We start from the raw sequence: 114,883 nt of genomic DNA, 5'->3' as shown, positions 1-114,883 counted from the left end.
GCGGCCGCCCAGGCCGGCACCTACGAGAGCCTGGGCGTCAAGCTCTTCGAGCACCGCCTCGACGTCAAGGTCGGCTTCCGGCCCCGATTCGCCGACAGCGACCTGCTGCGCCTGGCGCACTGCAAGGTGCGGCCGGACCGCGTCGAGCACTTCGTGCTCATGCAGGAGAAGGTCTGGAACCCCGCCATGGCCGGCTCCCCGGGCATGCTGCGCGGGGTCTTCGCGCAGGGACCCGAGTCCGACTTCCTGGTGCTGTCGATATGGGACTCGGCCTCCGAGCACGCCAAGTACCGGGACGGTTCCATCCTGCGACTGTCCGAACGGGCCGAACTCGACGCCGACGTGCTCACCGTCGCCGGTGACGTCGTCGACCTGGAACAGTCGTGGTCGATATGACGGCGCGGTGACCGGGGGCCTGCCCGGGAGCCGTCCGCCTCAGCCCGTCCCGCCCTGTGCGGGACGGGTGATCACCGAGAAGTACGCGCCGTGCGGATCGTCGAGCACGGCGACCCGTCCGACGTGCTCGAGGTCGAACGGCGGCACGGAGACGCTGCCCCCGAGCTCGGTGGCCCGCGCTGCGGCCGCGTCGGTGTCGGCGACGGAGAAGTAGTGCATCCAGTGCTGGGGTATCTCCTGCGGCCAGGCGTCGTTCATCAGCAGGATGCCGCCGAACTTCCGGCCCGTGCCCTCCACCTCGAGCTCGGTGTAGGAGCTGTCCCCGGCGAACGGGTGGGTCTCGCCCGTCCAGCCGAAGACGTTCCGGTAGAAGGCGTGGGAGCCTTCCACGTCCCGGGTGTTGAGTTCGATCCAGCACAGTGCGCCCGGCTCGTCGAGCAGGCCCGCGCCGCCGAACCTGCCCGGCTGCCACGCGGCGAACTCCGCCCCGTGCGGGTCCGTGAACTGCGCGAAGCTGCCCTGGTCGAAGACGGCCATCGGCGGCACGCACACCGATCCGCCGGCCGCCTCGACCGCCTTGGCGGTGTCCGTCACGTCGTTCGTGGCCATGTAGGTGATCCACCGCGGACGGTCGCCCTCGGCCATCACCGGGCCGACGGCCGCCACCTGCTCACCGCGCAGGCTGAAGAAGGTGTACCCGCCGGCCTCCGGAGGGCCCGCCTCGGAGTCCCAGCCGAACAGACCGCCGTAGAAGGCGCGGGAGGCCTCGATGTCGGGACTGCTGAGATCGGTCCAGCAGGGTGTGCCGGGGACGAACGACGTGGTCTTCATGGCGGCCTCCAACCGTGGCGCGCGAAGGCGCCCCCCTCTTCATGCTGAGTCTGACGTGCGCCACTGACAATCGGAGCGGGGGACGTCCGGCCTGTGGACGCGGCGGGCGCCCGCCGCGACCTCGCTCGCGCGCACGAATTACAGTGAGGCCATGGCCCGACCGCGTCGCATAGTGCTCATCAGGCACGGAGAGTCCCAGGGCAATGCCGACGACACGATCTACGAGCGGGTGCCCGACCACGCGCTGACCCTCACCGACAGAGGTGTGGAGCAGGCCCGCGCGGCCGGCCGGGAGCTGCGGGAGCTGTTCGGCGAGGAGCGGGTGCAGGCCTTCGTCTCGCCATATCGCCGGACGCATCAGACCTTCCACCTGCTCGGCCTCGAGCCCAGCCGTACCCGGGCCAAGGAGGAGCCCCGGCTGCGCGAGCAGGACTGGGGGAACTACCAGGACGCCGAGGACGTGCAGCGGCAGCGCAAGGCCAGGGACGCCTACGGTCACTTCTTCTACCGCTTCGCCCAGGGCGAGTCCGGGGCGGACGTCTACGACCGTGTCGGGTCCTTCCTGGAGACGCTCTACCGCGCCTTCGACAAGCCCGAGTTCCCGCCGAACGTGCTCCTCGTCACGCACGGGCTCACCATGCGGCTGTTCTGCATGCGGTGGTTCCACTGGACCGTCGACGAGTTCGAGTGCCTGTCGAACCCCGACAACGGCGAGACGCGGATGCTGCTCGCCGAGCCCGACGGCCGGTACCGGCTCGACCGGCCCTTCTCCCGCTGGCGGACCACCGACTCCGACCTGGCGCGATATCACGGGTGAGATTGCGCACAGGACGATTGACCCGGGTGGCACCGGATGTCAGAGTTCTCCCGCCATGACCGCTGACCCGCATGACCTTCCACGCCGCCGCGCACTGTCCAGCCTGCGCGGTCTCGCCCTGGGTGACGCCCTCGGCTCCCAGTTCTTCGTGCCGGCGCACTACCCGGCGCTGCAGGGCCGCACGCTGCCACCGGGAACCTGGCAGTGGACGGACGACACCGAGATGGCGTGCTCGGTCGTCGCGGTCCTGGACTCGCACGGCACGATCGACCAGGACGCCCTGGCCGCCTCCTTCGCGGCGCACCACGACTTCGACCGCGGCTACGGCCCCGGCGTGAACCGGATGCTGCGGCTGATCCGGCAGGAGGGCGCCGACTGGCGCACCCTCGCGGCCGAGATGTTCAACGGCCAGGGTTCCTGGGGCAACGGCGCCGCGATGCGCGTGGCGCCCCTGGGCGCCTGGTACGCGGGCGAGCCGGAGAAGGCCGCCGAGCAGGCCGAACTGTCGGCGTACACCACCCACCAGCACCGCGAGGCCGTCGTCGGCGCGATGGCCGTCGCGGCCGCCGCCGCGCTCGCCGCGGACCCGGCGGGCCCCGGTGCCCCCGCGGACCTCGTCACCCGCGTCGTGGCGCTGCTGCCGCGCAGCGCCGTGCACGCCGGACTGCGCCGCGCCGTGGACATGCTCGACTACGACGACGTCGCCACCGTCGCGGCCGTGCTCGGCAACGGCCGGCGCACCAGCGCCCACGACACCGTCCCCTTCGCCCTGTGGTCGGCCGCCCGGGGCCTCGGCGACTACGAGGGCGCCTTCTGGACGACCGCCCGCGCGGGCGGCGACGTGGACACCACCTGCGCCATCGTCGGCGGGATCATCGCCGCCGGGGCCGGCGGCGAGCCCCCGCGCGCGTGGCAGGAGCGCTGCGAGCCGCTGCCGGAATGGCTGCCCGGCCGCTGAGCCGCCCCCGCCGCCCCCGTCCATGGGCCCGGCAATCCTCCGCATTGTCACGGCCCTGTCACAGACTGGGCCGTCGGGCCCACGGCAGGCCCGCCCGGCCGGCCGGCGCGCCTAGCCTGTCGGCCACGCCGTCCGGCTGATCTTCGCCGGACGCGCAGTCGAGTACCGGTCCCGCGCGCAGCCCCCGGCCGCCGCACGACCGGCGGGGAGGGGTTCTCATGTCCGACACGCCGTCCGACGCCGCACCGGCGACGCAGGCGCCGGCACAAGCACATCCGCAGGCACATCCGCAGGCGCCGCCGCGGAAGCACGGTCCACCCGTCCACCCGGCAGCGCCGTATGCCCGTCCCTGGACGCCTCCGCCGCCGCCTCCACCGCCGGCGTGGGTGACCGCGAGCCGGCCGCGGACCCCGCGCACCGTGCGACCCGCCGTGCTGTGGACGGCGCTGCTCACCGGTGTGCTGACCGCGGCCCTGCTCCGCGGCGGCCTGGGGATCAACCTGCTGCTGGTCACCGTTCCCGCCGCCGTCGCGGCCGCGGTCGCCGCCCTCGACCACGGCCGGCGGCTCCGGCCCTGGTCGGCGGTCTGGGCGGTGGCAGGCCTGACGCTGCTGCTGATCCCGGCCCTGCGGGACGCGTGGTGGCCGTCGTTCCTGGCCGTCGTCGCGGCCGCCTTCCTGGGCTCGCTGGCCCTGCACGGCAGCCGCCGCTGGCCGGGCGTCCTCCTCGGCGGCGCGGGGCTGTGGTTCGCTCCGGTGCCCGCGATCGGCTGGGCGCTGCGCGGGCTGCGCGAGCGGGCCGGCCGTGACCGCAGCCGGCTGCTGCCGATGCTGAAGACCGTCGGCGTGACCGTCGTGCTCCTGGTCGTCTTCGGCGCGCTCTTCGCGGGGGCGGACGCGGCGTTCGCCGATCTGCTGGCCGACCTCATGCCCGACGTGACCGTCACCGACGCGCCGCTGCGCGTCCTGCTCCTCGTCGTCGGCACGCTGTTCGCGCTCTGCGCGGCGTGGACGGCGGCGGCGCCGCGCCGCTGGGACCGGATCGAGGTGAAGCCGGGGCGCGCCCGCCGGCGGGCCGAGTGGGCGCTGCCGCTGGTCGTCCTCGCCGCGCTGTTCGCCGCCTTCAACGCCGTCCAGCTCGCGGTGCTGTTCGGCGGTTACGAGAAGGTGCTCGCCAAGACCGGGCTGACCTACGCGGAGTACGCCCGGCAGGGCTTCTGGCAGTTGCTCGTCGTCACCCTGCTCACCGTGGTGGTGATCGGCCTCGCCCTGCGGTGGGCGCCGCGCGGCACCGACCGGGACGTGCTGCTCGTGCGCTCCGTCCTGGGCACGATCTGCGTGCTGACCCTGGTCGTGGTCGCCTCCGCGCTGCGCCGCATGGACCTGTACGTCGACGCGTACGGGCTGACCCGGCTGCGGATCTCGGTGGCGGGGGTGGAGCTGTGGCTCGGGCTGCTGATCGTCCTCATCATGGCGGCCGGGGTGTTCGGCGCGCGCCGGCTGCCGCGCGCGGTGGTGGTGAGCGCCGCGGCGTCCGTCCTCGCCTTCGGGCTGGTGTCGCCCGACGCGCTCATCGCCGACCAGCAGGTGAGCCGCTTCGAGAACACCGGCAAGATCGACCTGGCGTACCTGCGGAACCTCTCCGCGGACGCCGTCCCGGAGCTGGACCGGCTGCCGGAGCCGCAGCGCTCCTGCGCCCTGGAGAAGATCGTGGAGCACCTCTACGAGGACGGCACCGAGGCCTGGTACACCACCAGCCTGGGTGAGGTCCGGGCGCGGTCCCTGCTCGACGATCGCCCGCCGCGGAGCGACTACCGGCCGTGTGACGCGGCAGGTCTGGAGGGCTTCTACGACGAGTGGCGCGACCCCGTCCTCCCGTGACGCCAACGCCGTGTGCCGCCGTCCCGGCCTCCCCTCGGGCCGGGCGGCGGCGCCGGCGTCAGGCCGCGGGCGTGCCCGCGCTGCCGCTGAGCGCCTCCAGGTCGCTCTTGCGGACCCGGATCACGAACAACGCCGTGACCAGCGCCAGCGCGACCAGCCCCACGGCCGCGTAGAAGGCGGTCGAGATGCCGTGCGCCAGGACCTCGTGGCCCCATGGCGGCGGCAGTTCGTGGGTCCGCCGGAAGCCGGCCTGCTGCTCCGGCGTGGAGTGCGCGAGGAAGTCCGGGAGCAGACCGGTGGCCTTGTCGCGGCTCGCGGTGCCGAACACCGTCACCAGGATGGAGAGTCCGAGCGAGCCGCCCACCTGCTGCATCGCGTTGAGCAGCCCGGACGCGGCCCCCGCCTCGTGCTGGGCGACTCCGGAGACGGCCGTCAGGGTCAGCGTGACGAAGTTCAGGCCCATGCCGAAGCCGAAGAGCAGCATCGGGCCGAGGACACCGCCCACGTAGCTGCTGCCGGGGTCGATCAGGGTCAGCCACGCCATCCCGGAACCGGTCAGCGCGGAGCCGGCGACGAGGAACGGCTTCGGTCCCAGCACCGGCAGGAAGCGGGTCGACAGCCCGGCGCCGGTCACGATCGCAGCGGTGACCGGCAGGAAGGCGAAGCCCGCCGCGATGGGGCTGTAACCCAGCACGTTCTGCACGAAGATGACGATGAAGAAGAACATGCCGAACATGGCCGCGGCCAGGCTCAGCATCATCACATAGGTGCCCGAGCGGTTGCGGTCGGCGAACATCCGCAGCGGGGTGATGGGCTCCCTGGCCCGCCGCTCGATGACCACGAAGGCGCCGAGCAGCACGATCGCGGCGGCGAACGAGGGAAGGGTCAGGGCGTCCCGCCATCCGGAGTGGGCGGCGCGGATGAAGCCGTAGACGAGCGAGGCCATGCCGAGCGTCGAGGTGACGGCTCCGGCGATGTCGAACCGCCCCGGGTGGCGCTGCGACTCGCTGATGAAGCGCGGCGCCAGGAAGGCGATCAGCAGGCCGATGGGCACGTTGACGAAGAACACCCAGCGCCAGTCGAGCCAGTCGGTGAGCATGCCGCCCGCCAGCAGACCCACGGCGCCGCCGCCCGCGGACACCGCGGCGAACACGCCGAAGGCCCGGTTGCGTGCCGGGCCCTCGGGGAAGTTGGTGGTGATGAGCGCGAGCGAGGTCGGTGAGGCTATCGCGCCGCCGACGCCTTGCAGGGAGCGCGCGGCGAGCAGTTGCCACGGCTCCTGGGCGAAGCCCCCCAGCAGCGAGGCGAGGGAGAACAGCAGGATGCCGAAGACGAACACCCTGCGCCGTCCCAGGATGTCGCCCGCGCGCCCGCCGAGCAGCAGCAGCCCGCCGAAGGTGAGCGTGTAGGCGTTGAGCACCCAGGACAGGTCGGTGGTGGAGAAGGAGAGCGCGTCCTGGATGTGCGGGAGCGCGATGTTCACAATGGTGGCGTCCAGCACGACCATGAGCTGGCAGGCCGCGATCACCGCGAGTGCGATGCCCGGCCTGCCGTCGCGTCGCGCGGCTCCGGGCTTTTGTGGTGAGGTGAGTTGTCCGGTCGTCACGAGGTCCCCCAGTCGGTGACTTAGTGAACGGTGGCGTTCACTGTGTACGACACTAGGATGATGGTTGTAGTGAACGCAAGCGTTCACTAGAGAGTGAATGAGAAGGTGGCATGGCCATGTCGCAGGGAGCGGGGACCCGTCGTCGCGGGCCCGTTCTGGAGCGGGCAATCCTCGGGGCCGCCCTGGAGCAGCTGAGCACGGTGGGCTGGCGGGGGCTGACCATGGAGGGCGTCGCCGCCGGCGCCCAGACCGGCAAGGCCGCCGTCTACCGCCGCTGGCCGTCCAAGCAGGCCCTGGTCGCGGACGCCCTGCAGACGGCCTTCCCTGAGGTCCCCGACGTCCCGGACCTGGGCGGGCTGCGGGAGGACCTGGTCTTCCTCGTGCTGCGGATGCGCGAGGCGATGTACTCGCGCGGCGGGCTCGCCCTGCGCTCGGTGATCGACGAGTGCGACCAGGAGGCGGCCCACTGCTTCGTGCGGCTGATCATGGAGGGGGTCGTCGAGCCCACCAAGCAGCGCATCCTGGACGTGGTCCGGCGCGGCATCGGGCGCGGGGAGGTGCGGCCCGACGCCACCGGCGACATCGTCGCCGACGTCGTGCCCGCGCTGATGATGTACCGGTCGAAGATCGGCGGGCGGGAGATCACCGAGGAGGACCTGATCGAGGTCGTCGACCAGGTGATGCTGCCCCTGCTGCGCCCCTGACGCGAGCGCCGGGACCGGCCCCGGCCGTCACCGCCGCCGCCCCGCACCCGCGGCCCCGCACCGGCTGCCCCGACCTGCTCCGGAGCGGCCCAACGCGGGAGCGTAGGCTAAGCCTTGCCATGGTCCACGAACCCCCAACCCACACCGTCGAGCGCTCGCTGCGCGCGACCCTCGGCGCCAAGGTCATCGCGGGCGTCGACGAGGTCGGACGGGGCGCCTGGGCCGGGCCCGTCACGGTGTGCGCCGCCGTCACCGGCCTGCGACGGCCGCCCGACGGCCTCACCGACTCCAAACTGCTCACCGTCAAGCGCCGCAACGAACTCTCCGGTGTGCTCACCGGATGGGTGAACTCCTTCGCGCTCGGCCACGCCTCCCCGGAGGAGATCGACGAGCTCGGGATGACCGCCGCGCTGCGGCTGGCCGCCACGCGCGCCCTGGACCTCCTGCCCGTGCGGCCCGACGCGGTGATACTCGACGGCAAGCACGACTACCTCGGAGGTCCCTGGCGCGTGCGCACGGTCATCAAGGGCGACCGCTCCTGCGTGGCCGTGGCGGCGGCGTCCGTGATCGCCAAGGTGCGGCGGGACGCGATGATGGCGGAACTGGGCGTCGACTATGCTCCGTTCGGCTTCGAGGCCAATGCCGGGTACCCTTCGCCGGTGCACCGGGCGGCACTGGAGGAGCTGGGGCCCACCCCCCTCCACCGGCTGTCCTGGGCATATCTCGATACGCTGCCGCGTTGGCAGCACTTGAAGAAGGTCCGGGAGACCGTGGAGGCGGGGGAGACGGGTGAGCAACTCGGGTTCGATTTCTGAGCCGAGTTGTGACCTACCCGCCGCTGCGTTGTTCCGGTGCATTTGATAGACATCAGCACATGCCTCTCACCCCCGAGGAGCCTCAGATTCACGAGAGTGTCCCGGGTCCCCGCGTAGCCCCGGCCGCCGGCCGGCCCGCGCCGACCCCCCGCCCCGTACCGGGCTCCGGCCCCCGTCCCGCGCCTCCGCGTCCCGCGCCGCCGCGTGGCGCTCCGGCGGCGAACGCCCGTCCCGGCCGTCCTGGTCCGGCTCGCGGGTCCGTCGTACCCCCGCAGCAGCGTTCGCCGCGGGACTCCGAGGCCGAGGCCGCGGCCTCCGTCTCCGCCGACCCGTCGGCGCAGATCCAGCTCATCCCCGCTTCGGTGGACGGCGCCCTGGACGCCGCCGACGAGGCCGTCGACCTGCTGCTGGACAGCGGGCGCGCTCCCGGTGAGGTCCTGGTGCTCACCACCGGCGAGCAGCACCCCTGGGCGGCGCACGAGCTGAGCTTCGGCGAGGCGTCCTACTGGGCCCAGCACGACGCCGGCGACGACGTGTTCTACGCCGCCCACGACGCCGACCGTGCCACGGGCCGGCCCGTGGTGGTCGTGGCCGTCAACGGCGGCTCCGACGAGACCGTGGCGCGTGTCCTGCCCTCCGCGATGGCGAGGGCCGGGAAGCTGCTGGTCGTCTGCGGCGACCAGCAGCGGATCAACGCGCTGCTCGGCGTCAACGCCTGATCACCGCGCCGCCGCGCGGCGCAGGGGCGGCGTCCCGCTGGGACGCAGGCTCGCTGCGCCGCGGCTCGCGGCCGCCGACCAGGAGGTGGCGTTCGGGGTCCGTCCGGTACGGTCCTCGCCCTGCACCCGCCAGCCGTCGTCGGTCACGGTGATGTACGACCCGGGGCGCAGCCCGTACAGCGAGCAGGCGTCCCGCAGCCCCCACATCCAGGCGCCGTCCACCTCGGTCCAGCCCGCTCCGCCGTCACGGCAGACGAGCAGGACCGCGGTGCGCACCGGTCTGCGCCGCCGCAGGTCGTCGGCCGTGATCCGGCGCAGGTGGACGAGGATGGCGTTGCGCCGCTCCCAGCCGTCGACGACGTGGGGGCGCTGCGCGAACGACGCGCTGGCCGTCAGCCGTTCGTCGGGGGAGTAGACCGCGACCACGGCGGTGCCGGGCGCCGGAAGGTGCCGCGTGTGCAGGTCCGTGACCACCTCGCGCGGGTTGATCAGCAGGGGGATGCCCGCGGCGGTCCATTCGGCAGGCTCGAGGGTGCGATGGCGTCCGGCGCGGCGGGAGGCATTCACGGATGCGGTTTCCGGAGCGAAGCCGATGGCCACGGTCCTCCCTTCGGGTATGCGTCCGCGACCGGGCGTGCGCGGGCATGCCGGTCGTGGGGCTCCAAGAGCCGATGCGGGGATCCAGAGTCAATTGTTCCTGTCGCACACGCGGGCGGCAACGGTCATTTCGCCGACCTGTCTGTTATCTGACCCTCCGCCGCTTAGATCCCTTCTCTGTCTCACATGGTGACTACCCATCAGCCTTGCAACGCCAGGACCAGGGGAAACACTGCCGTAACCCCGGCACGGCGCAACAACCGCGCCGCTACGGCCACGGTCCACCCCGTCTCGGTGAAGTCGTCGACCAGCAGGACGGGTCCCGAGGCCGTGGCGAGGGCGTCGGAAAGGGCGGGCGGAAGGGCGAACGCCCCGTGCAGCGCCCGCAGTCGCTGTGCGCTGTTGCTGCGCGGTACCCGCGAGGGCTCCAGGTCACCGCTGTGCGCCACCTCCCCGAGCAGCGGCATGCGGCCGATCTCGGCGATGCGCGCTCCGAGTGACGCGATGAGCTGCGGCCGGGTGTGCGAGGCGATGGTGACGACGCCTGCCGGCCGTTGCGGGGCGTCGGGCTCGCCGCTCGCCCATCCGCCCGGGCCCTTCGCCCAGTCGGCCAGCACCTGCACCACCGCCTGCGCCACATCGTCCGGAACGGGCCCGTCCGCCGCGTTCTCCGCGAACAGCGGGCGGAGCCGGTTGCCCCAGCCGATGTCGGAGAGCCGCCCGAGCGCCCGTCCGGTCGCGGCCTGTTCGCCCGGCGGGATCTTCCCCTTCAGGTCGATGCCGATCGCCGGCAGACCCGTCGGCCACATCCGGCGGGGCTCGACCTCGACCCCGGGCCGTCCGAGAGCGGCCCGCGCCGCCTCCAGGGCCTCGCGGGAGACCTCCGCGGTGAAGCGGGCCCCGGCGCAGTTGTCGCAGCGGCCGCAGGGGGCGGCCTCCTCGTCGTCGAGCTGACGGCGCAGGTACTCCATGCGGCACATCGAGGTCGTGGCGTACTCGCGCATCGCCTGCTGCTCGGTCCTGCGCTGCCGGTCGACCCACGCGTACCGCTCGGTGTCGTACGTCCAGGGCCGGCCCGTCGCCGTCCAGCCACCCCGCACCCGGTGCACGGCGCCGTCCACGTCGAGGACCTTGAGCATCGTCTCCAACCGGTTGCGGCGCAGGTCCACCCGGGTCTCGAGCGCCGGGACCGACATCGGGCCCCCGGCGGCGGCCAGGGTCTCCAGGGTGCGCCGCACCTGCTCCTCGCGGGGGAAGGCGAGCGAGGCGAAGTAGCGCCAGATCGCTTCGTCCTCGGGCCCGGGGAGCAGCAGCACCTCCGCGTGGTCGACACCGCGCCCGGCGCGGCCCACCTGCTGGTAGTAGGCGATGGGGGAGGAGGGAGAGCCCAGGTGCACCACGAAGCCCAGGTCCGGCTTGTCGAAGCCCATGCCGAGCGCCGAGGTGGCGACCAGTGCCTTGACCTCGTTGTTCAGCAGCGCGGCCTCGGCGGCCCGGCGGTCGGCGTCCTCGGTACGCCCCGAGTAGGCGGCGACCCGGTGCCCGCGCTGCCGGAGGAAGGCGGTGACCTCCTCCGCGGCCGCCACGGTCAGGGTGTAGACGATGCCCGAGCCCGGGAGGTCGCCGATGTGGTCGGCGAGCCAGGCGAGCCGGTGGGCGGCGTCGGGCATGCGCAGCACCCCGAGGGACAGGCTCTCTCGCTCCAGCGGCCCGCGCAGCACCAGGGCGCCCTCGTGGTCGCCGGTCCCCAACTGCTCGGCGACGTCGGCCGTCACCCGCGCGTTCGCCGTGGCGGTCGTGGCCAGCACGGGAACGCCCGGGGTGAGATCGGCGAGCATCGTCCGCAACCGGCGGTAGTCGGGCCGGAAGTCGTGGCCCCAGTCGGAGATGCAGTGGGCCTCGTCGACGACGAGCAGACCCGTGGTGAAGGCGAGTTTGGGCAGCACCTGGTCCCGGAAATCGGGGTTGTTGAGCCGCTCCGGGCTCACCAGCAGGACGTCCACCTCCCCCGAGGCGACCTCGGCCTGCACCGTGTCCCATTCCTCGGGGTTGGCCGAGTTGATCGTGCGGGCGCGGATGCCGGCGCGGTCGGCGGCGTCGATCTGGTTCCGCATCAGCGCGAGCAACGGGGAGACGATCACCGTGGGACCGCTGCCCCGCTCGCGGAGCAGCGCGGTGGCCACGAAGTACACGGCCGACTTGCCCCAGCCCGTGCGCTGGACCACCAGGGCCCGGCGGCCGTGTGCGACCAGGGCCTCGACGGCACGCCACTGGTCCTCGCGCAGGCGTGCGGTGCCCGTCGGGTCCCCGACGAGCCGGCTGAGGATCGTGTCGGCGGCTGTGCGCAGTGCGGTGGTCATGCCCCCATGCAACCCGATGGCACCGACACCGCGCCAACCGCACGGAGGCGGCCTGTGGATAACCAGGCGCAGATAATTGCGATGATATGCGCAAGTTATCCACAGGTTTTGGAGGGGTCTGGCGGAGATCCACGGCGTACGGGACCTTCGGATCATGACTCAGCACACCGAATCCCCCCGCCCCTCGGACGACCCGAAGGTCACGCTGCGCAGCCCTGCCGAACTCGCCGCCGCGCTCCCGTACCTGTGCGGTTTCCACCCCGACGACAGCATTCTCATGATCGCGCTGCACGGCGAGCGCGGCCGTTTCGGCGGCCGGGCCAGGCTCGGCATCCCACGGGAGGCCGCGGAGTGGCCCGGCGCCGCCCAGCAGTTGGCGGAGTGCCTGGTGAACGGCAGCGAGCAGCGCGGCTCACGGCCGGACGCGATCGTGCTCTTCCTCGTCCAGGAACCCGCCCCCGGGGAGGACCCCCACCAGGCCATGGAACGCCTGCGCCCGCTGGCGCAGCGGCTGCGGGTCGCCTGCGGCACGCTCGACGTCCCCGTCGTCGAGGCGCTGTGCGTCTCCTCGGGCCGCTGGTGGTCCTACTGCTGCCCGGACTCGGAGCGGTTCCCGCGCGAGGGCATCGGGATCACGCAGTCCGGAGATTCCGTGATGGCCGCGGCGGCCGCCTACGCGGGCCTGCGGATCACCGGCTCCCTCAAGGAGATGGAGGAGCGCCTCACCCCGCCCCCGCCCGGCGCACCGGCGGCCGCCGCCCGTGCGGACGCCCTGGACGCGGCGGCCGCCACCCTCGTCCCGCGCATGCTGGAGCGGGACGACTCCGACGAGGTGCGGCGCACCACCCTGCGGCTGCTGCGGGAGGCGCTCGAGCGCTTCCGGGCCGCCACACCCGTGGGGGAGGGGCCGGAGGCCGACAGCGACGACGACGCGCTGCTGGACGACGACGAGGCCGCCTCGATGATCCTCGGACTGCAGGACCGCGCCACCCGCGACGAGGCGGCCGAGTGGATGGACCCGCCGCACACCGACCCCGCGGTGCGCCTGTGGCGGGCGCTCGCCCGGCGCTGCGTCGAGCCGTACCACGAGCACGCCGCCGCGCCCCTGACCCTCGCCGGCTGGGTCGCCTGGTCCGCCGGGGACGAGGCCACGGCACGCGTGGCCTTCGGCCGCGCCCTGCACCTCGCCCCCGACTACACCTTCGCCCGGCTGCTCCACGCCGCCGTCAACAACGGCCTCTCGCCCGAGCCGCTCCGCCGCTACCTGCGCCGGCAGAGCGTCGCACGTGCCCGCCGGGCAGCGCTGCTCACAGCTCGCCGCGGGCCAGCCGGATCAGCCGGTCGAGGACCCGGCCGCCGCTCACCCGGAGTCCGTCGTGCTCGTACTCGTCGGTGACCCAGGTGCGCAGGCCCCGGACGGAGCGCGCGGTGGCGAGCGAATCGGCCGTGTCCACGTACATGTCGTCGTGGTAGACGGCCGCCGCCACCGGCACCTCGTTCCGCGCCAGCTGGTCCGGGTCGTACAGGTCGGGCCACTCCTCGTGCTGCGCCAGGTGGTGCGCCGTCTCGCGCAGCGGTGCCAGCGCCGGGTCCAGGGCGAACATCCAGGGGTAGATCATCTCGCCGGTCAGCAGCACCGGCGCGTCGTCCGCCAGCGGCTTGTCGACGTCGAACTGCGGGAACTCGGCCCGGACGGACTCGGCGGCCCAGCCGGTGGCCCGCGGCGAGACCGAACGCTGGCCGTAGATCGACTCGTGGAGCACCGCGTAGAGCGGATTGCCGGCGAAGGACAGATGCCCCTGGACCTCGGCGAGGAAGGAGTCGGAGAGCTGGAGGCCGGATCCCCCGGTCACGAAGGCGTCCTCGAGGAGGTAGTGCAGCGTGTGCGAGCCGGTGCCCGTGCCGAGGAGCATCCCGGTGACCTGGAAGGCCTCCGCGGTCAGCAGGCCGCCGCCCGGGAGCCTGACCTCGCGCTCGCGCAGGTGCCGCACGACCGCGCGGACCGTCTCGACGTCCTCGGGGTAACGCGCGTAGTGCGCGGCCGTCTTCCGCTCCACGCGGGGGTAGGCGGCCCGGTAGACGTCCTCGGCGGTGCTGCGCAGGCCGGCGAGCCCGCCGGTCACGAAGGCCTCGCGGACGCCCTCGGGGGCGAAGGACAGGTAGGTGAGCGTGCAGAAGCCGCCGTAGCTCTGGCCGAGCAGGCTCCACCGGCCGTCCTCGCCGAGCAGTTCACGGCGGATGAGTTCGCAGTCGCGGACGATCGAGTCGGCCCGGAAGTGCTCCAGATACCGGGCCTGGGCCGAGGCGTCCCCGCGCAGCGGCAGGGTCTGCCGGTTCGCCGGGGTGGAACGGCCGGTGCCCCGCTGGTCGAGCAGCAGCACCCGGTAGTCGTCCAGGGCCCGGGTGAGCCAGCCGTCGCGGCCCAGCGGCCGCGGCGACCGGCCGCCCGGTCCGCCCTGCAGGAACAGCAGCCAGGGCAGCGGATCTCGTTCCTTTCCGGCGGCCACGACCTCCCGTGCGTACACCTCGATCCGCTCACCGCCCGGGTCCGCGTGGTCGAGCGGCACCTGGAAGGTGTGGTCGGTGATGACGGTTCCCGGCTGGCGGTAGACGGCCATGGCTCTCTTTCCGGTGATACGGACAGCTTCCCGATCAGGAACGGTAGACGGCGCGTGACCCGAGTGCCCACACGGCCGTTCTCGTGGGTAGTGGCGCCAGCGCCCGAGCGACCGATTCGACGTGGAGGTGGCATGAGCCCGCAGCCGGTCAACCGGCCGCCCCGGCAGGACCGGGGGCCGCAGCCGGTGCACGACGCCGTGATGTGCGTCGCGGCCCCGGCCCTCGCGGTCTCGCCGGAGCACGGACAACTGGACGGAAGCGGCCTCGGCGGCTTCTACCAGGGCGGCCGCCGGGTACTGGCCCGCTGCGAGCTGCGCATCGCCGGGGCGCCCCCGGTCCCCGTGCAGGGCGGGCTCGTCACGGCGGGCCGGGCGCGGTTCACCTCCGTCGCCCGCGTCCCCGGCGACACGGCACCCGACCCGGCCCTCACCGTCGAGAGGCTCCGGACCGCCGGGGGCACCGAGCGCATCACGGTCCACAACACCGGATCCCGCGCCCTGCGCATCCCGTTCGAGGTGGCCCTGGCGACCGACCTCGGCGAACTGGCGGCCATCGCGGCCGGATCCTGCGGGCCGGAGCTGCAGTCCAGCGTGTGCGACGCGGGGCTGCTGTGGTCGGCGGAGGGCCTGCGAGCCCGGGTCACCGCCGTGCCGGCACCCGAGAGCGCCCTGGCCTCCGCCGGGTTGCTGTGCTGGGAGCTGGCGCTGCCCGCCGGGGCATCGCGAACGATCGAGCTGCGCGCGACGCTGGAGCCCGCCGTGGCCGGGGTGAACGGCGGATCCGCCCCGGCGGTCCCCGTGCCCTGGTCGGCCCCGGAGATCCGCGGCGGCGACGGCCGGGCGGAGACGCTGCTGCGTGCCGCCCTCGACGATCTTCGGGCGCTGCTGCTGCGCGACCCCGAGCACCCCCTGGACGTCCATGTGGCGGCCGGCGCCCCGTGGCGGCTCGGTCCCGCCCCGGCGGATGCCCTGTGGGCGGCTCGCATGCTGCTGCCGCTGGGCACCCGCCTGGCGGCCGGCACGCTACGGGCGTTCGCCCGGCGCCAGGACCCGGAGACCGGCGGCCTGCCGGGCCCGCTGCGCCATGCCGGTCCGCATCTGCCGCCCACCTGCTCCGGAGTGGAGGCGGGGCTGCTCTTCGTCACGCTGCTCGCCGAGGCCCGCCGGTGGGGGCTTCCGGAGCGGGAGACCGAACAACTGCTGCCGGCCGTCGAGCGCGGTCTGCGGTGGCTGCGGTCCGTCGCGGGCGAGGGCGGATACGTCCCCGATCCCGTGCCGGGCGGTCCCCTGCGCTGTGACGTACAGGCCCACGCGCACCGGGCCATGCTGCACGGCGCCGATCTGCTCCAGGCCCACGGACGCCCCGGCGCGGAGGAGTGGCGGGAGCGGGCCGAGGCGCTGCGCCGGAGGTTCCGGGAGGACTTCTGGCTGGACGACCCGGCCGGCGGGAGCCCGGCCGCCGCGCTGACCCCCGACGGCAGACCGGTGCCCCACCTGGGATCGGCCGCCGCTCACCTTCTCGACACCGGCTTGGCGGGCGGCTGCGAGTTCGCCCCCGGCCTGCTGGACAAGGTGCAGACGGAACAGCTCGCCCGTCTCCTGGCCGCTCCGGAGCTCGACTCGGGATGGGGGCTGCGGACCCTGTCCGCCAAGGCCCCCGGTTACAACCCCTTCGGCCACCGCGGGGGTGCGGTACGGGTCCACGAGACGGCCGTCGCGGTCGCCGGGCTGGCGGCGGCCGGCCACGAGCGCGAGGCCATGACGCTGCTCCTCGGCGTGCTGGACGCGGCAGGTGCGTTCGGGCACCGGCTGCCCGAGATGTACGCGGGGGAGCAGCGGGACGAGTCCCGCCGTCCCGCCCCGCACCCAACGGCGTCACGACCCGCCGCGGTGGCCGCCGCAGGCGCCGTGCACATGCTGCTGGCCCTCGCCGGGATCCGCCCCGACGCCCCCGAACGCATGGTGGCCGTGCGCCCGCCGGCCGCCTCTCCGCTCGGAGATCTCGACCTCGCCGGGCTGCGGGTGGCCGAGGAGCCCTTCGCGCTGCGGATCGGCGCGTCCGGTACGGCGGTGATCGAGGAGGCGGCTCCCGGACTCCAACTCGGTGCCTGAACCGGCGGGCGGCAGTCGGCGCCGGGCGGCGCCGTGACGTCGAACAACAGGCCGACGGCGCGTTGCGTCATCCCGTCAACCTGCTGTTTATCGTCAGGCAGACGACTATGATCGCGGGCATGGCGCCCTACGACCCGTCAGCTTTCCCGCCCTTCGCCGTCACTGTCGATCTCGTCGTGCTCACAGTGCGCAGCCACGCCCTGTGTGCCCTCGCGGTCCGCCGCGGTGAACCGCCCTACCAGGGCCGGTGGGCGCTGCCCGGCGGCTTCGTGCGCGGCGACGAGGACCTCTCAGGGGCGGCCGCCCGCGAACTGGAGGAGGAGACCGGACTGCGCGCGGGCAGCGGAGTCCACCTAGAGCAGCTGGCCACCTACGGCGATCCCAAGCGCGACCCGCGTATGCGGGTGGTGAGCGTCGCCCACCTCGTGCTCGCCCCGGACCTGCCCGCGCCCCGTGCCGGGGGCGACGCGCGCAGTGCCCGCTGGGCCCCGGTCGAGGAGCTGCTGCGCAACGGCGAGGAGGGCGCCCTCGCCTTCGACCACGCGCGCATCCTGGCCGACGGCGTGGAGCGCGCCCGTTCCAAGCTCGAGTACTCGGCACTGGCCACGGCCTTCTGCCCGCCCGAGTTCACCGTCGGCGAGCTGCGCCGGGTCTACGAGGCGGTGTGGGGCGTCGCCCTGGACCCGCGCAACTTCCACCGCAAGGTGACGGGGACGGTCGGCTTCCTCGTCCCCACCGGTGGCACGACGACCCGTCAGGGCGGGCGTCCCGCACAGCTGTTCCGCGCGGGTGGTGCAACCATCCTGAATCCGCCCATGTTGCGACCAGAGGTGTAAATTCCGGGCCATTTGCGCGTTATGGTGCAAGGGTGATCCAGGCCATCGGATTGACCAGTGCGTCCCGGGGCGATGAGCCCCCTGCCGTCGACGACCTCACCTTCGACGCCCGCTCCGGCGAGATCACCGTCCTGCTCGGCGACAGCGGCGCCGGCAAGTCCACCGTCCTGCGGATGATGCTCGAACTCGAACCGGGCCGCGGCATCACGCTCTTCGGCGGGCGCCCCCTGCACCGCCACACCCATCCCGCCAACGCGGTGGGCGTGCTCCTCGGCGACGTCCCCGGCCACCCCTCCCGGACGGCGCGCGGGCACCTGCGCATGCTCGCCGCCGCGGCCGGGGCCCCGGCCGAACGCGCCGACCAGGTCCTGGAGATCGTGGGCCTGCGCGAGACCGCAGGACGCCGTCTGTCGACCTTCTCCCTCGGCATGGACCGCCGCCTCGGTGTCGCCGCGGCGCTGCTCGGGGACCCGCCCGCGCTGCTCCTGGACGACCCCGCCCAGGGACTCTCCCCGCACGACACCGCGTGGTTGTACGGCCTGCTGAAGGCGTACGCGGCGCGCGGCGGCGCGGTCGTGGTCACCTGCGCCGACGCCAAGGCGGCGGGCCGGCTCGGTGATCGCGTCGTCACCCTGGACAGGGGCAGGCTCGTCGCCGACCAGTCCGCCCACGAGTTCGGCCGGCGCCGTCTGCGCCCGTACGTGGCCGTCCAGTCCCCTCAGGCCGAGCGCCTGGGTCTGCTGCTGACCGGCGACGGGACCGAGATCACCCACGAGAGCGGCAGCCGCATCCGCGTGCACGGCGCGACCACCGCCCAGGTCGGTGAAGCCGCCTTCCGGAACGGCATCCTCCTGCACCGCCTCGCGGACGAGGTCGCCGACACCGGTGTCCCGGAGGCCCCCCACAGCGAGCGGTCCACCGTGCCCCTGGCGGCCGAACGCGCCGCCGTGCCGCCCGCCGGACCCGCCCGGCCCGTCCGCTACGAACTGCGCCGCCTCACGGGCGTCCGCGGCCCCTGGCTGATCGCGCTCGTCTCCGTCCTGGCCTCGGGCCTGGCCACCCTGGTGCTGCTGCGCACCGGGCAGCACGCCTTCTCCCTGCGCCTGCTGACCGGCTGGTCGCACTCCCTGCCCCTGCCGGCCGCCGCGTTGGGCGGCGGGTTCCTCGGCGCCCTTGCCTACGGCCAGGAGTTCCGCTACCCCGCGCTGGCCCCCGCGCACGCGCCCGTGCCCCGCCAGCTGCGTCTGCTGATGGTCAAGCTCGCCGTCAACGGGGCCGCGGCGGTGCTGATCGCCCTCCTGGGGGCGGCTGTCGGCCTCGTCGCGCTGCGCCTCGAACTCGGGGCGGGCGGACTGCCCTCGCCGTTCGCGCTGGCCTCCACCGCGGCGGCCTCGGCCGCCCTCGCGCTCGTCTGCTGCTGGGCCGGGGTGCTGGCGGCCGGGGTGTTCCGCACCACGGCGCTCGGTCTGGCCGGCGTCCTCGCGGTTCCGCTGCTGGTGGCGCCGGTGGTGCGGCGCGCGGCTTCGGCCCCGGCGATCGACATGGCCCGGCTGGCGACCCAACCGGTCCGCTATTCCTTCGTTTTGTCGCTCTTCGCTCTCTTGTGTGCCTATGTGGCAACGGTCTTGCGCCGGAGAAACCCCATTTCCTTCCGATAAAGCGTCAATTATCAGGTGATGAGTGCTCACCCTTTCGTGTGCTTTTCAGGAAAGCCCTCAAGGCTTCCCGCGCCATCGCCGACAAATGATGCGTGAGTACCCTTGCGCACACCATGATGACCGCGGCCCGCCCCGCCGACCCGAGTCTCGGCGGCGGGGACATCGACCGCTATCCGTACGCCGACGCACCCGCCGGCCTCGACCGCCCGGGCGGTGCACCGTCCTGGGACGGCGGCGACGCCGACATGGGCCGGGTCGGCCGTCGGCCCGCCGGGAGCCGTGGCCGCGGGCTGCACGGCCAACTCGTCCAGCAACTCGGCCAGATGATCGTCTCCGGCGATCTCGGGGCCGACCGCCCGCTCGTCCCCGAGGAGATCGGCCAGCGCTTCGAGGTCTCCCGCACCGTCGTCCGCGAGTCGCTGCGGGTGCTGGAGGCCAAGGGCCTCGTCAGCGCCCGGCCCAACGTCGGCACCCGGGTCCGCCCGGTCAGCGACTGGAACCTGCTCGACCCCGACATCATCGAATGGCGGGCCTTCGGCCCGCAGCGCGACGACCAGCGTCGCGAGCTGTTCGAACTGCGCTGGACGATCGAGCCCCTCGCCGCCCGCCTCGCGGCGGGTCACGGCCGCGAGGACGTCCAGCAGCGGCTCGTCGACATGACCGACATCATGACCCACGCCGTGGGCCAGGGTGACGGCCTCACCTTCTCCCGGGCGGACGCCGAGTTCCACGCCCTGCTGCTGCAGGTCGCGGGCAACCGGATGCTGGAGCACCTGTCCGGCATCGTCACCTCCGCCCTGCAGGTCTCCGGCGGCCCCGTCACCGGCTGCGAGCGCCCCGGTGAACACTCGGTGGCCCTGCACACGCGGGTCGTCGAGGCGCTGGCCGCCTCCGACGGTGCCGAGGCGGAGACCGCGATGCGTCAGCTCCTCGCCGTGCACGCCGACACCGGTCCCGGCGGCTCGCCGGACCACGTCGTCCCCGCCCCGCGCGAGCACTGACCGGTCCCGCACGGCACGAGACGGCACCGACTTCCGCCGCCGGCCCACACCCTCCGGGCCCGGCGGCGGAGCCGTCCGCCATGTTTGACGCACGCTTCCGACCGGGCATGGTCGAGGCGTGCACGGGGAGTGTCCCGCTATCGACGGTTTGGCGCCGATCCGGGGTGTGACTCGGACCACGTACGGACGGGCGTAACGCTCTCGGCGGCAGCGCGATGAGCATAGAGGTGGCGGCCGTGCGAGGAATATCCGCGACGAACATGACGCTGAGTTGCCGAGCGGGTCCCACCGTAGTCGTTTTCCATCGTTCCGAGAGGTTGTTCGTGTCGGCCAGCACATCCCGTACGCTCCCGCCGGAGATCGCCGAGTCCGAGTCTCTGATGGCGCTCATCGAGCGGGGTAAGGCTCAGGGTCAGATCGCCGGCGACGACGTGCGCCGAGCCTTCGAAGCGGACCAGATCCCGGCAACCCAGTGGAAGAACGTTCTGCGCAGCCTCAACCAGGTCCTCGACGAGGAGGGTGTGACGCTGATGGTGAGTGCCGCCGAGGCGCCCAAGCGCACCCGTAAGAGCGTCGCAGCCAAGAGCCCGGCGAAGCGTACTGCCACCAAGACCGTCGCCACCAAGGCCGCTCCGGTCAAGAAGACCGTCGCCGCCAAGGCCGCCGCGGCCCCCGCCCCCACCGTGGCGGAGCCCGTGTCGGAGTCGGAGGACGAGGCCGTGGCACCCGCGAAGAAGGCCGTCGCCAAGAAGACTGCGGCGAAGAAGACCACCGCGACCGCCAAGAAGACCGCCGCCAAGAAGACCACCGCCACCAAGGGCAAGGACGAACTCGCCGAGGGCGAGGAGCTCCTCGAGGACGCCGCCCCCGGCAAGGACGAGGACGGCCCCGCCGCCGAGACCGAGGCGGAGAGCTTCGTCCTGTCCGACGAGGACGAGGACGACGCGCCCGCGCAGCAGGTCGCCGCGGCCGGCGCCACCGCCGACCCGGTGAAGGACTACCTCAAGCAGATCGGCAAGGTCCCGCTGCTCAACGCCGAGCAGGAGGTGGAGCTCGCCAAGCGCATCGAGGCCGGTCTGTTCGCCGAGGACAAGCTGGCCCAGGCCGACAAGCTCGCCCCCAAGCTCAAGCGCGAGCTGGAGATCATCGCCGAGGACGGCCGCTGGGCCAAGAACCACCTCCTGGAGGCCAACCTCCGCCTGGTGGTCTCGCTGGCCAAGCGCTACACCGGCCGCGGCATGCTCTTCCTGGACCTGATCCAGGAGGGCAACCTCGGTCTGATCCGTGCCGTCGAGAAGTTCGACTACACCAAGGGCTTCAAGTTCTCGACCTACGCGACCTGGTGGATCCGCCAGGCGATCACCCGCGCGATGGCCGACCAGGCCCGCACCATCCGCATCCCGGTGCACATGGTCGAGGTCATCAACAAGCTGGCCCGCGTCCAGCGCCAGATGCTCCAGGACCTGGGCCGCGAGCCCACCCCGGAGGAGCTGGCCAAGGAACTCGACATGACCCCCGAGAAGGTCATCGAGGTCCAGAAGTACGGCCGCGAGCCCATCTCGCTGCACACCCCGCTCGGCGAGGACGGCGACAGCGAGTTCGGTGACCTCATCGAGGACTCCGAGGCGGTCGTGCCGGCCGACGCGGTCAGCTTCACGCTGCTGCAGGAGCAGCTGCACTCGGTGCTCGACACGCTCAGTGAGCGCGAGGCGGGCGTGGTCTCCATGCGCTTCGGCCTCACCGACGGCCAGCCGAAGACGCTGGACGAGATCGGCAAGGTGTACGGGGTCACCCGTGAGCGCATCCGCCAGATCGAGTCCAAGACCATGTCCAAGCTGCGTCACCCGTCGCGTTCCCAGGTGCTGCGCGACTACCTGGACTGATCAGGCAGGACGCCCCGACGGGCCCGCGACCGCCACGGCGGCCGCGGGCCCGTCGGCATTTCCGGACAGTTCTCCGGATGCGGCCCCGGTCACGTCAGGTCACTGTGGGTGCTCAGGGCATTCCGGACGGTGAGGAGAATGCATGCGTTCCTCGATCCGCACGCTGATCGGCGGACTCATAGCCGGGTCCGCGCTCGCGCTGTCGCTACCGGCTTCCGCCACCGCCGCCGCGGTGGAGTACGCCCCCGGCGCCCCGGGCGCCGACAACGGTGTCATAGGGGGCACGCCGGTCACCACGGAGCAGTACCCGTGGGCGGTGGTCCTGTCGAGCCGGTCCCGCTACGGAACGGGCCGCTCGGGGCAGTTCTGCGGTGGAGCGCTGGTCGGGCCGAACACCGTGGTCAGTGCGGCGCACTGCTTCAGCCCGACCGCACTGGGCGGGGACTGGAACCAAGTGCCCGACCTGCGCATCATCGCCGGGCGGACGGACCTGGCCGGCTCCGCCGGCAGGGAGGTGGCGGTCCGCAAGGTCTGGGTCAACCCCGCGTACGACCCCACGACGAACAGCGGTGACGTGGCCGTCGTCACGACCGCGGAGCCGTTCCCCGTGGGAAGCGCGATACGCATGGCGGCACCGGGGGACGTGAACCCCTACGAGGCGGGCACGCCGGCACAGGTGCTCGGCTGGGGGGACACGGCGGGCCTGGGGACCTACTCGAACGTCCTGATGGCCGCGAACGTCTCGGTGCTCGCCGACTCGGTCTGTGAGCAGGCGTATCCAGGCAGTACGGAAGGCAAGTACCAGAGGAGCGGCATGGTCTGCGCCGGCGACCTGGCCGGCGGGCACGACTCGTGCCAGGGGGACAGCGGCGGTCCGCTGGTGGCGGAGGGGCGGCTGATAGGGCTTGTGTCCTGGGGCGCGGGATGCGCCCAGGCGGGACATCCCGGTGTGTACACCCGGGTCTCGGCGGTGGCGGGACTGGTCGGCCAGCACGCTTCGTGACGCGCGGCGGACAAGCCGACGGGCGGCCTCCCTTGCGGGAGGCCGCCCGTCGTGAGCTCGTCGCAGTGCTACGCGTCAGCGTTCGTCATCGGTCGCGACGGTCGAGGTGGCGGTGAGCCGACCGGTCTCGTCCTGTATTTCCGCAGCGATCTTCTTCAATTCGGGCTCGAACTTACGCCCGTGGTGCGCGCAGAAGAGCAGCTCGCCGCCACTGATGAGTACGACGCGCAGGTAGGCCTGGGCGCCGCAACGGTCGCAGCGGTCCGCCGCCGTCAGCGGGCTCGCGGGGGTCAGAACTGTAGTCACGTCGCCTCTTCTCTAGCTCGACGAGCTGTCGTACCAGGGTCAACATCCAACCAGGCCCAAACTGTTCCCGCGCAGGTCTTTTCCTTGGAAACTGTCGTTGTAGCGGCCGGATGCTACCGATTGGCGGCGAATGATCCTCTGGCGTCTTATCTGTCGGCTTCGGGTCGTTCTGGCAGATCTGGTCAGATTGTTCGGTTATGTCCCCCCGGCCCTGCGGCCGGTTGTTGAGGAGGACGTGCCCCGAGCCTAAATGGTTCATGCCTCCAGGGGAACGTGACATGTGTATCACTCAAACGAGGGATCGAACACGTCTTCGAAAACGGGCTAGCATGGTGCCCATATCGGGTCGCGGCGAAACGGCCGAGCGTGACCTCGGTACCCTCTCACCGATACGGCTGAAGAACTTCATGAGGAGACGTTCGCGTGACCGCCGAAACATCCGTGCCGTCCACCGCGTTGCTGACCGGTGCAGATCGTGACGGCTCCAACTACACCGCGCGACACCTGCTCGTGCTCGAGGGCCTCGAAGCGGTCCGCAAGCGCCCCGGCATGTACATCGGTTCCACCGACAGCCGCGGCCTCATGCACTGCCTGTGGGAGATCATCGACAACTCGGTCGACGAGGCCCTGGGCGGGCACTGCGACCACATCGACGTCGTCCTCCACGCCGACGCCTCCGTCGAGGTGCGGGACAACGGCCGCGGCATCCCCGTCGACGTCGAGCCCAAGACCGGCCTGTCCGGCGTCGAGGTCGTGATGACCAAGCTGCACGCCGGCGGCAAGTTCGGCGGCGGCTCCTACGCGGCCTCCGGCGGTCTGCACGGCGTCGGCGCCTCCGTCGTCAACGCGCTCTCCGCCCGGCTGGACGTCGAGGTCGACCGCGGCGGCCACACCCACGCGATCAGCTTCCGCCGCGGCGTTCCCGGCAGCTTCGCCAAGGCCGGCGCCGAGGCGCCCTTCGAGCCGGGCAACGGGCTGGACAAGGTCAAGAAGGTGCCGCGGGCCCGCACCGGCACCCGCGTCCGGTACTGGGCGGATCGTCAGATCTTCCTCAAGGACGCCAAGCTCTCCCTGGAGACGCTGTACCAGCGCGCCCGCCAGACCGCGTTCCTGGTCCCCGGGCTCACGATCGTCGTCCGCGACGAGCGGACCGACAACGGCTCCGAGGACGGGAAGCCGGTCGAGGAGACCTTCCACTACGACGGCGGCATCAGCGAGTTCGCCGAGTACCTCACCCCGGACAAGCCGATCTGCGACGTGCTGCGGCTGACCGGCAGCGGCACCTTCAAGGAGACCGTCCCGGTCCTCGACGACCGCGGCCACATGACCCCCACCGAGGTCACCCGTGAGCTCGGTGTCGACGTCGCCCTGCGCTGGGGCACCGGCTACGACAGCACGCTGCGCTCCTTCGTGAACATCATCGCCACCCCCAAGGGCGGCACCCATGTGCGCGGCTTCGAGGGCGCCGTCACCAGGACGTTCAACGAGGTGCTGCGCGCCACCAAGCTGCTGCGCGTCGCCGAGGACGACATCGTCAAGGACGACGCCCTGGAGGGGCTGACGGCGGTCGTCACGGTCCGGCTCGCCGAACCGCAGTTCGAGGGCCAGACCAAGGAGGTGCTGGGCACCTCGGCGGCCAACCGCATCGTGGCCAACGTGGTGTCCCGCGAGCTCAAGGCGTTCCTCACCTCCACCAAGCGGGACGACAAGCAGCAGGCCCGCGCCGTCCTGGAGAAGGCCGTCGCCGCGGCCCGGACCCGGATCGCCGCCCGGCAGCACAAGGACGCGCAGCGCCGGAAGACCGCGCTGGAGTCCTCGTCGCTGCCGGCCAAGCTGGCCGACTGCCGCAGCGACGACGTCGACCGCAGCGAACTCTTCATCGTCGAGGGCGACTCGGCGCTGGGCACCGCCAAGCTCGCGCGCAACTCGGAGTTCCAGGCGCTGCTCCCGATCCGGGGCAAGATCCTCAACGTCCAGAAGTCCTCGGTCACGGACATGCTGAAGAACGCCGAGTGCGGCGCCATCATCCAGGTCATAGGAGCCGGCTCGGGCCGCACCTTCGACATCGACCAGGCCCGCTACGGCAAGATCATCATGATGACGGACGCCGACGTCGACGGCAGCCACATCCGCTGTCTGCTGCTGACGCTCTTCCAGCGCTACATGCGGCCCATGGTCGAGGCCGGCCGGGTCTTCGCCGCCGTGCCGCCGCTGCACCGGGTCGAGCTCAGCAACCCGCGCAAGGGCCAGGACAAGTACGTCTACACCTACTCCGACCGGGAGCTGCGCGAGACGCTGCTGGAGTTCGAGCGCAAGGGCGTCCGCTACAAGGAGTCCATCCAGCGCTACAAGGGCCTCGGCGAGATGGACGCCGACCAGCTGGCCGAGACCACGATGGACCCGCGCCACCGCACCCTGCGCCGGATCAACATCAGCGACCTGGAGGGCGCGGAGCTCGCCTTCGACCTGCTGATGGGCAACGAGGTCGCGCCGCGCCGCGAGTTCATCGCCAACTCCGCCGCCACGCTCGACCGTTCGCGGATCGACGCCTGACGGACCGGGCTCTCGCACCGGCGCCCTCCCGCGGTCTCACCCGCCCGTGGAGGGCGCCGGAGCTTCCCCACTCCCAGGAGTGGGGCACCATCACCCGATGAGGTGAAGGTTTCTGCTTGGAGGCTCCCGGATCTTCCCGCAATGTCCATGCTTGGGCGCACGGCCGATCGGCCCGTGAAGCGAGGAGAGTTCGTGAACGAGCACGACCAGGCGGAAACCGGAGGGCTGCGGGTGGACGACCCCTGGTACGACGTCCTGGCCGCGGGGGAGTGGGAGGGTCCCGAGCCACCGCCCGTCTCCCTCCCGTCGCAGGCCCGCCCGGCCGACGACCACGCCCGGGTCTACCGGGAGGTGCAGGCCAGCGGTCCCTTCCAGGAAGTGCGTTCCCGGTACCGGCGGTTCGTCTTCCCGGCGGCCGCCGCCTTCCTGGCCTGGTACCTGCTCTACGTCGTCCTGGCGACGGCCGCGCCGCGGCTGATGGCCCGGCCGCTGCTCGGCGAGCTCAACGTGGCCATGGTCCTCGGTCTCGCCCAGTTCGCCTCGACCTTCCTCCTGACCTGGGCCTACGCCCGGCACGCCCGGCTGCGCCGGGACCGGGCCGCCCTCGACCTGCGCTGGGACACCCAGGAGCGGATGCGGTGACCGGCAACCACCAGGGCCTGGCGCTGGTCCTCTTCACCGTCTTCGTCTCCGTCACCCTGGCGATCACTGCCTGGGCGGGCCGGCGGCGCAGCTCCTCCGTGGAGTTCTTCGCCGGCGGCCGTCTCTTCTCCCCTCTGGAGAACGGATTCGCCATCGCCGGCGACTACATGTCCGCCGCCTCCTTCCTCGGCATCTCCGGGCTCATCGCGCTCTTCGGCTACGACGGCATGCTCTATTCCGTCGGCTTCCTCGTCGCCTGGCTCCTCGTGCTGCTTCTCGTCGCCGAACTGGTACGCAACTGCGGCCGCTACACCCTGGCCGACGTCCTCACCGCGCGCATGCGCCAGCGCCCGGTCCGGATCGCGGCGGGCACCTCCTCGGTCATCGTCTCCGTGCTCTACCTCGTCGCGCAGATGGTCGGCGCCGGAAGCCTGGTCTCCCTCCTGCTCGGTGGCCAGGGATCGGCCGCGCGCACCTGGACCGTCATCGGCGTCGGCGCGCTCATGGTCTTCTACGTCGCCTTCGGCGGCATGCGCGCCACGACCTGGATCCAGATCGTCAAGACCGTGCTGCTCATGGGCGGCACGATCACCCTCACCGTGCTGGTGCTCCTCCGCTTCCACGGCGACCTCGGGGCACTGCTGCGCTCGGCGGCCGACGGCAGCGGCCACGGCCGCGAGTTCCTCGGCCCCGGCATGCTGTACGGGCAGAGCTGGACCGACCGCCTGGACTTCATCAGCCTCGGCCTGGCCCTCGTCCTGGGCACCGCCGGGCTGCCGCACATCCTGTCGCGCTTCTACACCGTGCCCACGGCGCGCTCGGCGCGGCGGTCGGTGGTCTGGGCGATCGGCCTCATCGGCGGCTTCTACCTGATGACGATCGTGCTCGGCTTCGGTGCCGCGGCGCTGGTCGGCTCCCACACCGTGCGCGCCTCCAACGCCGCCGGGAACACGGCCGTGCCGCTGCTCGCCCTCGATCTGGGCGGGGGAGCGGGCTCCACCGGTGGGACGGTGCTGTTCGCGGTCGTCGGCGCGGTCGCCTTCGCCACGATCCTGGCCGTCGTCGCCGGGATCACCCTCGCCTCGTCCGCCTCCGTCGCGCACGACCTCCACGCGACGCTGCGCCGGCGAAAGGCCGCACCGGGCGGCAAGCGACGGGAGAACCAGGACGTGCGGGTGGCCCGGGTGGCCGCGGTCTGCATCGGCGGTGTGGCCATCGCGCTGAGCCTGTTCGCGCAGGGCCAGAATGTGGCCTTCCTCGTCGGGCTCGCGTTCGCGGTGGCGGCGTCCGCCAATCTGCCCGCGCTGCTCTTCACGCTGTTCTGGCGGAGGTTCACGACCCGCGGCACGGTGTGGGCGATCTACGGCGGCCTCGTCCCGGCGGTCGCGCTGGTGGTGCTGTCCCCGGTGGTGTCGGGCAGCCCGCAGTCGCTCTTCCCGGGGGTGGACTTCCAGTACTTCCCGCTGGAGAACCCGGGCCTGGTGTCCATCCCGCTGGGCTTCGCCGCGGGCTGGCTGGGCACGGTCCTGTCCCGCGAGCGCGCGGACGAGGACAAGTTCGCCGAGGTCGAGGTCCGCTCGCTCACCGGGGCCGGGGCGGTGTGACACCCGTTCCGCCTGGCGGAACGCTCTGATTGCCGCGGGCCCACGGCGCCTCCACGCTGTGCGGCATGCCATCGAGCCGTATGCGTTGGCTGCTGCGCGACGAGACGGGCGTGGCAGCGGTACTGGTCCTGCTGGTGCTCGTCGTGGGCATCGCCGAGCCCGACTTCCTGACCCGGTCGAACCTGACCGGGACCGCCCACAACGCCTGCTACGTGGGCCTGATGGCGGCCGGCATGGTCTTCGCCCTCGCCATGCGCGAGGTCGACCTGTCGGTCGGCGGGGTCTACGCGCTCGGTGTGACCGTCGGCGCCGTGTGCATCCGCGACGGCTGGTCCCCGTGGGCGGCGGCCGCCGCGGTGCTGGTGCTCTCGGCGCTGCTCGGGGCGGGCAACGCGATCGTGGCGACGTACGTGGGGCTGCCGACGTTCATCGTCACCCTCGCCACCGCCATGCTGTTCCGCGGCATCGGCCTGGCCCTGGCCGACGGCAGGCAGATCAGCGGGATGCCGCAGGACCACGCCTTCTTCCGGGTCGTCGGCGGTGACTCGGCCGGGCTGCCGACCGCGGTGTGGGTGCTGCTCGCCACGACGGCGGCGCTCACCTTGCTGCTCACCCGCACCCGTTTCGGGGCGCAGGTCAGGGCGGTCGGCTCCAACCCGGACGCGGCGCTGTTCACCGGTCTTCCCCTCGTGCGGACGCGGATCAAGGCCATGGCGCTGTCCGCGTCGACGGCCGGTCTGGCGGCCGTCCTGGCCCTGGCCTTCTTCATCTCCGGTGACCCGACCGTCGGCCAGGGGTACGAGCTGAGCGCCATCGCCGCCGCGATCATCGGCGGCACCGCGCTCGCGGGCGGTCGCGGCTCCGTGCCGGGAGCGGTGATCGGCGCGCTGATCCTCGCCGCCGTCGCGTCCGCCCTGGTGTTCTTCGACGTACCGATCAACTGGACCACGTTCGCGACCGGAGCGGTGATCCTCGCCGCCGTCGCCGCCGACAGCGCACTGCGCCGATTCCGCGGCCGCCACACCTGACCCCGTCACCGCTCCGGAGGCCACCATGGCGCACTCCCCGCACTCCCCGCACCTCCACCGTCCCACTCGGCGTTCCCTCCTGCTGGCCGGTGCCGCGGTGCCCGCCGCGGCCCTCCTCACCGGGTGCGGCGACGACGGCGGCGGCGAAGGCAAGGGCGACGGCACCCTGCACATGGGCATCGCCGTGGCCAACATCAGCCTCAACTTCGCCGCGGAGATGGTGAGCGGCGCCAAGTCCGCCGCAGCGCACGCCGGGGGCGTGGACTTCAAGGCGGTCGGCCCGCCCAACACCGACGGCCCCGCCGAGGCCCAGCTGTTCCAGAACCTCACCACGACCGCGAAGGACGGCGTCGTCCTGGAGAACCTGGACCCGCCGATCTTCGTCCGCCCCGCCGCGCAGGCGATCGAGCGAGGCGTCCCGGTCGTCGCCCTCGACACCGCCCCGCTCGACGGCTCCAAGGTGACGTTCTACGTCGGCAACGACAACTACGACATGGGCGCCACACTCGCCGAGGAGGCCCTCAAGCGCCTTCCCGCCGACCCCGCAGGCACGGTCGTCGTCGGTGTCCCCAACCCCGGCACGCCCGTCCTCGACAGCCGGGCCGAGGGCATCCGGGAGACCTTCGCCGCCAAGGCCCCCGGCATCAAGGTGCTCGGCCCCTTCCAGACCTACAGCGACCCGGCCCAGAACTACGGAGCCTGGCTCGCCCAGGTGCACGCCAACCCCGGAGCCCTGGCGTTCCTCGGCGTCGGCGACGCGGACAGCTACAACCTCGGGCGGATCAAGACCAAGGAGAAGGGCGCATACCTGGTCGCGGGGGCCGACGTGGACGTGAAGACCCTCGAGTACGTCAAGAGCGGGGCCAACTTCTGCACCGTCGACCCCGAGCACTTCCTCAAGGGCTACATCGCCACCGCGGTCCTCATCGACACGGTCAGGAAGGGCGGGGAACTCCCCGACGGCTGGTTCCGGATGCCCGGCCTCGTCGTCGACTCCTCCAACGTCGACGAGATCATCGCGCGCCAGAAGAGCGGCGAGGCCGCCTACCGCTGGTACAAGCCGCAGATCGACGATCTGCTCGCCCACCGGGACGCGCACATGAGGCCCCTGAAGGACGAGCGCTGACATGGCCGCCGCGTCCCCGATCCTCACCGCCCGCGACCTGGTGAAGTCCTACGGGGGCGTCACCGCCCTCGACGGCGCGGGCATCGCGCTGGCCGCCGGTGAGGTGCACGCCCTCGTCGGCGAGAACGGCGCGGGGAAGTCCACCCTCGTCCGGATGCTGCTGGGCATCGAGCGCCCCGACGGCGGCACGGTCGAACTGGAGGGCGCGCCGCGGCCGTACGCGGGCGCGCGGCAGGCCGCGGCGGCCGGGATCGCCGTCGTCGCCCAGGAGCTCAGCCTCTTCCCCGACCTGACCGTGCTGGAGAACCTCTACCCCTACGGGCCGCCGCGTCGGGCCGGACTCACCTCGCCCTCGCGCGCCCGGGACGGAGCCCGCGAGGTGCTCACCTCCCTCGGTCTGGCGCACGTCCCCTGGGACACCCCGCTCGGCCGCCTCGACCTCGCCGACCGGCAACTCGTCGAGATCAGCCGGGCCCTGCTGGGACGCCCGCGGGTCCTCGTCCTCGACGAGCCGACCTCCGCCCTGCCCGCCGACGCCGTCGAGCGGCTCTTCGCCGTGATCCGCCGGCTCGTCGTCGGGGGCCTCGCCGTGCTGTACATCTCGCACTTCCTGGAGGAGGTACGGCGACTGGCCGACCGGATCAGCGTGCTGCGCGACGGCCGTACGGTGATGCGCGGCGCCCCCGCAGGCGAGGTGTCGCTGGACGCCCTCGTCGCCGCGATGCTCGGTGACGGCCCGCCGCCCGCCGCGACGGCCCTCCGGTCGTCGCCCGCGGCGCCGACGGCGGACCGGATCGGCTTCACGGGGGTCAGCGCCGCGGGGGGCCTGCGCGACGTGACCTTCGAGGCGGTCGCGGGCGAGGTCACGGGCTTCGCGGGCCTGCGGGGCGCGGGGCACCTCACCGTCCTCGACATCGTCTGCGGCCGCGCCCGGCCCACCGCGGGCCTGGTCACCCTCCCCGGGGGCGAGCCGCCGCCGCGCGACGTGCGCCGCGCCGTCGCGGCGGGGGTCGCCTTCGTGCCCGGTGACCGCAAGCGGTACGGGCTCATGCCGGACCGCGCGGTCTGGGAGAACACCTCCGCCGCCTCCTGGCTCGCACGCGGCGACGGCTCGCCCTGGCTGCGCCGCTCCCGTCACGTGGGGCGGGCCCTCGCGCACGCACGGCGCCTGCGGCTCCAGGGCACGCCGTACACCCCGGTCCACGCGCTCTCCGGCGGCAACCAGCAGAAGGTCGTCTTCGCCAAGTGGCTCGACATCGAGCCGCGCGTCGTCGTCCTCGACGACCCGACCCGGGGCGTGGACATCGGGGCCCGCGCCGAGATGCACGCGATCGTCAGGGGGCTCGCGGCCGCGGGCAGGACCGTCCTCGTCACCTCCACCGACCTGGCCGAACTGGCCGAGCTCTGCGACCGGGTGCTGGTCCTGCGGCGCGGCCGGATCGCGGGGGAGCTCTCCGGCGCGGCACTGACCGAACACGCGCTGAGCCTCGCCATGAACGCCGGCCCCACCGGGCCGGAACCCGGCCCCGGCCCCGACACCCGAACCGCGGCCGACGACTGACAAGGGGACCCCATGGCAACAGGACGTCTCGACGGCAAGGTCGCCCTCATCACCGGCGGCGAGAGCGGTATCGGCCTGGCCACCGCCCGGCTCTTCGTCGCCGAGGGCGCGCAGGTCCACCTGCTCGGCCTCGACGACTCCGCGCTGCGCGCCGCCGCGGCCGAGTTCGGCGCCGAGCGCTGCTCCGCCGCCGTCACCGACGTCACCGACGCCGCCGCGGTGGCCGCCGCCGTGGGTGCGGGCCACGCCCGTTTCGGCCGCCTCGACGTCGTCTTCAGCAACGCCGGGATCTCCGGCGAGGTCGCCGCCGTCGAGGACTACCCGGAGGAGGTCTTCCGGCGGGTCCTCGAGGTGCATGTCGTCGGCGCCTTCCTCCTGCTCAAGTACACGCTGCCGCACCTGGGACCCGGTGCCTCCGTGATCGTCAACTCCAGCGTCGCCGGGCTCACCGCCGATCCCGGCATCAGCGGCTACGCGGCCGCCAAGCACGCCCAGGTCGGGCTGATGCGCGTCGCGGCACGCGAGTGCGCCGCCCGCGGCATCCGCGTCAACACCATCCACCCGGGCCCCACCGACACCCCGTTCATGCGGCGCATCGAGACCGCCGCCACCGGGCAGCCTTCCCAGCACGCGGCCAGGGCGTTCGACGCGATGATCCCCCTCGGCCGGCACGCGGCACCCGAGGAGATCGCCCGCACCGTGCTCCACCTCGCGGGCGACGACGCGAGCTTCACCACCGGAGCCACCGTCGCGGTCGACGGCGGCATGAGCGTATGAGAGGCGCCCCCGTCATGACGACCGCCCTGCGGGCCCTGCTGGAGATCCTCGCCGACGAGGGGGTCGACCGGGTCTTCGGCAACCCGGGCACCACCGAACTGCCCCTCATCGAGGCGCTGTCGGGGCCGGGGACCGTGCCCGAGTACGTCCTCGGCGTCCAGGAGGGCTCGGTCGTCGCCATGGCCGACGGCTACGCCCGGGCCACCCGCCGTCCCGCCTTCGCCAGCCTGCACATCGCCGCGGGCACCGCCAACGGCCTGATCGGGATGCTCAACGCCCGGCGCTCGCGCACCCCGATGGTCGTCATGGCGGGCCAGCAGGACCGTCGCCACCTGCTCCAGGACCCCATGCTCGCCGGGGACCTGGTCGCCCTCGCCTCCGGTGCGGCCAAACGGGCCGAGGAGGTGCACCGCCCCGAGGACCTGCCGCTTGTGCTGCGCCGCGCCTTCGCGCTGGCCCGGCAGCCGCCGCAGGGGCCGGTGTTCGTCTCCGTGCCGATGGACGTCCTCGAGGACGCCGCGCCCGTGGAGGTCCCGGCGCGCTCGCCGCTCGCGCCGCCCGGACCGGCCGGCGGGCTCGACCGGGCGGCGGCCCTGCTCGCGGCCGCCGAACGGCCCGCGGTCGTCGCCGGTGACGGGGTCGGCAGGGACGGGGCGGTGGCGGCGCTCGTACGGGTCGCCGAGGCGCTCGGCGCGGTCACCTACCACCAGCCGATGAACGACCATCTGGACTTCCCCGGCTCCCACCCGCTGTACGCGGGGCCGTTGCCGCCCGTCAACGCCCGCATCCACGAGCGGCTGAAGGGCCACGACGCGCTGCTGATCGCCGGCTGCCGCGCCTTCAGCCCGCACCACTACAGCCCCGGCCCGCCCGTGCCCGAGCACCTGACGGTCGTGCAGATCGACACCGACCCCGCCGAGCCGGGCCGCAACTTCCCCGTCGACCTGGGCCTCACCGGCGCGCTGGACTCCTCGCTGGCCGCGCTCGCCGGCCGTCTGACCCGGCTCGTCCCCGAGGACACCGCGCGCGAGCGGACACGGGAGGCCGGCGCACGGCACGCGCAGGCACGGGACCGGCTGGAGCTGCGGGCCCGGTCCGCGCGGGGCGGCGCCCCGCTCGACCCGCTTGCCGCCGCCCACGCCCTGGCCGGCGCGCTGCCGGAGGAGGCGGTGCTCGTCGAGGAGTCGATCACCGTCGGGGTGCATCTGCGCGACGTGCTGCGCCGGGACCGGCCGGGCGGCTTCGTCCACACGGTCGGCGGGGGGCTCGGCTGGGGGATCGGCGCCGCCGTCGGCCACCGGCTCGGCGCGCCGGAACGCCCGGTGGTGGCCGTGCTGGGCGACGGCTGCGCGATGTTCGGGCTGCAGGGGCTGTGGAGCGCGGCGCACCACCGGGTGCCCGTCCTGTTCGTCGTGATGGCCAACGGCGAGTACCGCACCCTGAAGGACACCCTCGGCGCCCGGGGCGGCGGCCCTGCCGTCCCCCATCCCGGCCTCGGCCTCGGCGAGCTCGACTGGCGCGTCGCCGCCCGGTTCTTCGGCATCCCCGCGGTCCGCGTGGACGGCACGGAGGAACTGGCGCGGACCGTCGCGGCGGTACGCGGCCTCGACGGCCCGCTGCTGGTCGAGGTGCCCTTGCGGGGGCACCCGTGAGCGCCGAGGACGCCACCGCGGCGGGGAGTCGGTCGATGCTGGCCCGCGGGGCCGCGCTGCTCGGCGCCTTCGCCGCGGGCGAGGACGGGATCCCGCTCGGCGAACTCGCCGCCCGCACGGGCCTGCCCAAGTCGACCGTGCACCGGCTGCTCGCCGAACTGACCGCCGTCGGCCTCGTCGAGCGCGGGACGGACGGCTACCGGCTCGGCCTCGCCCTCTTCGAACTGGGCCAGCGGGTGCCGCACCGGCGGCTGCGCGAGGCGGCGCTGCCGTTCATGGAGGAGCTGTACGAGGCCACCCACGAGAACGTGCACCTCGCGGTCGTCGACGGCGCCGACACCGTCTTCCTGGAGAAGCTCACCGGCCGCCGCTCGATGCGGATCATCTCCCGGGTCGGCGGCCGGCTCCCCGCGTACTGCACCGCCACCGGCAAGGCGCTGCTCGCCTACGGCACTCCGCCCGGCCTGGCCGCGGTGCTCGGCGTGGGGCTGCGCCGCCGCACCCCGCGCACCATCGTCGTGCCGCGGCTGCTCCAGCAGGACCTCGTCCGCACCCGCGCCCGCGGCTACGCCGTGAACTGGGAGGAGGCAGAGGTCGGCGTGTCCGCCGTCGCCGCCCCCGTCTACGGGCCGCGGCTCGGACCGCGCGCCTTCCCCGTCGCCGCCGTCTCCGTCACGGGCGCCACGCGGGGCCTGCGGCCGGACCGCGTCGCGCCCGTGGTGTGCGCGGCGGCACGGGCGCTGAGCCATGAACTCGCCCGCAGATGAGCCTGATCAGCCGCCCCGCGCCCACGCGTAGCGGTGCTCGGGGCGGCCGGTGTCGCCGTACTTGAGGGTGAGGCTGATCCGGCCCTCGCGCTCCAGGAACTTCAGGTAGCGCTGGGCGGTGGAGCGGCTGATGCCCGCGCGTTCGGCGACCTCGTGGGCGGAGAGCGGCCGCGCGGCCTCGGTGAGGACCTTGCGCACCAGGTCGGCGGTGGGCGCCGAGTGCCCCTTGGGCAGTTCCGCCGGCGCCGCACCGGCGGTGCGCAGCGCGCCGAAGATGCGGTCCACCTGCTCCTGGCCGGCCTCGCCGCGCCCGCCGACGCCGTCGAGCGTGCGGCGCAGCGCCGCGTAGGCGTCCAGCTTGCCCCGCAGCCCGGCGAAGCTGAACGGCTTGACCAGGTACTGCAGCGCGCCGAAGCGCATCGCCGCCTGTACGGTCGCCACGTCGCGGGCGGCCGTCACCATGATGACGTCCGCCGTGTGGCCGAGCTGGCGCATGCGCCGCACCAGGGTGAGGCCGGTCTCGTCCGGCAGGTAGTGGTCGAGCAGGACGAGGTCGACGTGCATGCGCTCCAGCGTCGCCAGCGCCTGGGCCGCCGTGTGGGCACGGGCGGTCACCCGGAATCCAGGGACCTTGGCGACGTACGCCGCGTTGATCTCGACGACGCGGAAGTCGTCGTCCACGACCAGGACGTCGATCATCGTGCTCCCCCCGAGGGCGCGGCGTCCGCCGCCGCGGTGCTGACGAGGTCCGCGCCGGCCAGTGCCTCCGGCAGGACGACGGTGAAGACCGCGCCGCCGCCCGCGCGGGCGGTCACCCGGGCCATGCCGCCGTACCGTTCGGCGAGCCGCCGCACGAGCGCGAGACCGAGCCCGCGGCCGCGGTGCGCGGGGGACCGCTTCGTCGTCCAGCCCTCGGCGAAGATCCGCTCCCGGGCCTCGGGCGGTACGCCGGGACCGTCGTCGGACACCCGCAGCACGACCGTCGTGCCCTCGGCGCGCAGCTCCACCTCGACGAGCGAACGGGCCGCGTCCAGGGCGTTGTCGATGAGGTTGCCGAGCACGGTGACCAGGTCGCGCGGGTCCACGACCCGGTCCGGCAGCAGGGTGGCGGTGGAGACCGACAGGCTCGCGCCTCGCTCCGCGGCGATCGCCGACTTGCCGACCAGCAGGGCGGACACCAGCGGGTCCCTGACCCGTTCCGCGACCTGTTCCGCGGAGGCCCGCTGGGCGTCGGCCACCTCGCCGACGAAGTCCACCGCCTCGTCGTACAGGCCGAGTTCGAGCAGCCCGAGCAGGGTGTGCAGACGGTTGGCGTGCTCGTGGTCCTGGGCGCGCAGCGCTTCCAGCAGCCCGTGAGTGCTGTCCAGTTCGCGCCCCAGCCGTTCCAGTTCGGTGCGGTCCCGCAGGGTGGCCACCGCCCCGCCGTCCCCGGTCGGCATGCGGTTGGCGACCAGCACCCGCGACCCGCTGACGGTGAGCAGGTCGGTGCCCGCGACACGGCCGGCCAGTACGTCGGTCGTCCGCCCGGGCGGCAGCACCTCGTCCAGCGGGCGGCCCGAGGCGTCCGGGCCGAGGCCCAGCAGCCGCTGCGCCTCGTCGTTGAGCAGCCGCACCCTGCCCTGGGCGTCCAGGGCGACGACGCCCTCCCGGATGCCGTGCAGCATCGCCTCGCGCTCGTCGAGCAGCGCGGAGATGTCGGCGAAGGCGAGACCGTGCGTCCTGCGCTGCAGCCGCCGCGACACCAGCAGCGCCGCGACGACTCCGACCCCGAGCGCGGCGCCCGCGTACAGCAGCAGCACCGGCACCGTGGCCAGCAGCCGCTCCCGCACGCTGTCGTACGCGATGCCCACCGACACGGCGCCCACGATCCTGCCGCCGGCCCCGTGCAGCGGCACCTTGGCACGCGCGGAGCGCCCGAGGGTGCCCCGGTCGATCTGCATGATCTCGCGCCCCGAGAGGGCCACGCTGGGGTCGGTGGAGACGTGCCGGCCGATCTGGGTGACGTCCGTGTGCGACCAGCGGACGCCGCGGGTGTCCATGACGACGATGTAGAGGGCGCCGGTGGCGCGGCGGATCCGCTCGGCCTCCTCCTGCACCGGGCCGGTGACGCTCGGCCGGGTGCTGACCAGGTCGTGGGCGAGTCCCGGGGTCGCGGCGGTGGTCTGGGCGATCGACAGCGCCTGACGCATCGCCTGCTGGTCGAGCTGAGAGCTGAGCGGGGCGAGGAACAGCCCGGTCGCCAGGGTGATCACGCCGGTGGTGAGGACGACCTGGACGAGCAGCACCTGGGCGAAGACGCGACGGGGCCAGCGGATGCGCATGTACGTCACCCCTGCCCTTCCCGGTGTTCCGCGCCCTTGCGGAATTCGCCCGTCCGTTTGCCCGGCTGTGAACGCAACGTAAACGCGGCCGGGGTCCGCTGCCCAGCCCCCGTGGCCCTTTCGTTGCGGTAGCGCGAGCAAAACGAGCAGAACAGCCGCTTGTGGGCACAAGGCGGAGTTGTGACCGCAAGGGTGCCGCCGTGACCCGGGCCGCACCTACCGTCCCGGCGCATGAGCACACACACCAGCCCCGCCATCGAACTGCGGGGTGCGAGCAAAGCGTTCCGGACCCCGTCCGGGGCCCTCCACACGGCGGTCCGCGACCTCGACCTGACGATCGGGCGCGGGGAGTTCGTGGCCGTCGTGGGACCGACCGGTTGCGGCAAGTCCACGACGCTGACCCTGGTCAGCGGACTGGAGGAGCCGACCGAGGGCGAGGTGCTGGTGGCCGGCGAGCCGGTGCGCGGCATCGGTGACAAGGTCGGCTTCGTCTTCCAGCAGGACGCCGTCTTCCCCTGGCGGACCGTGCTGTCCAACGTCATGGCCGGCCCCCGTTTCCGGGGCGTGCCCAAGACCGAGGCCCGGGAGCGGGCCCGCGAGTGGCTCGCCCGCGTCGGTCTGTCCGCCTTCGAGGACCGCTACCCGCACCAGCTGTCGGGCGGCCAGCGCAAGCGCGTCGCGCTCGCCGCCACCTTCGTCAACGACCCCGAGATCCTGCTCATGGACGAGCCCTTCTCCGCGCTCGACGTGCAGACCCGCGCGCTGATGTCGGACGAGCTGCTGGAGCTGTGGTCCGGCACGGGTGCCTCGGTCGTCTTCGTCACCCACGACCTGGAGGAGTCCATCGCCCTCGCCGACAAGGTCGTCGTCATGACCGCCGGGCCGGCCACGGTCAAGGAGGTCTTCGAGATCGACCTGCCGCGCCCGCGCCGGGTCGAGTCCGTGCGGCTGGAGCCGCGGTTCATCGAGATCTACCGGGAGATCTGGGCCTCGCTCGGCGAAGAGGTCCGCATCACCCGCGAGAGGAGCGCGGCCGATGTCGCCTGAGACCGTGGCGGCCCCCTCGGCCGCCGTCACCAAGGACCCCGCGGGCACCGACCGCGCGCGCTCCCGCGCCCGCGCCGCCCGCAACCGGAGCCACCTCGTCCACGGCAGCCGGGTGCTGCTCCTGGTCGCCGTCCTCGGGCTGTGGGAGTGGCTGGCCAGGGCCGGGGCCGTCGATCCCTTCCACTTCTCGATGCCCTCGCGGATCTGGGAGCAGATCCGCACCTGGGCCGTGGACGGCACCGCGCAGGGCACCCTGTGGGAGCAGATCTGGTACACGCTCTACGAGGCCCTGCTCGGCTGGGTCATCGGCGTCGTCGCGGGCGTGGTGCTCGGCATCGCCCTCGGGCGGATCCGCTTCCTCGCCGATGTGCTCGGCCCGTACATCAAGGTGCTCAACGCACTGCCGCGGATCGTGCTCGCGCCGATCTTCCTGATCTGGTTCGGGCTCGGTCCGGCCTCCAAGGTGGCCTCTGCCGTCGTCCTGGTCTTCTTCCCGGTCTTCTTCAACGCCTTCCAGGGCGCCCGCGAGGTAGACCGCAACCTGGTCGCCAACTCCCGCATCCTGGGCGCCCGCGACCGCCAGGTCACCTTCCAGGTCGTCATCCCCTCGGCCACCTCCTGGATCTTCACCAGCCTCCACGTGAGCTTCGGCTTCGCCCTCATCGGCGCCATCGTCGGCGAGTACATCGGCGCCACCAAGGGTCTCGGCCTGCTGGTCGCCGCCTCGCAGGGCACCTTCAACTCCGCGGGCGTGTACGCCGCGATGGCGATCCTCGCGGTCGTCGCGCTGCTCGCCGAGGGCCTGCTGACCTTCCTGGAGAAGCGGCTCTTCCGCTGGAAACCGGCCGAGGCCGGTTCCGACCGCTGACCCCACCGCCCTTCGACCACCCCCTTCACAAGGACGTGAACCAGATGCGCACGCCCCTCAAGGCCGCGGCCGCGGTCGCCGCCTCCGCCCTCGCCCTCACCACGCTCACCGCCTGCGGCGGGGACTCCGCCTCCGGCTCGGGCGGCGGCAAGGTCAAGATCATGGTCGGCGGCCTGGACAAGGTCATCTACCTGCCCGCGATGCTCACCGAGCGGCTCGGCTACTTCAAGGCCGAGGGCCTGGACGTCGAACTGCTCACCGAGCCGGCCGGAGTGCAGGCCGAGACCGCGCTCGTCTCCGGCGACGTGCAGGGCACCGTCGGCTTCTACGACCACACGCTCGACCTGCAGGTGAAGGGCAAGCAGGTGGAGTCCGTGGTGCAGTTCTCGCAGGCGCCCGGCGAGGTGGAGATCGTCTCCAACGAGGCGGCCGGGGACCTCACGAGCGCCAAGGACTTCAAGGGCAGGAAGCTGGGCGTGACCGGCATCGGCTCGTCCACGGACTTCCTCACCAAGTACCTCGCCGTCAGCAGCGGCGTGAAGACCAGCGAGTTCACCCCGGTCGCGGTCGGCGCCGGCCAGACCTTCATCTCCGCGATGGAGCAGGGCTCGATCCAGGGCGGTATGACCACGGACCCGACCGTGGCCACGATCCTCGACAAGGGCCTCGGCAAGGTGCTCATCGACATGCGCACCCCGGAGGGCTCCCAGCAGGCGCTCGGCGGGCTCTACCCGTCCTCCAGCCTCTACATGCAGACGGAGTGGGTCAACGGCCACAAGGAGACCGTCCAGAAGCTCGCCAACGCCTTTGTGAAGACGCTGCGGTGGATGTCCACGCACAGCGCCGCGGAGATCGCCGCGAAGATGCCCTCCGACTACGCGCAGGGCGGCGGGCAGGAGCTCTACGTCAAGGCGATCGAGAGCACGCTGCCGATGTTCACCAAGGACGGCGTGATGCCCGAGGACGGACCCGAGACGGTGGAGCGGGTCCTCAAGGCGTTCAACCCCAACCTGCAGAACGCCGAGGTGGACCTCGCCAAGACCTACACCACGGAGTTCGTCAAGAGCGCCGGCTGAATGCCGCTGATCTCCATCCGCAGCGGCGCCCCCAGGGCCGCCCCGCAGCTCTCGGGCCGGGGCGGTTCCGCCGCGACCGCCATCACCTCGACGTCCCAGGCCCGGCCGTCGAGATGCCGCACGCGGGTGCCGTGCTCGCCGTCCACGGTCAGCGCGTCGGCGCGCAGTTCGCCGGTCAGCCGCCGCACGGCCAGTTCGGCGGCCTGGCCCGGACGCTCCCACGCGGAACGCCCGCGGCAGCCCTCCAGCACCATGTCGCCCTCGCGGGCGGCCGCCAGCACCTGGTGGGCCAGTCCGGCGTCGACCCGGCCGTAGGCGTAGCCGTACGGCAGGACCAGCATCGTCGGCGAGAACCGGTGCCCGCCCAGGTGGGTCACCTCCCAGACCTCGCCGAGCCCGGAGGCGGCCAGCTCCGCGGCGAGCGGCCGGCCCTTGAGGGCGCAGCAGCGGTCCCGCTTGCCGTTGGTGCAGACGAGGGCGAGCGGGTCGCCCTCGTACGGCATCCCGAAGCCGCGGTGGTCGCCGCGGCCCAGCGCCTCGAAGTCGAGGCCAAGCAGCGCGCCCGGGTCCTCGACGACCGCCTCCCGCACCCAGGTACCGCCCGGCACGGTGTGCGCCACGTACGCCGTGCGCCGCCGTACGTCGTGCCGGTCCGCATGCCGCCCGGGCCGCCGGATCAGCCCGACCCGCACCCCGGTCCGGTCCGCGGCGCGTTCCAGCGCACGGCCCACCCGCGGATCCAGATGGCTCCCGGTCAGCGCCTTGGGGCCCCACGGCCCCGGCTGCTCCAGCAGCAGCCAGGTCCGCGCGGTGGCCGCCGTCGCGGCGACGGGCTCAGCCAGGGAGCTGGACGCGGAGGTGCAGGTGCTCATGAAGGTAAGCCTAACCTTCCGCATCACCCGCGGCTCTCCAGCCCCTCCCGTACTGCGCGCGGTGCGGTGGCGGTTGCGGTGTGCGACGGGGTGCGACGGGGTGCGAGCGCCCGGTCGCGGCCTACTGCCGCGGCGCCAGGGTGCGCAGGACGTCGAACTCGTTGCCCTCGGGGTCCGCCATGACCACCCAGTTCCGGTCCGGGCCCTGACCGACGTCCGTCCTGGTGGCACCCAGGCCGAGCAATCTGGCCACCTCGTCCTCGGTGCTGCCGTCGATCGGGCTGACGTCGAGGTGCAGGCGGTTCTTCACGGCCTTGCCCTCGGGCACCCGGACGAACAGCAAGGTCGGCGGCATCTGGCGGGCCCGGACCTCCTCGACGGTCGGCACCCAGGAGCCGATCTCGACCTTGCCCTCGCTCCGGTCGACGACCTCGAAGTCCAGGACCTCGCACCAGAAGGCCGCGAGCCTCTCCGGATCGTGGCAGTCAACGGTGAGCTCCGTGAACCTGCTTGTCATGACTCTCCCAGAACGTTCGGACGGGACACAGAGTATGGGTCACCGCCGGCGCAACCGGGCGTGGATCCCCGCGGGTTCGCGGCACGCCGGCGCCGGTCGCCCCGAGGGCACGAGCGCTGCGGTGACCGCGGTGACCCCCATGGCCCCGATGACCCCGATCACCAGGGGGCCGCGCTTGCGCCCCGCCCGTACCGGCGGCACGGCCACGTCCCCCGCGTCTCGATGGACTTGCGCAAGAGCGCAAACCACTTGCATGTCATGTCGTATGCTTGCGCTCATGACGCGACGGCTTGCCGAAGTAGCGAAGAAGGTCGGGGTCAGTGAGGCCACCGTCAGCCGTGTGCTGAACGGGAAGCCGGGTGTGTCCGAGGGCACCCGGCAGGCGGTGCTCACGGCGCTCGACGTCCTGGGGTACGAGCGGCCGACGCAGCTGCGGGGGAACCGCGCCCGGCTGGTCGGGCTGGTCCTGCCGGAGCTGCAGAACCCGATCTTCCCGGCCTTCGCCGACATCGTGGGGGCGGCCCTCGCCCAGCAGGGACTGACGCCGGTGCTGTGCACCCAGACCGCGGGCGGGGTGTCGGAGGCGGACTACGTCTCGCTCCTCCTCCAGCAGCACGTCTCCGGCGTGGTCTTCGCCGGCGGCCTGTACGCGCAGGCGGACGCGCCGCACGACCACTACCGCCTGCTGGCGGAGCGGAACCTGCCGGTGGTGCTGATCAACGCCGCCATCGAGGACCTCGGCTTCCCGAGGGTGTCGTGCGACGACGCGGTCGCCGTCGAGCAGGCCTGGCGGCACCTGTCCTCGCTCGGCCACGAGCGGATCGGACTGCTGCTCGGGCCCACCGACCACATGCCGTCGCGGCGCAAGCTGGTCGCGGCGCGGGCGGCCGCCGCCGCGGGCGGCGGGTCGCTGCCGGACGAGCACGTGGGGCGGGCGATGTTCACCCTGGAGGGCGGCCAGGCCGCGGCCGCCAAGCTCTGGGAACGCGGGGTCACAGGGATCATCTGCGCCAACGACCCGATGGCGCTGGGCGCCGTGCGGGCCGCGCGCCGGCTGGGGCTGTCCGTCCCTGGTGACGTGTCCGTGGTCGGCTACGACGACTCGGCGTTCATGACCTGCACCGACCCGCCGCTGACCACGGTTCGGCAGCCGATCGAGGCGATGGGCCGTACCGCCGTCGAGCTGCTCGCGCTGAAGATCGCGGGCAAGCAGGTGGCCTCCGACGAACTGCTCTACGAGCCGGAGCTGGTCGTCCGCGGGACGACGGGGCCCGTGCGCGGCTGAGCGGTCGCCGCGTCCCGCGGACCGGGCGGTTCCGACGATGTCGGAACCGCCCGGTCCGCGTTTGCGGCCTCGGGGTTCCCGCCCCGTGCCCGGTGTTCGCGGCCTTCGTTGGTGAGCTGCGCAAGGCGGTCAATGTTTTGCGAAATCTGCGCGAGATATTGCGGACATCTGTTTGTGGTGCTTGAGTGTGCGACGCCCCCGCTGCGTGTGGTCGGGGGCTTCCACGCTCATGCCCGAAGGGGACCACCGATGAGAAGCTCCTGGTTCCGCCCCGCCCGCCGTGCCACCGCGGCCACGCTCGTCTCCGCGCTGGCCCTGGCCGCCCTGACCGCCTGCGGTACCAGCAGCAGCGCGGACAACGACAACAACGCGGGCGGCGGTTCGTCCGACCCCACCGCCCCGCTGGACCCCAAGGCCAAGGTCACGCTGACCATCGACTGCATGCCGCCGGCCGCGAAGAAGGCGGAGCTCAAGGAGTGGAAGGAGGACGTCGCCACCTTCAACAAGAAGTACCCGAACGTGACGATCGACGGTAAGTCGACGCCCGGTCAGTGCGAGGAGCCGGCCCGGTTCACGGCCGCGCTGAAGGCCAAGTCGCAACCGGACGTGTTCTACACGTACTTCACCGACCTGCAGCAGGTGCTCGACAACGACGGCGCCGCGGACATCAGCGCGTACGTCACCGACAAGACCGTCCCGGCGCTCGCGGACATCGACTCCAACGTGCTCGACGTGCTGAAGAAGGACGGCAAGCTGTACGGCCTGCCGACCAGCAACTACCGCATGGGCCTGCTCATCAACCGCAAGCTCTTCACCCAGGCCGGCCTCGACCCCAACAAGCCCCCGGCCGACTGGGCCGAGGTGCGCACCGCGGCGAAGGCCATCGCGGGCCTGGGCAAGGGCATATCGGGCTACGGCGAGTACAGCGCGCAGAACACCGGCGGCTGGCACTACACCGCGACGATGTACGGCCTCGGCGGCGACGTCGTGTCCGCCGACGGCACCAAGGCGGCCTTCAACACCGACCTCGGCAAGGAGATCGTGCAGAACCTGCACGATATGCGTTGGACCGACAACAGCATGGGCCAGACCCAGCTGCTGAAGTGGGGCGACCTGCAGAAGCAGATGGCCGCCGACAAGCTCGGCATGTTCCTGGCCGCACCCGACGACATCACGTACATGGTCCAGCAGCTCGGCGCCGACTACGCCAACTTCGGCATGGGCCCGATCCCCGGCGGCAAGGCCACCCTCTTCGGCGGCAACGACTACATGATCAAGAAGGGCAGCTCGCCCGACAAGATCAAGGCCGCCATCGCCTGGCTGAACCTCAAGACCCTCACCCCCGGCAAGGGCCAGTTCGACTACGCCCGCAGCAAGGCGGACGGCCTCCCCGTCGGTCTGCCCCAGCCGGCCTTCTTCACCGGTGCCAGCAAGACCGAGGACGACCAGCTGAAGGCCGCCAGCGCCACCATGCCGGTCGAGAACTTCCGCGCCTTCATGGACAACCCGGTTCCCGGCAAGGCCGAGCCGGCGAAGGCCCAGGAGATCTACAAGGTCCTGGACAACGTGATGTCCGGCGTCCTGACCAACAAGAACGCGGACGCCGCCAAGCTGCTGTCCACCGCGGAGACCCAGGTCAACCAGGTCCTCGCCAACCAGTAGCCCAGGCCCCCTCGGCACCCGGCACCCAGGAGCGACGATGTCGGCCCCCAGCGCCCCCACCCTGCCCGCCAGCACTCCCGCGAAGAGCCGGTCGCGCCGTACGGTGCGCCGCCCCGCCCCGGACGGCCGCCGTCCGGGGCGGGCCGGCCGCGCCCTGCGCCGCAACCTCACCGCGCACGCGTTCCTGATCGGCGCCGTGCTGTGCTTCGCGTTCTTCTCGTGGTACCCGATGGTGCGGGAGTTCCTGCTGGCCTTCCAGAAGACCGAGAGCGGGCAGACCACCTGGGTCGGCTGGTCCAACCTGAACTACGTCTTCCACGACCCCGCGTTCTGGCAGGCCTGGCGCAACACCCTGCTCTTCACCGGCCTGGCCCTGCTGCTCGGCTTCGCGGTGCCCTTCTTCGTGGCATTGCTGCTCAACGAGATGCGGCACACCCGGGGTTATCTGCGGCTGCTGGTGTACCTGCCGGTCATGCTGCCGCCGGTGGCCTCGGTGCTGATCTTCAAGAACCTCTACAACCCCGAGTACGGCCTGTTCAACCGCATCCTGGAGACGCTGCACCTGCCGACCCAGCAGTGGCTGCAGTCCACCGACACCGCCATGCTCTCGGTGGTCATCGCCTCCACCTGGATGAACATGGGCGGTGCCACCCTGATCTACCTGGCCGCCCTCCAGGGCATCCCCGGCGAGCTGTACGAGGCCGCCGAACTCGACGGCGCCGGACTGCTGCGCAAGATCTGGCATGTGACGGTCCCGCAGACCCGGCTCATCCTGTCGCTGATGCTGCTGATGCAGATCATCGCCACGATGCAGGTCTTCACCGAACCCTTCCTGCTGACCGGCGGCTCCGGCCCGGAGGGGTCCACGACCACCGTCGTCTACCTGATCTACCAGTACGCCTTCAGCTTCAACAACTACGGCGGTGCCGCGGCGCTCGGCCTGGTGCTGCTCGTACTGCTGGCGGTCTTCTCCGCCGGATACGTGCGGCTCAGCCGCGCCGCGGACGAGTAGGACGGGACACACCGATGAGCAGCACGAGAACGCTGATATCGCCGACGCAGCTGGCGAGCCGGCGCGGCCGGATCCTCTACCGGACCGTCCTCACCCTGGTGGTCACCACCTTCACGCTGGTCTTCCTCGGCCCGCTGTACTGGATGGCCTCCAACGGCCTCAAGAGCACCGAGGAGTTCGCGCGGATCCCGCCCACCACCTTCCCGCAGGCCCTGCACCCGGAGAACTACACGAGCGCCTGGGAGGTGATGGATCTGTCCCACCTTCTGCTCAACACCCTCTGGTACGCCTTCGGGGCGCTCGCCTTCCAGCTGGTCCTCGATGTCGCCGCCGCCTACTCGCTGTCCAAGCTGCGCCCGGTGTTCGGCAAGGCGATCCTCGGGATGATGCTGGCCACGTTGATGATCCCGGCGACGGTCCTGGTCGTACCGCAGTACCTGACCGTCCTGGACGTGCCGATCTTCCAGCGCAACCTGCTCAACTCGCCCTGGGTGATCTGGCTCCCCTCGGTCACCAACGCCTTCAACATCTTCCTGCTCAAGCGGTTCTTCGACTCGGTGCCGCAGGAGCTGCTCGACGCCTCCGCGATCGACGGGGCCTCGCAGATGCGGACCCTGTGGTCGGTGGTCCTGCCGATCTCCCGGCCGATCCTCGGAGTGGTCTCCATCTTCGCGGTGGTCGGGGTCTGGAAGGACTTCCTCTGGCCGATGCTCACCCTGAACGACCCGACCAAGCAGACCCTCAACGTCGGCATCTACTCGCTCGCCAGCGGGGTGCCGGAGAACTGGCTGCTCGCGGCCATCGCGATGGCCTCGGTGCCCACCCTGCTGATCTTCCTGATCTTCCAGCGCAACATCATGAGCGGCCTCACCGCCGGCGGCCTGAAGGGCTGAGGCCCGGCCCCGACGGCCTCCGGCCGCACCCGTCCAGTACCACGCCGCCCGCCACGGGGCGGGCGGCGCGGTCCCAGCTGCCCGAAAGGACCAGTCACGTGGCAGACACCCACCCGGCCGAGGCCACCGACGCGTGGTGGCGCGGCGCCGCCATCTACCAGGTGTACGCACGCAGCTTCGCCGACGGAGACGCGGACGGCACCGGCGACCTCGCCGGGGTGCGGTCCAGACTGCCGTACCTGGCCGCGCTGGGCGTGGACGCGCTCTGGTTCAGCCCCTGGTACCCCTCGCCGATGGCCGACGGCGGCTACGACGTCGCCGACTACCGCGCCATCGACCCGGCGTTCGGCACCCTGGCTGACGCCGAGAAACTGATCGCCGAAGCGCGCGCCCTGGGCATCCGCACCATCGTCGACATCGTCCCCAACCACGTCTCCGACCGGCACGTGTGGTTCCGGGCGGCCCTCGACGCTGGGCCGGGCAGCGCCGAGCGCAAGCTGTTCCACTTCCGCACCGGCCGCGGCGAGGACGGCGAACTGCCGCCCAACGGCTGGCGCTCCCAGTTCGGCGGTTCCGCCTGGACCCGGCTCCCGGACGGCGACTGGTACCTGCACCTGTTCGCCCCGGAGCAGCCCGACCTCAACTGGTCCCACCCCGCCGTGCGGCAGGAGCACGAGGACGTGCTGCGCTTCTGGTTCGACCGCGGCGTGGCGGGGGTGCGCATCGACTCCGCCGCCATGGTCGCCAAGGACCCGGACCTGCCCGACTTCGTGGAGGGCACCGACCCGCACCCCTACATCGACCGCGACGAGCTGCACGACATCTACCGCTCGTGGCGGACCGTCGCCGACCCCTACGACGGTGTGCTGATCGGGGAGGTGTGGCTGCCGGACACCGAGCGCTTCGCCCGCTACCTGCGTCCCGACGAGCTGCACACCGCCTTCAACTTCGACTTCCTGGCCTGCCCCTGGGAACCGGAGCGGCTGCGCGCCTCCATCGACGGGACCCTTGCCGCGCACGCCCCGGTCGGCGCGCCGGCCACCTGGGTGCTGGCCAACCACGACGTCACCCGGACCGTCACCCGCTACGGGCGCCGGGACACCGGCTTCGCCTTCGCCGCCAAGGCCCACGGCATCCCCACGGACCTGGAGCTCGGCACCCGGCGCGCCCGCGCCGCCGCCCTGCTGACCCTGGCCCTGCCCGGTTCGGTCTACCTCTTCCAGGGCGAGGAGCTGGGGCTGCCCGAGGTCGAGGACATCCCGGCAGAACTGCTGCAGGACCCGATGTACTTCCGCTCCGGCGGCACCGACCCGGGCCGCGACGGCTGCCGGGTGCCGCTGCCCTGGTCGGGTGAGGCACCGCCGTACGGCTTCGGGGGCGATCACCCCTGGCTGCCGCAGCCGGCGGACTGGGCGCGCTACACCGCCGAGGCGCAGGAGACGGACCCCGGCTCCATGCTGAGCCTGTACCGGACGGCGCTGGAGCTCCGCCGTGCCGAACCCGGCCTCGGCGAGGGCCCGATGGACTGGCTCGACGGTCCCGGGGACGTGCTCGCCTTCCGCCGTGCGGGCGGCTTCGCCTGCGTGCTCAACCTGTCCGCGGACGCCGTCGCGCTCCCCGCGCACCGGCGGCTCCTGCTGGCCAGCGGCCCGCTCGCCGAGGACGGCCGACTGCCCCGGGACACCTGTGTCTGGCTGCGCCTGGACGACCCGGCCTGATCCGGCGGGACGGGGGCGTACGCGCCCTGACACCGCGTACGCCGAGGGGCGCGGCACCCGCACCGGGTGCCGCGCCCCTCATCGCTGTGGGCCCGCCGGTCACACCGGTCCGGCGACCACCGAGACCCGCTTGGTGAGGGCCACGCCCGAGCCGTCCCGGCGCGGGTCCTTCGGCGGGAGGTCGGCCGGCGCACCCGTCGAGGTGGCGGCACGTGCGGGGGTGCCACCGGCCCAGGCGAGCAGCAGCATGTCCTCCCCCTTCAGGAAGCGCTGGCAGCGCACACCGCCGGTCGCCCGCCCCTTGCGCGGGTACTGGTCGAACGGCGTGAGCTTGGCCGTGCCCTCCTCGGCCCCGGCGAGCGTCTCCCGGGTCCCGGCGAGGGTGAACACCACGGCGTCGGCCGACGGGTCGACCGCGGTGAAGGAGATCACCTTCGCGCCGTCCGTCAGCTTGACGCCCGCCATACCGCCCGCCGGGCGGCCCTGCGGGCGCACCTGGCCCGCCGGGTAGCGCAGCAACTGGGCGTCGTCGGTGATGAAGACCAGGTCCTCCTCACCGGTGCGCAGCTCGACGGCGCCGACGATGCGGTCGCCCTCCTTGAGCGCGATGACCTCCAGGTCGTCCTTGTTCGCCGGGTAGTCCGGCACGACGCGCTTGACCACGCCCTGCTCGGTGCCGAGCGCCAGGCCCGGGGAGGACTCGTCGAGCGTGGTCAGGCAGAGCACCTGCTCGTCCGGCTCCAGCGTCAGGAACTCCGCGAGCGGCGCCCCGCCCGCCAGGTTCGGCGCGCCGGAGGCCTCCGGCAGGATCGGCAGGTCGATGACCGCGACCCGCAGCAGGCGCCCGGTGGAGGTGACCAGGCCGACGTCGGCCCGCGCCGTCGTCGGGACCGCCGAGACGATCACGTCGTGCTTGACCCGCTTGCCGTCGCCCGGGGTCAGGGCCTCGCCGTTCGCCGTACGGGCCAGCAGCCCGGTCGAGGAGATCAGCACGCGGCACGGGTCGTCGGCGACCTCCAGCGGCACGGCCGCGACGGGCGTCATGCCCGGCTCCATCAGCAGGGTGCGGCGCTCGGTGGCGTACTTCTTGGCGACCACCGCCAGCTCGGCGCTGACCAGCTTGCGCAGCTCGGCGTCGGACTCCAGGATCTGCGTCAGCTCCTCGATCTCCTCGGTCAGCCGGTCCCGCTCGGACTCCAGTTCCATCCGGTCGAAGCGGGTCAGCCGGCGCAGCGGGGTGTCGAGGATGTACTGGGTCTGGATCTCCGACAGCGTGAAGCGCTCGATGAGCCGCTCCTTGGCCTGGGCGGCGTTGTCGCTGGAGCGGATGATCGAGATGACCTCGTCGATGTCGACCAGGGCGACCAGCAGGCCCTCCACCAGGTGGAGACGGTCCCGGCGCTTGCCGCGGCGGAACTCGCTGCGCCGCCGGACGACCTCGAAACGGTGGTCGAGGTAGACCTCCAGCAGCTCCTTCAGGCCCAGCGTGAGCGGCTGGCCGTCGACCAGCGCCACGTTGTTGATGCCGAAGGACTCCTCCATGGGGGTCAGCTTGTAGAGCTGCTCCAGGACGGCCTCGGGGTGGAAGCCGTTCTTCACCTCGATGACCAGCCGCAGCCCGTGCTCGCGGTCGGTCAGGTCCTTGACGTCCGCGATGCCCTGCAGCTTCTTCGAGCCGACCAGGTCCTTGATCTTGGAGATGACCTTCTCCGGGCCGACCGTGAACGGCAGCTCGGTCACCACCAGGCCCTTGCGGCGGGCCGTCACGTCCTCCACGGACACCGTGGCGCGGATCTTGAACGTGCCCCGGCCGGTCTCGTACGCGTCCCGGACGCCGTCCATGCCCACGATCCGGCCGCCGGTCGGCAGGTCCGGGCCGGGGACGTGGCGCATCAGCGTCTCGAGGTCCGCGTTCGGGTACCGGATCAGGTGGCGGGCGGCGGAGATGACCTCGCCGAGGTTGTGCGGCGGCATATTGGTGGCCATGCCGACCGCGATGCCGGAGGCGCCGTTGACCAGCAGGTTCGGGTAGGCGGCCGGCAGGGCCACCGGCTCCCGCTCCTGGCCGTCGTAGTTCGGCGTGAAGTCGACGGTGTCCTCGTCGATCGACTCGACCATCAGCGCGGCGGCGGGAGTGGTGCGGCACTCCGTGTAACGCATCGCGGCCGGAGGGTCGTCGTTGCCGAGCGAACCGAAGTTGCCGTGGCCGTCGACCAGCGGCACACGCATCGAGAACGGCTGGGCCATGCGCACCAGCGCGTCGTAGATCGAGGCGTCGCCGTGCGGGTGGAGCTTGCCCATCACCTCGCCGACGACGCGGGCGCACTTCACGAAGCCGCGCTCGGGGCGCAGCCCCATCTCGTTCATCTGGTACACGATCCGGCGGTGCACCGGCTTGAGCCCGTCGCGGGCGTCCGGGAGCGCGCGCGAGTAGATGACCGAGTAGGCGTACTCGAGGAAGGACCCCTGCATCTCGTCGACGACGTCGATGTCGAGGATGCGCTCCTCGAAATCGTCCGGCGGCGGGGTCTTCGTGGTGCGGCGGGCCATCAGGGCGCTGCTCCTTCGGCTGGACCTCATCGGATAAGGACACGGGACTGACGCGGACCATTGTGGACCGCCCCACCGACAGTCCGGACCACCCCCCCGGCTCATACGTGGCGGTGACGGGAACTTCGCGGGCCGTTTGTCCGCTGCCTAGAGTGGCAGGTCTCAGCACAAAACAACGAGTACGCGACCGGAAGGACAGCTTGCCCATGGGTCACACGGCCACGCCGGAGGCAGAATCCGGCGGCCTCACCGCGACCGAGCACCGCCTGGCGAACGGCCTGCGCGTCGTGCTCTCCGAGGACCACCTCACCCCGGTCGCCGCGGTCTGCCTCTGGTACGACGTCGGTTCCCGCCACGAGGTGAAGGGCCGTACCGGACTCGCCCACCTCTTCGAGCACTTGATGTTCCAGGGTTCCGCGAACGTCACGGGCAACGGCCACTTCGAACTGGTCCAGTCCGCCGGCGGTTCCCTCAACGGCACCACCAGCTTCGAGCGCACCAACTACTTCGAGACCATGCCGACCCACCAGTTGGAGCTCGCGCTCTGGCTCGAGGCCGACCGCATGGGCAGTCTGCTGTCCGCGCTGGATCTGCAGAGCCTGGACAACCAGCGCGACGTGGTCAAGAACGAGCGCCGCCAGCGGTACGACAACGTCCCCTACGGCACCGCCTTCGAGCGCCTGACGGCGATGGCGTACCCGGACGGGCACCCGTACCACCACACCCCCATCGGCTCGATGGCGGACCTGGACGCCGCCTCCCTGGAGGACGCCCGGGCCTTCTTCCGGACGTACTACGCGCCGAACAACGCCGTCCTCGCGGTCGTCGGCGACATCGACCCGGAACAGACCCTGGCCTGGATCGAGAAGTACTTCGGGACCATCCCGGCCCACGACGGCAAGCCGGCGCCCCGTGACGGATCACTCCCCGGGGTGATGGGCGGGCAGCTGCGCGAGGTCGTCGAGGAGGACGTCCCCTCGCGCGCGCTGATGGCCGCCTACCGGCTGCCGCACGACGGCACCCGCGAGGCCGACGCCGCGGACCTGGCGCTGACCGTGCTCGGCGGCGGGGAGTCCTCGCGGCTGCACAACCGCCTGGTGCGCCGGGACCGCAGCGCCGTCGCGGCCGGCTTCGGCCTGCTGCGGCTGGCCGGGGCGCCGTCGCTCGGCTGGCTCGACGTGAAGACGTCCAGCGGCGTCGAGGTGCCCGCCGTCGAGGCGGCCGTCGACGAGGAGCTGGCCCGCTTCGCCGAGGAGGGCCCGACCCCGGAGGAGATGGAGCGGGCCCAGGCCCAGCTCGAGCGCGAGTGGCTGGACCGGCTCGCCACCGTCGGCGGCCGCGCCGACGAACTGTGCCGGTACGCCGTGCTGTTCGGCGACCCGCAGCTGGCCCTGACCGCCGTCAAGCGCATCCTGGACATCACCGCCGACGAGGTGCGCGCCGTCGCGGCGGCCACCCTGCGGCCCGACAACCGCGCGGCACTGGTCTACGAGCCCACGTCCTCGCCGGCCCCGGCCGGCGAGGACTCCGACGAGGACGAGGAGGGCGCGGACCAGTGACCGACGTCCACACCACCATGACGTTCCACCCCCAGCCGCGGCCGGGGCAGCCCAAGCCCTGGGACTTCCCGGCCCCCGAGCGGTCCACGCTGCCCAACGGGCTGACGGTGCTGCGCAGCCGGCGGCCCGGGCAGAAGGTCGTCGCGGTCGAGGTGCTGCTCGCGGCGCCGCTCGACGCCGAGCCCGACGGGCTGGACGGCCTCGCCACGATGATGGCGCGGGCCCTGTCCGAGGGCACCGACAAGCACAGTGCCGAGGAGTTCGCCGCCGAGCTGGAGCGTTGCGGGGCCACCCTCGACGCCCACGCCGACCACGCCGGCGTCCGGGTCTCCCTGGAGGTCCCGGTCTCCCGGCTCGACAAGGGCCTCGGCCTGCTCGCCGACGCGCTGCGCGCCCCGGCGTTCCCGGACGGCGAGGTCGAGCGGCTGGTGCGCAACCGCCTCGACGAGATCCCGCACGAGCTGGCCAACCCCGCGCGGCGTGCCGCCATGGCGCTGTCCAAGGAGCTCTTCGCCGCCGACCTGCGCTGCTCCCGGCCGCGCCAGGGCACCGAGGAGACGGTCGCGCGCATCGACGCGGCCGCCGTCCGCGCCTTCTACGACACGCACGTACGGCCGTCCACCTCGACGGTCGTCGTGGTCGGCGACCTCGCCGGGATCGACCTGGACGCGCTGCTGGAGAGCACGCTGGGGGAGTGGAGCGGCAAGCCCGCCGAGCGCCGCCCGCTGCCCGCGATCACCGCGGACGACACCGGACGCGTCGTGATCGTCGACCGGCCCGGGTCCGTCCAGACCCAGGTGCTCATCGGCCGTGCCGGCGCGGACCGCCACGACCCCGTCTGGGCCGCCCAGGTGCTCGGCACGTACTGCCTCGGCGGCACGCTGACCTCGCGCCTGGACCGCGTCCTGCGCGAGGAGAAGGGCTACACGTACGGCGTGCGGGCCTTCGGGCAGGTGCTGCTCTCCACTCCGGAGGGCACCGGCGTCTCCCTGCTCGGCATCAGCGGGTCCGTGGCGACCGACGTCACCGCGCCCGCGCTGGCCGACACCTGGCAGGTGCTGCGCACCCTGGCGGCGGAGGGGCTCACCGACGAGGAGCGCGACGCCGCCGTGCAGAACCTCGTGGGCGTCGCCCCGCTTCGCTACGAGACGGCCTCGGCGGTGGCCGGGACCTTCGCCGACCAGGTCGAGCAGTCCCTGCCGGACGACTTCCAGGCCCGGCTCTACGAGCGGCTGGCCGCCACCGGCACGGTCGAGGCGACGGCCGCGGCCGTCAACGCCTTCCCCCTGGACCGGCTCGTGGTCGTCCTCGTCGGCGACGCCTCCGTCATCGCGGACCCGATCCGCGAGCTGGGCATCGGCCCGGTCGAGGTCGTCACGGGCGGCTGACCGGCACCGCCCACCGCCCACCGTGGCCCCGGGTGCCCTCGCGGCGCCCGGGGCCGCGGCGCGCCTGTGCCCTCCCGCAGGGGCGCGCACCGCCGGGGAGCTGCGGTGTTGCGGACGGTTGCGACCGGTTGGCGGCGGGTGTGGCATCCCGCACATATTGCCGGATTTTTTTGGATCCGGGAGCAACGCACGGTTAGCGTCCTCGGGTTGCCCGGCGGAATCAGCCGCCACCCGCGGCACCGGAGCAACGATCGCCGAGTCCCCGTCGGGCGTGAGCCTGGGGAGCCGGGGACCCACCTGAGATGTCCCTGGGGTGAATCGGGCGGCGTGCCGCTGCCCGTAGGAGACCTTCCTGCTCCGAACCCGTCAGCTAACCCGGTAGGCGAGAAGGAAGGAAAGGATCTCCGCCTGCCCATGCGGTCGTTCTCCATACGCTCCACCCTGGCCGGCGCCGCCGCGCTGACCACCGTCACCACCGGCGCGTTCGTCGTGCCCGCCGCGGCCGCCGACGCCCGGACCGAGGGTTCCGCCTTCGCCCGCTGCGCCGCCGTCGCCGGGGACCTGGCCACGCACCTCGCCGACCAGGCGTCGGCCCAGCACCGGGCCGCCGTCGTCGCCCGGAAGCAGCACGCCGCCCACGTCGCGCGGGCCGAGCGTGCCGCCCGTGAGCGCGCCGCCAAGGAGGCCGCGGCCAAGGCCGCCAAGGCCGCCAAGGCCAAGGCGGCCCGGGAGAGCGCCACCGCGCACGCGTCGCGCAGTGCCGCGGCCGGCCGCGCCGCGCTCGGCGGCTGGGTCGTGCCCGTCGCCGGCTCCATCGGCACGCCCTACCGCGCGACCAGCGGCCTGTGGTCCTCCGGCTACCACACCGGTGTGGACTTCGTGGCCTCCACCGGCACCCCGGTGCACGCCGCCGGTGCCGGCACCGTCGTCGAGGCGGGCTGGGGCGGCTCGTACGGCAACAACATCGTGATCCGCCACGCGGACGGCATGTACACCCAGTACGGCCACCTGTCCTCCCTGGGCGTGTCCGTGGGCCAGACCGTCTCCGCGGGTCAGCAGATCGGCCTGTCGGGCGCCACCGGCAACGTGACCGGGCCGCATCTGCACTTCGAGGCCCGTACGACCCCGTCCTACGGAAGCGACGTGGACCCGCTGGGGTACCTGCGCTCCAAGGGCGTCCGCATCTGAGCCCGTATCCGAGCCATTTCCCTCCCCCCCCACACGAAGGCCCCGGTTCCCCCGCCGGGGCCTTCGGCATGCCGGCGCTTCCCGGCCGCGGGTGTGTCCAAAAATGCTCCATGAATTCAGGGCGGCCGTCGGAATCGGCGCCGTGCTGGAATAGAGTCGCGCCAGAAACGCCGGCTCCTCCGTTACGCGGGGATGAAAGGGGGCGGTCGGCGCGCACCGAAAGGAACCTGCGATGTGGGGTCGGACGTGAACGGGGCCGGCGGCGCGGGCCGGCGGATTTCGGCCCGGGCGGTGTGCGCGGCGATCCGCGACGACATCGTCAGCGGGTTCTTCGCGCCGGGGAGCCGGCTGACCGAGGAGCAGCTGGCCAAGCGCTACGGGGTGTCGCGGGTCCCGGTGCGCGAGGCGCTGCGCACCCTGGAGTCCGAGGGCTTCGTGCGGACCCGCCGGCACGCCGGGGCGTCCGTCGCGGAGCCCACCGAGCAGGAGGCCGCCGACCTGCTGGACATCCGGGCCCTGCTGGAGCCGCTGGGCGCCGCGCGGGCGGCGCAGCGGCGTACCGAGGCCCATGTGAAGGTGCTGCGCGGACTCGTCCGGCTGGGCCAGGAGCGTTCCCTGCGGCGCCAGTTGTCGGACCTGCCGGCGCTGGACGGCTGGTTCCACGAGACGCTGGCCCAGGCCTCCGGCAGTCCGACCCTGGTGGCACAGCTGACCCAGCTGCGGCACAAGATCGCCTGGGTGTACGCGGTGGACACCCCGGGGCGCGCCGTGGAGTCCTGGGAGGAGCACGGCGCGGTCGTGGACGCGGTGGCGCGCGGTGACGCGGAGCGGGCGCGGCAGCTGATGGCGGCCCATGTGGAGCGGGCGACGGCGGTGCACCGGCTGCGCCGGCCGCAGAGCACGGGGCGCGGCGCCGCGGCGCGGTGAGGAAACGGAAACACGCCGTACACAATTCGAGCGGCCGGGTGCAACAAAAGAGCCGTATACAAAGTGGGGAATTGTGCGTGGAGATATTTCCGCGCCGCATCGCGCTGCGCGACGCCCGGAAATGGTGCGGAAATGGGGAAGGGGCGGGCCCGCGAAATCCGGCCGGATTTCGCGGGCCCGCCCCTATTGCCGTAGGGCGGCTGCGCGCGGCGTCAGACGGTCTCGGGGAGCTCGTCCAGCCCCTCGGAGACGAGCTTGGCCAGGCTGTCCAGAGCGGCGTCCGCACCGTCGGCGTCGGAGGCGAGCACGACCTCCTCGCCGCCGGCCACACCCAGGCTCAGCACGGCGAGCATCGAGGCGGCGTTGACGGGGGCGCCGTCCGCCTTGGCGATGGTGACGGGGACGCCCAAGGCGGTGGCGGCGCGGACGAAGATCGAAGCGGGACGTGCGTGCAGGCCCTCGGCCCAGCCGATGGTGACGCGGCGCTCAGCCATGGTGTTGCCCTTCGGGTCGTTCCTAAAGAGGTCTAGACCAGTCTGCCATGCCTCGGACACCGGTCCGTCACCACATCGTCGCACCGGTCCCGCGGCGGCCGGCTGCCCGTACGCTGGGGCCATGACGACGCCGTCCGACGCAGAGCGCGACTACCCGGTCCACTGGGAGGCGGACGTGGTCCTGCGCGACGGGGGGATCGCGCACGTCCGGCCCATCGCGCCGGACGACGCGGGACGGCTGGTGAGCTTCTACGAGAAGGTCTCCGACGAGTCCAAGTACTACCGCTTCTTCGCGCCCTACCCCCGGCTCTCCGACCGGGACGTGCACCGCTTCACCCACCACGACCACCGCGACCGCGTCGGCCTGGCGGCCCTGGTCGGCGGCGAGTTCATCGCGACCGTGCGCTACGACCGCACCGACGACGGCGAGGCCGAGGTCGCCTTCCTCGTCCAGGACGCGCACCAGGGCCGCGGCGTGGCCTCCGCCCTGATGGAGCACATCGCCGCCGTGGCGCAGGAGCGGGGCATCCGCCGCTTCATCGCCGAGGTGCTGCCCGCCAACCGCAAGATGATCAAGGTCTTCACCGACGCGGGCTACACCCAGCAGCGCAGCTTCACCGACGGCGTCGTGCGGCTCGAGTTCGACCTGGAGCCCACCGAGCAGTCCCTCGCCGTCATGCGCGCCCGCGAGCAGCGCGCCGAGGCCCGCTCCGTGCAGCGGCTGCTCGCCCCCGCCTCGGTGGCCGTCATCGGCGCCGGCCGCCGGCCCGGCGGCGTCGGCCGCGGGGTGCTCCGGAACATCGTCGCGGGCGGCTACACCGGCCGCGTCCACGCCGTGAACCGCTCCTTCCCCGAGGACCTGCGCACCCTCGAACCCGAGGGCGTCCCCGCCCACCGCTCCGTCGCCGAGATCCCCGACACCGTCGACCTCGCCGTGATCGCCGTGCCCGCCGACGACGTCGCCGAGGCCGTCGACGCATGCGGCCGGCACGGCGTCCTCGGCCTGCTGGTGATCTCCTCCGGGTACGCCGAGTCCGGCGCCGAGGGCCGCCGCAGGCAGCGCGCCCTGGTACGTCAGGCCCTCACGTACGGCATGCGCGTCATCGGCCCCAACGCGTTCGGCATCCTCAACTCCGCGGACGACGTCCGGCTCAACGCCTCCCTGTCTCCCGAGACCCCGGACGCCGGACGGCTCGGGCTGTTCACCCAGTCCGGAGCCATCGGCATCGCCCTGCTGTCCGGACTGCGGCGGCGCGGCGCCGGGCTGTCGTCCTTCGTCTCCGCGGGCAACCGGGCGGACGTCTCGGGCAACGACATCCTGCAATTCTGGTACGACGACCCGGCCACCGACGTCGCCCTGCTCTACCTCGAAACCCTCGGGAACCCGCGGAAGTTCTACCGCCTGGCCCGGCGCACCGCCGCCGTCAAGCCGGTCGTCGCGGTCAAGGGCGCCCGGCACTCGGCGGCCGCCCCGCCCGGGCACGCGGTCCCCCCTGTCCGCATCCCCGACAGCACCGTCTCCGCCCTGCTGCAGCAGGCCGGCGTCATCCGCACCGACACCGTCACCGAGCTCCTCGACACCGGACTGCTGCTGTCGTGCCGGCCGCTGCCCGCGGGACCGCGCGTCGCGATCCTCGGCAACTCCGAGTCCCTCGGGCTGCTCACCTACGACGCCTGCCTGACCGCGGGGCTGGAACCCGGCCTCCCGCTCGACCTCACCACCGCCGCAGGCCCGGAGGACTTCCGGGCCGCCCTCACCGCGGCCCTCGCCGACCCGGCCCACGACGCCGTCGTGGTCACGGCCATCCCGCGCGTCGGCTCGGAACTCGCCGAGGCCCCCGCGAGCAGCGACGACCCCGCACTGGCCGAAGCCCTCCACGCCGCCGCGGACGAGGCCGGATCCGGCAAGCCCGTCGTGGTCGTCCACACCGCCCTGGAGGCCATGGCCACCCGCCTCGCGGCCGTCCGCGTCCCCGCCTACGGCGCCGCCGATCGCGCCGTGAAGGCACTGGCCCGCGCCGCCGCCTACGCCCGGTGGCGCAGGGACGCCCAGGTGCCGGGCAGGGTGCCGGAATTCGACGACGTCGACGAGGCGGGCGCCTGCCAGGACGTCACCCGGCTGCTCGACCAGGCGGGGGAGCCCGCCGTCGTCACCCAGGGCGTCACCCTCGACGACCCGGCGGCCGCCGACCTGCTGGCCCGCTACGGCATCACGGTGCGGCCCGCGCTGCCCGCCCCCGGGATCGACGCGGCCCTGGAGGCCGCCCGCCGGCTCGGCTACCCGGTCGCCCTCAAGACCACCGCACCGCACCTGCGGCACCGCGCCGACCTCGGCGGCGTACGCCTGGACATCGCCGACCCCGACGACCTCAGCCGCGCCTTCGGGGAGCTGACCGCCCGGCTGGGCAAGCCCGAGGAGCTGCACCTGGTCGTGCAGGCCATGGCACCGCGCGGGGTCGACACGGTCGTACGCGCCACCGTCGACCCGGCCGCCGGCGCCGTGCTCTCCTTCGGCATCGCCGGCGCCCCCTCCGAACTGCTCGACGACATGGCGCACCGGCTGGTCCCGGCAACCGACCGGGACGTCGCCCAGCTGGTCCGCTCCATCAAGGCGGCCCCGCTGCTGTTCGGCTGGCGCGGCGCGGAGCCGGTGGACACCGGCGCCCTGGAGGCGCTGCTGCTGCGGGTGTCACTGCTGGTCGACGACCTGCCCGAGGTGGTCTGCGTCGACCTCGAACCGGTGGTGGTGGCCCCCGCCGGCCTCACCGTGCTCGGCGCCTCCGTACGCCTCGCGCGGCCCCCGGCCCGCACGGACCTCGGGCCTCGGGCACTGTCGTCCTTCTGAACACATGCTCCGCACTAGGATGGTCGCCATGGCGAAGACCGGTACGACGACCCAGGGGCTGCGCGCGGCGATCGAGCGCAGCGGCTACTACCCCGCCCTCGTGGCAGAGGCCGTGGAGGCCTCCGTCGGTGGGGAGCCGGTCGCTTCGTACCTGGTCCACCAGGAGACCACCTTCGACGCCAACGAGGTCCGCCGGCACGTCACCGTCCTGGTCCTGACGGGCACCCGCTTCATCGTCAGCCACACCGACGAGCAGAGCGCCGACGACACCTCCCCGAGCCCCTACGCCACCACCTCCACCGAGTCCGTCAAGCTCGAGCGGATCTCGTCGGTCGTGATGAGCCGGGTCGTCGCCAACCCCGAGTCGTACACCCCGGGCACCCTGCCCCGCGAGGTCGTGCTGACCATCGGCTGGGGCGCGGTCAGCCGCATCGACCTGGAGCCCGCCGCCTGCGGCGACCCCAACTGCGACGCCGACCACGGCTACACCGGCTCCTCCAGCGCCGACGACCTCAGCCTGCGGGTCAGCGAGGCGGGCGACGGCCCCGAGACCGTCCGCCAGGCCCTCGCCTTCGCGCAGGCGCTCTCCGAGGCGACAGCGGGCGCGGCCTCCTGATGGTCCATCCCGCCCCGTCCTACGAACCGCTCGACCCGTACGCCGCGCCCGCCCCCCGCTACGGCACCGGCGCGCTGAGCGACCTGCTGCCCGCGGTCGCCGCGGGGCTCGGCATCGCCGGCGTCCCGCCGACGGCGCTCGACCTGGCGCCGGCCGACCGGGTCTGCGTGTTCCTCGTCGACGGCATGGGCTGGGAGCTGATCCGCCGGCACCCTGACGAGGCGCCGTTCCTCACCTCCCTGATGGCCGGCCCGGCCACCGGCGGCGGCCGGCCGATCACCGCGGGCTTCCCCTCCACCACCGCGACCTCGCTCGCCTCGGTCGGCACCGGGCTGCCGCCCGGCGCGCACGGCCTGGCCGGCTACACCGTGCTGAACCCGGACACCGGCGAGCTGATGAACCAGCTGCGCTGGCAGCCGTGGACCTCCCCGACCGACTGGCAGCCGCATCCCACCGTCTTCCGGCTCGCCCAGGAGGCCGGGATCGAGACCTGCCAGGTCACCTCGCCCACCTTCCAGCACACCCCGCTGACCAAGATCGCCCTCAGCGGCGGCACCTTCCTCGGGCGGCTCACCGGCGAGGAGCGCATGGACCTCACCGCCGAGCGGCTCGCCGCGTCCGACCGCGCGCTGGTCTACACGTACTACAGCGAGCTGGACTCCATGGGCCACCGGCACGGTGTCGACTCCGACGCCTGGCGCGGCCAGCTGATGATGGCCGACCGGCTCGCCCAGCGGCTCGCCGAACAGCTCCCGCCGCGCAGCGCGCTCTACGTCACCGCCGACCACGGCATGATCGACATCCCCTTCGACCCGGAGTCCCGGATCGACTTCGACGAGGACTGGGAGCTGCGTGCCGGCGTCGCGGTCCTCGGCGGCGAGGCCCGGGCCCGCCACGTCTACGCCGTGCCCGGCGCCGCGGCCGACGTCTACGCGGTGTGGAGCGAGGTGCTCGGTGAGCAGATGTGGGTCGCCTCCCGCGAAGAGGCGATCACCGCGGGCTGGTTCGGCCCCGTCGTGGAGGACCGGGTGCGCGGCCGCATCGGCGACGTCGTCGCCGTCGCCCGGGACGACATCGCGATCGTCGCCACGCGCACCGAGCCGGGGGAGTCCACCATGGTCGGCCTGCACGGCTCGATGACCCCGGTGGAGCAGCTGGTGCCGCTGCTCGAAGTCCGCACCTGACGCACCGCGCCCACCCCCACCGCACCGCCCTCCGCCCCGACCCGCCCCGAAAGGCCGCCGCCTCCTCATGCCTGAGCTCGTGTTCTTCTCCGGAACGATGGACTGCGGGAAGAGCACCCTCGCCCTGCAGATCGAGCACAACCGCTCGGCACGCGGCCTGGAGGGCCTGATCTTCACCCGCAACGACCGGGCGGGCGAGGGCGTCCTGTCCTCCCGGCTCGGCCTGGAGACCAAGGCCGTCGAGGCCGCCGACGACTTCGACTTCTACGGCTACCTCGTCACACACCTGTCGGGCGGCGCCCGCGCCGACTACGTCATCGTCGACGAGGCCCAGTTCTTCACCCCCGACCAGATCGACCAGCTCGCGCGCATCGTCGACGACCTGCGGCTGGACGTCTTCGCCTTCGGGATCACCACCGACTTCCGCACCAGGCTCTTCCCCGGCTCCCGGCGGCTGGTGGAGATGGCCGACCGGATAGAGGTGCTCCAGGTCGAGGCCCTGTGCTGGTGCGGTGCCCGGGCCACGCACAACGCCCGTACGGTGGACGGGAAGATGGTCGTCGAGGGCGAGCAGGTCGTCGTCGGCGACGTCAACCGCCCCGGCACGGCGACCGGCTACGAGGTGCTCTGCCGCCGCCACCACATCCGGCGGATGACCGCGGCCGCGGCCCGTGCGGCGGCCATCTCGCCGGACGTCCTGCCGGTCGACTAGCCGCTGCTACTGCGTGCCGCCGGCCGGCTGTGGCCGGGAGTGGATCACGGTGAAGACGGCGCCCTCGGGGTCCGCCACGGTCGCCAGCCGGCCGTACTCGGACTCGCGCGGCGTGCGGATGACGCTGCCGCCGAGCTCCAGCACCTGGCGGGCGGCGGCGTCGGTGTCGGAGACCTCGAAGTACGTCATCCAGTGCGCCCCGCGGTCGCGCGGCAGGGCCCGGCCGACGCCGTGGATGCCGCCCACGGGGCGGCCGGCGAGGTGGAGCGTGACGTAGTCGATGTCGGTGGAGACGACCGCGTCGGCCTCCAGCCCGAAGACCGCCGAGTAGAACGTGCCGACCAGCGAGGTGTCGCGGGTGATCAGCTCGTTCCACACCGGCGTGCCCGGCTCGCCGCGGACCTCGGTCCCGCGGTGGTGCCGGGCCTGCCACACCCCGAACACCGCGCCCATCGGGTCCGAGGCCACGGCCAGCCGTCCCGCGTCGTCCGCGTCCAGCGGGCCGACGCCCACCGTGCCGCCGCAGATCCGGATCAGCTCGGCGGTCTTGTCGGCGTCGTCGGCGGCGAAGTAGGTCGTCCAGGCGATCGGCGGGTGCCGGTCCCCGGGCAGCTCGCCGATGCCCGCCACGCTCTTCCCGCCCAGCGTGGCACGTACGTACGGGCCCAGAGAATGCGGACCGGGGTGGAACTCCCAGCCGAACAGTTGGCTGTAGAACTCCTGCGTGGCCTCGACGCTGTGAGCCAGCAGGCTGACCCAGCACGGGGTGCCGTGCGGGTGGCGGTTCCCTACCTCGGTCATCAATTCTCTCCAGGGGAGCAGCGCTCGGGCTTGCAGGGGAAGTGCCACAGCGATGCTCGCACCACCGGGTGTGCCGTGGACCGGGGGCCGCGCCGCAGGTTTTCCGCGCGGGGTGACCACAATGGGCTTATGCATCCTGTCATTACCGTAACCGAATTGGCCGCATTGCCGAAGAGCGTCCCCGCAGGCGCCGCACTTCTGGACGTGCGCTGGCAACTGGGCGGTCCGCCCGGCCGTCCCGCCTACGAGGCCGGCCACCTGCCCGGCGCGCACTACGTCGACCTGGACACCGAACTCGCCGGGCCGCCCGGGGCGGAAGGCCGCCATCCCCTCCCGGACCTCGCGGTGTTCACCGCCGCGATGCGCCGCGCGGGCGTCGGACCTGACCGCGAAGTGGTGGTCTACGACGGCGGTCTCGGCTGGGGCGCGGCGCGCGCGTGGTGGCTGCTGCGGTGGGCCGGGCACGAGCGGGTCCGCGTCCTGGACGGCGGGCTGGCCGCGTGGACGGCGGCCGGGCTGCCCCTGGCCACGGACGTCCCCGCCGACGAGGAGGGCGAGTTCACCGCCGCTCCGGGCGCGCTCGGCGTGCTCACCGCCGACGAGGCGGCGGCGCTGGCCCGCCGCGGTGTCCTCCTGGACGCCCGCGCGGCGGAGCGCTACCGGGGCGACACCGAGCCCATCGACCCGGTCGCCGGTCACATCCCCGGCGCGGTCAACGCCCCGACCACGGAGAACGTCGTCCCGGAGACCGGCCTCCTCCTCGCCGCCGACGCACTGGCGGAGCGCTTCGGCAAGGCCGGCGCCACGCCCGGGACCGAGGTCGGCGTCTACTGCGGCTCCGGCGTCTCAGGCGCCCACGAGGTGCTGGCACTGGCGGTCGCCGGCATCCCCGCGGCGCTCTACGTCGGCTCCTGGAGCGAGTGGTCCGCGGCGGGCCGTGACGTGGCGACCGGGCCGCAACCGGGCTGACGCGGCGCAGGCTCCCGCGGTCGGGGGCCACGCGAGGGCCGCGCGAGGACCGCGCGGAGGGCGACACCGGGGCACCCCCGAGGGGCCGTGCCCCGGTCAGTCCTGCTTCTTGCGCCGGCTCCCGAAGACGATCTCGTCCCAGCTCGGCACCGTCGCCCGCCGCCCCGGGCGGACCCCGTCCGCCTCGGCCTGGCGGTCGGTGGAGCCGACCAGCCGGTCGCGGTGGGCGCCGACCGAACGCGGCATCAGGACGTCGGCGTACGCGGCGCCCGCGCCGGCGCTCGCGGCGGGGGCGGGCGGTGCCTCCTCCTCCGCCACGGGCGCTTCGGGACCGTCCTCGGTGACCGCTGCCGCGGCAGGAGCGTCGGGCGTAGTGGAGGGCGGCCCCGCCTGGGCCGGCACCACCATGTCGCCGCGGAAGCTGGGGACCGCCTCCAGGAGGCTGGTCAGGGAGTCGCGCTCCTCCTCCGCCCGCTCCTCGGCCGTGCGTTCCGCCCGCTCGGCGCGGTCGGGCCGCTCCAGCGCGCGGTCGCGCGGGAGCCGGGCGATGCGGGGCACGAAGGGGTAGCTCGGCTCCTGCGCCGCCTCCTGGGTCGTCTCCCCGATCAGTGCGCGCGCCTCGTCGTCCACGGCCTGGACCAGGCGGCGCGGCGGGTCGTACGTCCAGCTCGCCGAATGCGGCTCACCGGCCACGCGGTAGACGAGGAGGACCTCCCACGTGCCGTCGTCGCGGCGCCAGGAGTCCCACAGGACGCTGTCCTTCTCGGCGCCGCGCAGCAGCAGGCGCTCGGCGACCGCCTCACCGAGCTGCGGACCGGTGCTCTCGCCCTGGCGCCGCACCGCGGTCTTGCGGGCCCGCTCGGCCATGAAGGCACGCTCCGCCAGCACGGGGCCCTCGAAACGCCGGACGCGCTCCACCGGGATCCCGGCGAGCTGCGCGACCTCCTCCGCGGTGGCACCGGCTCGTATCCGCGCCTGGATGTCGCGCGGGCGCAGATGGCTCTCGACCTCGATCTCGATCTGGCCCAGCCGCGCGCGGTCGTTGCGGATGGCGGCACGCAGGCGTTCGTCGATCGGAAGCGTGTACTCGGTACTGTCGGCAGCCTTGAGAACCAGTCGTGTGCCGTCGTTGCTGACAGCCACGACACGCAGTTCGGGCACGGTTACCTCCCGGGTGGTGCCTGCCGACGTCACGTGCGTCGCTGCTCCCGATGGACGAGTGTGACCTGCCCGGGTGCAGCCTGCCACAACCTTGCTGAGTTTCCCGGCGTGTCGGGCATGTGCCGTGACACGCCGTTATGGCACGGTTACCTATTCGCAACGCTGAGTGACCAAACGCGCCACTCGACGTCAAGTGTCTCCGGTTCGATCGACGGCACCCCGGGACGAGTGCGCCGTCTCCCCCCGGAGCCAGGATTTGTCACAGTACTCCATTTGGGCCACGTCGGTGGGGCGCCGCGCCGTCGAACTTCGCGCGCGCCAAGGGAGTTGGGGCAGGATCTTCACAAAAACCCCACAAGTGGAACTATTCGCCGAGCACCCGCCGCAGGTAGTCGTTCCGGAACAGCCGGTCCGGGTCGAGCCGGTCGCGCAGGGCGGTGAACTCCGCGAAGCGGGGGTAGGCCTTGGCGAAGTAGTCGGCGTCCCGGGTGTGGACCTTGCCCCAGTGGGGGCGTCCCTGATGGGCGGTCATGATCTGCTCGACCGCGGTGAAGTACTCCTGGTACCGGCTGCCCCGGTACATGTGCACCGCGACGTAGGCGGTGTCCCGGCCCGAGGCCGTCGACAGCGCGATGTCGTCCGCCGGGGCGGTCCGCACCTCCACCGGGAAGCTGATCCTGAACTCCGACGACTCGACCATGGACTTCAGTTCGCGCAGCACCTCCACCGCGGCCTCGCGCGGCACCGCGTACTCCATCTCCACGAAACGCACACGCCGCGGGTGGGTGAACACCCTGTACGGGATGTCGGTGTAGGTGCGGGCCGACAGCGCCCGGCTGGAGACCTGGGCGATGCCCGGGATGAGGGAGGGCGCCGCCCGGCCCACGGAGCAGGCCGCCTGGAAGACCCCGTTGGACAGGAACTCGTCGTCGATCCATCCGCGCACCCCCGGGACCGGGGCGGCGGGACCCTGGCTGCGGTTGTTCCGCTTGGTGTTGCAGCCGTCGGTGTGGGGGAACCAGTAGAACTCGAAGTGCTCGTTCTCCTCGACCAGTTGGTCGAACTCCGCGACCACCCGGTCGAAACGCATGGGCTCCTCGCGGGCGGTGAGCAGGAAGAGCGGCTCCACCGCGAAGGTGATCGCGGCGACCACACCGAGCGCGCCCAGCCCGATCCTGGCGGCGGCGAAGACCTCGGCGTTCTCCCGCGCCGAGCAGGTGAGCACCGACCCGTCGGCGAGGACCAGTTCCAGCGCCTTGATCTGGGCGGCTATGGAGCCCGAGTCACGGCCCGTGCCGTGGGTGCCGGTGCTGGTCGCACCGGCCGCGGTCTGCTCCATGATGTCGCCCATGTTGGTGAGGGACAGGCCCTCGGCGGCGAGCATCGCGTTGAGGTGCTTGAGCTGGACGCCCGCCTCCACCGTGATCGTGCCGGCCTCGCGGTCGATGCCCCGCACGGCGGTCATCCGCTCGGGCCGGATCAGGACGCCCGAGGTCGCCGCCGCCGAGGTGAAGGAGTGCCCGGTGCCCACGGCCTTGGCCGGGAGGCCGTCCGCCGCCGCCTTGCGGACCACGGCGGCCAGTTCGTCCGTCGAGGCGGGCGACTCGGTCCGCGCGGGCAGGGCCCGTACGTTGCCCGCCCAGTTACGCCATGTGGCCTTCCCGGCGGTCCTGCTCGTCGTAGCCATGCGCACGCGTCCCCTCCAAGTCCGGCGCCGGCTCCAGCCGGCGGTACCCCAGGAACGCCGCCACCACGGCGAGCGCCGCGGCGGAGGCGGGCACCACGAACGCGGCCCGGGCCCCCGCCGCGTCGATGACCCACCCGGCCAGAGAGGCGCCGAGCGCCACGCCGACCGCGAGACCCGTGCTCGTCCAGGTCATGCCCTCGGTCAGCTTCGCGCGCGGTACCAACTGCTCGACGAGCGCCATGGTGGTGACCATCGTCGGTGCGATGGACAGGCCCGCGACGAACAGCGCCACGGCCAGGAACGGCAAGTTCCCGACCAGTAGTGGCGGGATCATACTCACGCCCATGGCCGCCACGCCCAGCAGGAAGCGGCGGGAGGCCGTTCCCTTCGGCTTCATCAGGCCGAAAAGCACCCCCGCGAGGCAGGATCCCGCCGCGTACACGGCCAGCACCACGCTCGCCGCGGCCTTGTGGCCCTGCTCCTCGGCGAAGGCCACGGTGTTCACGTCCACGGCTCCGAAGATCGCCCCGGTCGCGACGAAGGTCAGCACCAGCACCTGCAGCCCGCGGGAGCGCAGCGCGGAACCCGGGGTGTGCTGCTCGCGCGGGTGCGGCGGCGGCTCGGTGGCGCGCTGCGCGGTCAGCAGCAGCACCCCGAGCGCCATGAAGAGCACCGCCAGCAGCGGCCCCGCCTCCGGGAACCAGATCGTGCAGAGCCCGATCGACAGGATCGGGCCCACGATGAAGCAGGCCTCGTCGACGACGGACTCGAAGGAGTAGGCGGTGTGCAGCAGCGCGGGCGACCCTCGGTGGATCATCGCCCAGCGCGCCCGCACCATGGCGCCCAGGCTCGGTGTCGTCCCGGCCAGCGCGACGCACGCGAAGAGCGTCCAGTCCGGCGCACCGGTCCGTACGCACACCAGCAGGCCCGCCACCGCCAGCACCGTGATCCCGGCGGCCGGGCGCAGCACCCTGCGCTGGCCGTACCGGTCGACCAGGCGGGAGACCTGCGGGCCCAGCGCCGCCGCGGCCAGCGCCAGGGTGGCCGCGAGCCCGCCCGCGATCCCGTAGCGGCCGGTGACCTGGGACATCATCGTCACGATGCCGATGCCGAGCATGGACAGCGGCATCCGGCCGATGAAACCCGCAGCCGAGAAACCTCTGGTCCCCGGGGTGGAGAAGATCGCGCGATAGGGACTGGGCACAGGCGCTCCACGGCTTCGTCGCCGACGTCTCAAGGGGCTGAAGTAAGGAATGTGACTGCGTCACACAGCTTACAAAGGGAGCGCAAGCGGTTTTCGCCGGTTCCTCTGCCGTCACCGCCGGGTGGCAGGATCGGAACATGTCCGATCACACCGAGGCCGGCACCGCCGCTCCGTACGACGCACTGCTCCTGCTGTCCTTCGGGGGGCCCGAGGGGCCCGACGACGTCGTCCCCTTCCTGGAGAACGTCACGCGCGGCCGCGGAATCCCCCGTGAGCGCCTGAAGGAGGTGGGGCAGCACTACTTCCTCTTCGGCGGGGTCAGCCCCATCAACGCGCAGAACCGCGAACTGCTGGAGGCGCTGCGCAAGGACTTCGCCGGGCACGGCCTCGATCTGCCCGTCTACTGGGGCAACCGCAACTGGGCGCCCTACCTGACGGACATCCTGCGCGAGCTGACCGAGGACGGCCACCGCCGCGTGCTGGTCCTGGCCACCAGCGCGTACGCCTCCTACTCCGGCTGCCGGCAGTACCGCGAGAACCTCGCCGACTCCCTGGCCGCCCTGGAGGCCGAGGGGCGCACCGTCCCCCGTGTGGACAAGCTGCGGCACTACTTCAACCACCCCGGCTTCGTCCGGCCCATGGCCGACGCGGTGCTGACCGCCCTCGCCGCGCTGCCCGAGGACGTCCGCGACGGGGCGCACCTGGCGTTCACCACCCACTCGATCCCCACGGCGGCCGCCGACACCTCCGGCCGGCCCGAGGCGCACACCGAGGACGGAGCCGGCGGCGCGTACGTCGCCGAGCACCTGGACACCGCCCGGGTGATCGCCGACGCGGTGCGCGAGGCCACCGGGACCGACCGCCCGTGGAAGCTCGTCTACCAGTCCCGCAGCGGCGCCCCCCACATCCCGTGGCTGGAGCCCGACATCTGCGACCACCTGGAGGAACTCCACGCCTCCGGCGTCCCCGCCGCCGTCATGGTGCCGATCGGCTTCGTCTCCGACCACATGGAGGTCAAGTACGACCTCGACACCGAGGCGACCGCCAAGGCCGCCGAACTCGGCCTGCCCGTCGCCCGCGCCGCCACCGTGGGCGCGGACCCGCGCTTCGCCGCCGCCGTCCGCGAGCTGGTGCTGGAGCGCGCCGCCACCGAGCGGGGCCTGGCCCCCGAGCGGTGCGCGCTGGGCGCGCTCGGGCCCAGCCACGACGTGTGCCCGGTGGGCTGCTGCCCGGCGCGCAGCCCACGGCCGGCAGCCGCGGGCGCCGAGTGACCGGAGTGACCGAGACACCGAAACGCACGAGGAGTGCCATGACCGACCACCTCAAGGACGAACTCCTGGCCGTGGCCCTCGAGGCCGCCCGCAGGGCGGGCGAGCTGCTGCGCGACGGCCGCCCGGCCGACCTCGGAGTGGCCGCCACCAAGAGCAGCCCGATCGACGTCGTCACCGAGATGGACATCGCCGCCGAGAAGCTGATCGCCACCTTCATCACCGAGCGCCGCCCCGACGACGGGCTCCTGGGCGAGGAGGGCGCCAGCACCCCCGGCACCAGCGGCGTCCGGTGGGTCATCGACCCGCTGGACGGCACCGTGAACTACCTCTACGGCCTGCCGTCGTGGGCCGTGAGCATCGCGGCCGAGCTGGACGGCGAGACGCTCGTCGGGGTCGTCGAGGCCCCGATGCGGGGCGAGAGCTACCGGGCGGTGCTGGGCCGGGGCGCGTGGGTCAACGAGCGGGAGGCGGCCGTCCGCCCGGCGCCGCCGCTGGACCAGGCGCTGATCGGCACCGGCTTCGGCTACCTGAAGGAGCGCCGCGAGGGGCAGGCGAGGGTGCTGCGCGAGCTGGTGCCGCAGGTGCGGGACATACGCCGCGGGGGATCCGCCGCCATCGACCTGTGCGACGTGGGCTGCGGCCGGCTCAACGCCTACTACGAGCGCGGCCTCAATCCGTGGGACTACACGGCGGGCGCCCTGTTCGCCCGTGAGGCCGGCGCGCTGACCGGGGGCCGGCCGGGAGTGCCGGAGTCCACGGAGCTCACCGTCGCGGCCCCGCAGGGGCTGTTCGAGCCGCTGCAGCGGCTGCTCGACGAACTCGGCGCCTGGCACGACTGAGGGCGCCGCCGACGCCGACGTGGAGGCCCGCCGCCCGGTGCGGAACCGGCGGCGGGCACGCGAACGCCCCGGCACCTGTCCAGGTGTCCGGGGCGCGGCGTTCGGCTGTACCGCCCGGCGATCTCAGGCGATCTTGGGCAGCACCTGGACGCCGTGCTCGGCGGCGAGGCGGCGAAGGTCGGCCAGTTCGGCCTCCTCGACCTCGGCCAGGAACTCGTCCCCATCCTCGCGGGCGCGCAGAAGGTCGGATTCGGTGCTGTGTATGCGCTGCAGGATTCCAGTGGTGAATGCGTCCATCAGGTGGCGCCCCCTCGTCGTCGTGGGTTGACACAGGGATATTCGGGGTCGTGCGATGTGCGGGGTCGTTCACAGGTCTTGTCGGGGGACCCCTCGAACCACACAGCGGCTACTGCCACGGGAGTTGCGGACGCCCTGCGGGCGTGATCGGGGGTGTGCAGTCGTCCTCCCCAGGCCCACCGGAGGGGAAACCTCCGGGACGCGAGGAATTCGGCGCCGAGTCCTCTTACCCCTGTTTTACGGCCGCCCGGTGCAGGATGGAGTGGCGTTCGGCCTGCACAGGCGGGCTGGGCGCGGCTTCTTGAGAAGTGCCTAGGGAAGGAACAGCGCCTTGCGCGTACTGGTCGTCGAGGACGAGCAACTGCTCGCCGATGCGGTAGCCACCGGACTGCGCCGTGAGGCCATGGCCGTCGACGTCGTCTACGACGGCGGTGCCGCCCTGGAGCGGATCGGGGTGAACGACTACGACGTCGTCGTCCTCGACCGCGACCTGCCGGTCGTCCACGGGGACGACGTCTGCCGCAAGCTGGTGGAACTGGGTCTGCCGGCCCGGGTGCTGATGCTGACCGCCGCCGGCGACGTCAGCGACCGCGTCGAGGGCCTGGAACTGGGCGCCGACGACTACCTCCCCAAGCCCTTCGCCTTCACCGAGCTCACCGCCCGCGTACGGGCCCTCGGCCGCCGGACGACGGCGCCGCTGCCGCCCGTGCTGGAACGCGCCGGGATCAAGCTCGACCCCAACCGCCGCGAGGTGACCAGGGAGGGCCGGCAGGTCCAGCTGGCCCCCAAGGAGTTCGCGGTGCTGGAGGTGCTGCTGCGCAGCGAGGGCGCCGTGGTGTCCGCGGAGCAGCTGCTGGAGAAGGCCTGGGACGAGAACACCGACCCCTTCACCAACGTCGTGCGGGTCACCGTCATGACGCTCCGCCGCAAGCTCGGGGAGCCCGCTGTGATCGTCACCGTCCCCGGCTCCGGATACCGGATCTGATCCGCCGTGCCCGCGCCCTCGTCCTCGCCGACGACCCCGCCCGCGCCGCAGACCGTCCCGCCCAAGCCCACCTGGGACCCGAAGCCCGCCGCCCGGCCGATGCCGCTGCTGCGCCCCACGATCCGGATAAGGCTCACCCTGCTCTACGGCGGCATGTTCCTGATCGCCGGGGTGATACTGCTGTGGATCATCTACATGCTGGCGGCCCAGGCCATCCGCCAGGGCACCGAGGCGCAGTTCCACGTCGAGGCGGGCCGGCTCTCGCTCACCGGGCTGTGCCCCGAGCTGCCCACCGGCCCGACCAACCCGGACGCCTTCAACAAGGCCTACGTCCACTGCCTGGCCGTCCAGCGCGAGACCGCCCTGAACGTCCTGCTCAAGCGCTCGCTCTTCGCGCTCGTCGGCCTCGCCGTGCTCGCCTTCGCCTTCGGCTACCTGCTGGCCGGCCGTGTGCTGGCGCCGCTCGGCCGGATCACCCGCACCGCGCGCGGCGTGGTGAGCTCCGACCTGACCCAGCGGATCCACCTGACCGGTCCGGACGACGAGCTCAAGGAGCTGGCCGACACCTTCGACGACATGCTGGAGCGCCTGGAGAGGTCCTTCGACGCCCAGCGCCGCTTCGTCTCCAACGCCTCCCACGAGCTGAGAACGCCGCTGGCGATCACCCGCACGCTGCTGGAGGTCCAGCTCGCCGATCCGAACGCCTCCCCGGACATGCAGCAGCTGGGCAAGAACCTGCTCGTCACCAACACGCGCAGCGAGCAGCTGGTGGAGGGCCTGCTGCTGCTCGCCCGCAGCGACAACGAGATCGTCGACCGCAAGCCGGTGGACCTCGCGGAGGCGGCCACGCAGGCGCTGGAGCAGACCCGCAACGAGGCCGACGCCAAGGGCGTGGAGCTGCGCGCCGCGCTGGGCGAGGCCGTCGTGCAGGGCAACGGGGTGCTGCTGGAGCGCATCGCGCTGAACCTGGTGCAGAACGCCGTCCGCTACAACGTCGCGGAGGCGGGCTGGGTCGAGGTCACCACGGGCCTGGAGCCGGGGTCCGCGGTCCTGACGGTCACCAATACGGGGCCCGTCGTACCCGCGTACGAGATCGACAACCTGTTCGAGCCCTTCCGGCGGCTGGGTACCGAGCGCACGGGCAGCGACAAGGGTGCGGGCCTGGGGCTCTCCATCGCCAAGTCCGTCGCCCGGGCCCACGGCGGCACGATCTCCGCGGTCCCCCGTGAGGGAGGTGGCCTGGTCATGCGGGTTGTCATCCCCGTGTGACCTGTCACACGACACCCCCGGAGGCGTGTTCGCTTTGCGCTGAATTTTGCGGTCTGCGCGCCCCCGGGGCATGCTGTGAGCGATCACACATACGATTCCGGCACCGTGTACTCTCCGTCATTGCGACCTCCGGGAAAAGACCGGAAAAATCCATGTTTCCGCAGGTCATGATCACGGGAAGTACACGTGGAGGCGCGAGCAAGGTGCGACAAGCGGGCCGTTTCCGGTCATCACCGGCAGCGGATGCGATCACCTCTTCGGGGGTGCGGTTGGGTGTCGATTGAGTAACGGCACTTGATGTAAGGCAAAATCTCCGCTTCGGGCCGGGCACAAGACCGGCCTCCCATGCGTTACGTGCGCTGGAGACACCGCAGACACCCAGAGGGGGAGAGCGATACATGGCTACTGATTACGACACCCCACGCAAGACAGACGATGACGTCAACGAGGACAGCATCGAAGAACTGAAGGCCAGGCGGAACGACAAGTCGACCTCTACGGTCGACGTCGACGAGTTCGACCAGGCCGAGTCCCTCGAGCTGCCCGGAGCCGACCTCTCCAACGAGGAGCTGTCGGTCCGGGTCCTGCCCCGGCAGGCGGACGAGTTCACCTGCATGAGCTGCTTCCTCGTGCACCACCGCAGCCAGCTGGCGACGGAGAAGAACGGCAACCCGATCTGCCGCGACTGCGCGGCCTGACGGAGAGCCGGACCGTGGCGAGCGACGACGAGCGAGGCCACGAGGCCTCGCTCGCGGGCGCAACGGAGGGGCCGGCGGGCGAGCTCGTCCCGTTCCGTCCCCGCGGCCGTGCCGCAAGGGCACGGGCACGCGCCAAGGCGGCGCTGAACACCTTCGTCGACGGGCTCGTCGAGACGGCCCCGAGGGTCCCCGTCAGGGACCTGGAGACGCTTCGCCGCCAGTTCCCCGGGCTCGGGCCCGAGGAGCTGGCCGACAAGCTGGTGAGCGCCGCCACGATGGGCACCGCGACGGTCGGCGCCGGCATCGGCGCCGCCGCCATGCTGCCCACCCCGCCGGCCATGCCGGCGGAGCTGGCCTCGGAGACCCTCGGGGTCGCCCTGGTCGAGTACAAGCTCATCGCCGAGCTGCACGAGGTCTACGGGCTGCGCGCCCCGGGCACGCTGCGGCAGCGGTCGGCGATGTACCTCGCCGAGTGGACGGAGCGGCGCGGCATCGACTTCTCCAAGCCGTCCACGCTGAACATCGCCCTCGGCGGCAGGATGAAGCGCGAACTGCGCCAGCAGCTGATGAAGCGCACCATGCGCAACCTGCCGACGCTGACGCCGTTCATGGTCGGCGCGGCCGTCGGTGCCGTGATGAACCGGCGGGACACCAAGAAGCTCGCGGAGCAGATCCGCAAGGACCTGCGCGCCCGCCAGGTGCCCTGGGGGCTGCTGTCCGCCGAGGAGGAGCCCCCGCCCGCACTCGGGCCCGGCGAGTGACCGGCCAGGCCCCGGGCGCCCCGTGGCGGGGCGCCGGCCCGCTCAGGCGCGTACGTCCCGCAGGGCCGCGGCGAGGCGCTCGGGCGAGCGCGTCGACAGGTACAGGTACGGCGTCGGGTCCTCGGGGTCGGTGACCTCGACCTTGAGCGCGGTCGGCACGTAGGCGCGCAGCAGCATGAAGGCGCGCGGATCGGCCTTGTGCGACCGCCAGGCCAGGGCCTCGTCCCGGTCCAGCACCGTGGCCTCGCCGAGCGCCGCGACCGGGATCTTCGCGTCCCCGGCCACCAGTGAGCCGGCGACGACCCGCAGCCGCGGCGAACCGTACGCACTGACCAGGGCCGCTCCCGCGGCCGTGCCGACCACGAGCCCGGCGAGCAGGGCCAGGGGCCCCAGGGGCAGCAGGATCAGCGCCAGCGAGACGCCCGCGCCGACGGCGAGGCCCCACCAGGAACGCGGCGCGGTCAGCCGCTCCTCATAGCTCATGACGGTCATGACACCAAGCTTGTCATGCGGCACCGTCAGCGCCCGCCCCGGGACCGCAGCCTGCTCAGCGCGTGCGCGGCCCGAGGGGGGCGCCGCAGCCCTGTGGCGACCTGCTTGGCCCAGTCGGTCGCGGCGGTCGGCAGGGCGGCGTCCAGGACCGCGGAGGACCGTGCGTCGGTGCCCACCAGGTAGCGGGGGAGCGGCCGGGGCGCCGTGAGCGCCTTCAGGACGGTCCGTGCCACCGGCCGCGGCGAGGGCAGCTCCCGCTTGATCATCTCCTCGGCGGCCTCGTACTGGTGCCGGTAGGCCGAGTTGCGGCGCTGCGGCAGCCGGCTCGCGCCCCGCTGCCAGATGTCCGTGCCGTACGAGCCGGGCTCCACCAGCACGACCTTGACCCCGAACGGGGCCGCCTCCATCCGCAGCGCGTCCGTCATCGCCTCCAGGCCCTGCTTGCTCGCGCAGTACCAGCCGAGCAGCGGCATCGACACCCGCCCGGAGATCGACGAGATGTTGACGATCCGCCCCGCCCGCCGGGCCCGCATCGTCGGCAGCACCAGGCGGGCGATGCGCGCCGGGGCCACCAGATTGGTCTCCAGCTGCTGCCGCACCTGCTCGTCGTCGACGTCCTCGATCGCACCCGGCTGGGCGATCCCCGCGTTGTTCACCACCGCCCACGGGCCGCCGTCCGTCATCGTGGCGATCTCGGTGAACGCCCGCACGGAGGACGTGGCGTCCGTGACGTCCAGGAGTACGGTGCGCACCGACGCACCGGTGCGGTCCACCGCCTCCCGCAGCGCCTCCGCCTTCTCCTCGCTCCGTACCGTCCCGATGACGTCGAAGCCGGCGTGGGCCAGTTCGAGAGTGGTGGCGAGGCCGATCCCGCACCCGGCTCCTGTGACGACGACGGACCTGGGGGTCATGTGGTGCTCCAAGGGAAGCTGCTCCGGTGATGGGCGGGCCGCGGGGCCGGAAGGACAACGGCCGGGCGGCGGGATTCGATCCCGCAGGAGGGTAGGGTCTCCCGCGTGAGTGGAGCTACGACCGACGCCGGCCCGGACCGCCCGGGCCTGACACCGCCGCGCGACGCCGTCGCGCCGGAGCGGCACCCCGACGCCCCCGCTCCCGGCGAACCGCTGGGCGCGCACTACGACCACTGCTTCGGCTGTGGCGGGGCGCAGCCGCACGGCCTGCACCTGGAGGCCACGGCGGGTGAGGGCGTCAGCGTGACCGCCGAGTTCACGGTCCAGCCCGCCCACCAGGGCGCCCCGGGCCTGGCGCACGGGGGTGTGCTGGCCACGGCGCTCGACGAGACGCTCGGGTCCCTCGCCTGGCTGCTGCGCACCATCGCCGTGACCGGCCGCCTGGAGACCGACTTCGTGCAGCCCGTGCCGGTCGGCGCCACCCTCCACCTGGAGGCCCGCTGCACCGCCGTGGCCGGGCGCAAGATCTACTCCACCGCGGTCGGCCGGATCGGCGGCCCGGACGGCCCGGTCGCGGTCCGCGCGGACGCGCTGTTCATCGAGGTCAAGCTGGAGCACTTCACCGACAACGGCCGCCCCGAGGAGATCCGCGCCGCGATGTCCGACCCCGACCAGGTCAAGGTCGCGCGCGCCTTCGAGGTGAACCCGTGACCGGCGGTGCTCGCCCCCCGGTCGACGTCCTCATCCACCGTTTGCACGAGGACGTCCCGATTCCTTCGTACGGGCACCCGGGCGACGCCGGAGCCGACCTCGTCACCACCGAGACGGCCGAACTGGCCCCCGGCGAGCGCGCCGTACTGCCCACGGGGGTGTCGATCGCGCTGCCGGAGGGCTACGCCGCCTTCGTGCACCCGCGCTCGGGCCTCGCCGCGAGGTGCGGAGTGGCCCTCGTGAATGCCCCGGGAACGGTTGATGCCGGGTACCGTGGGGAGATCAAGGTGATCGTGGTCAACCTGGACCCGCGCGAGAGCGTACGGTTCGCAGCAGGTGACCGGATCGCCCAACTGGTCGTCCAGCAGGTCGAGCGGGTCCGCTTCCACGAGGTGGCGGAACTGCCCGGTTCGGTACGGGCGGCAGGGGGCTTCGGCTCCACGGGGGGTCATGCCGCGGTGGATGGCTCGCCGGTCGGTCCGTCCGGCAATGGATACGCATCGGTCATCGCTGACCGGGAAGGACAGTGACGTGTTCCGTCGTCGTCGCAAGGAGCGCGGAGACGCCCTCGACGAGCTCGCGGCCGAAGGCCCTGACGAGCTGGCCGAAGACGCCGAGGAGTCGGACGACTCCATGGAGTCCCGTCGGTACAACCTTCCGCCCGCCCCGAGGCCGGACGGCCCGTGGGACGTGAGTGAGGTCAGGGACCCGGCCGAGGGCAGGGTCGACCTGGGCGGCATCTTCGTGCCCGGTGTACAGGGCATGGAACTGCGCGTCGAGGTGGCCGGGGAGTCCATCGTCGCCGCGACCGTGGTGCTCCGGGAGAGCGCCGTCCAGCTGCAGGGCTTCGCCGCCCCGAAGTCGGAGGGCATCTGGGGCGAGGTCCGGGACGAGATCGCCTCCGGCATCACCAAGCAGGGCGGCATCGTCGACGAGGTCGAGGGTCCGCTGGGCTGGGAGCTGCGCGCCCAGGTACCGGTGCAGCTGCCCAACGGCGCCAACGGCGTCCAGGTCGTGCGCTTCGTCGGCTGTGACGGCCCGCGCTGGTTCCTGCGGGGTGTCATCTCCGGGCAGGGCGCCGTCCAGCCCGAGACCGCCGGCCTGCTCGAGCAGATCTTCCGCGACACCGTCGTCGTCCGCGGAGAGTCGCCGATGGCGCCGCGCGACCCGATCGTGCTGAAGCTGCCCAACGACGCCCAGATGGTGCCCGAGGGCATCGCCCAGGACGAGGGCGGCCGCTTCTCCGACGGCATCGACCCGATGCGCCGCGGACCGGAGATCACCGAGGTGCACTGAAGCCGGGGGCCCAGCGCCCCGGCCACGCCCGACGCCCGTGGGCCGACCTGTGCGAACAGGTCGGCCCACGGGCGTTTTCGCAGCTCACCGCCGGTGGACGTCAAAGGCCCGTCAAGGCGCCGCGAGGGCCCGTATGGAAGCCGTCAACGGGGTCCGCGCACGGCCGGATCGGAGGTTCCCTGGCCTGGTCAACGTGTCGTCCACAGGTGGGAGCACACGATGGCCGACCTCGTCTTCGTCGTCACCACGATCGCGGTCTTCGCGCTGGTCGCCCTCATCGCCAAGGGGGTGTCCAAGCTGTGAGCGCCGAGAACATCGCCGGCCTCGTCGTCGCGGCAGCGCTGCTGGTCTACCTGATCGCGGCGCTCGTCCGGCCCGAGAGGTTCTGAGGCCCGGACATGGGACCCGTCACCGCCGACGTGCTCCAGGTCACCGCGCTCGTCGTGGCGCTGGCCCTGGTGTACCGCCCCTTCGGCGACTACATGGCCGCCGTCTACACCTCCGACCGGCACCTGCGGGTCGAGCGGCTGGTCTACCGCTGCCTCGGGGCCGACCCGGACGCCCGGATGCGCTGGCCGGCCTACCTCAGGGCCGTACTGGCCTTCTCCCTCGTGGGCGTGCTGTTCCTGTACCTGTTCCTGCGGGTCCAGAACCACCTCCCGCTCTCGCTGGGCTTCGCCGCGATCCCGCCCGGCCAGGCGTTCAACACGGCGGCCTCGTTCGTGACCAACACGAACTGGCAGTCGTACATGGGCGAGAACGCCATGGGCCACGGCGCCCAGACCGCCGGCCTCGCCGTGCAGAACTTCGTCTCGGCGGCGGTCGGCATGGCCGTGGCCATGGCGCTCGTCCGCGGCTTCGTCCGCTCCCGCACCGGCGAGCTCGGCAACTTCTGGGCCGACATGGTCCGCGGCACCATCCGCATCCTGCTGCCCGTGGCGTTCGTCGCCGCGATCGTGCTGGTGGGCTTCGGGGCGATCCAGAACTTCGCCGGGTGGCACGAGATCACCACCCTCGCGGGCGGCCACCAGACGCTCACCGGCGGCGCCGTCGCGTCCCAGGAGGCCATCAAGGAGCTCGGCACCAACGGCGGCGGCTTCTACAACGCCAACTCCGCGCACCCCTTCGAGAACCCGGACGCCTTCACCAACCTCTTCGAGATCTTCCTGATCCTGGTGATCCCGTTCTCGCTGACCCGCACCTTCGGGAAGATGGCCGGCAACATCCGGCAGGGCTACGCGATCCTGGCCGCGATGGGCCTGATCTGGATCGGCTTCGTGACGCTGATGACCTGGGTCGAGACCGCGCACCCCGGCGCGGCGAACCAGATCGCGGGCGCCGCCCTGGAGGGGAAGGAGCAGCGCTTCGGCGTCGGCGCATCGTCGCTGTTCGCGGTGAGCACCACCCTGACGTCGACCGGCGCGGTGGACTCCTTCCACTCCTCCTTCACCGGCCTCGGCGGAGGCATCGCCCTGCTGGGCATGATGCTGGGCGAGATCGCCCCCGGCGGCGTCGGCTCCGGTCTCTACGGCATCCTGATCATGGCGGTCATCGCGGTGTTCATCGCCGGGCTGATGGTCGGCCGCACCCCGGAGTACCTGGGCAAGAAGATCGGCACCCGCGAGATCAAGCTCGCCGCCCTGTACATCCTGGTCACCCCCGCCGTCGTCCTGGTCTTCACCGCCCTGGCCATGGCCCTGCCGACCCCGCCGCACTCCATGCTCAACAGCGGGCCGCACGGCTTCTCCGAGGTCCTGTACGCCTACACCTCGGCGGGCAACAACAACGGCTCCGCCTTCGCCGGCCTGAACGCGGACACGCAGTGGTACAACACGACGCTCGGCCTCGCGATGCTCCTCGGCCGCTTCGTGCCGATGGTCTTCGTCCTGGCCCTGGCCGGCTCGCTCGCCCGGCAGAGGCCGGTGCCCGCCACCACGGGCACCCTGCGCACCGAGAAGCCGCTCTTCGCCGGTCTGCTCGTCGGCGCGATCCTGATCATCACCGCCCTGACCTACTTCCCGGCGCTCGCCCTCGGCCCGCTCGCGGAGGGCCTGTCATGAGCCGCACGAGCACCCCCACCCCGGCGGAGGAAACCATGTCCACCGACACGCCGGTGCGCGCCTCCGAGGGAGGACCGGCACCGCACACCCCCGACGCGGGCCACGGCGCCCGCATCTCGGGCGGCCTCTTCGACCCGGCCCAGCTGCTGCGGTCCCTCCCGGACGCGCTGCGCAAGCTCGACCCCCGGGTGATGGTCAGGTCGCCCGTCATGTTCGTCGTCCTGATCGGCTCGGTGCTCACCACCGTGCTGGCGGTGCTCTCCCCGGCCGACTGGTTCGGCTGGGCGATCGCCGCGTGGCTCTGGCTCACCGTGATCTTCGCCAATCTGGCGGAGGCCGTCGCCGAGGGCCGCGGCAAGGCACAGGCCGACACCCTGCGCCGGGCCAAGACCGACACCGTGGCCCGCCGGCTCGTGGACGGCGCCGAGGAGCGCGTTCCCGGCACCGGACTGCGCGTCGGCGACCGCGTGGTCTGTGAGGCGGGCGATGTCATCCCGGGTGACGGCGATGTCGTCGAGGGTGTCGCGTCGGTCGACGAGTCGGCGATCACGGGTGAGTCGGCTCCGGTGATCCGGGAGTCCGGTGGTGACCGCAGCGCGGTGACGGGCGGCACGAAGGTGCTGTCGGACCGGATCGTCGTGCGCATCACGACCAAGCCGGGTGAGACGTTCATCGACCGGATGATCGCGCTGGTGGAGGGCGCGGCCCGGCAGAAGACGCCCAACGAGATCGCGCTGAACATCCTGCTGGCCTCACTGACCGTCGTCTTCCTGCTGGCGGTCGTCACCCTGCAGCCGTTCGCGATCTACGCGGGCGCCGAGCAGTCGATGATCGTCCTGGTGGCGCTGCTGGTCTGCCTCATCCCGACGACGATCGGTGCCCTGCTGTCGGCGATCGGCATCGCCGGCATGGACCGCCTGGTGCAGCGCAACGTGCTCGCCATGTCCGGCCGCGCCGTCGAGGCCGCCGGCGACGTGTCCACCCTGCTGCTGGACAAGACCGGCACCATCACCCTCGGCAACCGCCAGGCCGCGGAGTTCGTGCCCGTGGCGGGCGCGGATCCGGCGGGGCTGGCCGACGCCGCGCAGTTGTCGTCGCTGGCGGACGAGACGCCCGAGGGGCGTTCCGTCGTCGTCCTGGCCAAGGAGAGGTACGGGCTGCGCGAGCGGCACGAAGGCGAGCTCGGACACGCCGAGTTCGTGCCCTTCACGGCGCAGACCCGGATGTCCGGTGTCGACGTCGGCGGCCGCCAGGTCCGCAAGGGCGCCGCCGGCGCGATCGCGGCCTGGGTCACCGGCAACGGCGGCACCGTCACCCTCGACGCGCAGCGCACCGTCGACGCCATCTCCGGCGCCGGCGGCACCCCGCTGCTCGTCGCGGTCAAGGACACCGAGGGCGCCCGGGTGCTCGGCGTGATCCACCTCAAGGACGTCGTCAAGCACGGCATGCGGGAGCGGTTCGACGAGCTGCGGAGGATGGGCATCCGCACGGTCATGATCACGGGTGACAACCCGCTGACGGCCAAGGCGATCGCCGACGAGGCGGGCGTGGACGACTTCCTCGCGGAGGCCACGCCCGAGGACAAGATGGCGCTGATCAGGCGTGAACAGGCGGGCGGCAAGCTCGTCGCCATGACCGGCGACGGCACCAACGACGCCCCCGCGCTGGCCCAGGCCGACGTGGGCGTGGCCATGAACACCGGCACCTCGGCCGCCAAGGAGGCCGGGAACATGGTGGACCTGGACTCCGACCCCACCAAGCTCATCGAGATCGTCGAGATCGGCAAGCAGCTGCTCATCACCCGCGGCGCGCTGACCACCTTCTCCATCGCCAACGACGTCGCGAAGTACTTCGCGATCATCCCCGCGATGTTCGCGGCCGCCTACCCGGGCCTGGACAAGCTCAACATCATGCAGCTGTCCTCGCCGCAGTCCGCGATCCTCTCGGCGGTCGTCTTCAACGCGCTGATCATCGTCGCGCTGGTGCCGCTCGCCCTGCGCGGCGTGCGCTACCGGCCGACCGGCGCCGACCGGATGCTCCGCCGCAACCTCGGGATCTACGGACTCGGCGGCCTGGTCGCCCCGTTCGCCGGCATCAAGCTGATCGACATGCTCATCTCCCTGATCCCCGGAATCCACTGACGGGAGGCGTGCAGCCAGTCATGAACACTTCCGTACGCAACTCCGCACGGCTGCTCTGGAGCGCCCTGCGCGCCCTGCTGGTGCTGACCGTCGTCCTCGGCGTCGTCTACCCGCTCGCGGTGTGGGGGGTGGCCCAGACGGCCTTCCGCGGCCAGGCCGACGGCTCCGAGGTGAGGGTCGGCGGCAAGGTCGTCGGCTCCGCGCTGATCGGCCAGAACTTCACCACCGGCAAGGACTTCGCCCCGGACCCCAAGTGGTTCCAGCCGCGCCCCTCGGCCGCCGACGCGGGCGCCGGGGCGGGGCCGTACGACCCGACCCACACCGGCGCCTCCAACCTGGCGGTCACCGGCAGGCCCCTCACCGATCTGGTGAAGGAGCGCAAGAAGGAGGTCGCCGCCTTCAACCACGTCCCGGAGTCCGAGGTCCCCGCCGACGCGGTCCAGGCGTCCGGCTCCGGCCTGGACCCGGACATCTCCCCGGCGTACGCGGACATCCAGACCGCACGCGTCGCCAAGGCCAACGGGCTGAGCACCGCCCAGGTCGCCCGGCTGGTCGTGGAGCACACGGAGGGACGGCAGTTCGGCATCCTCGGAGAGCCGACCGTCAACGTCCTGGAACTCAACATCGCGCTGCGGCAGCTGGCCGGCTGACCCGTCGCCGCGGGCCCCCGGGGACGGGTCGCGTCAGAAGGGCGTCAAGCGCGGGGGGCCCGCCGTCAGGGGACCGCCAACGGAGGGCTCCGGACATGGCCGGCGGGGTGAGAGTGGAGGCGCGGAGGGAGGCCTGCGCAGGCCGCTCGGGCGGTGCGGAGGGGGCGGCGGAATGGCGCACACCGTCACCGCCGGGAGGTGCCACCCCGGTCGGGATCCAAACGGCGGTGGGGATTCCGGGTCAGGGAGACGGCACCGCGTTCGCGCGAGGCCTCCCTTCCGTGGGGGACCGCCGGGCCGGCCGCGTCGCGCGTTGACGGCGTCGCTGCGCGGCCGCCCCGGCGCCGTTCGCGTTCGGCGACGGCCGGCACCAGCACCGCGCGGCACGTCGTGCTCCGCGACGCGGACCCAGGTCTGCCGACCGGCCTCCGCCCCTGACCGGGCCGTGTTGTCACATGCCCTCCGCCGACCTTCGGCCGGGGGTGTCCGGAGCCGTACCCCGGCCGCGGGAGACCCCGCAGCCGCCCGCCGGGCGATCCGGTCGGGGCCCCCGCCTGCGGGTCCCCGGTTCGCCGGGACGTCCGCCGCGTCACCGCCGTCACCCGGGCTTTCGGCGCCTGCCGCGCCCACCGGCGAGGGCGTCAAGGACGCGTCAACGTGTTCCCCCGAGGAACATCACGCCCGATTTGTCCACTGCTGGGACCATAGGATTCTTAGTGTCGGACGCGCCCGGAAGGGGCACGCCACGAGGCGGAACGTGGAGCCATGGCACGCGGGACTTTGCGGATGTACCTGGGGGCGGCCCCGGGAGTGGGCAAGACCTACGCGATGCTCTCCGAGGCCCACCGGCGCATGGAGCGCGGCACCGACGTCGTCGTCGCCTTCGTCGAGCACCACGACCGCGCCCGCACCGAGGTCATGCTGCACGGCCTGGAGGCCGTGCGGCGCAAGGAGATCGAGTACCGGGACACCGTCTTCACCGAGATGGACGTCGACGCGGTGCTCGCGCGCCGGCCCGAGGTCGCCCTCGTCGACGAGATGGCGCACACCAACATCCCCGGCAGCCGCAACGAGAAGCGCTGGCAGGACATCGAGGAACTGCTCCAGGCCGGCATCAACGTCATATCGACGGTGAACATCCAGCACCTGGAGTCGCTCGGCGACGTCGTCGAGTCGATCACCGGCGTGCGCCAGCGCGAGACCGTGCCCGACGAGGTGGTCCGGCGGGCCGACCAGATCGAACTGGTCGACATGTCGCCGCAGGCGCTGCGCCGCCGCATGGCGCACGGCAACATCTACGCCTCCGACAAGGTCGACGCGGCCCTGTCCAACTACTTCCGGCCCGGCAACCTCACCGCGCTGCGCGAGCTCGCCCTGCTGTGGGTGGCCGACCGGGCCGACGAATACCTGCGTCAGTACCGCACGGACCACCGGATCTCCGCCACCTGGCAGGCCCGTGAGCGCATCGTGGTCGGCCTCACCGGCGGCCCCGAGGGGCGGACGCTGATACGGCGCGCCGCACGGATGGCCGCCAAGGGCGCGGGCGGGGAGATCCTCGCCGTCCACATCGCGCGCAGCGACGGCCTGACGGCCGGCTCTCCGAAGGAACTCGCCGTCCAGCGGACCCTCGTCGAGGACCTCGGGGGTTCCTTCCACCACGTCGTCGGCGACGACGTCCCCGGAGCCCTGCTGGACTTCGCCCGCGGCGTCAACGCCACCCAGGTCGTGCTCGGCACCAGCCGCCGGCCCGCGTGGCAGTACGTCTTCGGGCCGGGCGTCGGCGCGACCGTGGCCCGCGAGTCCGGGCCCGACCTCGACGTGCACATCGTCACCCACGAGCACGCGGCCAAGGGCCGTGGACTGCCCGTGGCGCGCGGCGCCCAGCTGGGGCGCTCGCGGGTGATCGCCGGCTGGCTGACCGGGGTGCTCGGCCCCGCGCTGCTCTGCCTGGTCCTCACCCAGCTGCACCCGGCCCTCGGCATCGCCACCGACATGCTGCTGTTCATGACCCTCACGGTCGCGGCGGCCCTCGTCGGCGGCCTCTACCCGGCACTGGTCTCGGCGGTCGGCGGCTCGCTGATGCTGAACTACTTCTTCGCACCGCCCCTGCACACCTTCACCATCGCCCAGCCCGAGAACCTGATCGCCATCGTGATCTTCGTGGTGGTCGGCGTCGCGGTGGCCTCCGTGGTGGACCTGGCGGCGCGCCGCACCCACCAGGCCGCCAGACTCCAGTCCGAGGCCGAGATCCTGTCGTACCTGGCCGGCAGCGTGCTGCGCGGCGAGCACTCCCTCGACGCCCTGCTGGAGCGGGTCCGGGAGACCTTCGCCATGGAGGCCGTGTCGCTGCTGGAGCGGGCCGGCGAGCACGACGCGTGGACCTGCGCCGCCGGCGTCGGCAGCCGGCAGTGCCTGCGTCCCGAGGACGCGGACGTGGAGGTGCCGGTCAGCGACAACCTCTCCCTCGCCCTCGTCGGCCGGGTGCTGCCCGCCTCCGACCGCCGGGTGCTCTCCGCCTTCGCGGCCCAGGCCGCCGGCGTCCTGGACCGGCAGCGGCTGGAGGACGAGGCCGCCAGGGCCCACAAGCTCGCCGAGGGCAACCGCATCCGCACCGCCCTGCTCGCCGCCGTCTCGCACGACCTGCGCACCCCGCTCGCCGCCATCAAGGCGGCCGTCAGCTCGCTGCGCTCCGACGACGTCGCCTGGTCCGAGGAGGACGAGGCCGAGCTGCTGGAGGGCATCGAGGAGGGCGCGGACCGGCTCGACAACCTGGTCGGCAACCTCCTCGACATGTCGCGCCTGCAGACCGGCACCGTCACCCCGCTGATCCGCGAGGTGGACCTCGACGAGGTCGTCCCCAAGGCCCTGCGCGGCGTCCCCGACGGCAGCGTCGCCCTGGACGTCCCCGAGACCCTCCCGATGGTCTCCGTCGACCCCGGTCTCCTGGAGCGCAGCGTCGCCAACATCGTCGAGAACGCCGTCAAGTACAGCCCGGCCGGCACCCAGGTGCTGGTCGCCGCGAGCGCCCTCGGCGGCCACGTCGACCTGCGCGTCGTCGACCGCGGGCCCGGTGTCCCGGACGCCGCCAAGGAGCGGATCTTCGAGCCGTTCCAGCGGTACGGCGACGCCCCCCGCGGCAACGGCGTGGGCCTCGGCCTCGCGGTGGCCCGCGGCTTCGCGGACGCCATGGGGGCCACCCTGCAGCCCGAGGACACCCCCGGAGGCGGCCTGACGATGGTGCTCACCCTCCCGGCCGCGCCCGGCAGCGTCCCCGCCGCCCCGGACCTCCCGGCCGAGGCGACGACCTGACCGTGCCCGCACCGCACCCCCGCTCCACCCCCCTCACCGTGAAGGAAAGGCAGGCTCCATGAACCGGGTGCTCGTGGTCGACGACGAGCCGCAGATCGTGCGCGCTCTCGTGATCAACCTGCGGGCCCGCAAGTACGAGGTCGACGCGGCCCACGACGGCGCGACCGCGCTGCAGCTCGCCGCCGCCCGCCACCCCGACGTCATCGTGCTCGACCTCGGCCTGCCCGACATGGACGGCGTCGAGGTGATCCGGGGCCTGCGCGGCTGGACCAGGGTGCCGATCATCGTGCTCTCCGCCCGCCAGGCCTCCGACGAGAAGGTCGAGGCCCTCGACGCGGGCGCCGACGACTACGTCACCAAGCCCTTCGGCATGGACGAGCTGCTGGCGCGGCTGCGCGCCGCCGTACGGCGCGCCACGCCCGGCGGCCCCGAGGACGGCGCCGCGACCGTGGAGACCGAGTCCTTCACCGTCGACCTGGCGGCCAAGAAGGTCAACCGCGACGGCGCCGACGTCCGGCTCACCCCCACCGAGTGGCACCTGCTGGAGGTCCTGGTCCGCAACACCGGCCGCCTGGTCAGCCAGAAGCAGCTGCTGCAGGAGGTCTGGGGCCCGTCCTACGGCACCGAGAGCAACTACCTGCGGGTCTACATGGCCCAGTTGCGGCGCAAGCTCGAGTCGGACCCCGCGCACCCGCGGCACTTCATCACCGAACCGGGCATGGGCTACCGCTTCGAGACGTGATCAGTGAACCGTTCACCCGGGCCCGGTACCCTTCGAAGTATGAGTGGTACCACCCGTTCGGACCGGCCGGCCGGCCGCTTCCGCAGAATGCTCGACCGACTGTCCAGTTCCCAGGAGGAACTGCACTCCGACGAGCTGCGGCAGGACACCGCGGACGTCGGGTGCACCCGGATCTGCGACTGCGCCGATCGCGACATAGTGACCGTGACCGGTACACTACGCGCTGTCACTCTGCGGCCGCGGGCCGGCGTGCCCGCCCTGGAGGCCGAGCTGTTCGACGGTTCCGCGCCGCTGGACGTGGTGTGGCTGGGCCGGCGCAGCATCGTCGGCATCGAGCCGGGCCGAAGGATCATCGCGTCGGGGCGGATCTCCATGAACCGCGGCCGTCCGGTGCTGTTCAATCCCAAGTACGAGTTGCGTCCGGTCGGACAGGAGTAGTTGGTGGCGTCGATCGACAAGCGGACCGGGGCACAGCCCACGACCGGGCCCGAGCAGGGTCCGGAGCACGACGCGGCCGCCTCGAAGGCGGCCGCCGACCACGCCCTCTTGGAGGCCTTCGGCGGCGTCTGGGGCATGATCGACACGACGGTGCCCGGGCTCGTGTTCGTCCTGATCTACACGATCAACCGGGACATCCACACCGCGGCCATCGCCGCGCTGGGCCTCTCCCTGGTGCTGGCACTGGCCCGCCTGGTACGCAGGCAGACCCTCAAGCACGCCTTCAGCGGCGTCTTCGGAGTGGCCTTCGGCGCGGTGTTCGCGATGATGTCCGGCGACGCGAAGAACTTCTACCTGCCGGGCATGCTCTACACCCTCGGGCTCGCGGTCGCCTACGTGGTCTCCGCGCTGGCGAAGTACCCGCTGATCGGACTGCTGCTCGGCCCGATCCTCAAGGAGAACCTGTCCTGGCGGACGCGGAACCCGGGCCGGCTCGTCGCGTACACCAAGGCCACCTGGGCCTGGGGCATCATCCTGCTCGTCAAGTCGGCGATCCTCTTCCCGCTCTACTTCTGGGGGAACGTCACCCAGCTCGGCTGGGTCAAGGTCGCCCTCGGCATCCCGCCGTTCCTGCTCTGCGTCTACCTGACCTGGATCTTCCTGGCCAAGGCGCCGCCGCCCATCGACGTGATCGCGGAGATGGAGGAGGCGGAGCGCGCCGAGAAGGCCGAGCGCGACGCCAGGGAGGCCGCCAACAACTGACCCGGCGCCCCGCGCCGGCGAACGCACGAGGGGCGGCCGGAACCCACGGGTTCCGGCCGCCCCTCGTCGTACGTCCCGCGGGCGGCTACGCCCCGGCCTCGTCGCTGCGCACCGAGAGCAGGTCCTCCAGCTGCTCCTCGCGGTGCGGGGCCGCCACGAACAGCAGCTCGTCGCCCGCCTCGAGCGCGTCGTCCTTGGACGGGGTCAGCACCCGGTGGCCGCGGATGATCGTGACCAGCGAGGTGTCCTCGGGCCAGGCGACCTCGCCGACCCGGGTGCCCACCAGCGCGGCCTCCTCCGGGAGGGTCAGCTCGACCAGGTTCGCGTCGCCCTGGCTGAAGCGCATCAGCCGGACGAGGTCGCCGACGCTCACCGCCTCCTCGACCAGGGCCGACATCAGGCGCGGGGTGGAGACGGCCACGTCCACGCCCCACGCCTCGTTGAACAGCCACTCGTTCTTGGGGTTGTTCACCCGGGCGACGACCCGCGGAACGCCGTACTCGGTCTTGGCGAGCAGCGAGACGACCAGATTGACCTTGTCGTCACCCGTGGCGGCGATCACCACGTTGCAGCGCTGCAGCGCTGCCTCGTCCAGGGACGTGATCTCGCAGGCGTCGGCCAGCAGCCACTCCGCCTGGGGGACCCGCTCCACCGAGATCGAGGTCGGGTTCTTGTCGATCAGCAGGACCTCGTGGCCGTTCTCCAGCAGCTCGCCCGCGATGGAGCGGCCGACCGCCCCGGCCCCGGCAATGGCGACCCTCATCGGTGCGCCTCCTCAGGGCCCTTGGCGAACGCGGCCTCGACCTGTTCGACCTCGCCCGTGCGCATCATCACGTGCACCAGGTCGCCTTCCTGCAGGACCGTCTCCGAGGTGGGGAGCATGGCCTCGCCCAGCCGGGTGAGGAACGCCACGCGCACCCCCGTCTCCTCCTGGAGCCTGCTGATCTTGTGCCCCACCCAGGCGGTGTCCGTGTGCACCTCGGCGAGCTGCACACCCCCGCTCGGGTCGCGCCACAGCGGCTCCGCGCCGGACGGCAGCAGACGGCGCAGCATCTGGTCGGCCGTCCAGCGGACGGTGGCGACGGTGGGGATGCCCAGACGCTGGTACACCTCCGCACGCCGGGGGTCGTAGATCCGGGCGGCGACGTTCTCGATCCCGAACATCTCCCGGGCGACCCGGGCCGCGATGATGTTGGAATTGTCACCACTGCTGACGGCCGCGAACGCGCCCGCCTCCTCGATGCCGGCCTCGCGCAGCGTGTCCTGGTCGAACCCGACCCCGGTCACGCGGCGTCCGCTGAACCCGGAGCCCAGGCGGCGGAACGCCGTCGGGTCCTGGTCGATCACGGCCACTGTATGACCTTGCTGCTCAAGGGAGTGCGCGAGAGTGGAACCCACTCGCCCACACCCCATAATCACGACGTGCACGACCGTCCTTCCGGCTGCCAACAATTGCGGCCGATCCCTCTCAGGGTCTCAGACCGCGCCCAAAGCTACACACGCACGTAACCCCTCGATAGGTGGGCGGGGGATCGGAAATCTTGACGATCCTCTAACATCGCGGGGTGTCCAAACTGACCGACCTTCCGAAACGGATCCTGATCGGGCGGGCGCTCCGCAGCGACAGGCTCGGAGAGACGCTCCTCCCCAAGAGGCTGGCGCTCCCCGTCTTCGCCTCCGACCCGCTGTCCTCCGTGGCGTACGCGCCCGGAGAGGTGCTTCTCGTCCTGTCGATCGCGGGAGTGTCGGCCTACCACTTCAGCCCCTGGATCGCGGTCGCGGTCGTCGTGCTGATGTTCACCGTTGTCGCCTCGTACCGGCAGAACGTGCACGCCTACCCCTCCGGCGGTGGCGACTACGAGGTCGCGACGACCAACCTCGGCCCGCGCGCCGGGCTCACCGTGGCCAGCGCCCTGCTGGTCGACTACGTCCTCACCGTGGCCGTGTCGGTCGCCTCCGGCGTGGAGAACCTGGGCTCGGCCGTGCCGTTCTTCGTCGAGCACAAGGTGCTGGGCGCCATCGGCATGATCGTCCTGCTCATGCTGATGAACCTGCGCGGCGTGCGCGAGTCGGGGACGATCTTCGCCATCCCCACCTACGCCTTCGTCTTCGGCGTCTTCTGCATGCTGGCCTGGGGGATCTTCCGGATCGCGATGGGCGACGAGATGCACGCGCCGACCGCGGGCTACACCATCAAGGCCGAGCACACCGGACTCGCGAGCTTCGCGCTCGTCTTCCTCCTGCTGCGGGCCTTCTCCTCCGGCTGTGCCGCGCTCACCGGTGTCGAGGCGATCAGCAACGGTGTGCCCGCCTTCCGCAAGCCGAAGTCCAAGAACGCGGCGACGACCCTGGCGCTGATGGGCGTCCTGGCCGTCACCATGTTCTGCGGCATCATCGCGCTCGCCCTCAACACCAATGTGCGCATGGCCGAGAACCCGGCCGCCGACCTTCTGGTGAACGGCAAGCCGGTCGGGGCCGGCTACACCCAGGACCCGGTCATCGCCCAGGTCGCCTCCGCCGTCTTCGGCGACGGGTCGATCCCGTTCGTCTTCCTGGCCGGTGCCACCGCGCTGGTGCTGTTCCTGGCCGCCAACACCGCGTACAACGGCTTCCCGGTGCTCGGCTCCATCCTCGCCCAGGACCGCTACCTGCCGCGCCAGCTGCACACCCGCGGCGACCGCCTTGCCTTCAGCAACGGCATCGTGCTGCTCGCCGCCTTCGCCTGCGTGCTGGTCTACATCTACGGTGCCGACTCGACCCGGCTGATCCAGCTGTACATCGTCGGCGTCTTCGTCTCCTTCACCCTCAGCCAGATCGGCATGGTCCGGCACTGGAACCGGCACCTGGCCACCGAGACCGACCCCGCCGCGCGCCGCCGCATGAACCGCGCCCGGGCGATCAACACCTTCGGCGCCTTCTTCACCGGGCTCGTGCTCGTCGTCGTCCTGCTCACCAAGTTCACGCACGGCGCCTGGGTCGCCGTGCTGGGCATGGTCATCTTCTACGGCGTGATGACGGCCATCCGGCGCCACTACGACCGCGTCTCCAGCGAGCTCGCGGCCGCCGAGGAGCGCAGCGAGGAGGAGGTCAAGCCCTCCCGCGTGCACTCCATCGTCCTGGTCTCCAAGGTGCACAAGCCCACGCTGCGGGCCCTGTCGTACGCTAAGCTCTTCCGGTCGGACACGCTGGAGGCGCTCAGCATCAACGTGGACCCGGCCGACACCAAGGCCCTGCAGGCCGAGTGGCACCGGCGCGGCATCGACGTACCGCTGAAGGTGCTGGACTCGCCGTACCGCGAGATCACCCGGCCGATCATCGACTACGTCAAGAGCCTGCGCCGCAGCAGCCCGCGCGACGTCGTCTCGATCTTCATCCCGGAGTACGTGGTCGGGCACTGGTACGAGCACCTGCTGCACAACCAGAGCGCGCTGCGGCTCAAGGGCCGGCTGCTGTTCACCCCCGGCGTCATGGTCACCTCCGTGCCCTGGCAGTTGGAGTCCTCGGAGCGTGCCAAGCTGCGGGCCCGCAAGGGCGCCGAGTGGAACGCGCCGGGCTCCGTGCGGCGCGGCGAGGTGGGGCCGGCCAAGCGGCGCCGGGAGCCCAGCGGGCGGGTGTGAACCGGGGACGTCGGCGGGCCGTAGACTTGTCAGCTGCTCGTTCTTCGCCGTCCCCGTTCCCCTCGTGAACCAGGAGCCCGTCCCGCCATGCAGCACCGTTCGAAGGCCCCCGAGGCCGACGCCCTCGTCGGCGAGCGCTACGAGGTCGAGGTCGGCCCGGTCGCGCACGGCGGCCACTGCATCGCGCGGACGGTCCTGCCGGGCCACGACCGCCCGCAGGTGATCTTCGTCCGGCACGCGCTGCCCGGTGAGCGGGTCGTCGCCGAGATCACCGAGGGCGGCCCGGACTCGCGCTTCCTGCGCGCCGACGCTGTGGAGGTCCTCGAGGCCTCCCCGGACCGCGTCGAGGCACCCTGCCCGTTCTCCGGCCCCGGCAAGTGCGGCGGCTGCGACTGGCAGCACGCCGCCCCCGGCGCGCAGCGGCGGCTCAAGGTGCAGGTGATCACCGAGCAGCTGGAGCGCCTCGCCCACCTCACCCCCGAGGAGGCCGGCTGGGACGGCACCGTCGAACCCGCCCCCGGCGACAAGGTCGCCAAGGGCGAGGTCCCTGCCTGGCGCACCCGCGTCCAGTACGCCGTCGACTCCGAGGGCCACGCGGGGCTGCGCCGCCACCGCTCGCACGAGGTCGAGCGCGTCGACCGCTGCCTGATCGCCGCCCCCGGCGTCTCCGAGCTGGGCGTCGAGTCCCGCGACTGGTCCGGCATCGCCTCGGTCGAGGCCATCGCCGCCACCGGGTCCTCCGACCGCCAGGTCATCCTCACCCCCCGCCCCGGTGCCCGGCTGCCCATCGTCGAGCTCGACCGTCCTGTCTCCGTCCTGCGCGTCGACGAGCAGGGCGGCATCCACCGCGTGCACGGCCGCGGCTTTGTGCGCGAGCGGGCGATCGACCGCACCTGGCGCGTCGGTTCGGGTGGCTTCTGGCAGGTCCACCCGATGGCCGCCGGGCTCCTCGTCGAGGCCGTCATGCAGGGCCTCATGCCGCGCAAGGGCGAGACCGCACTCGACCTCTACTGCGGCGTGGGCCTGTTCGCGGGCGCCCTGGCCGAGCGGGTCGGCGAGACCGGCGCCGTCCTCGGCATCGAGTCCGGCAAGCGTGCCGTGGAGGACGCCCGGCACAACCTGGGCGACTTCGACCGCGTCCGCATCGAGCAGGGCAAGGTCGAGTCCGCACTGCCCCGCACCGGGATCACCGAGGCCGACCTCGTCGTCCTCGACCCGCCCCGCACCGGCGCCGGCCGCGCCACCGTGGAGCACGTCGCCTCCCTCGGCCCCCGCCGCATCGCCTACGTCGCCTGCGACCCGGCCGCCCTCGCCCGCGACCTCGGCTACTTCGCCGCGGCCGGGTACGCCCCGCGGCGGTTGCGCGCGTTCGACCTCTTCCCGATGACGCACCACGTGGAGTGCGTGGCGATCCTGGAGCCGGCGACGAAGGACGCCTGACGGGCAGTCAAGTCCCCGGCGCGGCGCTAGAGATACGCCGTGATCACCACGACCGAGACGAGCGCGCCGGCGGCGGAGCGGCCGAGCCACACCGGCCACGTCCCGTCGCCCCCCGTGCAGAACGTCACCAGCTCGCCTCCGGTCGCCTCGTCGACGGCACGTATGTGGCCGTCGGCGACGGACTCGCACACGTCGTCGTCCTGCTCCTCGAAGCAGCGCCTGACCTTCTCGGACAGCGTCTCCCAGGCCGCGGCGTCCGCGAAGCTGCCTGACGCCCCGTCGGTGCCGAAACCGTAGGCGTGGCCGTCGAGGAGCAGGCGGGGATCGTCGCCCTCGCTCAGCGCCAACTCCCAGGCGACGGCCGGTTCGTCCCGGATCAGAAGGCGCACGGCGGGCTCGTCGGTGACCGGGAACCGCTCCCCCTCGTACTCGCCCTCGCCGACGACCACGGCGCTCTCCAGCGCGTATTCGCCGGGGGGTATGCGCTCGGCGAGTTCCCGGGGGCCGCCGGCGAGAGCGTCCGAGACGGCCAGACGCCCGGACGGGATCCGCACCATGGCGACGCGCTGCGGTTCGGCCGTCTCCGTCTTCTCCCAGGGCTCCATGGGGAAGGGATTCCCCGGCCGGAAGAGGTCGTCGACCGGCAGTTCCATGCGCAGGGGCTTCGGTGGACGCCACAACGACGCGGGCTCCTCGCCCCCGGTGAACGCCGGCTCCCCGGCTGTCGCGGCACCGGGCCCGGGTCCGTCCGGCGGCCGGGGCGCGTCGGCCGCCCGAACCCCGTACCCGCTCCGGTCGTGCCACCGCCGCTCCTCCGGTACATCGGCCAGGGTCTGGAACGACCCTCCGTTCCGGCCCCGTTCGTACAGCATCTTCCTGCCCCTGCCACCGGGGAGGAGCTCCACCGTGAGCTGCCACGCGTCGGGCGCCAGGTCCGGCTGCTCCGGTGAGGCGTAGCGTCGTTCGACGTACCGCCGCAGGAACAGGCGGTCGTCCTCCAGGAGCCGGAGGTCGATCTCGTGCGTCCGCCGACCCAGCTCGTCGTGGGCCCACTGCCCGACGAAGAGGTCACGCCAGGCCACGAGGTGCACCTCGGCGGGGACCTCGCGCCCGGGGAGCCGGTGCAGCACCACATACGGGTCCCCGGCTGCGTCCCGCGCCTCCGCCTCCGCCCGCGTCAGCGGTCCGAACGCACGGCGGGTGTCGGTGTCCCAACCCACGGCGTAGGAAACCGTCACCATGTCCTCGCCCATGTCCCGCCCCTCCGGCGCGGTTTCCGCCCCCGAGGGTGAACCGCAGTGAGTGGATCACTTTCGGCAGAGCGTAATCGCCGCCTGTGACAGTGGCCTTGGCGCTCAGGTCGTCGGACGTACGGACACCGGCGGCGCGGTAGGATCCCGCATGGCGTGATGGAAGTCAGCGCCTGTGCAGCACCGTGCGAACCGGGTCTGCGTGCCCTCGCCGCCGGTTCGGCCGCGCGTGCGAGCACTGCCCCGCCGGGTGCGCCCGCTCTCGGGATCTCCAGAGTGCGTTCTTCCGGCAGTGCGCCACCGGCCGGCGTCGACCCGCACTGCCCGCACGAGCCCCGCCGGTCCGTCACCGACCGGTACGCAGGCTCCTCTTCTGGAGACGACGTGAAGATCCTCCCCGAGATTTCCCGCACGCTCAGCGAGTACCTCCTCATCCCGGGCCTGACCACCGAAGACTGCACGCCGGACACCGTGGATCTCGGAGCGCCCCTGGTGCGTCACCGAGTCGGCGAGGAGCCGGGAATCCGGGTCGCCACCCCCATGGTGAGCGCCATCATGCAGGCGGTGTCGTCACCGGCGCTGGCGGTGGCGCTCGCGCAGGTCGGCGGGTTGTCGTTCATCCACCAGAACCAGCTGATCGAGGACCAGGCCGCGGACGTGCTGGCGGTGAAGCGGCACAAGGCCGGCTTCCGGACCGGCGACGTCACCGTCGCGCCGCGGACGCCTCTCGGGGAGGTTGCCCGGCTGCTGGCGGACACCGAGCAGGGCGTCGCCGTGGTGACGGAGAACGGCGAGGCGGACGGCGAGTTCGCCGGGATCATCAGCCTCGACGACTTCCACCTGGAGCGGCACGGAGCAGGCGCGTCCGCGGGCAACCGGATGCGGGGACGGAGCGGACTGGTCACCGCGCCGGCCTCGGTCTCGCTGTCCGAGGCGAACGAGCTGATCTGGCAGCACCATCTGGACGTCCTGCCGGTGGTCGACGGCGGCCGGGTCGTCTCCATGGTCCTCAAGAGCGACTACCAGGCCCACAAGACCTACCACCGCGCGAGCGTGGACGCCGAGAAACGTCTGCGGGTGGGCGCCGGCATCAACTCCCGTGACTTCAAGGACCGCATTCCCGCCCTGGTGGAAGCCGGTGCGGACGTGCTGTGCCTGGACTCCTCCGACGGCTATTCCGTGTATCAGGCGAAGACCCTCGAATTCGCCCGGGAGACGTACGGCGAGGACGTTTTCGTCGGTGCGGGGAACGTCGTCGACGGCCGCGCCTTCCGCTACCTGGCCGACGCGGGCGCGGCGTTCGTGAAGGTCGGGATCGGCGGCGGGGCGATCTGCACCACCCGGGAGCAGAAGGGCATCGGCCGCGGGCAGGCCTCGGCGCTGCTCGACGTCGTCCAGGCGCGCGATGCCCATGCCCTGGAGACCGGGGTGTACGTGCCGCTGTGCTGCGACGGAGGTCTGCTGAGCGACTCGCACATGGCGATGGCGCTGGCGATGGGCGCCGACTTCATCATGCTCGGCCGCTACTTCGCCCGGCTCGACGAGAGCCCCTCGCGGAAGCTCCAGATCGGCGGCCAGTGGTACAAGGAGTACTGGGGCGAGGGCTCCCGGCGCGCGCAGAACGAGGCCCGGTACGGCCAGCGCGGCCGGATGGCCTTCGAGGAGGGCGTCGACGGCTATGTGCCCTACGCCGGCAGCCTGTACGACAACGTGGAGCGCACCCGGGCCAAGATCACCTCGACGATGATCAGCTGCGGCTCGACGAACCTCCGGGACTTCCACCGCGACGCGGTGCTCGTTCCGGTGTCCGCGGAGTCCTTCAAGCAGACCGGCGCCGAGGTGCAGCTTCGCCGCCCCGCCGTCGACTCCGGGGAGTGATCCGGCCGGAGCGGGCCGCGGCCCGGCCGGCGCCGGCGGGCTGATCGTGGCCGGTCGGCCGGCCCGCCCGCCCGCGCAGCCGCACCGCATGCCGGCGTTCCGGGAGTGCCTCCCGACGGCCTCCGCGGGGCTGGCATGAAGGTCTGAACGGTGCTTCACTTGTTGTCATGGCCTACCGGAAGACGCCCGCGGTGCAGGACCGCCTGGCCGCCGCCAGGGAGCAGCTGGTGGCGGCCGCCACGGCCGTCGTCGCCGAGGTGGGCTGGGCGAACGCGTCCGTCACCGCGGTGGCGGCCGCGGCCGGCATGTCCGTGGGCACGGTGTACCAGCACTTCCCGTCCAAGGGCGCGCTCGCGGTCGAGGTGTTCCGGCGGGCCTCGGGCCGCGAGGTCGAGGTGCTCGGCGAGGTGCTGCGCGACGGCGGCGGCGACCCGGTGCAGCGGCTGACCCTGGGGGTCACCGTCTTCGCCCGCCGCGCCATGGAGAACCGGGGGCTGGCCCACGCCCTGCTCGCGGCGCCCGCGGAACCGGCCGTGGGCGCCGAACGGCTGGAGTTCCGGCGCCGCTACCGCGCCGTGTTCGCCGAGGTGATCCGCGAGGGGACAGCCGCCGGGCTGCTGCCCGCCCAGGACCCCGAGGTCACCGCGGCGGCGCTGACCGGGGCCATCGGAGAGGTGCTCGTGGACCCGCTGTCCGTCCCCGCCGAGGGCGCGGCCGCCGAGCACCTCGTCCCCGAACTGGTGGCGATGTCCCTGCGCTGCGCGGGCGCCGCGCCCGCCGTCTGACTCCCCACGACCACGAAGGGCCCGACTGCCATGACCGCGATCGCAGACGCCGCGCCGCACAGCAACCCCGCCGCGCGCACGCACGAGGTGACCAACCAGGCGCCGCCGCTGGTCGGCCACGACGTCGCCGACGACGTCGTGCTGCTGGAGGGCGTGCGCCGCGAGGGGGCCGGGTGGTACGCCGGCGACCTGCACCGCCTCGGCCGGCTCGCCGGATCGGAACAGGTGCAGCGCTGGGCCGAGGAGGCCAACCGGTACGAACCGGTGCTGCGTACCCACGACCGGTACGGCAACCGCGTGGACGAGGTGGACTTCCACCCCTCCTACCACGCGCTCATGGAGGTCGCCCTCGCCGAGGGCCTCGCCGGAGCGCCCTGGGCCGACGACCGGCCCGGCGCCCACGTGGCGCGCGCGGCCGGCTTCATGGTGTGGAGCACCGCCGAGGCCGGCCACGGCTGCCCGGTGTCCATGACCTACGCCGTCGTCCCGGCGCTGCGCGCCGCACCCGAGCTGGCGGCGGTGTACGAGCCGCTGCTCACCAGCCGCGTCTACGACCCCGGACTGCGCGCCCCGGCAGGCAAGCGCGGGCTCCTCGCCGGCATGGGGATGACCGAGAAGCAGGGCGGCACCGATGTGCGGGCCAACACCACCACCGCCACCGGGCAGCCGGACGGCACCTGGCGGCTGCGCGGGCACAAGTGGTTCACCAGCGCGCCCATGAACGACCTGTTCCTCGTGCTGGCCCAGGCCCCCGCGGGGCTGTCCTGCTTCCTGGTGCCCCGGGTGCTGCCGGACGGCAGCCGCAACACCTTCCGCATCCAGCGGCTGAAGGACAAGCTCGGCAACCGCAGCAACGCCAGCAGCGAGCCGGAGTTCGACGACACCGTGGGCTGGCTGGTCGGTCCCGAGGGCCAGGGGGTGCGGACCATCATCGAGATGGTCACCATGACCCGGCTGGACTGCATCCTCGGCTCCGCCGCCGGCACCCGCGCCGCGCTCGCCCAGGCCGCCCACCACGTCCGGCACCGCTCGGTGTTCGGGGCGCGGCTGATCGACCAGCCCCTGATGCGCAACGTCATCGCCGACCTCGGTCTGGAGTCCGAGGCCGCCACCACCCTCGCGCTGCGCGTCGCCGGCGCCGTCGACCGGGCCCGGCGCGGGGACGCACAGGAGCAGGCGTTCCTGCGGCTGGCCACCGCGGTCGGCAAGTACTGGGTGTGCAAGCGGCAGCCCGCGGCGGTCGCGGAGGCACTGGAGTGCCTGGGCGGCAACGGCTATGACGAGGCGTCCGGCATGCCCCGGCTCTACCGCGAGGCACCGCTGAACGGCATCTGGGAGGGCTCCGGCAACGTCAACGCCCTGGACGTACTGCGTGCCCTCACCCGTGAGCCGGACTCCCTGGAGGCCTTCCGCGCCGAGGTCGAGGCCGCCGCGGGCGGCGACGCCCGCCTCGACGAGGCCTGGCGCCAGGTGCGCGGCGAACTGGTGCTCACCGAGGACGCCCCGCTGCGGGCGCGCCGGCTGGTCGAGCGCCTGGCGCTGGTGCTGCAGGGCTCGCTGCTCGTGCGCCACGCGCCGGCGCCGGTCGCGGACGCCTTCTGCGCCTCCCGTCTGGCCGGCGACCGGGGCCTGGCCTTCGGCACCCTGCCCGCCGGGACGGACCTGGCCGCGGTCATCGGGCGCGTGCCCGGCGCCACGGGCTGAACGGGCCGGGGTCCGCGGCCGCCCACGGCAGCCGCGGACCCGCTGGGGTCACGCCGTGCCGCTGATGCTCTCGGCCTCGATCACGAACACCACACGCACCTGGTCACGGCCGCCGTACCAGGGGTACGGACCGCCGGTGTACTTGTGCGAGAGCTTCTCGATGTGGTCTTCCGCGCCCTCCGTGGTCACCTCGCGCACGCGCCCGCGGACCTGGAAGTAGCGGGACGGGTCCTCCGGATCGGAGACGGCGACGGCCACCCGCGGGTCCCGTGCGATGTTCCGCGTCTTCACATGGCCGCGCACGCTGTTGACGAGCACGTGCTCGCCGTCGGTGTCGACCCACGTCTGGGTCAGCTGCGGCGAGCCGTCCGGCATGGTGGTCGCCAGGAAGCACAGGCTCGGGCGGTGCAGGAGGTCGAGCAGGTCGGCGGGTAGTTTCATGATCGTCCCTCGGTCGGCTGGGCGCAGCCTACGCCCCCCGGCGGGCGGCCCCGCGAGCGGTGTCCGACGCGAGAAAACACCGCCCCGGGGTCACGATGGGTGGGAAGGGCGCTACGCGCCGCAACCCCTCACACAGCGGACGGGCAATGAACTCCATGCGGGTGGCCCAGGTCTCCGAACCGGGCCGACCATTCGAAATCGTCGAGCGCGAGCTCCCGGAACCCGGCCCCGGCCACGTCCGGATCGCGGTCGAGGCGTCGGGCGTCTGCCACAGCGACGCCGCCTTCGTGTACAACGCCCTCCCGCACGTCACCTTCCCCCTGGTCACCGGCCACGAGGTCGCCGGGCGCATCGACGCCCTCGGTGAGGGCGTGCGGTACTGGACGGTGGGCGCGCGCGTGGCGGTCGGCTGGTTCGGCGGCCACTGCGGGCACTGCCCGCCCTGCCGCGAGGGCCACTTCATCGACTGCCGGAACCTGCAGGTGCCCGGCTGGGCGTACGAGGGCGGCTACGCCACCCACATGGTCGCCCCGGTCAACGCGCTGGCCCGGATCCCCGACGGGCTGACCGCGGTCGACGCCGCCCCGCTCGGCTGTGCCGGTGTGACCACGTACAACGCCTTCAAGAGGAGCTCCGCCCGCCCCGGAGACCTCGTCGCCGTGATCGGCATCGGCGGCCTCGGGCACCTGGCCGTGCAGTACGCGGCCAAGTTCGGCTTCGAGACGGTCGCCGTCGCGCGCGGCGAGGAGAAGCGGGCACTGGCCATGGAGCTCGGCGCCCACCACTACGTCGACAGCTCCGCCGGCGACACGGCCAAGGAACTGCAGGCCCTCGGCGGGGCCACCGTGGTGCTCGCCACGGCCTCCAACTCGCAGGCCATGGCGGCCGGAGTCGAGGGGCTGCAGCCCGGCGGGGAGCTGATCGTCATCGGCATCGACTCCGAGCCGCTGCCGATCACCCCGGCCCAGCTGATCCTGTCGTCCCGTTCGGTCGTCGGCCATCCGTCCGGCACCTCGCGCGACGTCGAGCACACGATGGAGTTCAGCGCGCTCGCCGGGATCCGCCCGATGACCGAGACGGTGCCGCTGGAGGAGGTCAACGAGGCGTTCGCCCGCATGATGTCCGGCGCCGCGCGCTTCCGCATGGTCCTCGTCCCCTGACCAGCGGCGAGGGCGGCCTGGAGTACGCGTTCGGCCACTACCGGGAGGTCCGCGGCGAACCCCCGGCGCCGCCCGGGCACCGGCGCGCCCGAGCGGTCCTGGGCACCACGCGCGGCGTCCGCGTTGTGGTGCCCCGGGCCATGTCGCGGGCGCCGCGGCGCTCCTACCGTCCGGCGCATGACCTTACTCAGAGCCGCACTTCACAGGGGCCGCCCGCGTGCCGCCCTGCTCGCCGTCCTCGTCGCTCTCCTCGCCGCTCTCGTGCCCGTACGGCCTGCCCACGCCGCCGGAGCGATCGAGGAGGTGACCGGTTTCGGCAGCAATCCGGGCGCGCTGCGGATGTACCGCTACGTCCCCGCCGGGCTGCCCCAGGGCCGGCCGGTCGTCGTCGCCCTCCACGGCTGCACCCAGAACGCCCAGGGCTACGGCGCCCAGAGCGGCTGGACCGCGCTGGCGGACCGCTGGGGCTTCTCCGTGGTGCTGCCCGGCCAGACCTCGTCCAACAACCTCAGCCAGTGCTTCAACTGGTTCCAGACCGGCGACATCGCGCGGGGTCAGGGCGAAGCCGCCTCCATCCGGCAGATGACCGCCCGCCAGATCGCCGACAGCGGCGCGGATCCGTCGCGGGTGTACGTCACCGGACTGTCCGCGGGCGGCGCCATGACGGCGGCGATGATGGCGGCCTACCCCGACGTGTACGCCGCGGGCGGCGTGGTCGCCGGGCTGCCGTACGGCTGCGCGCAGGCGGCGGGTTCACCGTACGTGTGCATGTACGTCGGCGCGACGCAGACGCCCGCGCAGTGGGGTGACCGGGTCCGCGCCGCCTTCCCCGGCTACACGGGTCCGTGGCCCCGGCTGACGGTCTTCCAGGGCACGGCCGACTACACGGTCAAGCCCGTCAACATGGACGACCTCGTACGGCAGTGGACGGCCGTCCACGGCACCGACCAGACCGCCGACACCTCCGACACCGTCGCGGGTTTCCCGCACCGGACGTACAAGGACGCCTCCGGCGCCCCGGTCGCCGAGACCTACAGCCTCACGGGCATGGGCCACGGCCAGCCCGTCGACCCGGGCAGCGGGGCGGCCCAGTGCGGCACGGCCGCCGCGTACATGCTCGACGTCAACCTCTGCGCGGCGTACCGGCTCGGGACGGGCTGGGGCCTGGGCTGAGCGGGAGGCGGGCGACGCCGGGCGCCGCGGGGGACGCAGGCGGCAGGGGTGACGGGGCGCGCGCCGGCCCCGCCCCGTCACTCCGCGGCCATGGCCGCCAGGCGGGTCACGGTGTTCCAGTTGCGGGCCGTGGCCGTCAGCCCCAGGCGCTTCTCCCACAGCGCGTGGGAGAGCCGGGTCTTCTGCACCCCGTTCGGGCAGTGCACGTAGATCTCGCGCTCGCCCGGCCGGAACTCGTCGGGAGCGAAGCCGGCCGGGTCCAGACCGGCGAGCCGGTCCGGTTCGACCGGCCCCGACAGGAAGGTGACCAGGAAGCGCGCGGGGTCGACGCCCGACATGTCGAACGGGTTGCGCTCGACGACCCCGGCGAGCGCGGCCGCCTCGCGGACGATGCAGGGCACCTTCCGCCCCTCGAACGCGGCGGCGACGGCCGCCTCCAGCGCGTCCGCCAGCTTCTCCGGATCGGCCTGCTCGTGCTCGAACAGGGCGTTGCCGCTCTGCAGATGGGTGCGCACGTACGTGCCGCCGATCTCCTCCAGGAGCCGCCGCAGGTCCTGCATCGGAAGCCTGGTCGTCGGCCCGACGTTGATCCCGCGCAGGAGGGCCACGTATCCGGTCACCCCGCCACATTAACCGGCGCCTCGCCGGGCTTACCCACTTTCGGAGGACCGGTGGCCCGGCGGAACGGTTCGCCACCGGGTGCCGCCGCTACGTTCGCGTCCATGAGCACGAAGCGTGACCGTCCGGTCGTCACCGAACTGCGGCTCTCCGCCTTCAAGTCGCATCGCGGCGCGGGCTTCCCGCTCAAGCCGCTCACCGTGCTGGCGGGGGCGAGCGGCACCGGCAAGTCCAGTGTCCTGGAGGGGCTGGGCCTGCTCGGCCGGCTCGCCGCCGGCGAGGAACTGGCCATGGCGTTCGACGGCGTGCGCGGGGGAGTGGCGGCCTGCGTGCCCCACGCGGCCAAGCCGGACGCGGAGGGTCGGCGCGGCTTCCGCATCGGGTGCACGGTGGACGGCGCGGTCGGCCCCGTCGCACTCGACGTCGCCGTGCAGACCGAACCCGAACTGCGCATCGTCGGCGAGCGGTTGACCGGCGCCGGCGAGACCCTGCTCGCCACCGCGCTGCGCGATCCGGGGCGGCGTACCGTCCAGGCGGCCTGGCACACCGCGGGGCTGGTCCCGGTGACCCGGGCCCCGCTGCCCGACGACCGGCTGGCCACCTCCCTGCTGCCGCTGCGCGTCGCCGGCACGACCGAGGGGCAGCGGCTGGTGCTCGCCGCCGCGGAGCAGACGGTGCTCGCGCTGCGCGGGGTGTTCCCCGTCGATCCCCGGCCGCACCTGATGCGCGAGCCCGCGCGGGTGGCCGACGGCCTGCTCCGCGGAGGCTGCGACAACCTCTCGGCGGTGCTGCGCCGCACCCAGGGCGAGTGCCGTACGCGGCACGCCGCGCTGGTCGGCGCGCTGCGGGCGGTGTGCAGCCCGCCCGTCGAGGGGCTGACGGTGATCCCCGCCGGGGAGCCGGGGACGGGGGCGTACGCGCAGTCGGTGGTGGCGGCCGTCGACCGGGGACCCCTGGGGCTCGTGCCGGTGGACCGGCTCGGTGACGGGGAGTTGCGCTTCCTCGCGCTGGCGCTGGTGCTGCTGACCGGGCCGGGCGTGCTGGAGGTGGACACCAGCGGCGAGGTGCCGGACGCCGTCCAGGTCCTCACGGTGCTGGCGGACGGCCTGGACGCCGGCCTGGACCGGGCGCAGTCGCGGCAGTTGCTGGCGCTGGCCGCGCAGGTCGCCGAACGGGGCCACATCAGGCTGATCGGCACGGTGCACGACCCCGCCGTGGCCGACGGGGCGGAGGGAGTGACGCTGCTGCGCCTCGGGAGCGCGGCGGCCGACCGGGAGCGGGTGCCGGCGCAGGGTACGGGCCCGGAGGCACCGGCCGCCGCGGCCCCGCCGGCCGGGCAGGCCCCGCCGGAGCACGCCGCGGCGGCGATGGGGTAGACCTGCGGGTGTGACCGATGATCTGCACGCGCTGCAGCGCAGGCTGGCCGCGTTCGCGGCGGCCCGGCGCTGGGAGCCGTACCACACGCCGAAGAACCTGGCCGCGGCCCTGAGCGTCGAGGCCTCCGAGCTCCTGGAGATCTTCCAGTGGCTCACGCCCGAGCAGGCGGCCGGGGTCATGGAGGACCCCGACAGCGCGCACCGGGTACGGGACGAGGTGGCGGACGTGCTCGCGTACCTGCTGCAGTTCTGCGAGGTGCTCGGCGTGGACGTGCTGGAGGCGCTGTCCGCCAAGATCGACCGCAACGAGCTGCGCTTCCCGCTGCCGGGGGCCGGCGACTGAGGCGCGGCGGCCCGTGCGCCCCGCTCCGCGGCCGGTCGCGCCGGGGGGTCACGCGCGCCGTTCGCACGGGCGGGGGAGCGGGTTGTCCACAGGCGGGAACCGGCCACTTCCCCATCGCGTCATGATCCGTCACTCTGAGTGAGGAACGGGATCGACGGGGTGGAGACGGGGGAGGTGCGTCGTGATGGATGCGGTACGGCTGATCCGGGCCACGCGGGAGGCGCTCAGGAGCGGCGGGACCGAGCGTGAGCTGATGGCGGAGGCCTGGCAGATTCAGGCGCTGACGGAGGCGATCGGCAGCCACCTCGCGCTCCACGGGGCGCCCGAGCTGCGCACTCCCGGATTCTCCGTCTGCGAGGCGGGCGGCCGGGCGTGCGGGGCCACGGGACCGCCCGGGGTGGCGTCGGGTCCGTTGCGCGCGGCCCTGCTCACCGATGTGCGCGAACCGGCCGGGACCTTGCGCGAGCTGCGCGAACTGCTGTCGGAGCTGGGCATGGCGCTGGTCTCGGTGGCCTGCACCGCCGAGGGCGAGACGGAGTACTGGCAGTGCATCGAGGCGGTCGACGCCGCCGACGAGTCCAAGGACCGGGTGGGTGTGCTCCTGCGCGCGGTCGAGGCGCGGCAGCGGGAGGGTGCATGAGCGCCAAGTCCGCACAACAGAAGCGAAGTTGGCGGATTGCAGCCGTCCCCGGTCCGGGAGGGTGCCACACGCGACAGGTCGCCGGTCGATTCCGGGCGAAGAGGTGCAGGATGGAGTCATGGATCTTCGAATCTTCACCGAGCCCCAGCAAGGGGCCTCGTACGACACCCTGCTCTCCGTCGCCAAGGCGACCGAGGAGCTCGGGTTCGACGCCTTCTTCCGCTCCGACCACTACCTCAAGATGGGCGACGCGGACGGTCTGCCGGGGCCGAGCGACGCGTGGATCACCCTGGCCGGCCTCGCCCGCGAGACCAAGCGGATCCGGCTCGGCACCCTGATGACGGCCGCCACCTTCCGGCTGCCCGGTGTGCTCGCCATCCAGGTCGCGCAGGTGGACCAGATGTCGGGCGGCCGCGTCGAGCTGGGCCTGGGCGCGGGATGGTACGCGGACGAGCACGCCGCGTACGGCATCCCGTTCCCGAAGGAGAAGTTCGCCAGGCTGGAGGAGCAGCTCGCCATCGTCACCGGCCTCTGGGAGACCCCGGTGGGCGAGACCTTCGACTTCAAGGGCACGCACTACACGGTGGAGAACTCGCCCGCGCTGCCCAAGCCCGCCCAGGCGAAGCTCCCCGTCCTCATCGGCGGCCACGGTGCCCGGCGCACCCCGCGGCTCGCCGCCCGCTACGCGGACGAGTTCAACCTGCCCTTCGGCTCGCTGGAGGACACCGCCTCGCAGTTCGCCCGCGTGCGGGAGGCCGCCGAGGAGCACGGCCGGGGCAAGGACGAGATCGTCTACTCCAACGCCCTCGTCGTGTGCGTCGGCAAGGACGACGCCGAGGTCGCCCGCAGGGCCGCGGCCATCGGCCGTGAGGTCGACGAGCTCAAGGCCAACGGCCTCGCCGGTTCCCCCGCCGAGGTCGTCGACAAGATCGGCCGCTACGCCGAGCTCGGTGCCACCCGGTTCTACCTGCAGATCCTGGACCTGAGCGACCTCGGGCACCTGGAACTGATCGCCTCCGGGGTCCAGTCGCAGCTCGGCTGAGCCCGGCACACCACGCGAGGAGCACCCGCGATGCCCGCACCCGCCAGGCCCCTGGCACAGGCCCTCGCCGAGGGCCCCGTCGTCCTCGACGGCGGGTTGTCCAACCAGCTCGCCGACCAGGGCTGCGACCTGGACGGCGCGCTCTGGTCCGCCCGCCTGCTCGCCGACGCGCCGGAGCAGATCGAGGCGGCGCACACCGCCTATGTGCGGGCGGGCGCGCGGGTGCTCATCACCTCCGGTTACCAGGCCACCTACGAGGGCTTCGCCGCACGCGGTATCGGACGGGAGGAGGCGACCGCCCTGCTGCGGCGCAGTGTCGCCCTCGCCCGCGCCGCCGCCCGCGACCGCGACGACGTGTGGGTGGCGGCCTCCGTGGGACCGTACGGCGCGATGCTCGCGGACGGCAGCGAGTACCGGGGCCGCTACGGGCTGAGCGTCGCGGAACTGGAGCGTTTCCACCGGCCCAGGATGGAGACGCTGGCCGAGGCCGGCCCCGACGTCCTGGCGCTGGAGACCGTGCCGGACACCGACGAGGCGGAGGCGCTGCTGAGGATCGCCGAGGGCCTCGGGGTGCCGGTCTGGCTCAGCTACTCCGTGGCCGGCGGGGCGACCCGGGCCGGGCAGCCGCTGGAGGAGGCCTTCCGGATCGCCGCGGACACGGACGCGGTGATCGCCGTCGGCGTCAACTGCTGCGACCCGGCGGACGCCACCCGCGCGGTGGAGACGGCGGCGGCGAACGTGGACCGGCCCGTGGTCGTCTACCCCAACAGCGGCGAGACCTGGGACGAACGGGCCCGCGACTGGAGCGGAGTCCGGGCCTTCGACCCGGCCCTGGCCGCCGTCTGGCAGAGCTCCGGCGCCCGGCTCATCGGGGGATGCTGCCGGGTCGGGCCCGCGCAGATATCCGCCCTCGCCCGCGCGCTCGCCGCCCAGCCGGGGAAAACCGCTGTTGAGGGCGGCGGCGGACAGGCGATACTCAGGCGGTGTTCCTGACGATAACAACCACCGGCAGCGGCGGCATGCCCGCCACGGACCTCGGCTTCCTGCTGCACAAGCATCCGGAGAAGGCCCAGGTCTTCTCGACCTCCTACGGCGACGCCCACGTCTTCTACCCCGTGGCGTCCGAGCAACGGTGCACCGCCGCGCTGCTGCTGGAGGTCGATCCGGTGGCGCTGGTCCGGCGCGGCAAGGCCAAGGGCCGGGGCGGGGCCCCCGACTCCGCGCTCGGCCAGTACGTCAACGACCGGCCCTACGCGGCCTCGTCGCTGCTCGCGGTGGCCCTCCGCACGGTGTTCGCCAGCGCCCTGAGGGGCGTCTGCGACGCCCGCCCCGAGCGGGCCGCGCAGCCCCTGCCGCTGCGGATCGAGATCCCCGCCGTGCCCGCGCGCGGCGGCGCCGCCCTCGTCCGCCGGCTCTTCGAGCCGCTGGGCTGGACCGTCGAGGCCGAACCGGTCGCGCTGGACGAGCAGTTCCCCGCGTGGGGCGAGTCGCGCTACGTGCGGCTGGCCCTGGAGGGCGAGATGCGGCTGTCCGCGGCGCTTAGGCACCTGTATGTGCTGCTCCCGGTCCTGGACGACGCCAAGCACTACTGGGTGTCGCCCGACGAGGTCGACAAGCTGCTGCGCATGGGCGACGGATGGCTCCCCGCCCACCCTGAGCAGCGGCTGATCACCAGCCGCTACCTGGCCCGCCGCTGGTCGCTGACCCGGCAGGCCATGGAGCGGCTGGAGCTGGCCCGGCTCGCCGAGGCCGACGACAGCGAGGCCGAGGAGATCGACAACGCCGTCGACGAGGAGGTGGACACCGAGGAGAAGCCGCTGCCGCTGGCGGTGCAGCGCCGCGAGGCGATCCTGGCGGAGCTGCGCGACGCCGGGGCGAACCGTGTCCTCGACCTCGGCTGCGGCCAGGGCCAGCTGGTGGGCGCGCTGCTGAAGGACGTCCGCTTCACCGAGGTCCTCGGCGTCGACGTGTCGTCCCGGGCCCTGGGCGAGGCCGCCCGACGGCTGCGGCTGGACCGCATGGGCGAGCGTCAGTCCTCCCGCGTCCGGCTGGTGCAGGGCTCCCTGACGTACACCGACGCCCGGCTCAAGGGGTACGACGCCGCGGTGCTCAGCGAGGTCGTGGAGCACCTCGACCTGCCCCGGCTGCCCGCCCTGGAGTACGCCGTCTTCGGCTCGGCGCGCCCCGCCACGGTGCTCGTGACCACGCCGAACGTCGAGTACAACGTGCGCTGGGAGACACTGCCCGCCGGGCACGTCCGGCACGCGGACCACCGCTTCGAGTGGACCCGCGAGGAGTTCCGCTCGTGGGCGGAGCAGGTCGCCGGACGGCACGGCTACGGCGTCCGCTTCGTCCCCGTCGGCCCCGACGACCCCGAGGTCGGCCCGCCCACCCAGATGGCCGTCTTCACCATGACCGCCGGTTCCACCACGACCGCGAAGGAGGTCACCCCCGCATGACCGGCAAGCGCACCCTCCCGGTGACCGATCTGTCCCTCGTGGTCCTGATCGGCACCACCGGCTCCGGCAAGTCGACTTTCGCCCGGCGCCACTTCAAGCCCACCGAGGTGATCTCCTCGGACTTCTGCCGCGGCCTCGTCAGCGACGACGAGAACGACCAGGGCGCCAGCGGCGACGCCTTCGACGTGCTCCACTACATCGCGGGCAAGAGGCTGGCCGCCGGCCGGCTCACCGTCATCGACGCCACCAGCGTGCAGCAGGAGAGCCGCCGCCAGCTCGTCCGGCTCGCCCGCGAGCACGACGTGCTGCCCATCGCGATCGTCCTCGACGTCCCGGAGCAGGTCTGCATCGAGCGGAACGCCTCCCGTCCCGACCGCGCCCACCTGCCCCGGCACGTCGTGCAGCGCCAGCAGCGCGAGCTGCGCCGCTCCCTGCGGCAGCTGGAGCGCGAGGGCTTCCGCAAGGTGCACATCCTGCGCGGCACCGAGGAGGTCGAGGCGGCCGAGGTCGTGCTGGAGCGCCGCTACAACGACAAGCGCGAACTTACCGGCCCGTTCGACATCATCGGCGACATCCACGGCTGCAGCTCCGAGCTGGAGACCCTGCTCGGCAAGCTGGGCTACGTCGACGGCGCGCACCCCGAGGGCCGCACGGCCGTCTTCGTCGGAGACCTCGTCGACCGCGGCCCCGACAGCCCCGGCGTGCTGCGCCGCGTCATGGGGATGGTCGCCGCAGGCAGCGCCCTGTGCGTGCCCGGCAACCACGAGAACAAGCTGGGCCGCTGGCTGAAGGGCAAGCAGGTCCAGCACACCCACGGCCTCGCCGAGACCATCGAGCAGCTGGAGAAGGAGGACGAGCAGGACCCCGCCTTCCGGGAGCAGGTGCGCGAGTTCATCGACGGACTCGTCAGCCACTACGTGCTCGACGGCGGCAGGCTGGTCGTCTGCCACGCCGGCCTGCCCGAGAAGTACCACGGCCGCACCTCCGGCCGGGTCCGCTCGCACGCCCTGTACGGCGACACCACCGGGGAGACCGACGAGTTCGGCCTGCCCGTGCGCTACCCGTGGGCCGAGGACTATCGCGGCCGCGCCGCCGTCGTCTACGGCCACACACCCGTGCCGAGCACCTCGTGGATCAACAACACCATCTGCCTGGACACCGGCGCCGTCTTCGGCGGGCGGATGACGGCCCTGCGCTGGCCCGAGCGCGAGATCGTCGACGTCCCCGCCGAGCGGGTCTGGTACGAGCCGGCCAAGCCCCTGGCGAGCGAGGCGCCCGGGGGGCACGACGGGCGGCCGCTGGACCTCGCCGACGTCACCGGCCGCCGTGTCGTGGAGACCGCGCACCACGGCCGGGTCGCGGTCCGCGAGGAGAACGCGGCCGCCGCGCTGGAGGTCATGAGCCGCTTCGCGGTCGACCCGCGGCTGCTGATGTACCTGCCGCCGACGATGTCGCCGTGCGCGACCTCGCAGCTGGACGGCTACCTGGAGCACCCGCACGAGGCGTTCGCCGCCTACCGGGCGGACGGCGTCGGCCAGGTGCTCTGCGAGGAGAAGCACATGGGTTCCCGTGCCGTGGCGCTCGTGTGCCGCGACGCGCAGACTGCCGGCGAGCGCTTCGGGGTGACCGGTGGCGTCACGGGCGCCCTGCACACCCGCACGGGCCGTCCGTTCTTCGACGACCCGGCCGTCACCGAGCAGGTCCTGGAGCGGCTGCGCGCCTCCGTCACCGCCGCCGGGCTGTGGGACGAGCTCGGCACGGACTGGCTGCTGCTCGACGCCGAGCTGATGCCTTGGTCGCTGAAGGCCTCCGGTCTGCTGCGCAAGCAGTACGCCGCCGTGGGCGCCGCCTCCGGCGCGGTCTTCCCGGGGGTGCTCGCCGCCCTGGAGTCCGCCGCCGCGCGGGGCACCGACGTGGCGGGCCTGCTGGAGCGGCAGCGCGGCCGGTCGGCGGACGCGGCCTCCTTCACCGAGGCGTACCGGCGCTACTGCTGGACGACCGAGGGCCTGGACGGGGTGCGTCTGGCGCCCTTCCAGATCCTGGCCGCCCAGGGCCGCAGTCTCGCCGCGCTCCCGCACGACGGGCAGCTGGCGCTCATCGACCGCCTGGTCGCGAACGACCCGACGGGGCTGCTGCAGGAGACGCGCAGGCTGCTGGTCGACACCCGTGACGAGGAGTCGGTGGCCGCCGGCACGCGGTGGTGGCTGGAGCTGACCGAGGCCGGCGGCGAGGGCATGGTCGTCAAGCCGCTCCAGGCCCTGGTGCGCACGGAGGACGGCAACCGCCTGGTCCAGCCCGGCATCAAGTGCCGCGGCCGGGAGTACCTGCGGATCATCTACGGTCCGGAGTACACCCGGCCCGACCAGCTGGTCAGGCTGCGCTCCCGGGCGCTGGGCCACAAGCGGTCCCTCGCGCTGCGCGAGTACGCGCTGGGCCTGGAGGCGCTGGACCGGCTGGCCGCGGGCGAGCCCCTGTGGCGCGTGCACGAGGCGGTCTTCGCCCTCCTGGCCCTGGAGTCCGAGCCGGTGGACCCCCGGCTGTGACGGACGGGGGGCGGGCACCCGGGTGCCCGCCCCTCCCTGGCGGTAAACCCCTGCCAAGTGGGAATGTCTAGCTCCATGGCATTCCATGTGGACTCCGAGGCAGGGCGGCTGCACCGCGTCATCCTCCACCGCCCCGACCTGGAGCTGAAAAGGCTCACGCCGTCGAACAAGGACGCCCTGCTCTTCGACGACGTCCTGTGGGTGCGCCGGGCCCGCGCCGAGCACGACGGCTTCGCCGACGTGCTGCGCGACCGGGGCGTGGCCGTGCACCTCTTCGGTGACCTGCTGCGGGAGACGCTGACCCTGCCCGAGGCCCGGCGCATGGTGCTGGACCGGGTCTTCGACGAGAAGGAGTACGGCCCGGTGGTCACCGACCACCTGCGCGCCGCCTTCGACGAGCTGTCCGCGGCCGAACTGACCGAGGCCCTGGTCGGGGGCATGACCAAGCGGGAGTTCCTGGCCCGTTTCGCCGAGCCGACCTCGGTCCGCTTCCACGTCATGGACCTGGACGACTTCCTGCTCGACCCGCTGCCCAACCACATCTTCACCCGGGACACCTCGGCCTGGGTCTACGACGGGGTCAGCATCAACGCGATGCGCTGGCCGGCCCGCTGGCACGAGACGATCCACTACGAGGCGATCTACCGCCACCACCCGCTCTTCGCGGGCGGCTCCTTCCACGTGTGGTCCGAGGGCCAGGCGGCCTACCCGTCCACCATCGAGGGCGGCGACGTCCTGGTGATCGGCAACGGCGCCGTCCTGATCGGCATGAGCGAGCGCACCACCTCGCAGGCCGTGGAGATGCTGGCCCAGCGGCTGTTCAACGCGGGGTCGGCCACCACGATCGTGGCCCTGGACATGCCCAAGCGCCGTGCCTTCATGCACCTGGACACCGTGATGACCATGGTCGACGGCGACACCTTCACCAAGTACGCGGGCCTGGGCATGCTGCGCTCGTACACCATCGAGCCCGGCGCCGGGGAACGCGACCTCAAGGTCACCGACCACCCGCCGGAGCACATGCACCGGGCCGTCGCGGCGGCCCTGGGCCTCGACGACATCCGGGTGCTCACCGCGACCCAGGACGTCCACTCCGCCGAGCGCGAGCAGTGGGACGACGGGTGCAACGTGCTCGCCCTGGAGCCGGGCGTCGTCCTGGCGTACGAGCGCAACGTCACCACCAACACCTTCCTGCGCAAGCGCGGCATCGAGGTCATAGAGATCCCCGGGAGCGAACTCGGGCGAGGCCGCGGCGGCCCGCGCTGCATGAGCTGCCCCATCGAGCGGGACCCGGTCTGACGGGCGGCGATCCGTGGCCGGGGCCGCCGGGGCTGTATAAGGATGCGAGTATTCGTATAGACTTCCACGGTCCCGGCGCACTCATGTTCGGCACCCGGCCGACCCCGACCTAGGAGCCCCCATGGCCATCGACCTCACGGGCCGCCACTTCCTCAAGGAACTGGACTTCGCCCCCGAGGAGTTCCGCGGGCTGGTGGAGCTGGCCGCCGAGCTGAAGGCGGCCAAGAAGGCGGGCACCGAGGTCCGGCGGCTCGCGGGCCGGAACATCGCCCTGATCTTCGCCAAGACCTCCACCCGCACCCGCTGCGCCTTCGAGGTCGCCGCGGCCGACCAGGGCGCCTCCACGACCTATCTGGACCCGGCCGGCTCCCAGCTCGGCCACAAGGAGTCGGTGAAGGACACCGCCCGGGTGCTCGGCCGGATGTTTGACGGCATCGAGTACCGCGGGACGGGCCAGGAGGTCGTCGAGGAACTGGCCGCCCACGCCGGGGTGCCGGTGTGGAACGGCCTCACCGACCAGTGGCACCCCACCCAGATGCTCGCCGACGTGCTCACCATGGCGGAGCACTCCCGTTCCCCGCTGGCGGAGACCGCCTACGCCTACCTCGGCGACGCCCGCTCCAACATGGGCAACTCGCTGCTGGTCACCGGCGCCCTCCTCGGTATGGACGTACGCATCGTCGCCCCGGAGCAGCTGTGGCCGGACGAGACGGTCGTCGCCGAGGCCCGGCGCCTCGCGGAGACCACGGGTGCCCGGGTCACCCTGACCGAGGACGTCACCGAGGGCGTCGCCGGCGCGGAGTTCGTCCACACCGACGTCTGGGTGTCGATGGGCGAGCCCGCCGAGGTCTGGGACGAGCGCATCGCGCTGCTGAAGCCGTACGCCGTGACCGCGGAGGTGCTGCGGGCCACCGGCCGTCCCGACGCGAAGTTCATGCACTGCCTGCCCGCGTTCCACGACCTCGGCACCGCCCTGGCCCGGGAGATCCATGCACGGCACGGGCTGACCTCCCTTGAGGTCACCGACGAGGTCTTCGAGTCGGCGCGGTCCATCGTCTTCGACCAGGCCGAGAACCGGATGCACACCATCAAGGCCGTCCTCGTCGCCACGCTGGGAGGCGTGTGAGGCGCCGCGTGTATGGCGCACTCGTGACGGCGGTCACGAAGGGGTGATAACTTCGCGGTGGTGGCAAGCCTGCCTCCCCCGTGAAGGAGGACGTGCCCATGAGCCCCTACCGAGGCTCCGCAGGCCGTACCGAGGAATGGCGGCACCTGCGGGTCGAGCGCGCCGACGGTGTCGTCACCGTCACCCTGGACCGCCCCGACAAGCTCAACGCGCTCACCTTCGGCGCCTACGCCGACCTGCGCGACCTGCTCACCGAACTGCCGCACCACGGCGACACCCGGGTGCTGGTGCTCGCCGGGGCCGGCCGCGGCTTCTGCTCCGGCGGGGACGTCGACGAGATCATCGGCGCCACCCTCGCCATGGGCGCCGGACAGCTCCTGGACTTCACCCGCATGACCGGACAGGTCGTCCGCGCCATCCGCGAGGCCCCCTTCCCCGTCGTCGCGGCCGTCCACGGCGTCGCGGCCGGAGCCGGCTCGGTGATCGCCCTCGCCTGCGACTTCCGCATCGTCGAACGCTCGGCACGCTTCGCCTTCCTCTTCACCAAGGTCGGCCTCGCCGGCGCCGACATGGGCGCCGCCTACCTGCTGCCCCGCATGGTCGGACTCGGCCACGCCACCCGGCTGCTGATGCTCGGCGACACCCTGGGCGCCGAGGAGGCCGACCGCATCGGCCTCGTCAGCGAACTCGTCGACGACGGCACGGCGGACGCGAGCGCCGCCGCCCTCGCCAAACGCCTGGCCACAGGCCCGGCGCTGGCGTACGCACAGACCAAGGCGCTGCTCACCGCGGAACTCGACATGCCCCTCGCCGCCGCGGTGGAGATGGACGCCACCACCCAGGCGCTCCTGATGACCAGCGAGGACTACGCCGAGTTCCACGCCGCGTTCACCGGGAAGCGCAGCCCCAACTGGAAGGGCCGGTAACCGTGCGGGTGGCCATCATCGGCGGCGGCCCCGGCGGGCTCTACGCGGCCGCACTGCTCAAACGCCTCGACCCGGAACGCGACATCACCGTCTGGGAGCGCGGTGCGCCCGAGGACACCTTCGGCTTCGGTGTCGTGCTCTCCGACGAGACGCTCGGCGGCATCGAGCACGCCGACCCCGTCGTCTTCCGCGCCCTGCAACGGGAGTTCACCCGCTGGGACGACATCGACGTGCACCACCGCGGGCGCGCCGTCACCTCCGGCGGCCACGGTTTCGCGGCGGTGGACCGGCGCACGCTGCTGGCGATCCTCCACGACCGCTGCCGCGACCTCGGTGTGACCGTCCGCACCCGCGAACTCGCCCCGGCCGCCGACCGGCTGGCCCGCGACCACGACCTCGTCGTCGCCGCCGACGGCGCGGGCAGCGCCACCCGCGGCGCCCACGCCGCCGTCTTCCGGCCCACCCTCACCGGACACCGCTGCCGCTACATCTGGCTCGCCACCGACCTCGCCCTGGACGCCTTCCGCTTCGAGATCGCCCGGACCGAGCACGGGGTGATGCAGGCCCACGGCTATCCGTTCCGGCCGGGCGAGAGCACCTTCATCGTCGAGATGCACGAGGACGTCTGGCGGCGCGCCGGGCTGGACCGGCTGGACGAGGCCGAGTCGATCGCCCGCTGCGAGAAGATCTTCGCCGACGCCCTGCACGGCCACGGCCTGCGCGGCAACCGCTCCCGCTGGATCGCGTTCACCACCGTGGTCAACGAACGCTGGCGGCACGGGAACATCGTGCTGCTCGGCGACGCCGCCCACACCGCGCACTTCTCCATCGGCTCCGGCACCAAGCTCGCCATGGAGGACGCCCTCGCCCTCGCCGCCTGCCTGCACGAGCAGCCCGGAGTCCCCGAGGCGCTCGCCGCCTACGAGGCCGAGCGCAAGCCGGTGGTCGCCAGCACGCAGCGCGCCGCGCGGGCCAGCCTGGAGTGGTTCGAGAACCTGGAGCAGTACGCCGCCCAGCCGCCCCGGCAGTTCGCCTTCAACCTGCTCACCCGCAGCCGCCGGGTCACCCACGACAACCTGCGGCTGCGCGACGCGGACTTCACCGCCTCGGTGGAGCGGGAGTTCGGCACCGGGCCGGACACCCCGCCGATGTTCACCCCCTTCACCCTGCGCGGGCTGACCCTGCGCAACCGGGTCGTCGTCTCGCCGATGGACATGTACTCCGCCGCCGACGGCACCCCCGGCGACTTCCACCTCGTCCACCTCGGCGCCCGCGCCCTCGGCGGCGCCGGCCTGGTCATGACCGAGATGGTCTGCGTCAGCCCCGAGGGCCGGATCACCCCGGGCTGCGCGGGCCTGTGGAACGACGGGCACGAGGCCGCCTGGCGCCGCGTCACCGACTTCGTGCACGCCCGGCCCGGCTCCGCGATCGGCCTCCAGCTCGGCCACAGCGGCCGCAAGGGCTCCACCCGGCTGATGTGGGAGGGCATCGACCAGCCGCTCCCCGAGGGCAACTGGCCGCTCGCGGCCCCCTCCCCGCTGCCGTACCACCCGCACGTCAGCCAGGTCCCGCACGCCTTGGACGACGCCGGACTGGCCGCGATCCGCGAGCAGTTCGCCGCCTCCGCCGCGCGCGGCGCCCGCGCCGGGTTCGACCTGCTGGAGCTGCACTGCGCCCACGGCTACCTGCTGTCGTCCTTCCTCTCCCCGCTCACCAACCGGCGTACCGACGCCTACGGCCGCGACCTGGCCGGACGGCTGCGCTTCCCGCTGGAGGTCTTCGACGCAGTCCGCGAGGTGTGGCCCGACGACCGCCCGATGACCGTCCGCATCTCCGCCACCGACTGGGCCGAGGGCGGCACGACCGCCGACGACGCGCTGGAGATCGCCCGGGCCTTCGCCGCGCACGGCGCCGACGCCATCGACGTCTCCACCGGTCAGGTCGTCCCCGACGAGGCGCCCGACTACGGCCGCTCCTACCAGACCCCCTACGCCGACCGGATCCGCAACGAACTCGGCCTGCCCGTCATCGCGGTCGGCGCCATCTCCTCCTGGGACGACGTCAA

At 72.7% G+C, this 114,883-nt stretch carries 99 protein-coding genes and 1 riboswitch (2 of these 100 running past the window's edge); of the genes, 75 read left to right on the top strand and 24 right to left on the bottom strand.

Annotated features, from left to right (window positions below; genetic code table 11):
* Positions 1–396, top strand: partial view of a YdbC family protein gene (locus CHF15_RS08955; protein ID WP_026251519.1) — the 3' portion only. Its footprint begins 213 nt before the window's first position; the window shows 396 of its 609 coding nt (coding positions 214–609); its start codon lies beyond the left edge, outside the window; the stop codon is at positions 394–396.
* A gap of 39 nt (positions 397–435) precedes the next feature.
* On the opposite strand, the gene CHF15_RS08950 is transcribed toward CHF15_RS08955, so the two are convergent.
* Positions 436–1,227 (bottom strand): VOC family protein, encoded by a 792-nt coding sequence (locus CHF15_RS08950; RefSeq protein WP_089223141.1) that lies wholly within the window; start codon positions 1,225–1,227, stop codon positions 436–438.
* Positions 1,228–1,378: 151 nt separating this feature from the next.
* On the opposite strand from CHF15_RS08950, the gene CHF15_RS08945 reads away from it, so the two are divergent.
* From CHF15_RS08945 to CHF15_RS08935, 3 genes are all read left to right on the top strand, one after another.
* Positions 1,379–2,044: a phosphoglycerate mutase family protein gene (locus tag CHF15_RS08945; protein WP_089223101.1), complete on the top strand. Its 666-nt coding sequence runs from the start codon at positions 1,379–1,381 to the stop codon at positions 2,042–2,044.
* A 55-nt stretch (positions 2,045–2,099) separates the two neighbouring features.
* The gene (locus CHF15_RS08940) at positions 2,100–3,002 is read left to right on the top strand and encodes an ADP-ribosylglycohydrolase family protein (protein WP_089223100.1); all 903 of its coding nucleotides are present in this window, start codon (positions 2,100–2,102) and stop codon (positions 3,000–3,002) included.
* A gap of 419 nt (positions 3,003–3,421) precedes the next feature.
* Positions 3,422–4,882: a DUF4153 domain-containing protein gene (locus CHF15_RS08935; RefSeq protein ID WP_322975672.1), complete on the top strand. Its 1,461-nt coding sequence runs from the start codon at positions 3,422–3,424 to the stop codon at positions 4,880–4,882.
* A 58-nt stretch (positions 4,883–4,940) separates the two neighbouring features.
* Here CHF15_RS08935 and CHF15_RS08930 read toward each other — a convergent pair whose 3' ends face one another.
* On the bottom strand, positions 4,941–6,488 hold the full coding sequence (locus CHF15_RS08930) for an MFS transporter (protein ID WP_089223098.1): 1,548 nt from the start codon (positions 6,486–6,488) through the stop codon (positions 4,941–4,943).
* Between the two features lie 110 nt (positions 6,489–6,598).
* On the opposite strand from CHF15_RS08930, the gene CHF15_RS08925 reads away from it, so the two are divergent.
* The 3 genes from CHF15_RS08925 (at position 6,599) to CHF15_RS08915 (ending at position 8,726) form a co-directional block, all read left to right on the top strand.
* Entirely contained in the window at positions 6,599–7,192 is a 594-nt protein-coding gene (locus CHF15_RS08925) for a TetR/AcrR family transcriptional regulator (RefSeq protein WP_089223097.1), read from the top strand.
* Positions 7,193–7,311: 119 nt separating this feature from the next.
* Positions 7,312–8,007 (top strand): ribonuclease HII, encoded by a 696-nt coding sequence (locus CHF15_RS08920; protein WP_089223096.1) that lies wholly within the window; start codon positions 7,312–7,314, stop codon positions 8,005–8,007.
* A gap of 59 nt (positions 8,008–8,066) precedes the next feature.
* Complete coding sequence (locus CHF15_RS08915) at positions 8,067–8,726, top strand: hypothetical protein (RefSeq protein WP_089223095.1); 660 nt, start codon at positions 8,067–8,069, stop codon at positions 8,724–8,726.
* Here CHF15_RS08915 and CHF15_RS08910 read toward each other — a convergent pair whose 3' ends face one another.
* Positions 8,727–9,326, bottom strand: a complete 600-nt coding sequence (locus CHF15_RS08910; protein WP_089223094.1) for a hypothetical protein — start codon at positions 9,324–9,326, stop codon at positions 8,727–8,729. It lies immediately after the preceding gene.
* Between the two features lie 197 nt (positions 9,327–9,523).
* Positions 9,524–11,683 (bottom strand): RecQ family ATP-dependent DNA helicase, encoded by a 2,160-nt coding sequence (locus tag CHF15_RS08905; protein WP_089223093.1) that lies wholly within the window; start codon positions 11,681–11,683, stop codon positions 9,524–9,526.
* Between the two features lie 154 nt (positions 11,684–11,837).
* Here CHF15_RS08905 and CHF15_RS08900 point away from each other — a divergent pair, with 154 nt between their 5' ends.
* On the top strand, positions 11,838–13,079 hold the full coding sequence (locus tag CHF15_RS08900) for a DUF4192 domain-containing protein (RefSeq protein WP_089223092.1): 1,242 nt from the start codon (positions 11,838–11,840) through the stop codon (positions 13,077–13,079).
* On the opposite strand, the gene CHF15_RS08895 is transcribed toward CHF15_RS08900, so the two are convergent.
* The gene (locus CHF15_RS08895; protein WP_089223091.1) at positions 12,991–14,301 is read right to left on the bottom strand and encodes an alpha/beta fold hydrolase; all 1,311 of its coding nucleotides are present in this window, start codon (positions 14,299–14,301) and stop codon (positions 12,991–12,993) included. The genes CHF15_RS08900 and CHF15_RS08895 overlap by 89 nt on opposite strands.
* Before the next feature lie 132 nt (positions 14,302–14,433).
* On the opposite strand from CHF15_RS08895, the gene CHF15_RS08890 reads away from it, so the two are divergent.
* The 6 genes from CHF15_RS08890 (at position 14,434) to CHF15_RS08865 (ending at position 22,794) form a co-directional block, all read left to right on the top strand.
* On the top strand, positions 14,434–16,413 hold the full coding sequence (locus tag CHF15_RS08890) for a glycogen debranching N-terminal domain-containing protein (RefSeq protein ID WP_089223090.1): 1,980 nt from the start codon (positions 14,434–14,436) through the stop codon (positions 16,411–16,413).
* Between the two features lie 107 nt (positions 16,414–16,520).
* Positions 16,521–17,249, top strand: a complete 729-nt coding sequence (locus CHF15_RS08885) for an NUDIX hydrolase (protein ID WP_089223089.1) — start codon at positions 16,521–16,523, stop codon at positions 17,247–17,249.
* A 32-nt stretch (positions 17,250–17,281) separates the two neighbouring features.
* Positions 17,282–18,907, top strand: a complete 1,626-nt coding sequence (locus tag CHF15_RS08880; RefSeq protein ID WP_089223088.1) for an ATP-binding cassette domain-containing protein — start codon at positions 17,282–17,284, stop codon at positions 18,905–18,907.
* 92 nt (positions 18,908–18,999) lie between these two features.
* On the top strand, positions 19,000–19,908 hold the full coding sequence (locus CHF15_RS08875; RefSeq protein WP_089223087.1) for a FadR/GntR family transcriptional regulator: 909 nt from the start codon (positions 19,000–19,002) through the stop codon (positions 19,906–19,908).
* Positions 19,909–20,231: 323 nt separating this feature from the next.
* Positions 20,232–21,791: an RNA polymerase sigma factor gene (locus CHF15_RS08870; protein ID WP_265737390.1), complete on the top strand. Its 1,560-nt coding sequence runs from the start codon at positions 20,232–20,234 to the stop codon at positions 21,789–21,791.
* 142 nt (positions 21,792–21,933) lie between these two features.
* Entirely contained in the window at positions 21,934–22,794 is an 861-nt protein-coding gene (locus CHF15_RS08865; RefSeq protein WP_089223085.1) for a S1 family serine peptidase, read from the top strand.
* A 75-nt stretch (positions 22,795–22,869) separates the two neighbouring features.
* Here the strand turns inward: CHF15_RS08865 and CHF15_RS08860 are convergent, their stop codons facing one another.
* Positions 22,870–23,100: a DUF7455 domain-containing protein gene (locus tag CHF15_RS08860; RefSeq protein ID WP_089223084.1), complete on the bottom strand. Its 231-nt coding sequence runs from the start codon at positions 23,098–23,100 to the stop codon at positions 22,870–22,872.
* A gap of 423 nt (positions 23,101–23,523) precedes the next feature.
* Between CHF15_RS08860 and CHF15_RS08855 the strand changes: the two genes are divergently transcribed.
* From CHF15_RS08855 to CHF15_RS08815, 9 genes are all read left to right on the top strand, one after another.
* Positions 23,524–25,653 carry a DNA gyrase/topoisomerase IV subunit B gene (locus CHF15_RS08855; protein ID WP_089223083.1) on the top strand — a complete coding sequence of 710 codons (2,130 nt, stop codon included), beginning with the start codon at positions 23,524–23,526 and terminating at the stop codon, positions 25,651–25,653.
* A 192-nt stretch (positions 25,654–25,845) separates the two neighbouring features.
* A complete protein-coding gene (locus CHF15_RS08850) occupies positions 25,846–26,295 on the top strand; it encodes a DUF485 domain-containing protein (RefSeq protein ID WP_179279702.1) in 450 nt (149 codons plus the stop codon).
* The gene (locus CHF15_RS08845) at positions 26,292–27,899 is read left to right on the top strand and encodes a solute symporter family protein (RefSeq protein WP_089223082.1); all 1,608 of its coding nucleotides are present in this window, start codon (positions 26,292–26,294) and stop codon (positions 27,897–27,899) included. Before CHF15_RS08850 ends, CHF15_RS08845 begins: the two co-directional genes overlap by 4 nt.
* A 65-nt stretch (positions 27,900–27,964) precedes the next feature.
* The gene (locus CHF15_RS08840) at positions 27,965–28,927 is read left to right on the top strand and encodes an ABC transporter permease (RefSeq protein ID WP_089223139.1); all 963 of its coding nucleotides are present in this window, start codon (positions 27,965–27,967) and stop codon (positions 28,925–28,927) included.
* A 25-nt stretch (positions 28,928–28,952) separates the two neighbouring features.
* Complete coding sequence (locus tag CHF15_RS08835; RefSeq protein WP_089223081.1) at positions 28,953–30,053, top strand: sugar ABC transporter substrate-binding protein; 1,101 nt, start codon at positions 28,953–28,955, stop codon at positions 30,051–30,053.
* Position 30,054: 1 nt separating this feature from the next.
* Positions 30,055–31,614 (top strand): sugar ABC transporter ATP-binding protein, encoded by a 1,560-nt coding sequence (locus CHF15_RS08830; RefSeq protein WP_089223080.1) that lies wholly within the window; start codon positions 30,055–30,057, stop codon positions 31,612–31,614.
* Positions 31,615–31,626: 12 nt separating this feature from the next.
* Complete coding sequence (locus CHF15_RS08825) at positions 31,627–32,391, top strand: SDR family NAD(P)-dependent oxidoreductase (protein WP_089223079.1); 765 nt, start codon at positions 31,627–31,629, stop codon at positions 32,389–32,391.
* A gap of 14 nt (positions 32,392–32,405) precedes the next feature.
* The gene (locus CHF15_RS08820) at positions 32,406–34,043 is read left to right on the top strand and encodes a thiamine pyrophosphate-binding protein (protein WP_089223078.1); all 1,638 of its coding nucleotides are present in this window, start codon (positions 32,406–32,408) and stop codon (positions 34,041–34,043) included.
* Entirely contained in the window at positions 34,040–34,810 is a 771-nt protein-coding gene (locus CHF15_RS08815) for an IclR family transcriptional regulator (protein WP_245938731.1), read from the top strand. The genes CHF15_RS08820 and CHF15_RS08815 overlap by 4 nt, the downstream gene beginning before the upstream one ends.
* Before the next feature lie 6 nt (positions 34,811–34,816).
* Here the strand turns inward: CHF15_RS08815 and CHF15_RS08810 are convergent, their stop codons facing one another.
* Together CHF15_RS08810 and CHF15_RS08805 are read right to left on the bottom strand one after the other, a co-directional pair.
* Positions 34,817–35,509, bottom strand: a complete 693-nt coding sequence (locus CHF15_RS08810) for a response regulator (protein ID WP_089223076.1) — start codon at positions 35,507–35,509, stop codon at positions 34,817–34,819.
* Positions 35,506–37,131 carry an ATP-binding protein gene (locus tag CHF15_RS08805; RefSeq protein WP_089223138.1) on the bottom strand — a complete coding sequence of 542 codons (1,626 nt, stop codon included), beginning with the start codon at positions 37,129–37,131 and terminating at the stop codon, positions 35,506–35,508. Before CHF15_RS08805 ends, CHF15_RS08810 begins: the two co-directional genes overlap by 4 nt.
* Before the next feature lie 231 nt (positions 37,132–37,362).
* Between CHF15_RS08805 and CHF15_RS08800 the strand changes: the two genes are divergently transcribed.
* From CHF15_RS08800 to CHF15_RS08790, 3 genes are read left to right on the top strand one after another with little or no spacing between them, the layout of a single operon-like run.
* Positions 37,363–38,178, top strand: a complete 816-nt coding sequence (locus CHF15_RS08800; RefSeq protein ID WP_089223075.1) for an ABC transporter ATP-binding protein — start codon at positions 37,363–37,365, stop codon at positions 38,176–38,178.
* Positions 38,168–39,046 carry an ABC transporter permease gene (locus CHF15_RS08795; protein WP_089223074.1) on the top strand — a complete coding sequence of 293 codons (879 nt, stop codon included), beginning with the start codon at positions 38,168–38,170 and terminating at the stop codon, positions 39,044–39,046. The genes CHF15_RS08800 and CHF15_RS08795 overlap by 11 nt, the downstream gene beginning before the upstream one ends.
* A 44-nt stretch (positions 39,047–39,090) precedes the next feature.
* A complete protein-coding gene (locus CHF15_RS08790) occupies positions 39,091–40,122 on the top strand; it encodes an ABC transporter substrate-binding protein (RefSeq protein WP_089223073.1) in 1,032 nt (343 codons plus the stop codon).
* On the opposite strand, the gene CHF15_RS08785 is transcribed toward CHF15_RS08790, so the two are convergent.
* Positions 40,089–40,994, bottom strand: a complete 906-nt coding sequence (locus CHF15_RS08785; RefSeq protein WP_089223072.1) for a sucrase ferredoxin — start codon at positions 40,992–40,994, stop codon at positions 40,089–40,091. The two genes, CHF15_RS08790 and CHF15_RS08785, sit on opposite strands and share 34 nt — an antisense overlap.
* 121 nt (positions 40,995–41,115) lie before the next feature.
* Entirely contained in the window at positions 41,116–41,511 is a 396-nt protein-coding gene (locus CHF15_RS08780) for a VOC family protein (protein ID WP_089223071.1), read from the bottom strand.
* 277 nt (positions 41,512–41,788) lie between these two features.
* Between CHF15_RS08780 and CHF15_RS08775 the strand changes: the two genes are divergently transcribed.
* The 5 genes from CHF15_RS08775 (at position 41,789) to CHF15_RS08755 (ending at position 48,081) form a co-directional block, all read left to right on the top strand.
* Complete coding sequence (locus tag CHF15_RS08775) at positions 41,789–42,796, top strand: LacI family DNA-binding transcriptional regulator (RefSeq protein WP_089223137.1); 1,008 nt, start codon at positions 41,789–41,791, stop codon at positions 42,794–42,796.
* Between the two features lie 249 nt (positions 42,797–43,045).
* Entirely contained in the window at positions 43,046–44,458 is a 1,413-nt protein-coding gene (locus CHF15_RS08770; RefSeq protein WP_089223070.1) for an extracellular solute-binding protein, read from the top strand.
* A gap of 37 nt (positions 44,459–44,495) precedes the next feature.
* A complete protein-coding gene (locus tag CHF15_RS08765; RefSeq protein ID WP_089223069.1) occupies positions 44,496–45,470 on the top strand; it encodes a carbohydrate ABC transporter permease in 975 nt (324 codons plus the stop codon).
* Positions 45,471–45,484: 14 nt separating this feature from the next.
* Entirely contained in the window at positions 45,485–46,363 is an 879-nt protein-coding gene (locus CHF15_RS08760; protein ID WP_089223068.1) for a carbohydrate ABC transporter permease, read from the top strand.
* 98 nt (positions 46,364–46,461) lie between these two features.
* Positions 46,462–48,081: a glycoside hydrolase family 13 protein gene (locus CHF15_RS08755; RefSeq protein WP_089223067.1), complete on the top strand. Its 1,620-nt coding sequence runs from the start codon at positions 46,462–46,464 to the stop codon at positions 48,079–48,081.
* Between the two features lie 99 nt (positions 48,082–48,180).
* Here CHF15_RS08755 and CHF15_RS08750 read toward each other — a convergent pair whose 3' ends face one another.
* Entirely contained in the window at positions 48,181–50,631 is a 2,451-nt protein-coding gene (locus CHF15_RS08750; protein WP_089223066.1) for a DNA gyrase/topoisomerase IV subunit A, read from the bottom strand.
* A 206-nt stretch (positions 50,632–50,837) separates the two neighbouring features.
* Here CHF15_RS08750 and CHF15_RS08745 point away from each other — a divergent pair, with 206 nt between their 5' ends.
* The 4 genes from CHF15_RS08745 (at position 50,838) to CHF15_RS08730 (ending at position 55,693) form a co-directional block, all read left to right on the top strand.
* Complete coding sequence (locus CHF15_RS08745; protein ID WP_089223065.1) at positions 50,838–52,190, top strand: M16 family metallopeptidase; 1,353 nt, start codon at positions 50,838–50,840, stop codon at positions 52,188–52,190.
* Between the two features lie 17 nt (positions 52,191–52,207).
* The gene (locus CHF15_RS08740) at positions 52,208–53,578 is read left to right on the top strand and encodes a M16 family metallopeptidase (RefSeq protein ID WP_089223136.1); all 1,371 of its coding nucleotides are present in this window, start codon (positions 52,208–52,210) and stop codon (positions 53,576–53,578) included.
* A gap of 242 nt (positions 53,579–53,820) precedes the next feature.
* Positions 53,821–53,977, top strand: a riboswitch (cyclic di-AMP (ydaO/yuaA leader).
* Positions 53,978–53,992: 15 nt separating this feature from the next.
* A complete protein-coding gene (locus CHF15_RS08735) occupies positions 53,993–54,766 on the top strand; it encodes a M23 family metallopeptidase (RefSeq protein WP_089223064.1) in 774 nt (257 codons plus the stop codon).
* Positions 54,767–55,000: 234 nt separating this feature from the next.
* A complete protein-coding gene (locus tag CHF15_RS08730; RefSeq protein WP_089223063.1) occupies positions 55,001–55,693 on the top strand; it encodes a GntR family transcriptional regulator in 693 nt (230 codons plus the stop codon).
* 212 nt (positions 55,694–55,905) lie between these two features.
* Here CHF15_RS08730 and CHF15_RS08725 read toward each other — a convergent pair whose 3' ends face one another.
* Complete coding sequence (locus CHF15_RS08725; protein ID WP_018561863.1) at positions 55,906–56,187, bottom strand: HPr family phosphocarrier protein; 282 nt, start codon at positions 56,185–56,187, stop codon at positions 55,906–55,908.
* Positions 56,188–56,308: 121 nt separating this feature from the next.
* Here CHF15_RS08725 and CHF15_RS08720 point away from each other — a divergent pair, with 121 nt between their 5' ends.
* The 4 genes from CHF15_RS08720 to CHF15_RS08705 all read left to right on the top strand — a co-directional run bounded on the left by CHF15_RS08720 (position 56,309) and on the right by CHF15_RS08705 (position 61,544).
* Positions 56,309–59,032, top strand: coding sequence for a bifunctional acetate--CoA ligase family protein/GNAT family N-acetyltransferase (locus CHF15_RS08720; protein ID WP_089223062.1), 2,724 nt, complete (start codon positions 56,309–56,311; stop codon positions 59,030–59,032).
* Between the two features lie 28 nt (positions 59,033–59,060).
* Positions 59,061–59,648 carry a DUF5998 family protein gene (locus CHF15_RS08715; protein WP_089223061.1) on the top strand — a complete coding sequence of 196 codons (588 nt, stop codon included), beginning with the start codon at positions 59,061–59,063 and terminating at the stop codon, positions 59,646–59,648.
* A complete protein-coding gene (locus CHF15_RS08710) occupies positions 59,648–60,832 on the top strand; it encodes an alkaline phosphatase family protein (protein ID WP_089223060.1) in 1,185 nt (394 codons plus the stop codon). Before CHF15_RS08715 ends, CHF15_RS08710 begins: the two co-directional genes overlap by 1 nt.
* Before the next feature lie 67 nt (positions 60,833–60,899).
* Positions 60,900–61,544: a thymidine kinase gene (locus CHF15_RS08705; RefSeq protein ID WP_089223059.1), complete on the top strand. Its 645-nt coding sequence runs from the start codon at positions 60,900–60,902 to the stop codon at positions 61,542–61,544.
* Between the two features lie 6 nt (positions 61,545–61,550).
* On the opposite strand, the gene CHF15_RS08700 is transcribed toward CHF15_RS08705, so the two are convergent.
* Positions 61,551–62,345, bottom strand: a complete 795-nt coding sequence (locus CHF15_RS08700) for a VOC family protein (protein ID WP_089223058.1) — start codon at positions 62,343–62,345, stop codon at positions 61,551–61,553.
* Positions 62,346–62,474: 129 nt separating this feature from the next.
* Here CHF15_RS08700 and CHF15_RS08695 point away from each other — a divergent pair, with 129 nt between their 5' ends.
* Entirely contained in the window at positions 62,475–63,314 is an 840-nt protein-coding gene (locus CHF15_RS08695; RefSeq protein WP_089223057.1) for a sulfurtransferase, read from the top strand.
* 96 nt (positions 63,315–63,410) lie between these two features.
* Here CHF15_RS08695 and sepH read toward each other — a convergent pair whose 3' ends face one another.
* From sepH to CHF15_RS08680, 3 genes are all read right to left on the bottom strand, one after another.
* A complete protein-coding gene (gene sepH, locus CHF15_RS08690) occupies positions 63,411–64,508 on the bottom strand; it encodes a septation protein SepH (protein WP_089223056.1) in 1,098 nt (365 codons plus the stop codon).
* Positions 64,509–64,839: 331 nt separating this feature from the next.
* On the bottom strand, positions 64,840–66,162 hold the full coding sequence (locus CHF15_RS08685) for a D-arabinono-1,4-lactone oxidase (RefSeq protein WP_089223055.1): 1,323 nt from the start codon (positions 66,160–66,162) through the stop codon (positions 64,840–64,842).
* A complete protein-coding gene (locus CHF15_RS08680; protein ID WP_089223054.1) occupies positions 66,119–67,366 on the bottom strand; it encodes an MFS transporter in 1,248 nt (415 codons plus the stop codon). The genes CHF15_RS08685 and CHF15_RS08680 overlap by 44 nt, the downstream gene beginning before the upstream one ends.
* 137 nt (positions 67,367–67,503) lie before the next feature.
* Here CHF15_RS08680 and CHF15_RS08675 point away from each other — a divergent pair, with 137 nt between their 5' ends.
* Together CHF15_RS08675 and CHF15_RS08670 are read left to right on the top strand one after the other, a co-directional pair.
* Complete coding sequence (locus tag CHF15_RS08675) at positions 67,504–68,637, top strand: ferrochelatase (protein WP_089223053.1); 1,134 nt, start codon at positions 67,504–67,506, stop codon at positions 68,635–68,637.
* A gap of 38 nt (positions 68,638–68,675) precedes the next feature.
* Positions 68,676–69,476: an inositol monophosphatase family protein gene (locus CHF15_RS08670; RefSeq protein ID WP_089223052.1), complete on the top strand. Its 801-nt coding sequence runs from the start codon at positions 68,676–68,678 to the stop codon at positions 69,474–69,476.
* A 123-nt stretch (positions 69,477–69,599) separates the two neighbouring features.
* On the opposite strand, the gene CHF15_RS44760 is transcribed toward CHF15_RS08670, so the two are convergent.
* On the bottom strand, positions 69,600–69,773 hold the full coding sequence (locus CHF15_RS44760) for a hypothetical protein (protein WP_018561851.1): 174 nt from the start codon (positions 69,771–69,773) through the stop codon (positions 69,600–69,602).
* Between the two features lie 331 nt (positions 69,774–70,104).
* Here CHF15_RS44760 and CHF15_RS08665 point away from each other — a divergent pair, with 331 nt between their 5' ends.
* From CHF15_RS08665 to CHF15_RS08650, 4 genes are all read left to right on the top strand, one after another.
* Complete coding sequence (locus CHF15_RS08665; protein WP_089223051.1) at positions 70,105–70,758, top strand: response regulator transcription factor; 654 nt, start codon at positions 70,105–70,107, stop codon at positions 70,756–70,758.
* 6 nt (positions 70,759–70,764) lie between these two features.
* Positions 70,765–72,027, top strand: coding sequence for a sensor histidine kinase (locus CHF15_RS08660; protein ID WP_089223050.1), 1,263 nt, complete (start codon positions 70,765–70,767; stop codon positions 72,025–72,027).
* A gap of 398 nt (positions 72,028–72,425) precedes the next feature.
* Positions 72,426–72,725: a DUF4193 domain-containing protein gene (locus CHF15_RS08655; RefSeq protein WP_018561848.1), complete on the top strand. Its 300-nt coding sequence runs from the start codon at positions 72,426–72,428 to the stop codon at positions 72,723–72,725.
* Positions 72,726–72,739: 14 nt separating this feature from the next.
* Positions 72,740–73,486, top strand: coding sequence for a hypothetical protein (locus CHF15_RS08650; RefSeq protein ID WP_089223049.1), 747 nt, complete (start codon positions 72,740–72,742; stop codon positions 73,484–73,486).
* Between the two features lie 42 nt (positions 73,487–73,528).
* Here the strand turns inward: CHF15_RS08650 and CHF15_RS08645 are convergent, their stop codons facing one another.
* Together CHF15_RS08645 and CHF15_RS08640 are read right to left on the bottom strand one after the other, a co-directional pair.
* The gene (locus tag CHF15_RS08645) at positions 73,529–73,978 is read right to left on the bottom strand and encodes a DUF3093 domain-containing protein (RefSeq protein WP_089223048.1); all 450 of its coding nucleotides are present in this window, start codon (positions 73,976–73,978) and stop codon (positions 73,529–73,531) included.
* 26 nt (positions 73,979–74,004) lie between these two features.
* On the bottom strand, positions 74,005–74,889 hold the full coding sequence (locus CHF15_RS08640; protein WP_089223047.1) for an SDR family oxidoreductase: 885 nt from the start codon (positions 74,887–74,889) through the stop codon (positions 74,005–74,007).
* A gap of 105 nt (positions 74,890–74,994) precedes the next feature.
* On the opposite strand from CHF15_RS08640, the gene CHF15_RS08635 reads away from it, so the two are divergent.
* From CHF15_RS08635 to CHF15_RS08585, 11 genes are all read left to right on the top strand, one after another.
* On the top strand, positions 74,995–75,600 hold the full coding sequence (locus CHF15_RS08635) for a PaaI family thioesterase (RefSeq protein WP_018561844.1): 606 nt from the start codon (positions 74,995–74,997) through the stop codon (positions 75,598–75,600).
* Positions 75,597–76,130 (top strand): dUTP diphosphatase, encoded by a 534-nt coding sequence (dut, locus tag CHF15_RS08630; RefSeq protein ID WP_018561843.1) that lies wholly within the window; start codon positions 75,597–75,599, stop codon positions 76,128–76,130. Before CHF15_RS08635 ends, dut begins: the two co-directional genes overlap by 4 nt.
* Positions 76,090–76,896, top strand: a complete 807-nt coding sequence (locus CHF15_RS08625; protein ID WP_089223046.1) for a DUF3710 domain-containing protein — start codon at positions 76,090–76,092, stop codon at positions 76,894–76,896. The genes dut and CHF15_RS08625 overlap by 41 nt, the downstream gene beginning before the upstream one ends.
* A 299-nt stretch (positions 76,897–77,195) precedes the next feature.
* The gene (gene kdpF, locus CHF15_RS08620) at positions 77,196–77,285 is read left to right on the top strand and encodes a K(+)-transporting ATPase subunit F (RefSeq protein WP_018561840.1); all 90 of its coding nucleotides are present in this window, start codon (positions 77,196–77,198) and stop codon (positions 77,283–77,285) included.
* Between the two features lie 9 nt (positions 77,286–77,294).
* Complete coding sequence (gene kdpA, locus CHF15_RS08615) at positions 77,295–78,956, top strand: potassium-transporting ATPase subunit KdpA (protein ID WP_089223045.1); 1,662 nt, start codon at positions 77,295–77,297, stop codon at positions 78,954–78,956.
* Positions 78,953–81,097 (top strand): potassium-transporting ATPase subunit KdpB, encoded by a 2,145-nt coding sequence (gene kdpB, locus CHF15_RS08610; RefSeq protein WP_245938728.1) that lies wholly within the window; start codon positions 78,953–78,955, stop codon positions 81,095–81,097. Before kdpA ends, kdpB begins: the two co-directional genes overlap by 4 nt.
* 20 nt (positions 81,098–81,117) lie before the next feature.
* Positions 81,118–81,747, top strand: a complete 630-nt coding sequence (gene kdpC / locus CHF15_RS08605) for a potassium-transporting ATPase subunit KdpC (RefSeq protein ID WP_089223043.1) — start codon at positions 81,118–81,120, stop codon at positions 81,745–81,747.
* Positions 81,748–82,512: 765 nt separating this feature from the next.
* Entirely contained in the window at positions 82,513–85,056 is a 2,544-nt protein-coding gene (locus tag CHF15_RS08600; RefSeq protein ID WP_089223042.1) for a sensor histidine kinase, read from the top strand.
* A 58-nt stretch (positions 85,057–85,114) separates the two neighbouring features.
* Entirely contained in the window at positions 85,115–85,798 is a 684-nt protein-coding gene (locus CHF15_RS08595) for a response regulator (RefSeq protein WP_089223041.1), read from the top strand.
* A 39-nt stretch (positions 85,799–85,837) separates the two neighbouring features.
* Positions 85,838–86,236: an OB-fold nucleic acid binding domain-containing protein gene (locus CHF15_RS08590; RefSeq protein ID WP_089223040.1), complete on the top strand. Its 399-nt coding sequence runs from the start codon at positions 85,838–85,840 to the stop codon at positions 86,234–86,236.
* Between the two features lie 3 nt (positions 86,237–86,239).
* Positions 86,240–86,998: a DUF3159 domain-containing protein gene (locus tag CHF15_RS08585; RefSeq protein WP_089223039.1), complete on the top strand. Its 759-nt coding sequence runs from the start codon at positions 86,240–86,242 to the stop codon at positions 86,996–86,998.
* A gap of 85 nt (positions 86,999–87,083) precedes the next feature.
* Here CHF15_RS08585 and CHF15_RS08580 read toward each other — a convergent pair whose 3' ends face one another.
* Positions 87,084–87,761, bottom strand: coding sequence for a potassium channel family protein (locus CHF15_RS08580; protein ID WP_089223038.1), 678 nt, complete (start codon positions 87,759–87,761; stop codon positions 87,084–87,086).
* The gene (locus CHF15_RS08575; protein WP_026251763.1) at positions 87,758–88,426 is read right to left on the bottom strand and encodes a potassium channel family protein; all 669 of its coding nucleotides are present in this window, start codon (positions 88,424–88,426) and stop codon (positions 87,758–87,760) included. Before CHF15_RS08575 ends, CHF15_RS08580 begins: the two co-directional genes overlap by 4 nt.
* Positions 88,427–88,563: 137 nt before the next feature.
* Here CHF15_RS08575 and CHF15_RS08570 point away from each other — a divergent pair, with 137 nt between their 5' ends.
* Positions 88,564–90,615: an APC family permease gene (locus CHF15_RS08570; RefSeq protein ID WP_089223037.1), complete on the top strand. Its 2,052-nt coding sequence runs from the start codon at positions 88,564–88,566 to the stop codon at positions 90,613–90,615.
* Positions 90,616–90,702: 87 nt separating this feature from the next.
* A complete protein-coding gene (locus tag CHF15_RS08565) occupies positions 90,703–92,055 on the top strand; it encodes a class I SAM-dependent RNA methyltransferase (protein WP_089223036.1) in 1,353 nt (450 codons plus the stop codon).
* 26 nt (positions 92,056–92,081) lie between these two features.
* Here CHF15_RS08565 and CHF15_RS08560 read toward each other — a convergent pair whose 3' ends face one another.
* Positions 92,082–93,308, bottom strand: coding sequence for a DUF4241 domain-containing protein (locus CHF15_RS08560; RefSeq protein ID WP_089223035.1), 1,227 nt, complete (start codon positions 93,306–93,308; stop codon positions 92,082–92,084).
* 381 nt (positions 93,309–93,689) lie between these two features.
* Between CHF15_RS08560 and CHF15_RS08555 the strand changes: the two genes are divergently transcribed.
* The 3 genes from CHF15_RS08555 (at position 93,690) to CHF15_RS08545 (ending at position 97,672) form a co-directional block, all read left to right on the top strand.
* Positions 93,690–95,183: an IMP dehydrogenase gene (locus CHF15_RS08555; protein ID WP_089223034.1), complete on the top strand. Its 1,494-nt coding sequence runs from the start codon at positions 93,690–93,692 to the stop codon at positions 95,181–95,183.
* A 167-nt stretch (positions 95,184–95,350) separates the two neighbouring features.
* A complete protein-coding gene (locus tag CHF15_RS08550) occupies positions 95,351–95,968 on the top strand; it encodes a TetR/AcrR family transcriptional regulator (RefSeq protein ID WP_089223033.1) in 618 nt (205 codons plus the stop codon).
* A 30-nt stretch (positions 95,969–95,998) separates the two neighbouring features.
* Positions 95,999–97,672: an acyl-CoA dehydrogenase family protein gene (locus tag CHF15_RS08545; RefSeq protein ID WP_089223032.1), complete on the top strand. Its 1,674-nt coding sequence runs from the start codon at positions 95,999–96,001 to the stop codon at positions 97,670–97,672.
* Positions 97,673–97,720: 48 nt separating this feature from the next.
* Here CHF15_RS08545 and CHF15_RS08540 read toward each other — a convergent pair whose 3' ends face one another.
* On the bottom strand, positions 97,721–98,113 hold the full coding sequence (locus CHF15_RS08540; RefSeq protein ID WP_089223031.1) for a PPOX class F420-dependent oxidoreductase: 393 nt from the start codon (positions 98,111–98,113) through the stop codon (positions 97,721–97,723).
* Positions 98,114–98,259: 146 nt separating this feature from the next.
* On the opposite strand from CHF15_RS08540, the gene CHF15_RS08535 reads away from it, so the two are divergent.
* Together CHF15_RS08535 and CHF15_RS08530 are read left to right on the top strand one after the other, a co-directional pair.
* A complete protein-coding gene (locus CHF15_RS08535; RefSeq protein WP_179279701.1) occupies positions 98,260–99,273 on the top strand; it encodes an alcohol dehydrogenase in 1,014 nt (337 codons plus the stop codon).
* 177 nt (positions 99,274–99,450) lie between these two features.
* Positions 99,451–100,446 carry an extracellular catalytic domain type 1 short-chain-length polyhydroxyalkanoate depolymerase gene (locus CHF15_RS08530; RefSeq protein WP_089223029.1) on the top strand — a complete coding sequence of 332 codons (996 nt, stop codon included), beginning with the start codon at positions 99,451–99,453 and terminating at the stop codon, positions 100,444–100,446.
* 77 nt (positions 100,447–100,523) lie between these two features.
* On the opposite strand, the gene CHF15_RS08525 is transcribed toward CHF15_RS08530, so the two are convergent.
* Positions 100,524–101,066 carry a DUF1697 domain-containing protein gene (locus CHF15_RS08525; RefSeq protein WP_089223028.1) on the bottom strand — a complete coding sequence of 181 codons (543 nt, stop codon included), beginning with the start codon at positions 101,064–101,066 and terminating at the stop codon, positions 100,524–100,526.
* A 102-nt stretch (positions 101,067–101,168) separates the two neighbouring features.
* On the opposite strand from CHF15_RS08525, the gene CHF15_RS08520 reads away from it, so the two are divergent.
* The 11 genes from CHF15_RS08520 to CHF15_RS08470 form a co-directional block, all read left to right on the top strand.
* Positions 101,169–102,440: an AAA family ATPase gene (locus CHF15_RS08520; RefSeq protein ID WP_089223027.1), complete on the top strand. Its 1,272-nt coding sequence runs from the start codon at positions 101,169–101,171 to the stop codon at positions 102,438–102,440.
* Between the two features lie 10 nt (positions 102,441–102,450).
* On the top strand, positions 102,451–102,783 hold the full coding sequence (locus CHF15_RS08515) for a nucleotide pyrophosphohydrolase (RefSeq protein ID WP_089223026.1): 333 nt from the start codon (positions 102,451–102,453) through the stop codon (positions 102,781–102,783).
* 184 nt (positions 102,784–102,967) lie between these two features.
* Entirely contained in the window at positions 102,968–103,423 is a 456-nt protein-coding gene (locus CHF15_RS08510) for a DUF6099 family protein (RefSeq protein WP_089223025.1), read from the top strand.
* A 118-nt stretch (positions 103,424–103,541) separates the two neighbouring features.
* On the top strand, positions 103,542–104,465 hold the full coding sequence (locus CHF15_RS08505) for an LLM class F420-dependent oxidoreductase (protein WP_089223024.1): 924 nt from the start codon (positions 103,542–103,544) through the stop codon (positions 104,463–104,465).
* A 30-nt stretch (positions 104,466–104,495) separates the two neighbouring features.
* Complete coding sequence (gene mmuM, locus CHF15_RS08500; protein WP_089223023.1) at positions 104,496–105,458, top strand: homocysteine S-methyltransferase; 963 nt, start codon at positions 104,496–104,498, stop codon at positions 105,456–105,458.
* On the top strand, positions 105,449–106,924 hold the full coding sequence (locus CHF15_RS08495) for a 3' terminal RNA ribose 2'-O-methyltransferase Hen1 (protein ID WP_089223022.1): 1,476 nt from the start codon (positions 105,449–105,451) through the stop codon (positions 106,922–106,924). Before mmuM ends, CHF15_RS08495 begins: the two co-directional genes overlap by 10 nt.
* Positions 106,921–109,467 (top strand): polynucleotide kinase-phosphatase, encoded by a 2,547-nt coding sequence (locus CHF15_RS08490; protein WP_089223021.1) that lies wholly within the window; start codon positions 106,921–106,923, stop codon positions 109,465–109,467. Before CHF15_RS08495 ends, CHF15_RS08490 begins: the two co-directional genes overlap by 4 nt.
* Before the next feature lie 75 nt (positions 109,468–109,542).
* On the top strand, positions 109,543–110,766 hold the full coding sequence (locus CHF15_RS08485) for an arginine deiminase (RefSeq protein WP_089223020.1): 1,224 nt from the start codon (positions 109,543–109,545) through the stop codon (positions 110,764–110,766).
* A gap of 121 nt (positions 110,767–110,887) precedes the next feature.
* Positions 110,888–111,892 carry an ornithine carbamoyltransferase gene (argF, locus tag CHF15_RS08480; RefSeq protein ID WP_089223019.1) on the top strand — a complete coding sequence of 335 codons (1,005 nt, stop codon included), beginning with the start codon at positions 110,888–110,890 and terminating at the stop codon, positions 111,890–111,892.
* Between the two features lie 98 nt (positions 111,893–111,990).
* On the top strand, positions 111,991–112,818 hold the full coding sequence (locus CHF15_RS08475) for an enoyl-CoA hydratase family protein (protein WP_089223018.1): 828 nt from the start codon (positions 111,991–111,993) through the stop codon (positions 112,816–112,818).
* A gap of 2 nt (positions 112,819–112,820) precedes the next feature.
* Positions 112,821–114,883, top strand: partial view of a bifunctional salicylyl-CoA 5-hydroxylase/oxidoreductase gene (locus CHF15_RS08470; protein ID WP_089223017.1) — the 5' portion only. It continues 205 nt past the right edge of the window; 2,063 of the gene's 2,268 nt are visible here — the first part of the coding sequence; it begins with the start codon at positions 112,821–112,823; its stop codon lies off the right edge, out of view.

The sequence above is a fragment of the Actinacidiphila glaucinigra genome (assembly GCF_900188405.1).
Lineage (GTDB): Bacteria > Actinomycetota > Actinomycetes > Streptomycetales > Streptomycetaceae > Actinacidiphila > Actinacidiphila glaucinigra.
The sequence above is the reverse complement of the archived record's forward strand: the minus strand, read 5'-3'. Positions and strand labels throughout refer to the sequence as shown.

Excerpts from the sequence above, each read along its gene's own strand:
- CHF15_RS08950 (WP_089223141.1), bottom strand. The coding sequence starts at position 1,227 with ATGAAGACCACGTCGTTCGTCCCCGGCACACCCTGCTGGACCGATCTC.
- CHF15_RS08945 (WP_089223101.1), top strand. The coding sequence starts at position 1,379 with ATGGCCCGACCGCGTCGCATAGTGCTCATCAGGCACGGAGAGTCCCAG.
- CHF15_RS08940 (WP_089223100.1), top strand. The coding sequence starts at position 2,100 with ATGACCGCTGACCCGCATGACCTTCCACGCCGCCGCGCACTGTCCAGC.
- CHF15_RS08925 (WP_089223097.1), top strand. The coding sequence starts at position 6,599 with ATGGCCATGTCGCAGGGAGCGGGGACCCGTCGTCGCGGGCCCGTTCTG.
- CHF15_RS08920 (WP_089223096.1), top strand. The coding sequence starts at position 7,312 with ATGGTCCACGAACCCCCAACCCACACCGTCGAGCGCTCGCTGCGCGCG.
- CHF15_RS08915 (WP_089223095.1), top strand. The coding sequence starts at position 8,067 with ATGCCTCTCACCCCCGAGGAGCCTCAGATTCACGAGAGTGTCCCGGGT.
- CHF15_RS08905 (WP_089223093.1), bottom strand. The coding sequence starts at position 11,683 with ATGACCACCGCACTGCGCACAGCCGCCGACACGATCCTCAGCCGGCTC.
- CHF15_RS08900 (WP_089223092.1), top strand. The coding sequence starts at position 11,838 with ATGACTCAGCACACCGAATCCCCCCGCCCCTCGGACGACCCGAAGGTC.
- CHF15_RS08895 (WP_089223091.1), bottom strand. The coding sequence starts at position 14,301 with ATGGCCGTCTACCGCCAGCCGGGAACCGTCATCACCGACCACACCTTC.
- CHF15_RS08890 (WP_089223090.1), top strand. The coding sequence starts at position 14,434 with ATGAGCCCGCAGCCGGTCAACCGGCCGCCCCGGCAGGACCGGGGGCCG.
- CHF15_RS08885 (WP_089223089.1), top strand. The coding sequence starts at position 16,521 with ATGATCGCGGGCATGGCGCCCTACGACCCGTCAGCTTTCCCGCCCTTC.
- CHF15_RS08865 (WP_089223085.1), top strand. The coding sequence starts at position 21,934 with ATGCGTTCCTCGATCCGCACGCTGATCGGCGGACTCATAGCCGGGTCC.
- CHF15_RS08840 (WP_089223139.1), top strand. The coding sequence starts at position 27,965 with ATGCCATCGAGCCGTATGCGTTGGCTGCTGCGCGACGAGACGGGCGTG.
- CHF15_RS08835 (WP_089223081.1), top strand. The coding sequence starts at position 28,953 with ATGGCGCACTCCCCGCACTCCCCGCACCTCCACCGTCCCACTCGGCGT.
- CHF15_RS08830 (WP_089223080.1), top strand. The coding sequence starts at position 30,055 with ATGGCCGCCGCGTCCCCGATCCTCACCGCCCGCGACCTGGTGAAGTCC.
- CHF15_RS08825 (WP_089223079.1), top strand. The coding sequence starts at position 31,627 with ATGGCAACAGGACGTCTCGACGGCAAGGTCGCCCTCATCACCGGCGGC.
- CHF15_RS08820 (WP_089223078.1), top strand. The coding sequence starts at position 32,406 with ATGACGACCGCCCTGCGGGCCCTGCTGGAGATCCTCGCCGACGAGGGG.
- CHF15_RS08810 (WP_089223076.1), bottom strand. The coding sequence starts at position 35,509 with ATGATCGACGTCCTGGTCGTGGACGACGACTTCCGCGTCGTCGAGATC.
- CHF15_RS08805 (WP_089223138.1), bottom strand. The coding sequence starts at position 37,131 with ATGCGCATCCGCTGGCCCCGTCGCGTCTTCGCCCAGGTGCTGCTCGTC.
- CHF15_RS08800 (WP_089223075.1), top strand. The coding sequence starts at position 37,363 with ATGAGCACACACACCAGCCCCGCCATCGAACTGCGGGGTGCGAGCAAA.
- CHF15_RS08795 (WP_089223074.1), top strand. The coding sequence starts at position 38,168 with ATGTCGCCTGAGACCGTGGCGGCCCCCTCGGCCGCCGTCACCAAGGAC.
- CHF15_RS08790 (WP_089223073.1), top strand. The coding sequence starts at position 39,091 with ATGCGCACGCCCCTCAAGGCCGCGGCCGCGGTCGCCGCCTCCGCCCTC.
- CHF15_RS08785 (WP_089223072.1), bottom strand. The coding sequence starts at position 40,994 with ATGAGCACCTGCACCTCCGCGTCCAGCTCCCTGGCTGAGCCCGTCGCC.
- CHF15_RS08780 (WP_089223071.1), bottom strand. The coding sequence starts at position 41,511 with ATGACAAGCAGGTTCACGGAGCTCACCGTTGACTGCCACGATCCGGAG.
- CHF15_RS08775 (WP_089223137.1), top strand. The coding sequence starts at position 41,789 with ATGACGCGACGGCTTGCCGAAGTAGCGAAGAAGGTCGGGGTCAGTGAG.
- CHF15_RS08770 (WP_089223070.1), top strand. The coding sequence starts at position 43,046 with ATGAGAAGCTCCTGGTTCCGCCCCGCCCGCCGTGCCACCGCGGCCACG.
- CHF15_RS08765 (WP_089223069.1), top strand. The coding sequence starts at position 44,496 with ATGTCGGCCCCCAGCGCCCCCACCCTGCCCGCCAGCACTCCCGCGAAG.
- CHF15_RS08760 (WP_089223068.1), top strand. The coding sequence starts at position 45,485 with ATGAGCAGCACGAGAACGCTGATATCGCCGACGCAGCTGGCGAGCCGG.
- CHF15_RS08750 (WP_089223066.1), bottom strand. The coding sequence starts at position 50,631 with ATGGCCCGCCGCACCACGAAGACCCCGCCGCCGGACGATTTCGAGGAG.
- CHF15_RS08745 (WP_089223065.1), top strand. The coding sequence starts at position 50,838 with ATGGGTCACACGGCCACGCCGGAGGCAGAATCCGGCGGCCTCACCGCG.
- CHF15_RS08740 (WP_089223136.1), top strand. The coding sequence starts at position 52,208 with ATGACGTTCCACCCCCAGCCGCGGCCGGGGCAGCCCAAGCCCTGGGAC.
- CHF15_RS08735 (WP_089223064.1), top strand. The coding sequence starts at position 53,993 with ATGCGGTCGTTCTCCATACGCTCCACCCTGGCCGGCGCCGCCGCGCTG.
- CHF15_RS08725 (WP_018561863.1), bottom strand. The coding sequence starts at position 56,187 with ATGGCTGAGCGCCGCGTCACCATCGGCTGGGCCGAGGGCCTGCACGCA.
- CHF15_RS08720 (WP_089223062.1), top strand. The coding sequence starts at position 56,309 with ATGACGACGCCGTCCGACGCAGAGCGCGACTACCCGGTCCACTGGGAG.
- CHF15_RS08715 (WP_089223061.1), top strand. The coding sequence starts at position 59,061 with ATGGCGAAGACCGGTACGACGACCCAGGGGCTGCGCGCGGCGATCGAG.
- CHF15_RS08710 (WP_089223060.1), top strand. The coding sequence starts at position 59,648 with ATGGTCCATCCCGCCCCGTCCTACGAACCGCTCGACCCGTACGCCGCG.
- CHF15_RS08705 (WP_089223059.1), top strand. The coding sequence starts at position 60,900 with ATGCCTGAGCTCGTGTTCTTCTCCGGAACGATGGACTGCGGGAAGAGC.
- CHF15_RS08700 (WP_089223058.1), bottom strand. The coding sequence starts at position 62,345 with ATGACCGAGGTAGGGAACCGCCACCCGCACGGCACCCCGTGCTGGGTC.
- CHF15_RS08695 (WP_089223057.1), top strand. The coding sequence starts at position 62,475 with ATGCATCCTGTCATTACCGTAACCGAATTGGCCGCATTGCCGAAGAGC.
- CHF15_RS08685 (WP_089223055.1), bottom strand. The coding sequence starts at position 66,162 with ATGGCTACGACGAGCAGGACCGCCGGGAAGGCCACATGGCGTAACTGG.
- CHF15_RS08675 (WP_089223053.1), top strand. The coding sequence starts at position 67,504 with ATGTCCGATCACACCGAGGCCGGCACCGCCGCTCCGTACGACGCACTG.
- CHF15_RS08670 (WP_089223052.1), top strand. The coding sequence starts at position 68,676 with ATGACCGACCACCTCAAGGACGAACTCCTGGCCGTGGCCCTCGAGGCC.
- CHF15_RS44760 (WP_018561851.1), bottom strand. The coding sequence starts at position 69,773 with ATGGACGCATTCACCACTGGAATCCTGCAGCGCATACACAGCACCGAA.
- CHF15_RS08655 (WP_018561848.1), top strand. The coding sequence starts at position 72,426 with ATGGCTACTGATTACGACACCCCACGCAAGACAGACGATGACGTCAAC.
- CHF15_RS08645 (WP_089223048.1), bottom strand. The coding sequence starts at position 73,978 with ATGACCGTCATGAGCTATGAGGAGCGGCTGACCGCGCCGCGTTCCTGG.
- CHF15_RS08640 (WP_089223047.1), bottom strand. The coding sequence starts at position 74,889 with ATGACCCCCAGGTCCGTCGTCGTCACAGGAGCCGGGTGCGGGATCGGC.
- CHF15_RS08625 (WP_089223046.1), top strand. The coding sequence starts at position 76,090 with ATGGATACGCATCGGTCATCGCTGACCGGGAAGGACAGTGACGTGTTC.
- kdpA (WP_089223045.1), top strand. The coding sequence starts at position 77,295 with ATGGGACCCGTCACCGCCGACGTGCTCCAGGTCACCGCGCTCGTCGTG.
- kdpB (WP_245938728.1), top strand. The coding sequence starts at position 78,953 with ATGAGCCGCACGAGCACCCCCACCCCGGCGGAGGAAACCATGTCCACC.
- kdpC (WP_089223043.1), top strand. The coding sequence starts at position 81,118 with ATGAACACTTCCGTACGCAACTCCGCACGGCTGCTCTGGAGCGCCCTG.
- CHF15_RS08600 (WP_089223042.1), top strand. The coding sequence starts at position 82,513 with ATGGCACGCGGGACTTTGCGGATGTACCTGGGGGCGGCCCCGGGAGTG.
- CHF15_RS08595 (WP_089223041.1), top strand. The coding sequence starts at position 85,115 with ATGAACCGGGTGCTCGTGGTCGACGACGAGCCGCAGATCGTGCGCGCT.
- CHF15_RS08590 (WP_089223040.1), top strand. The coding sequence starts at position 85,838 with ATGAGTGGTACCACCCGTTCGGACCGGCCGGCCGGCCGCTTCCGCAGA.
- CHF15_RS08580 (WP_089223038.1), bottom strand. The coding sequence starts at position 87,761 with ATGAGGGTCGCCATTGCCGGGGCCGGGGCGGTCGGCCGCTCCATCGCG.
- CHF15_RS08565 (WP_089223036.1), top strand. The coding sequence starts at position 90,703 with ATGCAGCACCGTTCGAAGGCCCCCGAGGCCGACGCCCTCGTCGGCGAG.
- CHF15_RS08560 (WP_089223035.1), bottom strand. The coding sequence starts at position 93,308 with ATGGGCGAGGACATGGTGACGGTTTCCTACGCCGTGGGTTGGGACACC.
- CHF15_RS08550 (WP_089223033.1), top strand. The coding sequence starts at position 95,351 with ATGGCCTACCGGAAGACGCCCGCGGTGCAGGACCGCCTGGCCGCCGCC.
- CHF15_RS08545 (WP_089223032.1), top strand. The coding sequence starts at position 95,999 with ATGACCGCGATCGCAGACGCCGCGCCGCACAGCAACCCCGCCGCGCGC.
- CHF15_RS08540 (WP_089223031.1), bottom strand. The coding sequence starts at position 98,113 with ATGAAACTACCCGCCGACCTGCTCGACCTCCTGCACCGCCCGAGCCTG.
- CHF15_RS08535 (WP_179279701.1), top strand. The coding sequence starts at position 98,260 with ATGAACTCCATGCGGGTGGCCCAGGTCTCCGAACCGGGCCGACCATTC.
- CHF15_RS08530 (WP_089223029.1), top strand. The coding sequence starts at position 99,451 with ATGACCTTACTCAGAGCCGCACTTCACAGGGGCCGCCCGCGTGCCGCC.
- CHF15_RS08520 (WP_089223027.1), top strand. The coding sequence starts at position 101,169 with ATGAGCACGAAGCGTGACCGTCCGGTCGTCACCGAACTGCGGCTCTCC.
- CHF15_RS08510 (WP_089223025.1), top strand. The coding sequence starts at position 102,968 with ATGGATGCGGTACGGCTGATCCGGGCCACGCGGGAGGCGCTCAGGAGC.
- CHF15_RS08505 (WP_089223024.1), top strand. The coding sequence starts at position 103,542 with ATGGATCTTCGAATCTTCACCGAGCCCCAGCAAGGGGCCTCGTACGAC.
- mmuM (WP_089223023.1), top strand. The coding sequence starts at position 104,496 with ATGCCCGCACCCGCCAGGCCCCTGGCACAGGCCCTCGCCGAGGGCCCC.
- CHF15_RS08490 (WP_089223021.1), top strand. The coding sequence starts at position 106,921 with ATGACCGGCAAGCGCACCCTCCCGGTGACCGATCTGTCCCTCGTGGTC.
- CHF15_RS08485 (WP_089223020.1), top strand. The coding sequence starts at position 109,543 with ATGGCATTCCATGTGGACTCCGAGGCAGGGCGGCTGCACCGCGTCATC.
- argF (WP_089223019.1), top strand. The coding sequence starts at position 110,888 with ATGGCCATCGACCTCACGGGCCGCCACTTCCTCAAGGAACTGGACTTC.
- CHF15_RS08475 (WP_089223018.1), top strand. The coding sequence starts at position 111,991 with ATGAGCCCCTACCGAGGCTCCGCAGGCCGTACCGAGGAATGGCGGCAC.